A 109,647-nucleotide genomic window follows, 5' to 3' on the forward strand; every position below is an offset into this window, starting at 1 on the left:
TCGCCGTTGGCGCCGAACGGGGTGATGGTGTAGCCGATGATGCCGTGAATATTGGACATGGGGGTGTCTCCGTAAAAAGGTTTCAGTTCAGGCAATCGGCGTGTTGGCGCAGGTTCTGCCGGGCGTAATAGTTGAAAGCGGCGGCGTGGCGCTTGGGTTTCGACACCCAGTCATGCGCCTCGCGACCCAGCGCCGGAGTGATCGGTTTGATCGTCCCGGCCGCCATCGCCAGCAGTTGCAGCTTTGCCGCGCGTTCGATCAGTTGCGCGATGACACACGCTTCTTCAATCGTGCTGCCGCTCGACAGCTGACCATGGTGCGAAAGCAGGATCGCGCGTTTGTCGCCCAGTGCGCCGGCAATCAGTTCGCCTTCTTCATTGCCCACCGGCACACCTGGCCAGCCTTCAAGAAACGCGCAGTCGTCATACAGCGGGCACAGGTCCATGTGCGAAATCTCAAGCGGTACTTCCAGCATCGACAGCGCGGCAACGTGCGTCGGGTGTGTGTGGATGATGCAGTTCACATCGGGCCGGGCGCGATAAACCCAGCTGTGAAAACGGTTGGCCGGGTTGGCCATGCCGTGGCCTTCAAGGACTTCCAGGTCTTCGTTGACCAGCAGCAGGTTGCTCGCGGTGATTTCGTCGAAACCCAGGCCCAGTTGTTGAGTGTAATAGGTGCCCGGCTGCGGGCCACGGGCGGTGATTTGCCCGGCCAGGCCGGAGTCGTGACCGCTTTCGAACAGGATCCGGCAGGTCAGGGCCAGCTTTTGCCGGTCTGTCCACGTATTATCCGCCAGGGTGTTTTGCATCTGGGTCAGCGCATGCTTGACCAATTGCTCTTTGGGTAGTGCTAATGTCTTGGCCATGTCTGTGTCCTTTGGGTGATTGCAAATGACACGAAAGAGGCTATATGACACAAAGTGTCATTGGCAAGCACAAATCGTCGCTTCCTTGATGGAATAACCGCAGCGCATGTCTATCCGTTTGAAATTATTGAGAAAAAAACTTGGCGTAACCCTTGAGGCGCTGGCCGAAAAGTCCGGCATGACCAAGAGTTATCTGTCGAAAGTCGAGCGCGGGCTGAACACCCCGTCGATTGCTGCCGCGTTGAAACTCGCCAAGGCGCTGAATGTGAAAGTCGAGGAATTGTTCTCCGAAGACAACGTCAGCCTCGACAACTACAGCCTGGTACGCAGCCACGAGCGCCAGTCACTGGCGGCCAATGATCAGAGCCCGGGTTATGCGGTGCTGGCGCATCAGGTCAGCGAGCGCAACCTGCTGCCGTTCATCATCTACCCGCCGAGCGAGTTCACCGACAAGACCTTCAAAGAGCATTTGGGCGAAGAGTTTCTGTTCGTCCACGAAGGGCAGGTTGAAGTGGATTTCATGAACGAACGAGTGCTGCTGGAACGCGGGGATGCGTTGCACTTCAATGCGCAGAAACCGCATCGGATTCGCTCGGTGGGCGAGGTGCAGGCGCAGTTGCTGGTGGTGGTGCACAGCTCAGAAGAATGAACCGAAAATCAAAAGATCGCAGCCTGCGGCAGCTCCTACACAGATCAATGTAGGAGCTGCCGCAGGCTGCGATCTTTTGATCTTGCTTCAAACCTCGACCGGCACCGACAACTTCGGACTGCCCAGCGCATGCGTCTTCGCATCGAAAAACCGCAACTGCGCCCCCGTTCCCTCAAACACCTTCGCGTAGTGGCGCTTCTGATGCTGAATGAACGCCGCGCTGCGCGGATAAATCGAGATCGCCACAACCGCAGGCTTCGCCAGGCGCAATGCCCGCACGATGTGGTTGTCCTGCTCGCCCAAGGCATGGCCGAAGATGCACAGGCTGTCGCCATGGCCCAATAACTGCTCGTAACAGAACGACAGGTAATCCGAGCTGCGAATGGTCTTGAGCTTGTCGGCGCTCGGTCCTTCGGTGACGAACAGCGGCACGTCATCCAGCGTCTTGATCGTGTTGTTGATCGCAAAACTGCCGAGCAGCGTGCCCTCGGTCGAGGTCAGTTTGCGCGCGGTGCCATCCTGATTGCGTACCAGATGCAGGCCGCCGTGCAGGTACAGCACACGCGGTTTGGAGGTAGCGGTTTCGCTGATATCGAAACTCGCGTTGGCGCCATTGAACAGATCGTCGATGGCCTCGCTGCGATGCTGGATCGCCCAATAGTTGAGCAAGTCGTAATTGGTGGTGAACACCGTGCGATAGCGCGCCAGTTCTTCATTCAGCGTGGTCAGCGTTGAGGTTTGAACCAGCCGCCACGGAATGTGAATGGCGTGCACGGTGTTGATCAGCGCTTCCTTGATCGCGTAGTAACGGTTGCGCGGTGCGGCCGAGCTGACGGCCAACGCCTTGTTCACCCGGCTGGTGGTTTTCAGTGCGCTGAGGACCTGCTCGAAGCTGTGCGTCTGCATGGCGTCGAACACCGCCAGTTCCGACGCGCTCAGTGGCTTTTCTTCAACGGTGCGGGCGTTTTCGAACAGCGAGTCGTAACCGAAGTCGTCCCAAACGGCCCGGCTGGCGCCGTTACCCACCAACAAACCGTTGAAGTCGGTTGCGGCGCGCAGGGTGTTCCAGTCTTCGAGGGTGGCGTCGACATCCAGAAAATCGCTCATTACTTGGCACATCTCAAAACATAGGGGCTGATGGACGGCGACTTTATCACGAGCGGACATTGAGCCAGATCAACATACGCCGTGACCGATCGGTCGATCCTGTGTGTATCCGTCGGATCGCAGTTGTCGATTCGGCCCAGTCAGGAGAAACACGATGAGCAGCACCTTCTTCATTCCGGCGGTCAACATCATGGGCAATGGATGCCTCGACGAAGCCATGGTCGCGATCCGCAACTACGGTTTTCGCAAGGCGCTGATCGTCACCGATGTGGGGCTGGCCAAGGCTGGCGTGGCGGCCATGGTGGCCGAGAAACTGGCGATGCAGGACATCGATTCAGTGATTTTTGACGGTGCCAAACCGAACCCGAGCATCGCCAATGTCGAGTGCGGTCTGGGCCTGCTCAAGGAAAGTCACTGTGATTTCGTGGTGTCGCTGGGCGGCGGGTCGCCTCACGACTGCGCCAAGGGCATCGCACTGTGTGCGACCAATGGCGGGCAGATTCGCGATTACGAAGGCGTTGATCAATCGAGCAAGCCGCAACTGCCGCTGATCGCCATCAACACCACCGCCGGCACCGCCAGCGAGATGACCCGTTTCTGCATCATCACCGACGAATCGCGTCACGTGAAAATGGCCATCGTCGACCGCAACGTCACGCCGCTGTTGTCGGTCAACGATCCGGCGCTGATGGTCGCGATGCCGAAAAGCCTGACCGCCGCCACCGGCATGGATGCCCTGACCCACGCGATCGAAGCCTACGTCTCGACCGCCGCCAACCCGATCACTGATACCTGCGCGCTGAAGGCCATGACCCTGATCAGCAACAACCTGCGCCTGGCCGTGCGCGACGGCAGCGATCTCGCCGCACGGGAGAACATGGCCTACGCGCAGTTCCTCGCCGGCATGGCGTTCAACAATGCCTCGCTGGGCTACGTGCACGCGATGGCGCACCAGTTGGGCGGTTACTATGACTTGCCTCATGGTGTCTGCAACGCTGTGCTGCTGCCGCATGTGCAGACGTTCAATGCGCTGGTGTGTGCCGACCGGCTCACCGATGTCGCCCACGCCATGGGTGCCGATGTTCACGGTTTGAGCCCGGAAGAGGGCGCGCAGGCGGCGATCACTGCGATCCGTTGCCTGGCCAGAGATGTGGAAATTCCGGGCGGCTTGCGGGATCTGGGCGCGAAGCTTTCCGACATCCCGATCCTCGCCACCAACGCTTTGAAAGACGCTTGCGGGCTGACCAATCCACGCGCGGCGGATCAGCGGCAGATCGAGGAGATTTTCCGCAACGCGTTTTGAGTTCGGGCGAAGATCAACAGATCGCAGCCTTCGGCAGCTCCTACACCGGTCCCATGTAGGAGCTGCCGAAGGCTGCGATCTTTTGCTTTACTGCGGTGACAAAACCCTCACTGTCGAATCCCCCAACTGAATCAAAACCACCCCCGCAATCAGCAACACCGCGCCAAATACTCGCGTCAATGTCAGCTGTTTTTCCACCAACCCAAACAGCCCGAAGTGATCCAGCACCATCGAGGCAATGACCTGTCCGGCCAACGCCAGCGCGACAAATCCCGACGCACCGAGTCTGGGCAAAAGCATCACCGCCAGCGCCACAAAGCAAACGCCGAACGCGCCACCGGCCCATATCCACAAGGGCGCCTTGCTGATGAACGCCACTGACGGCAACGGCAAGCGCAACGCCAGAATCACCGGCAACAGCACCAACACACTCACCAGCAGCGAGGCCAATGTTGCCCACAACGGATGTCCCAGCCCTCGCGCCAGATTGCTATTGATCGCACTTTGAAACGGCACCACTGCGCCGGCGAAAGCGGCCAAGGCGAGCAAACCGGCCCACTGCAACGTACTCATGATCATCCTCCAACAGGTTTTGCTGGACTCTAGGCTATTCGCCGCGCAGATTTAAATTACGTTTTGTCATCAAGAACATGCACCAGATGAATGATCTGCGCCGTATCGACCTCAATCTGTTGGTGATCCTCGACGCATTGCTCAGCGAGCAACACGTCACCCGCGCCGCCGAGCGCCTGCACCTCAGCCAACCGGCGGTCAGCCATGCGCTGGCGCGATTGCGTGACTTGCTTGGTGACCCATTGCTGGTGCGCGCAGGTTCTGGCCTTGTGCCCACCGCGCGGGCCCTGGAGCTGGTCGCGCCATTGGCCGAAGCGCTGGCCCAGGTGCAGTCGCTGCTGGCTCCCAACACCTTTGATCCGGCGAGTGCGCGCCGCACCTTTCGCGTGGCGATGTCCGACTACGGCGCGGCGATCATCCTGCCCACGCTGATCCGCACCCTGCGCCGCGAAGCCCCGGGCATCGACTTGCAAATCAGCCACGCCAGTCGCGAAGGCATGCTGGAAGGGGTGCTCAACGGTGATATCGACGTGGCCGCCGGCGTGTTCCCGGAAATGCCCAACGAATTGCGCAGCACGCTGCTGTTTGAAGAGCGCTACGTGTGCCTGCTGGATCGCGCCAGTTTGCCTGCCGACGGCGTTCTGGACCTGCCGACCTACCTGTCCCGCCCGCATGTATTGCTGGAAATGCGTGGCAGCGGCACGCCGGAAATCGAACGCGCGTTAACGTCACTGCGTGAACGCCGTCGCGTAGCCATCAGCCTGCCGCACTGGAACGTCGCGCCACAGTTCATCAGCGGCACGGATCTGATTCTCACAGTGTCGTCGCGGGGGCTGCGGGATATTGATCCGCGCGAACTTGTCGTCGTGCCGCCGCCATTCGAGATTCCGCCGTTCACGTTTGTGCTGGCGTGGCATAAGCGCCGAGGCGGCGATCAGGCGTTGAATTGGTTGAATCGCAGGATTGAGGAGGGGATAGTGCGCGGCTGAAACGATATCAAGGAGCGGGAAGTGACAGTGAAGTCTGGATTGATCGGGTGTGTGGTGTTGGGCGGGTGGTTGATGGCGGGGCAGGTGTTTGCGGCTTGCACGCCGCCAGCGGTTGCGGGGGAGGATGTCTCTGCCTGCAAGGATTGGCCGGCCTACCCGGGGCTGACCATCAGCGCCTCGACGCGGTTTGAGCCCGGCACTACCGAAGCGCTAGGTACCCACGATCTGGACGTGTCCGTGTTGCAGGATGGCCAACCGACTCCGGTGGCGACTTATCACCAGGCCGCCGCTTTCGTAATGGATGGCGTCCACTTGAAGGATCTGACGCTCGACACGGCGCGCTACAAACTCGCTCCCGAACTTCGAGCCTTTGGTGTCCGCGCAAAGCTCGCTAACGGCTCTCGTCTCAATCCCGTGGAGGAATATCAACTGTCGCTCTACGTGAAGGAGGGCGAGACGTTACGTCCTGTCCTGCGTCAGTTGGTGGTTTATGAGTATGGCGGCGAGTGGGATGACAACTGCGCTGGACAGCGTTTTGAAATTTCAAGAACCGTCGATATCGCTAAAACGAGCTCCAACGGCTATGCAGATTTAATCGTCAATACCCAGGAAAAAGGCACGACAAGTGTGGTTGAAGGCGACGCTTGTGAAGACAAGACGACGGTACGCAAACCGGTTTTGACAACATTGCATTACGACGGAAAGACTTATGTCCTGCCGCCAGGTTTCAAGGGTCTTTGATTGACCTGCCACACACGACTCTTATCAAGGAAGAACCATGCTCACCCCCACCAGACTCCTTATCGCCCTCGGTATTCTGGCCATCACCGCCCAAGCCCAGGCCGCCTGCACCACCAAGGCCTTCGACGGTCAATCGATGTCACGCTGCATCGTCTGGCCAGCCTTTCCGACGCAGGCGATCGCGGTCAAGTCCACGTACCTGGCTGACGCTGGCGGCGACGATGCCGGGGTGTTCGATCTGGACCTGTCGATCGTCAACGCCAGCAATGCAAACCCCATCGCCACCTACCGCAAACCAGGCGCTTACAACTCCGATGCCGTGCGCTTCGATGACCTGCGCATTGACACCGGTCGCTACCGACTGGCGCCGAATGTTCGCGCGTTTGGTCTGCGCTCGAAGTTCGTGCACAGCTCCCATGCCATTCCCTACGAAAAAACCGATCTGGCGTTGTACGTCCGCGAAGGCAACAACCTGCGTCCGGTTCTGGAAGGCTTGGTGGTCTACAAAAACAACGGCGAATTCATGAGCGATTGCGAGGGCTATACCAATCAGGTCCGCAGGACTGTCGAGATCGGTCCATCAAGTCACCACGGTTTCGCCGATTTGATCATCACCACCAGCGCCAGCAAAATGAACGACGCCAAGTCGGGCAACGAGTGCGTTTCCAAAACCACTCACCTGAAGAAAACCCAAATCACGTTGACCTACGACGGCCAGCAATACGGCGTACCTGAAGATCTCAGAGGTTACTGAACCAATGCTCACCGGACTCAACCACCTGACCCTCGCCGTCAGCGATCTCAATCGCAGCCTGGCGTTTTACCGCGATGTGCTGCAGTTGCGGGTCGAGGCGACGTGGGACACCGGCGCTTATCTGTCGCTGCCGGGGTTGTGGTTGTGCCTTTCGCTTGATGCGAAGCGCAATGCCCAAGCGTGCGCCGACTACACCCATTACGCCTTCAGCCTCAGCGCGGCGAATTTCCCGGTTTTGGTACAGAGGCTAAAAGCGGCAAATGTTCAGGAATGGCGGGATAACCGCAGCGAAGGTGCTTCCTTCTACTTTCTCGATCCTGACGGCCATCAGCTCGAAGCCCACGTCGGCGATCTCGCTTCGCGGCTGGCGGCGTGTCGGCAAAAACCGTACGCTGGCATGCGTTTTTACGACGTGCCGTGATCAGACAGTTTTCGCTGATATAGACTGGCCGCCACGTATTCTCGCGTTTGCAGGTTACCCATGACTCCATCGTTGCTAATGGCCGTGCTGGCCTCGGGTTTCATTTACGGCATCACGCCCGGGCCGGGCGTGCTGGCGGTGTTCGGCATTGGCGCGGCGCATGGGCGGCGTGCCGGTGCAGGATTTCTTTGCGGGCATTTGCTGGGCGATGTGGTGTGGTGCAGCACCGCACTGATCGCGATTGTTGGCGCACGGGAAATCGGCAGCACCGCGTTTGATGTGCTTGGCGTACTGAGTGGCTTGTACCTGTTCTGGCTCGGTTGGCGTGCAGTGCGTGCGCAACGGCGCAGTGATGATCAACCCCAGGGCGCGGCGCGCAATCCCTTCTGGCACGGCATTTTGTTCGGGCTGACCAATCCCAAGGCCTATCCAGTAGCAGTGGCGACGTTTACCGCGCTGCTGTCGAGCCGCGCCGAGCTGCTCAACTGGTCGATGTTGCCAGCGCTGATCGCCCTGAGTTTCCTTGGTGGACTGCTCGCCTACGCGATTCTGATTGGCGTGGTTGGCGCGCAGCGAGTGCGCACGGTGTACCAGCGTCACGAACTGCTCATCACTCGGTTGTGCGGCGTGATGTTCATCGGTTTCGCCATCAATGCGCTACTGCATGCGTTGCCGGGATTGATGCCGAACAAGGCTTGATCTATGCAGCGCGGGGTTCACCGTTCGTCGCAGCGATGGCAATTTTTCTAAACCTTTGTCGGTAAGAAAATTCTCAATCTAGGCGGGCACCTGCTCGCTACGATCAATACCAAGAGGTAGAGAATCATGCCTAATTCAAGAAACTCGAACTCGGGAAACTTCGCCAACGATCGAACGAAGGCTTCTGAAGCTGGTCGCAAAGGTGGGAAAACCACCACAACGACGGTCGATAAAGAGCCTGCGAAAACAGAAACGGGCCGCAAGCCTGCTCAGAAATCGAAGTAGTCGGTGAAGGTAGTTTTGATTGAGAGGCGGGGGCGCAAGCTCCCGCTTGAATTCAGCAAGAAGGAGGGCGCGACCATGAGCCGGATGGCCACCCAGTTACGACGTTTAAGTTTTTTCACACTGTTGGGATTGTTCACCAGCAGTGCTTTTGCCCAGTCGCCTGCCGAATTCATCAACGATGCTTCCGCCAAAGGCATGGCCGACATCGAAGCCAGCCGTCTGGCGCATCAGAAGACCGAATCCAAAGAGGTCAAGGATTTCACCATCGTCGTTATCAACGACCGCACCACGGCCAATCAACATCTGGCGAAGATTGCGAAAAAACTCGACCTGCCCGTCGCGCCGCGTGAAGAAATGGCCGACAAGGCCAAAGAATTGATTCCTGAAGTGAAAGATGGCGCAACCTTCGATCAGGCGTACGCCGCCAGTCAGGTGAAAGCCACTGAAGAGGCAATCCAGCAGATTCAGCAGGAGGCGCAAACCACCACCGTGCCTGAGATCAAGGCCTTCGCCGATGAGACGTTGCCTAAGTTGCAGAATCATCTGCAGATGGCTCGGTCGCTGCAGGCTAGCCGCTGACCTGAACAAAAGATCAAAAGATTAAAAGATCGCAGCCTGCGGCAACTCCTACAGAGGATTTGTGTAGGAGCTGCCGCAGGCTGCGATCTTTAGAATTTTTGCATCAGCACTCATTCAAATCCTGCTTCGTCTTACCCTTGTCGCCCAACCCCTCAAGATTGAAAACCTCTCCCTCACCCAAACTGCGGTAGTGCTTGCGGAGCGCTTCCAACTGCTTCAGATCCAGCGCTTCGAGCCCCAACATCGCGTTTTGTGCTTCCTTGTTTACCCGCAGCAACTCATCAAGTTTCAAATGCAGAATGTCGGTGTCGCGGTTCTGGGTGTTCTGGATCAGGAACACCATCAGGAACGTGATGATCGTCGTCGAGGTATTGATGATCAGTTGCCAGGTGTCGTTGTAACCGAAAATCGGCCCACTCATTCCCCACAACCCAATCAGGATCAACGCCCCCATGAACGTCTTGGGACTGCCGGCCCACAGGGCAAGCTTCTGGGAAATCTTCGCGAATTTCATAGCCGTAATCCTTGTTGTTGGGTGCCTGAAATTCAGACACTGACGGCTTGATGAAAATTCTACTTACAAATCCAGGAAACCTGCGCGACGTTGGTAGGGGAGCCAGTTTTAGCTGGTAACGGTATCGTGGCAGCACTCGCTTTTTGCCATGACAGGAGAACGCAATGAGTTGGTCCGCCAAACAGTACGTCGCTTTCGAAGATGAACGCACCCGCCCGGCACGCGATCTGCTGGCGGCGATTCCTACGGCTGAAGCACGATCGGTGGTCGATATCGGTTGCGGTCCGGGTAACTCGACCGAGTTGCTGGTGCAGCGTTTTGCTGGGGCGACAGTCAGCGGGCTGGACAGCTCGGCGGACATGATCGCTGCCGCACGCAAGCGCTTGCCGCAGTTGCAGTTCGATGTCGCCGAGATTGATCGATGGGCCGATGAAGGCCCTTTCGATGTGATCTTTGCCAATGCGGTATTGCAATGGGTACCCGATCACGCGGCGTTGCTGCCGGCGCTGGCGGGCAAGCTTGCGCAGGGTGGCAGTCTGGCAATCCAGATGCCGGACAATCTCAATGAACCCTCCCACCGCTTGATGCGTGAAGTCGCGGCGAATGGCCCGTGGGCAAGCAAACTCGCTGACGCTGCCGGACAGCGTACGGACATGGCGAGCGCCAACGAGTACTTTTCGATGCTGCGACCGCACTGCGCGCGGGTCGATGTGTGGCGGACCACGTATCACCATCAGTTGTCGGATGGCGCTGCGGGGGTGGTTGAGTGGTTCAAGGGCAGTGGGCTGATTCCGTTTCTGAGTCCGTTGACTGAAAGCGAGCGGACGCAGTATCTGGAGCGGTATCTGGCTGAGGTTGAGAAGGCTTATCCGGCGTTGGCGGATGGCTCGGTGCTGTTGCCGTTTCCGCGGTTGTTTATGGTGGCCACGCGCTGAGGGCAGATACGATTTGTGGTGAGGGGATAAATCCCCTCGCCACAATTATTCCGTTTGCGCAGTCCTAGCGCTGCACCGCCACCAGCATCATCATCGGCCGCTCCCGCTCTTCCGCCAGCGCGGGTTGCGCCGCTACTTCTTCATCGCTCGGGCCCCATTCGTTAACGTGGCGAATGGTGAAACCGGCATCGATCAGCGAGTTGAGCAATGTGCCGACGGTGCGGTGCTGCTTGATCACACCTTCTGCCAGCCAATTCGTCACCCGTTCTCCTTCAATCTGATAACTGTCCAGCGGCCAGCGCTTGCGACCTTCACTGTCGATCAGCCAGCCGGGATTGCGCGGTGCCATGAATATCGGGTGTTCGATGGAAAACACAAAATGCGAACCCGGTTTCAGCGCTGTGTAGAGGTGGGCAAACAGTCCTGGCAGATCCTTGATGTAGTGCAACGCCAGCGAGCTGTAGGCCAAGTCGAAACTGCACGCGGGCAAGTCGAGCTGTTCCAGGTCGGCGCGTTCGTAGCGGATGTTTGCCACCGAAGTGGTGTCGCGTGCCCGCTGCAGCATTTTCTCCGAGACGTCCAGCCCCAGCACATTGTGCGCGCCTTGTTCGCTGGCCCAACGGCTGAACCAGCCATAGCCGCAGCCCAGATCCACCACGTGCAAACCGTGCATGGAGGGCAGCAATACCTTGAGCGCAGGCCATTCCGGCGCGGCATCGAGGCCGCCGATGGAGCGGTTCATCTGGCTGTAGCCCTGGAAGAACCCAGGGTCGTCGTAAATGTTTTGAGTCATGGCTCAAGTGCTCTTTTGAGTTAGGTTGTCAGCGGCAAACGGACCGCAGTGGGTTCCCTCGAAAGTGATGACGCGTATTCGTCGATGGCCGCGCAGGGGGAGGGTGGTGGTAAATCTGATGCTCCGCGGATATCAACCCTGCTGCAATACCTTCAAAGCCGCCGAAGCCAGAAACCCCGAACGACTCTTCTCCTCCGGGTGATGCAAAACATATTCATCAATGCGGTTGAGCAAATGTCCAGGCAGCGTGATGTTGAGTTTCTGGGCTTTACCCAAATACTTCACGACATCAATATCCACCACTGCCCACGCGCATCCGGCGAACTTCGGATTGGCCACATGGAGCCCCAACTTACTGGCAGCCGGAATCGGCGCACCGTCCTCGGCCAGAATCTCGAAATGCCCCTCGATGGCTTCGCGAGCCATGGCAACGGCATCATCCAGATCGTCGCCAGCCGAAAAGCAGCCGGGAATGTCCGGCACTTCCACGCCCCACGCGTGTTCTTCATCACCTATTGAAATCGCAATCGGATAGAGCATATTCGTTGATCTCCATGGTTGCTGACTGAGCCAATCAAAGCAGCGCTTGCTTCAAAATACTGATGGCCGTTTTCTTCAGCAGATCTTTCGTCGGATGCGGCACCGTGACCAGTCCAGGCTTGGTCGGATGCTTGAAGTGATGGTGACTGCCTCTGACTCTCACTAAATACCAACCGTCTGCGACAAGTTGACCTATTAAAAACGGCTATTCACAACACCTCCCTGTGGCGTGCGTGGTGGGTACTATACCTACCGATGATCCGCGGGCAACAATGTAATAACCGAGCGGTCATCCGTTGTTAATCAGCTCAGTGGTTTGAAGCAGTCTAGATAGGGAGGCAAGGGAGGCATGGAGAGTGTGTTGCAGGCTTTTGCGTTGTTCCAAATGTCAGATGTAAACCTTTTTTCGGGCACAAAAAAACCGGCCATCAAGGCCGGTTTTTTCTGTTCCTGCATCCCCCGTCAAACCACAACGTGAGACCAAAATTGAGTGGAGCGGGTAGAGGGAATCGAACCCTCGTCGGAAGCTTGGGAAGCTACTGTTCTACCATTAAACTATACCCGCTCAGAGCGGCTGACTTTGTACCAGACTCGGCCACGGATTTGAAGTTTTTCTTTCTGCGCACGGCATTACAGCACTGAATCGGTCGATCGCGAGCAAGCACTGCGGGGTGGTAAACAAAACACTCAGCCCGGCAGTCTTGCTCGCGATGACGCGCTTTCAAATGGCCAATGCATGTTGATCCTGTACAAACGAGTAACGCGTTCGGCTCGCCTGCGGTGCCGGTTTCAAAAAGCCCAGCAAGGCGTTCTGGCTGTCGCGGCACGCAGCTTTGTGCTCCATGTCGAGAAAGTGCCCGGTGGCTTGCACGGTGCTGAAGGTGCTCTGTGCCACGTGGTTGCCGAACAGGCGCGCATCCTCGGCGGCGGTGTATTCGTCCCATTCGCCGTTGAGAAACAGCACCGGCACGTTGATTTTCTTCGCCGCGTCTAAATAGCACTGACGATCGCTGTGCAGCACGTCGCTGATGTGGAAGTGCATCTGCCCGTATTCGTGCTCCGCCAGGCTGCTGACGTGGCGATAGTTGAAGCGTTTGAACAGTGACGGCAGGTGTTTGCCGATAGTGCTGTTGACCAGATGCCCGACTCGATCACCGTCACGCTGGCCGAGGTAATCGACGCCGCGCTCCAGGTAATCAAGCATGTGCGCGTTGATCACCGGCGAAAACGAGCTGATCACCGCTTTTTCGATGCGCCGTGGCTGGTTTGCAAGGGCAACCAGAGTCGCGGCGCCGCCCCAGGAGAACGACAGCACGTGTTCGGCGGCGAAGTGGTCGATCAGCTCCAGCAGAATTTGCCCTTCAACGTCCTTTGTCAGATGTTTCTCGTGGCGGTTGTGGGCTTTTGACCGGCCCGCGTAGGGCTGGTCGTAGCAGACCACGTTGAATTGCGGGTGCAGGTTTTTCACAGTCTGTGCAAACGACGCAGTCGTGGCCATCGAGCCGTTGACCAGAATGATGGTCTTTTCTGCGGCGTCTGCGCGATAGAACTCCGTGTAAACCCGATACTGACCCTGTATATCCAGCACAGCGATTTCTGGCCTCATGTCATAAGACTCCTGGCAAGCAAGCGGGTATGCGCGCAAATAGACATTGCACGAGCTTTGTGACAGGTAGGCATACGCCTGGAATTTGCTTGGCCCATGTCGATCCATGACTGCGGTCGACGGGTATTGTTATTGGCGGGCAGTCTGCCGGCTGAGGCGCAGCCCTGGGGGCTGACGACCGGCAAAAAGTTTCTTAGAAGTATGGTGTGACTCGTCGGTCACATTTCGTCCGACGTCCTGATTCAAGCAGGGGGAGCAGGATCGCGCAAGTGCCATTGGCAAATTGTTCGACAACTTCTGCTGAGCGGTCACAGGCTTAGAACAAATGAATCTCTTCGGTGCGCAAAGCGCGGTACTCGCCCGGTTTTAGCGCGTCATCGAGCCGCAGCGGGCCCATGGATTCGCGGTGCAGACGCAGCACTTTGTTGTTGAAAAAGCCAAACATGCGCTTCACCTGATGGTAGCGGCCCTCGACGATGCTCAGGCGTGCCGAGTGTGATCCGAGGAGCTCCAGCTGCGCAGGTTGCGTGGTCAGGTTTTCGAAGGCGAAGTAGATGCCCTCGGCAAACTTGCTCGCATATTGCGCGCCGATTTCCTGCTCGGTCTCGACGTAATAGACCTTTGGCAATTTGGTTTGCGGCTGGGTCAGGCGGCGCGACCAGGCGCCGTCGTTGGTGATCAGCATCAGCCCGGTGGTGTTGAAGTCCAGGCGTCCGGCGATGTGCAGCTCGTCTTTGTCCGGTTCATTGATCAGGTCTAGCACGGTCGGATGTTGCGGATCGCGAGTGGCGCTGACGCAGCCCGGTGGCTTGTGCAGCATGAAGTAGCGCGCCGGTTTGCCGAGTTGCAGCACTTCGCCATCGACTTCGACGCAACTGAATTCCAGTACCTCTGAATGCGGGTCACTGACGACTTTTCCGTCAACGCGCACGCGCTTTTCCACCAGCAACAGGCGAACCTGCTGACGGTTGTAGCGGGGCAGATTGCTGAGGAAACGGTCGACGCGCATGTTCAGGTTTCAACGAATCAGGGGGCACGCATCTTACGGGATCGGCTGACCGGCCGCTTGCAGTTGCGCCTCGACCTGCGCGCATCGCGGGCACAGGCAGGATTTGTCGCGCAGTGCTGGTGGCAAGGCCTGGAGCACCGCCGGATCAATGCTCACGCCGTAGCACCAGCAGGCGCGATCGGCGGTGCGCGGGTCAGCCAGGCTGCAATTGTTGCGGGCGCCGCAGGCCGGGCAGAGGTCGGGTTTAACGTCAGATTCAGGCATAGGTCGAGTGAGGCATTTCCACGCAGGTGCGGTTGCGGCCGTTTTGACTGGCCCGGTACAGCGCATGATCGGCCCGCGACGGCAGACTGTGCAAGGTGCCATTTACATAGAAATTGCGCCGATCCTTGTAGGAGTGAGCCTGCTCGCGATCGCGGTGTGACAGTCACCAGGATGTGACTGATAAACCGCGATCGCGAGCAGGCTCACTCCTACAAGGGGAAGGGGTCAGGCCAGGGTTTTCAGGTACGCCCGCCAGCCACCCAAATGGCTGATATCCAAGGCACCTTCCAAACCATACGGCTCACAGATAAAACCGCTTTCCCAACGACCATCCGCCAGTTGCACTTTGCCCAACCCGAGCGGTGCGGGAATCCCGGTGAGGAACGAGCCCAGCTCGCTGCTCGGCAAGTCCCAGACTTCCACCGCGATCGCCACGCCGCCAGCCTTCACCCGAACCATGCCTGGACGCAACGGCGGGCCGCCGGCCAAGGCGTGCAGTTGATAGTCCGCAGAGCTGAATGTCGTCTCGAGCAACCGCCCGCCACGCTGAGTAAGTTGCCAGTTCAACGCCAACCCTTGCAGATGTGCGCCGCACACGACGATTCGCGCACGGTCATGGCGCGCGACATTGGCGGGTGTTGGCAACATTGAATCTTGCTGACGCTGCAATGCGTCCGCCACGCTCAGCAGATACTGATCGGTAAACGCCCGGCCAAAAAGGGTCACACCCCACGGCAAACCGTTGCTCATGAATGCGCTCGGCACGGCGACGGCAGCGTAATCGAGCAAGTTCATGAAGTTGGTGTAGTAACCCAGTTCGGAATTGCGCAGCACCGGTTCGGCGTCCAGTTCGGCCAGCGTCACGGGGCGGCCGATGGTCGGCGTCAGCACGCAGTCGAGGTTTTCGAGCGCCTGGTCACACAGGGCTTTAAGGGCTTGCAACCGGTATTGCGCGCGGAACGTTTGCACGCCAGTGACTGCCGGGGCTTTCGCCAGCACAGCGCGGATCACCGGCAGCACCGCTTCAGGCTGCTGCTCCATCAGTTCTCCGGCAACGCTGTAACGCTCGGCAACCCACGGCCCGTCATACAGCAGGCGCGCAGCTTCGAGAAACGGAGACAAATCCAGTTCGACTGCTTCTCCCCCCAACGCTTGCAGCCGTTCAATGACGTCGCCGAACAGTCGCGGGCCTTCTTCGCAGCCGAAAAATTCCAGGTCCTGCGCGCGCGGTACGCCGAAACGAAACGGTCGTGGCGCACCGAATGCCGAGCCGTCATTCCAGGACGGATTGCGGCGACTGTATTCGTCGCGCGGATCAAGTCTGGCGGTCAACGCCAGCAACTGACTGGCCTCGCGTGCCGTCGCCGTAAACGTGGTGACGCAGTCCAGCGTGCGGCACGCCGGCAGCACACCGGCCGTGGAGATAAGTCCTTTGCTGGCCTTTAACCCGACCAGATTGTTGAGCGCCGCCGGTACCCGACCGGAGCCGGCCGTGTCGGTGCCCAAGGCAAAACTCGCCACGCCCAACGCCACCGCCAGTGACGACCCGGCGCTGGAACCGCCGGACGGATATTCCGGCAACACGCTGTTGGGGCATGCGCCGCAAGGTGAGCGGCTGCCGTTGAGGCCGGTGGCGAACTGGTCGAGGTTGGTCTTGCCCAGCGGAATCGCGCCCAACGCCAACAGTTGCTCGACGATGGTCGCCGAGCGTTCCGCCACGTAGGCGAACGCCGGGCACGCAGCGGTGGTGGCAATGCCCGCCAGATCGATGTTGTCCTTGATCGCAAACGGCACACCAAACAACGGCAAAGCTTCAAGATCGCGACCATCGAGGGCGGCCAGATAAGGCTCCAGCTCTTCGAGGCTGAGCAGGTGGATGAACAGGTGATAGTCGGGATTCAGCGCGGCGGCTTTTTCGCGCAGCAGCGGCAGCAGTTTGCGCGGCGTGGTGTCGCCATTGCGGTAGGCCTGGCGCAGAACATCGAGTTGCAGATTCATGAATTTATCCTTTTCGAAATAGGTTTCAGTCGAGTTCCAGCACCACGACCCGCTGTCCGGCGCGCACCGCCGATCCGGGCTGCACACGAATCTCGCGCACCACGCCGGCCATCGGCGCGAGGACTGGGATTTCCATCTTCATCGACTCCAGAATCACCAGCACATCGCCCGCTTGCACGCGGCTGCCGGCTTCGACTTGCACCTGCCAGAGGTTGCCGGCGATGTGGCTGTCGACGCTTTGCTGACCGTTGGCCAGGGGCGCGTCTTCGGTGGATTCGGGTATGGCTTCTTCACTGTCGAAATGCGCCTGACCGCTGGCGATCCAGCGTTCGCGCTCGGCGTTGAATGCGCCCTGTTGCTGGCGTCGAAACGCGCCAATGCTCTCGGCTTCGTGATTGAGAAAAGCCTGGTAGTCGGCGAGGTTGAGTTGGCTGTGTTCGATGTTCAGATCGAACCGCCCGAGGGGAAAGTCGCGGCGGATGCGCAGCAGTTCTTCGGCGCTCACCGGGTAGAAGCGAATCTGGTCGAAAAAGCGCAACAGCCACGGTTTGCCATCGAATGCCGCGACCTCGCGATAGCGATTCCACATCTGCAAGGTGCGCCCGACGAACTGGTAGCCGCCGGGGCCTTCCATGCCGTAGACACACATATAGGCGCCGCCGATGCCCACCGAGTTTTCGGCGGTCCAGGTGCGCGCCGGGTTGTATTTGGTGGTGACCAATCGGTGACGCGGATCAAGCGGTGTGGCTACCGGTGCGCCGAGGTAAACGTCGCCAAGACCCATCACCAGGTAACTCGCATCGAACACCGTGCGTTGCACTTCGTCGAGGTTGGGCAGGTCGTTGATGCGGCGAATGAACTCCAGATTGCTCGGGCACCACGGCGCGTCCTTGCGCACGGTGGTCATGTATTTTTCGATGGCCAACTGGCAGGCCGGATCATCCCAGGACAATGGCAGATGCACGATGCGTGACGGCACTTGCAGGTCTTGGGCGGCGCACACCGCATCCCACTCGCCAGCGACAATGCCGAGCAGATCGGCCAGCGGCAATTGCTCAGGCTGGTAGTGCACTTGCAGCGAGCGGATGCCGGGCGTGAGGTCGATCACGCCCGCCAGGGCTTTGCTTTCCAGCGCCTGCATGAGGGCGTGGGCACGAAAGCGCAGGACGAGGTCGAGCTCGGGTGCGCCGATTTCCAGCAACAGATGCGTGTCGCCGGATACGCGCCCAACGAGATGCATATCGCCCTGACCCAACTCCAGAACCACAGGCGACAAAAGTCCTTGTGGGAGCTGGCTTGCCAGCGATGAAGTTGATGCGGTGTCTGGACGGCCCCCATCGCTGGCAAGCCAGCTCCCACAGGTATCCCATTGGCAGGCGAGATCGCGGGCGGTCTTGAGGTCGACCGGGATGAACTGGATTTTATCGCCAGCCTTGAGCTGTCCCAGTTGCCACAAATCCGCTTCGATGACCGTCACCGGGCACACAAACCCGCCGAGACTCGGGCCGTCGGGGCCGAGGATTACTGGCATGTCACCGGTAAAATCCACCGCGCCGATGGCATACGGATTGTCGTGAATGTTCGACGGATGCAACCCGGCCTCGCCACCGTCGGCGCGCACCCATTCGGGCTTGGGCCCGATCAACCGCACGCCGGTACGGCTGGAGTTGAAATGCACTTCCCACTGGGTCGCAAAGAAGGTGCCGATGTAGTGTTCGGTGAAGTATTCCGGCGCCCCGTGCGGGCCATAGATCACGCGAATCTGGCGTACTGTCGGTAACTCGCTGACATGATGTTCGGCAAGTTGTTGCCCAGCGCTGCGATCAGCCAACGCGGGCACGTGCAACACGTCACCGGCGCGCAATGCTCGACCGGCATGCCCGCCGAACTGGCCGAGGGTGAAGGTGCTTTTGCTGCCCAGGTAATCCGGTACCTGCACGCCGCCGCGCAGGCACAGATAACTGCGCGCCCCGGCGCCGCTGATGATGCCAAGGGTCAACGTCGTGCCGGCCGGAATCAGCAATGCGGTGTTCATCGGCACCGTTTCACCATCGAGCGTCAGGGCAATCGGCGCGCCGGTCACCGCCACAACGGCATCGCAGTTGAATCGCAGCAACGGCCCGCTCATGGTGATTTCCAGCGCCGCCGCCCCATCGGCATTGCCCAGCAGACGATTGCCCAGACGCAACGCGCGGCTGTCCATCGGCCCCGATGGCGGCACGCCGACCGCCCAGTAACCGAGGCGGCCGGGGTAGTCCTGCACGCTGGTTTGCGTGCCGGCGCTGAGCACTTCGAAAGTGTTGGCGCGATACACCAGACCTTCGAGACACCGGGTCCACGGCTCACCACTGGCGAACGGCGTGTCCATCAGAATTTGCCGCAAATAGTCGCGGTTGGTTTCCACGCCGTACAACACACTGGCGCCCAGCGCTTGATGCAGTTCGGTGCGCGCCTGTTCGCGGCTCGGTGCCCAGGTGATGACCTTGGCGATCATCGGATCGAAGTACGGCGGGATCTCGCATCCAGCCTCGACCCAAGTGTCGATGCGAAGTTGAATCCCGTTGGCCGGCGCGAATTCCACGGCGGTCAGCAAGCCCGGACTCGGCTGAAAATCACGCCCCGGATCTTCTGCATACAGGCGTGCCTGAATCGCGTGGCCCTCGGGTTTGAGCTCGCGAAACAACTCGGCCAACGGTGGAAGATCGCCCGCCGCCAGTTCGACCATCCAGCGCACCAGATCGACGCCCCACACCTGCTCGGTGACGCCGTGTTCCACCTGCAATCGCGTGTTCACTTCAAGAAAGTAAAAACGCTGCGCCTCGCTATCGAAGACAAATTCGACGGTGCCGGCGCTGCGGTAATTCACCGCTTTGGCCAGTTTGATTGCGGCGACGCACAGCTCATCCGCCATGCCGGCCGGCAGATTGGGCGCTGGGGTTTCTTCGAGAACTTTCTGGTTGCGCCGCTGCACCGAGCAGTCACGCACGCCGAGGGCGATGACCTCACCGTGACCGTCACCGAACACCTGCACTTCCAGATGTCGAGCGCGCTGAATGTACTTCTCGATGAACACGCCAGCGTCACTGAAATTGTTCTGGCCGAGGCGTTTGACCGCTTCGAACGACTCACTCAGTTCGCTGGCGTTGCGGCACACGCGCATGCCGATACCGCCTCCGCCGGCGGTGCTTTTGAGCATCACCGGGTAACCGACCTGTTCACAGGCGATCAGTGCGGCGTCGAGGCTGTCGAGCAGTTCGCTGCCTTCGAGCATCGGCACGCCGTGCTGTTTGGCCAGAGCGCGGGCCGTGTGCTTGAGGCCGAACACCCGCAGTTGCTCCGGTGTCGGGCCGATGAAGGCGATGCCTTGTGCTGCGCAGGCTTCGGCGAACGCAGCGTTTTCCGAGAGGAAACCGTAGCCGGGATGAATCGCCGTGGCGCCGCTGGCTTTGGCAATTGCGAGGATTTTATCGACCGCCAGATAAGTGCCGGCCGCCGCACCTTCGCCGAGGCTGTGCGCTTCATCGGCCTGGAGGATATGCAGGCTGGCGGCATCGGCTTCGGAATACACGGCCACACCCTTGACCTGCAGTTGCGCGAGGGTACGCAGGATCCGGCAGGCGATGGCGCCACGGTTGGCGATGAGGATTTTTTCGAACATGGCTTGTCCCCTGGAGCCGCCCGAATGCGCTGGCTCGACTGGGAGGCGGGCCGTCCCGCCGTTTGTAAAAGGTCCTCGGGCCGTCCCGAATGACTGAATTGCACCCGTCCCCTGTAGGAGTTGCCGAAGGCTGCGATCTTTTGATTTTGCAGATGAAGATCAAGATCAAAAGATCGCAACCTGCGGCAGCTCCTACAAGGGCGCGGTTATTTGATGCACTGCCCGGATCGGGCCTGACACAAGGCAAACAACCACCGCCGCAACCGGCGCATTTTCAGTTCCATACCAGTAGCTCCGCAGGTGTCGGGTTGTAGGCGTTGCACGGGTTGTTCAGTTGCGGGCAGTTGGAGATCAGCACGATCACGTCCATCTCGGCGCGCAGGTCGACGTATTTGCCCGGTGCAGAAATCCCGTCTTCAAAGGTCAGCCCGCCGTCGGCCGTCACCGGCACATTCATGAAGAAATTGATGTTCGGGCCGATGTCGCTTTTGCCCAGCCGACCGTCGTGGACACAGGCGCGCAGGTAGTTGTCGCGGCAGCTGTGCATGTAGCGTTTTTCCAGGGCGTAGCGCACGGTGTTGCTCTCTTGCGCGCAGGCACCGCCGAGGGTGTCGTGACGCCCGCAGGTGTCGGCAACAATGGTCAGCATCGGCTTGCCGAGATTGGAAAACAGCACGCTGCCGGTGCTCAGGTACACGCTGTTCTGCCGGCGCAAAGTGCGTTGCACGTCGTAGCGTTCCCTGGGATTGGCGACGCTGTAGAACAAGGTGTCGACGGCCTGATTGCCCTCAAGATCGAGGATGCGCAGGGTCTGGCCAGCCTTGACCTCCATCAACCACGGCTCACCGGCAGGGATGGTGGCCCGGTAGACGGCGCTGTCGGGATGTCGGTTTTGTGCAGCTGTAGCAGGGGCGATGGCAAGTGACATGGCAGCGATCCTCAGGCAAACAAACGGTCGGTGTTGATAAAGCCGCGCTCGTTCTCCGGGCGCGAGGTGCGGCAGTGTTCGGCGACGCTGGCGTCGGCGTTCATCCAGCTCAGCTTCAGCGGTTTTGGCGCGTATTCGGGCGAGGGATCCATCGGGTGTTGCAGGGCGGTCAGCACCACCAGCGTGTCCATTGGCGCGTACAGCTCGATGTAATCGCCGGCCTTGGCGTTGCCCTCGACGAAGTGAAAACGCCCGGCCTCATCGACGTTGACCCGGCTGAACAGATTTAGGGGCATCAGCAGGTCGGACAGGCCCAAGCCCCACTTGCCGAGTTCCACCAGCAGGTTGTCGGTGCCGTTGCGGAAGAAGCCGTTGCGCAACTCCTGATAACGGCCCTGACCGTATTTCTGCGCGACTTCTTCGGCGCAGAGCACGCCACCGAGGCTGTCGCTCCAGCCGCAGGTGTCGGCGGTAATCGCCGCGAGTACGCGGCCCATGTCCGAGTACAGGCAATGGCCGGCGGTGAGCTTGGCGGTGTGCTGGCATTTGAGGCTGTCGGGCAGGTTCAGCCGCTCGGTTTTTTCGTTGGCGTTGAGCAACGTCAGGCTGACGTTGGCGCCGCCGCGCAGGTTGGTCAGGCGCAGCAGTTGGCCGCGCTTGAGGACGAAGGAGCGGTGGCCGCCACCGGGCAGCATTTCCTCGGCGAAAGGTGGGAACAGTTGGGTCGAATCAGTCATCGGATCATTCACAGGATCAGTCCTCTCAAGCGGTTCGAAGTACGCCCGCCAGTGGCTCCGGCAAGGCCTCGACGGCGGCGCGTTGGGCGCGGCGGTCGCTGTTCAAAGGGATGTCGTAGGTGATGCGCGCGCCATAGGCGCCTGGGGCGTGCGGGTCGACACGGACTTTGTCGAAGACCAGTAATCGCGTGCCGAGGCTGAAGCCCTCCGACAAGTCATGGGTGACCATGAACACCGTCAGTCGCGTCTCGCGCCACAGTTCCAGCAGCAGCGCGTGCATGTCTTTACGAATGCCCGGATCGAGCGCGCCGAAGGGTTCGTCGAGCAGCAACACGCGCGGTTTCATGATCAGCGCCTGCGCAATCGCCAGGCGCTGTTGCATGCCGCCGGACAACTGCGCCGGATATTTGTCCAGCGCATGGCCCAGACCGACCTTGTGCAACAGCGCCGAGGCCTGTTCGCGGGCGTCTTTTTTCGCGCTGCCGAACAACCGACCGAGCAGTGGCGCGCGGGGCAGTTCAAGGCCGAGGGCGACGTTGTCCAGCACGCTCAAATGCGGGAACACTGAATAGCGCTGGAACACCACGCCACGGCTGGCATCCGGTTCGCTGGCCAGCGGTTGACCGTCGAGCAGGATCTCGCCGCGACTGGCGGTTTCCTGGCCAAGCAGCAAGCGCAGGAAGGTTGATTTTCCGCAACCGGACGCACCCACCAACGTGCAGAACTCGCCTTCGTTGACGTGCAGGTTCAGGCCTTCGAGCACGACTTGATCGGCGTATTGCTGCCAGACGTTTTTCACCGTGATGAAGCTCATTTGGCCGCCCCCTCATACCAGGGAAATGCCCGCCGGGTCAGGGATTTGAGGCCCCAATCCATCAGCCAGGCGAGGAGGGTGATCCACACCACGTACGGCAGGATCACGTCCATCGCCAGATAACGGCGTACCAGAAAAATCCGGTAGCCGAGGCCGTCGGTGGAAGCGATCGCCTCAGCGGCAATCAGAAACAGCCACGCCGAGCCGAGCATCAGCCGCAACGAGATCAGCAGGCGTGGCAACAGTTGTGGCAGCACCACGCGCAGTATCAGCGTCCAGGTCGAGGCGCCGAGGGTCTGCGCCTTGATCAGCAGTTCGACGGGAATGTCCCGGGCACGCTGCTCCAGGTCGCGGGCCAGTGCCGGGGTAATGCCGATCACGATCAGCATCACTTTCGACAACTCGCCCAAGCCGAACACGATGAACAGAATCGGCAGGATCGCCAGCGGCGGCACCATCGACAGCACCGTCAGCAATGGCGACAGCGGGGCGCCGAACAGCGGCAGCGTGCCCGCGGCGATGCCCAGGCACAGCCCGGCCAGTGCCGCGATACCGAGGCCGATAGCCAGGCGCCGCACACTCGACAGCGTGTCCTGCCACAAAAGATAGTCGCCGGTGCGGCTGTCGGCATTGAAGGCCAGACGTTTCACCGCATCGGTCATCTGCACGGCACTGGGCAGCAGTTTGTCGTTGGGGTTTTCTGCCAGTCGTTCGGCCGAGCCCATGAAGTAGGCGAACAGCAGCAAAGCGAACGGCAGAATCACCAACAGCAAACGACTCGGGCGATCGGGGTGGCGATTGATCAGGCGCATGGCCAAATCCTCCGTGGCTTACAGCTTGGCGTCGGCGGCCATCTGCACGTAGGTCGGATCGAAACGCAGCTTGAGGTTGCCGGTGTCGCCGCTGGTCACGCCGTTGGCGAAGGCCATGCCCACCGCACTGGTGTCTTTGGCACCTTCACCGAGCAAACCGTGCTGGAACGAAAACTCGGCGACTTTGCGCATGGTTTCCGGTAGTTGCTTGCTGGTGGCGAAGCTCAGCGCTTCACTCGGTGTGGCGAACAGTTTGGTCGTGGCCAGTTGCGCCTGGAAGCCGGCCAGATCGGTGCCCGAGGCCTTGGCCATGTGTTCCAGCGCAGCGTTGCTCGCGGCGTTTTTCGCGTTCATCAATTCGACGACTTCGAACCAGGCGCCGGTCAGTGCTTTGCCCAGCGCCGGGTTGTCTTTGAGGGTGGCGCTGTTGACCACCATCATGTCCATGATCTCGCCGGGAATCTGGCTGGAGTTGAACACCTCGGTGACGCCGGGTTTGGCCTTGATGTCCGAGAGCATCGGGTTCCAGGTGGTCACCGCGTTGACCTGATCGGTATTGAAGGCGGCGGAGATGTCGGCATCGGAGGTGTTGACCACTTTCAGGTCTTTCTCGCTCAAGTCGACCGAGTCCAGCGCCCGTGCCAGCAGGTAGTGCGACACCGAGAGTTCGACCAGATTGACGTCCATGTCCTTGAGGTCGGCAACCTTCTTGCCGTCGCCCTTGAGGACGATGCCGTCGTTGCCGTTGGAGAAATCGCTGACGATCAGCGCGGTGCTGTCGACGCCACCCGCCGCTGGAATGGTCAGCGCATCCATGTTGGTCATGGCGCAGCCGTCAAACTGGCCTGCGGTGTACTGGTTGATCGATTCGACATAGTCGTTGAGTTGCACTACGTCGATCTTGATCCCGTACTTCTTCGCCCATTTGTCGACGATGCCTTGGCTGCCGGCGTATTCCCACGGCATCCAGCCGGCATAGATCGTCCAGCAGACACTGAAGTGGTCTTTCTGCGCGGCAAAGGATTGGGTGCTGAGCAGCGCGGCGAACGCGGCAGCGAGCAGGGCGGGGAAACGTAGTCGGGACATAGCGGATTCTCCAGTTGAAAAAGGGCGGACAGGAAGGCAACGCGGCACCGCGAACGGTGGCTTGTCTCCCGGGCTTTTGTCCCGCCGTGTAACCTCAACTGGAGGTCGCCAACTCTCGGACCAGTCACTCGCGATTGCGAGCCGGAACCCTAGTCAGCCATTGCAAATTGTGGTGCCGCGAACCTGTGATGACTCCTGCACGGGTTTTCTATAGCGAGAGGCGTGCCAAGTCGGCGCAAGCGCTCTGCCACGCGGCTATCACGTTGAAAGTCTATGCGCAGGTATCAGCAAGGTGCGTTGTGTTGGTGCGCGGCTGCACCGTGATGCAGCGTTCACGCCGCTGATCTGAAGTTGGCCAGGATATGGTTTATCACGGCGGCGGATATCACGCTGACCACCATTAATCAGCAGATGAATGACCGCGTTCTGCGAGTGAACAAGGTTTCATAAATCACTTGTTTCAACTTGTTGCGGAATCGCACCAGATTCGGAAATCGGTGTCTGATCTTTCGTCAGTCACCGAATAAAAGACTGACGCCTGCCAGCGTCGCTGGTGTGGCTACCCGCGGTCCAGGAGGCCGCCATGTATCGACGAATTCTTCTGCTTGCTGCGTTGATGTTTTCCGTCACCGGTTGTGCCCCGTATTCGTACGCGGACACTTATTACAGGTCTGAGGTCTACACATCACCCGCACCGGCGTACTACAACACTGGCGGCACGTACTACTCGGCTCCGCGCTATTACCAGCCAGCGCCGCGTTACTATCAGCAACCGCGTTATTACCAGTCGGCGCCGCGCTACTATCAACCGTCGCCGCGTTACTACGAGAGCCGTCGCTGGCACGGTAATGATCGCGGACGCTGGGAAGGCCACCGTCGCGGCGGTTGGGACAATGACCACCGCGGTCGCGGCAACTATGATCGCCACAGCGGACGCGGCAATTACGACCGCCATAGCGGTCGCGGCGACCACAACGGACGTGGCAATCGCTGGTAACTGACCCGCAAATAAAAGCGGCGCATGATGCGCCGCTTTTTTGTGCCTGCGATTCAGTCAGTAAGCCGTCAGATCCGCCAACGGATGCCGCCCCTCCCACGCTTTATGAAAATGCGCCTCAACCACTGCATCCGGCACGCTGCTGATGTCCGGCCAATGCCAGTGCGGCTTTTGATCCTTATCGATCAACCGCGCCCGAACCCCTTCGCTGAACTCCGGATGCCGGCAGCAATTGAGGCTCAGGGTGTATTCCATCTGAAAGACTTCGGCCAGCGACATGTGCCGCGCGCGGATGATCTGTTGCCAGACCAGATGGGCGGTCAGCGGCGAGCCTTCGCTGAGGGTTTTTGCCGCGCGGGCGATGAGCGGGTCGCTGCTGTCGCGTTGCAGGCTGATGGCTTTCCAGGCGCAGGTGACATCGCTGACATCGAGCAGTTCGTCGATCTGCCGACGACGCGGCAGCCACTGCGCCTCAGGCATCTGCTCTACGGCTTCCTGCTGCAAGGCCTTGAGCAAGCTGTTGAGTTGCATGTCGGTCTGTTCCTGCCAGTTGAGTTGCAGCAGGCCTTCAATCAGCTCCGGTTGTTGCTCGTCGAGCAGAAAGCGGTCGGCCAGATCGAGGTCGATCGCGTCACGGCCATTCATGTGCGCGCCGGTCAATCCGAGGAACAGACCGAGCTTGCCCGGCAACCGCGCCAGAAACCAACTGGCGCCGACATCCGGATACAGCCCAATGCTGATTTCCGGCATCGCCAGACGGCTGCTCGGCGTGACGATCCGCGTACTGGCGCCTTGCAACAGACCCATGCCGCCACCCAGCACATAACCGTGGCCCCAGCAGATCAGTGGTTTCGGATAGGTGTGCAGGCTGTAGTCCAAGCGGTATTCGGCCGCAAAAAACTGTGCTGCCAGCGGCGGGACTTCACCGGGATGTGCGCGACAGGCTTCCACCAGGCTGCGCACTTCACCGCCAGCGCAGAAGGCTTTGGCGCCGTTGCCGCGCAACAGCATGCAGACGATTTGCGGATCCTTGGCCCAGGCGTCCAGTTTGTCGCTAAGGGCGTTGATCATCGGCAGGGACAGCGCGTTGAGCGATTTTTCAGCATCCAGGCTGGCGATACCGATGCGGGCGCCGTTGGTGCCGCAGAGTTCTTCGAAGTGCAGATTCATCGTGACCTCGATCGGAAATTTGCACGATCAGTATGATCGCTGCGTGGGAAAGTGCCGGATCTGCATCAGATCAATTGACAAGCGTGGCCGGCTTTCCTAGGGTTCGCCCCATTGTTTTTGCCGGGTATGACCATGACTGCTGACGACCGTATCAAACTCGAACCGAGCTGGAAGGAGGCACTGCGTGCTGAATTCGACCAGCCTTACATGGCAGAGTTGCGCAACTTTCTGCAGCAGGAACAGGCGGCCGGCAAGGAAATCTATCCGCCACGGCCGCTGATTTTCAATGCGCTGAACTCCACTCCGCTGGATAAAGTGAAAGTGGTGATCCTCGGCCAGGACCCCTACCACGGCCCGGGCCAGGCCCACGGCTTGTGTTTCTCGGTGCAACCGGGCGTGCCAGCGCCGCCGTCACTGGTCAACATCTATAAAGAGTTGAAACGCGACCTGAACATCGACATCCCCAGCCACGGTTACTTGCAGAGCTGGGCGGATCAGGGCGTGTTGATGCTCAACACCACCATGACCGTCGAGCGCGCCAACGCCAATGCGCACAAGGACAAGGGCTGGCAGTTTTTTACTGACCGGATCATCGAACTGGTCAGCGAGCGGCAACCGCATCTGGTGTTCATGCTGTGGGGCGCCCATGCGCAGAGCAAGCAGAAGCTGATCGATGCGACCAAGCACCTGGTGCTTACTTCGGTGCATCCGTCGCCGCTGTCGGCTTATCGTGGCTTTCTGGGATGCGGGCACTTCGGCCGGACCAACAAGTTTCTTGAGCAGAATGGCGAGACGCCGATTGAGTGGCGGTTGCCGCCGGTTTGATGTTGGCCTGAAGGGCCCCATCGCTGGCAAGCCAGCTCCCACAGGGTTTTGCGGTGTGCACATAATCTGTGGGAGCTGGCTTGCCAGCGATGGGGGCAACTCGGTCTTACTCGGGATTACGATTCCAGTATTTGAACAACGGCTCCGCCAGAAACAGCACGAACAACAGCCGCATCACCTGCATCGCCGTCACCAGCGGCACCGACAGTTGCAGGGTCTCCGCCGTCAGGCTCATCTCGGCGATACCACCGGGCATCATGCCCAGCGTCAGCGAACGCAGATCCAGATGGGTTAAAGCGCTCAATCCCAACGCCGCCAGGGTCGCAATCAACATGGTCAGTGCCGTGCCGATCAACGTGCGGCCCATGAATGACGGCGCACGCCTGAAAAACTGTCGATTGAAGTGACAACCCAATCCGCTGCCGATCAACCACTGGCCAATCTGACTGCCGCCATCGGGCAAGCCGATGTGCAGATCCCAACCGATGCTCACCGCCGCACTCACCAGCAACGGCCCGAACAGCCATGGATTGGGTTGACGCAGACGCTGCCAGATCCAGGCGAGCAGGGCGCCCGCCGGAAACAGAATCGCCAGCCAGCGCCAATCGACGCTGCCGGCATGAGAAATCGGCGTGCCGTCGCCAAGCAAATACTTGAACGCGGCCGGCACACATAAAACCACCACCAACACCCGCAAGCTTTGCCCCGCCGCGACATGGCTGAGCATCGCGCCATTGCGTGCGCCGAGGTTGACCATCTCCCCGGAGCCACCGGGCATGCTGGAGAAAAACGCCGTGGCGCGATCCTCACCGGTGCGGCGCATCAACCACACGCCAACCACCGCCGACAAACTGGTGACCAGCGCACCGAAGAAGATCAAACCGAAATGACTCAGCACCTGCTCCATCACCACCGGGGTGAAGTGCAGGCCAATGCCGATGCCGACGATCCACTGGCCGCATTTACGCCCGCCAGGGATCTCCGTCAGTTGCCACGGGGTCAGGCAGCGCACGAGGATGATCGCCAGCAACGAGCCGACCATCCATGGCAGCGGCCAGCCGATCTGGCTGGCGAGGTAACCGCCAAGCAGACCGACCAGCGGGGTTCCCCACCAGGACTTTAGCGACAGCCGATCAAACATCGGCAACAGCGCGCCGAGCGACCGAACGTTTGCGCCAGATGCGCAGCAGCGGCACTAGCAACATGATCGCGGTCAGTACCCAGACCCCGAAGGTGATCGGGCTCGACCAGAGGATTTCCAGTGCACCGTTGGAGATCGACAGCGCACGACGCAGGTTCTGCTCCATCAGACCACCGAGGATGAAACCCAGCAGAACCGGCGACAACGGGAAGTCGAGCTTGCGCAGGATGTAACCGAAGATGCCGATGCCGACCATCAGGAACAGATCGAAAGTGGTCGCGTGTACCGCGTAGACGCCGATCCCGGTGATGATCGCGATGACCGGCACCAGTGCCCAGTTCGGCACGGCGAGGATGCGGGTGAAGATGCGGATCATCGGAATGTTGAGGATCACCAGCATGATGTTGGCGATGAACAACGAAGCGATCAGGCCCCAGACGATGTCCGGTTGTTGCTGGAACAACAGCGGGCCCGGAGTGATGTTGTACAGCGACAGCGCGCCGATCATCACCGCCGTGGTACCCGAACCCGGCACGCCCAGCGTCAACATCGGCACCAGTGCGCCACAGGCCGAAGCACCGATGGCGGTTTCCGGCGCAGCGAGGCCACGGGCATCGCCCTGACCGAATTTGCCGCTGGTACCGGCGATGCGTTTTTCGGTCATGTAGGCCACGGCACTGGCCAGCGTCGCGCCGGCACCCGGCAACACGCCCATGATGAAGCCGAGCAGGCCGCAACGGATGTTCACGGTGAACACCGACGCCGCTTCCTTGAAGTTGAACATCATCCGGCCGGTAGCTTTTACCGCTTCTTGGCCGCGATGGGTTTTCTCCAGCAGCAACAGAATTTCGCTGATCGAGAACAGGCCCAGCACCAGTACGACGAATTGAATCCCGTCGGTCAGGTGAATGTTGTCGCCGGTGAAGCGGTACACGCCGCTGTTGGCGTCGATGCCGACCGTCGACAGGAACAAACCGATCAACGCCGCAATAAACGTCTTCAGTGGTCGATCACCGGCCATGCCGCCGAGGCAGACAATCGCAAACACCATCAGCACGAAGTATTCCGCGGGGCCAAAGGCAATCGCCCATTTCGCCAGCAGTGGGGCGAACAGCACCATGCCGCACGTGGCGATGAAGGCGCCGATGAACGAACTCCACGCCGACAACGACAGCGCCACACCGGCCATGCCTTTGCGCGCCATCGGGTAGCCGTCGAGCGTGGTCATTACGGTAGAGGCTTCGCCCGGAATGTTCAGCAGGATCGAGCTGATCCGGCCGCCGTATTCGCAGCCCAGATACACCGCCGCCAGCAGAATCAATGCCGACTCCGGCGGCAGGCCGAGGGCGAATGCGATCGGGATCAGCAGCGCCACGCCGTTGATTGGGCCCAGCCCCGGCAGCAGGCCGACAACGGTGCCGATCAACGTGCCGCACAGCGCGGTCACCAGGTTGTAGGGGCTCAGCGCGACGCCGAAGCCCTGATCCAAATAGCCAAGAGTATCCATATCAGTTCTCCAGAACGTCGAGCAGGCCGAGGGGCAGCGGAACGTCCATCACACGGTCGAACAGCAGGTAAAGACCGATGGCCATCAGGGTGGTCACCACGATGCTCGGCACCCAGCGACCGCCATACAGGCGCGCCATCGGAATGCCGATCAGCATGCTGCTGAGAATGAAGCCCAGCGGTTCGAAGAGGCCGGCGAACACCAGCAACAGCACGACGCAGATGCTGATCTTGGTCAGCGTCTGGCGATCCAGTGGCGGCTCGTCTTCAGTGTGTTCGATCGGCGTCGGGCGGAACACCATGTACAGCAGCGCCGCGCCCATCAGGCCGAGCATCAGCAGAGGGAAGGCGCGCGGGCCCACCGGTTCGTAGGAAAAAGCCGCTTGGTACGGCCACGCCATCAGTGCCAGGCCGACACAGGCCAGCAATAGCACCGAAGCGAAAATGCGTTGTAAGAGCATGGGAAACTCCTGTGCCGCGGCCCCGCGAACGGGGGCCGCAGCCGCTAGACAGAGACGATCACTGAATCAGGCCGAACTCTTTGGCCAGCACTTTGTAGTCCGCAACCTGCTTCTTCACGTAGGTGTCCAGTTCCGGGCCGGTCATGGCAAACGGGAACAGTTCACGCTGATCGCGCAGCTTGGCGAACTCATCGGAGGCCAGCAGCTTGTCGAACGAATCCTTCCACCAGGCGTAGTCTTCATCGCTGACTTTTGGCCCCAGGTAGAAACCGCGAACCACCGGCCAGACGATGTCGTAGCCTTGCTCGCGAGCGGTCGGGATGTCTTTCATTTCCGGTTCGTCGAGACGCTTGTCGGAGAAGACTGCGAGCAGGCGCATGTCCCCGCTCTGGATGTGCGGCATGGAGTCGGAAATATCGGTGCTGCCGACCTGAATGTGGCCGCCGAGCAGCGCGGTGGCGATTTCGCCGCCACCTTCGAGGGCGACGTAACGCAGTTCGCGCGGGTTGATCCCGGCAGCCTTGGCGATCAGTGCGGTTTGCATCCAGTCCTGGCTGCCGACGGTGCCGCCGGAACCGATGACCACGGAGCCGGGATCTTTCTTCAAGGCCTGAACGAGATCGTCGAGGGTCTTGTAGGGCGAATCGCTTTTCACTGCGATGGCACCGTAGCTGGTGCCGACTGCCGCGAGCCAGCGCACGTTGGTCTCATCGAAGCGCCCGAACTTGCCTTGCGCCAGGTTCAGTAGCGAACCGCTCGACCACGCCACCAGCGTGCCGGCATCGGCTGGCCGCTGCGCAACCACTGCGTTGTAAGCCACCGCGCCAACACCGCCGGGCATGTAGGTCACGCGCATCGGTTTGGACAGCAGTTTTTCGTTGACCAGCGCGCTCTGCACCAGTTTGCAGGTCAGGTCGAAACCACCGCCGGGCGACGCCGGCGCGATACATTCCGGACGCTTCGGTTCGGCCATGAGTTGGCCAGCGAACAGCACGCAACTGGCGGCGAGTGCAACTTTACGCAGTGACAGGTTCATTCGATTCTCCACGGTTTCTTGTTGTAAGGCTTTATGTAGGAGCTGCCGCAGGCTGCGATCTTTTGATCTTCCGATCACAGCACCCCGGCGTTTCAATCAATTACCAAAGGGCAACGCTATAGCTCACCAGCAGACGCACTTCATCGGCATCGCGAGCGGAGTAGTTGGAGCGGTAGGTGGCATTGCGCAGGCGCACAGCGACGTCCTTCAAAGCGCCGCTTTGTACTACATATTTGATCTCGGTGTTGCGCTCCCACTCTTTGCCTTCTTCGCCACTTTTGAGCTTGATGTTGTCACCGCTCAAGTAACGACTCATGAAGCTCAGGCCGGGAATGCCAAGTTTGCTGAAGTCAAAGTCGTAGCGCGCTTGCCACGAGCGTTCTTCGGCGCCGGCGAAGTCGTTGATCTGCACGAAGTTGACCAGGTACGGGTCGCTGCCATCGACATAGGGGAAAGCGCTGTCGCCGGACATGTGCTGATAACCGGCGCTGAACTTGTGGCCGCTCAGGGCATAGCTGACCAGGCCGTTGAGCGAGCGGTTGTCGATCTCGCCGCCACGGGCCGCACCTTGATCGTCACTGACGGCAAAACGCAGGTCGGTGGCAAACGTGCCGGGACCCATCGGGCGCGAGGCAACCAGGCCGAAGAAGTGCTGGTTGTAAACTTCGTCGAGTTGCGCGAAGTGGTAACTGCCGGTGATCTTGTCAGTGAACTTGTAATCCACGCCGCCAAAATCGAAGTGCTTGCCGGCAGCGGTGCCAGCAAAGCGGCTGTTCTTGTTGTTGAGCGCAATGTCCTCGAAATCGGTGCTGTCGCGATCCTTGGCTTTCTCCAGACGCCCGCCCGTGAACGTCAGATTCTTGATCTCTTTGGAGGTCAGCAAGCCGCCTTCAAAGGTCTGCGGCAGGATGCGTCCGTCGTTGGGCTTGAGGATCGGCAGTTCGGGAATCAGGCTGCCGATTTTCAGTTCCGTGGCAGAGATTTTCACTTTGCCGGTCAGGCCGAGTTTCGAGTATTCGTCCGCCGCGCGCCCGTCGTCGTGGGTCGGCAACAGGCCGGTGCCGGTGCGGTCCGGACTCGAATCAAGTTTCACACCGAGCATGCCCAGCGCATCGACACCGAACCCCACGGTGCCGTCGGTGTAGCCCGATTGCAGATTGAGCATGAAGCCCTGAGCCCATTCATCGCGTTTGGATTGCTGGGCGCTGGTGCCGTCGCGAAAGTCTCGGTTGAAATACATGTTGCGGGTTTCGAAGGTGGCGCTGCTGTCTTCAATGAAGTCGGCAAAACTCAACGGCGAAAAACCCGCGAGGGCGGTTGCACTGGCGAGGGCGGTGTGGCGGAGACGGGAAGGGCGAACAGGCACAAGGACCTGGGACTGCATGGACGGCATGCGGGTGTACTCCGATTATTGTTCTTATTGGTCGAAAACGCTTCGTGGCGTTTTTCGTAGCGCTGTGTGGCAGCAGCGACGGCAGTCGAAACTGTCCGTAGGCCGACTCTAACGGCCTAACCTTTCGCTAACCTTTCAGCTGACTTTCAATGTTTTCGGGCTTCACAGTGGCGGTTGCGGCTGTAAACTCCGCGGCAAAGAGTGGCGTCGGCCATCCCTGAACGAGGTAAAAATCCATGCGTGTTCTGCTCGTCGAAGACCATCTGCAACTGGCCGAAAGCGTCGCCCAGGCGCTCAAGAGCACCGGTCTGACCGTGGATGTGTTGCACGATGGCGTGGCTGCCGATCTGGCGCTGGGCAGTGAGGAATACGCCGTGGCGATCCTCGATGTCGGCCTGCCGCGCATGGACGGCTTTGAAGTGTTGGCGCGCCTGCGGGCTCGCGGGAAAAATCTGCCGGTGCTGATGCTGACGGCGCGCAGCGATGTGAAAGATCGGGTGCATGGCCTCAATCTTGGCGCCGACGACTATCTCGCCAAGCCGTTCGAACTGACCGAACTGGAAGCCCGGGTCAAAGCGCTGTTGCGACGCAGTGTGTTGGGCGGTGAACGCCAGCAGCGCTGCGGGGTGCTGGCCTATGATCTCGACACCCGACGTTTCTCTCTCGGTGAGGAACTGCTCACGCTGACGTCCCGCGAGCAAGCCGTGCTTGAAGCGCTGATCGCCCGGCCGGGGCGAGTCATGAGCAAAGAGCAACTGGCCGCGCAAGTGTTCGGTCTGGACGAAGAGGCCAGCCCCGATGCCATCGAAATCTACGTGCATCGCTTGCGCAAGAAACTCGACGGTCAACCGGTAGCGATCGTGACCTTCCGCGGCCTCGGCTATCTGCTGGAAAGCCGCGATGCATAAGCCCAGCAGCCTGCGCTGGCGATTGCTGTGGAACCTTGCGTCGTTGCTGGTGGTGTTGATGCTCGCCAGCGGCTTGAGTGCTTACTGGAATGGTCGCGAGGCGGCCGACACCGCGTATGACCGCACATTGCTGGCTTCGGCGCGAACCATTGCCGCCGGCCTTTCGCAACGTGATGGCAGCCTGAGTGCCGACGTGCCTTACGTGGCCCTCGATACCTTCGCTTACGATAGCGCCGGACGCATTTACTACCAGGTCAACGACATCCATCAAAAGCTGATTTCCGGCTACGAAAACCTCCCCGGGCCACCACCCGGTACGCCAAGAACTGACAGCTACCCGGCGCTGGCGCGTTTTTACAATGCCACATACAAGGGGCAGAACGTGCGCGTGGTCAGTCTGCTCAAGGCAGTGAGCGAGCCGAACATGAACGGCATGGCGGAAATCCGCGTGGCCGAAACCGACGAAGCCCGGGTCAGCATGGCGCGCAGTCTGGCGGCCGATACGTTGTTGCGATTGGGCATGTTGGCGATTGGCGCCTTGCTGTTGGTCTGGTTTGCCGTCAGCGCCGCACTGCGTCCGCTGGAGCGCCTGCGCACGGCAGTCGAGGAACGCCAACCCGATGACTTGCGGCCATTGCCACTGGTGGAAGTGCAACATGAACTCTGGCCGCTGGTGCGCGGGCTCAACCATTTCACCGAGCGCCTGCGTGGTCAGTTCGAGCGTCAGGCGCAGTTCATCGCCGACGCGGCGCATGAGTTGCGCACACCACTGGCGGCGTTGAAGGCGCGGCTGGAATTGGGGCTGCGTTCAAATGACCCGCAGGTCTGGCGGACGACGCTGGAATCTTCGGCGCAAGGCACCGATCGCCTGACCCATCTGGCCAATCAATTGCTGTCGCTGGCGCGCGTCGAAAATGGCGCCCGAGCGATTGCCGAGGGCGGTGCGCAGTTGCTCGATCTGAGTCAGTTGGCCCGCGAGTTGGGCATGGCCATGGCGCCACTGGCGCACAAACGCGGGGTGGCGCTGGCGCTGGAGGCCGATGAACCGGTGTGGCTGCGCGGCGAGCCGACGCTGCTGAATGAGTTGTTGAGCAATCTGGTGGATAACGCCCTGGCGCATACGCCACCGGGCGGCAATGTGATCTTGCGCGTGCTGACCCCGGCAGTGCTTGAGGTTGAGGACGACGGGCCGGGAATTCCGCTGCAAGAGCGCGATCGCGTGTTCGAGCGCTTCTACCGGCGTAATCAGCAGGTGGCGGGATCGGGATTGGGTCTGGCGATTGTCGGCGAGATCTGCCGGGCGCATCTGGCGCAGATCACGCTGCATGATGGTGAGCAGGCGGGGCTGAAGGTGCGGGTGAGTTTTATTGCCGGGTGAATTGTGTTGATTGCGTTGGCCCCATCGCCAGCAGGCTGGCTCCCACAGCGGATTTGTCTCAATCACAGATCCAGTGTGGGAGCTAGCCTGCTAGCGATGGCAGCACCAAGGTCTTGGATCAGTAAAACATCGAGCGCGATTCTTCCAGATCCGCACACAGCGCCTTGTTTTCCGGATCAATCCCAAGCTTCCTGAACGCCGGAACACTCAGCGGATCAATCCGCGCAAACGGATGGTCAGTGCCCTTGTGGCAATACAGGCTCGCCACCTGCACCAGATCGACGTAATCGATCTGCGCCGAGTCGCGTTTGAGATCCTGATACAGCCCCGGCAGCTCCACCAGTCGTTCCGGAAAGTCCCACACGCGTAGCAGCTTGTCGCCCAGCAACGGATGAAGCTGGTCGATTACATGGTTGAGGCTGACCGAATCCGCGAGCAGTTCATAGTGGTCTTCGGCGTAGGTCAGAATCGGCAGCACGCCGATCTGATGCACCAGCCCGCCCAGCGCCGCCTGATCCGGCTTGAGCTGGGTGTAACGACGACACAACGCATAACTGACCCCGGCGATTTCCAGGCTCTTGCGCCAGACTTCGCGCATTTTCTGTTCCACCACCTCGGAACTGGCGTGGAAAATCTGCTCCATCACCAGACCGATCGCCAGGTTACTGCTGTAGTTGATGCCCAGGCGGGTGATGGCGGTGTGCAGGTCGGTGACTTCCTGCGCCGCGCGCAGCAGAGGGCTGTTGACCACTTTGATCAGGCGCGCGGACAGCGCCGTGTCACGGCCAATAACTTTGCTCAGCTCGCTGACGCTGATTTCCGGATCTTCAGCAGCCTTGCGAATTTGCAAGGCTACTTCCGGCAGTGTTGGCAGAACCAGGTCATCTTTATCGATGGCCTCAACCAAATCCTGTTGGATCTTATCCGCCAGTTCGTTCATTTAGGCTCTCTAGGGTGTTGCAACAAATGCTGCGATCAGCGCTGGATTTCGCGGTCGCGATCCAGTTCGTAGGGCAAATCGAGCAGATGCAGCGCAGGCCCTTCGAGGGTGCCCAGATGCAGATCACCCGCTTCTGCAGCTTCGGCCTGCAACACTGCCAGTAGTTCAATGTTTTGCCCGGCGTTGGCAGCCAGTACGACTTCGCCGATCGAGCTGTTGTGGCTCGGCGCGAACAATGGCGTGCCGGGTTCCGGCAATTGTGCGGCGTCGAGGCTCAAGCGATACAGACGGCGCTTGAGTTTGCCCAGGTACTGCATGCGCGCGACGATTTCCTGGCCGGTGTAGCAACCCTTCTTGAAACTCACGCCGCCGACGGCTTGCAGGTTGAGCATCTGCGGGATGAACAGCTCGCGGGTGGTCGGCATGACCTGACCGATACCGGCGCGGATCTGGCCGAGCAACCACTGGTTCAGTTCACCTTCAGGCAGGGTGATCGACAACTTGCGGCGGATGGTTTCAGCTTGATCGGCGGGTACCCACAGTTCGGCACGATCCGGCGAGACGCGAATTGCAATCAGGCCGTCGTTGCGTACCACGCTGTCGGTCTCAATCGGCAGATCCAGGCCGAGACTGCTCAGCGCTGCATCGCCCGACCTCAGTCCGAAACGCACCCAGGCGGCGCTTTCGTCGTTCAGTTTCGACTTGGAGAACACCGCGTACTTTTTCAGGTCCGCCAGTTGCGGCTCGAGCAATTCGCTGGCCATCGCCAGCAGCACACCGTCACCTTCGAGCAGAATGCGGAAACTCGACTGCATCCGGCCTTTTTGCGTGCAGCGAGCGCCCAGGCTGGACGCTGTTTCGCTCAGGTAATTGATATTGCAGGTCAACTGGCCTTGCAGGAATTTTCCGGCATCCGCGCCGCGGACCGCGAGAACGCCTTCATGAGACAGGGTGCAGAAAAAAGCAGAATCGGCCATGGGTCTTCGCAGGGTAAATAGACTGGGGCACATCATAAGGGCGCGTTGTTGAAATGGGTAGTTGATAAAGGATCGGTGGTGCCCGACCAAAGCCGACTGTGCGAGCGGCATCGGGGCTGTATACTTGCCGCCAAATTTGAGGAGGGCCCCATGGTCGAACAAGTTGAACTGAATCGCCTCTTTTGGCACAGCCGTCGCGGCATGCTTGAGCTTGACGTGTTGCTGGTGCCATTTGTGCAGGAGGTTTACGCAAACCTGAATCAAGTTGATCGCGATCTGTATGTCCGTCTGTTGACTTGCGAAGATCAGGACATGTTCGGCTGGTTCATGGAGCGCAACGAGTCCGAAGATCCGGAGCTGCAACGCATGGTTCGCATGATCCTGGATCGTGTTCAGCCCAAGTAATACGTTCGAATGCCGCTGGCATGCCTCACGGCAGTTGCTGGCGGCGTATCTGTTGGCCCAGGCATTCGCTCTGGGTGCCTTGTTTGTGCTTTCAATTCCCTTGTGGGCGAGCTTGCTCGGGGCTTTCGGTTGCCTGCTTCACGGGTTTTGGGTGTTGCCGCGGCAGATTCTGCTCAGTCATCCCAAGGCAATGCGCGGATTGCGTCGAGACGGCGACGGCTGGCAATTGTGGAATCAGGCGGATGGCTGGCAAGCGGTGCAGTTGCGGCCGGACAGCCTTGCACTGCCGCTGATCGTGGTGCTGCGTTTTCGTTTGCGCGGTGAGTGGCGCGTCAGATCGATCTGCGTGCCACGGGACTCGCAGGCGACGGATTTGCATCGACGCCTGCGAGTGCGGCTCAAGTTCAGCCGACGTAGGTGGGCGGCACCAGAATAGTGTCGAGCGCTTCGGGCAGCAGGTCCGGGTAGTCGAGGGTGTAATGCAGGCCGCGACTTTCCTTGCGTTCCATGGCGGAGCTGATCATCAGTTCCGCCACTTGCGCGAGATTTCGCAGCTCGATCAAATCGCGACTGACTTTATAGTTGCTGTAGAACTCGTCGATCTCGTCCAGCAGCAGACGCACCCGATGTTGAGCCCGTTGCAGGCGCTTGTTGGTCCGCACGATGCCAACGTAGTCCCACATGAATCGCCGCAGTTCATCCCAGTTGTGCGCGATGATTACGTCTTCATCAGAGTCGGTCACCTGGCTGGCATCCCAGACGGGTAGGGTGCTTGGCGCTGTGACGTCATCCAGTTGCGCCAGAATATCTGCCGCCGCCGACCGGGCGTAGACGAAACATTCCAGCAACGAGTTGCTGGCCATGCGGTTGGCACCGTGCAGGCCGGTGAAGCTGGTTTCGCCGATGGCGTACAAACCCGGCACATCGGTGCGGCCATGCTGATCGACCATTACGCCGCCGCAGGTGTAGTGCGCCGCGGGTACGACTGGAATCGGTTGTTTGGTGATGTCGATGCCAAAACCCAGGCAGCGCTCATAAACAGTCGGGAAGTGAGTCTTGATGAACGCTTCGGGTTTGTGGCTGATGTCGAGATAGACGCAGTCGACGCCCAGACGCTTCATTTCATGGTCGATGGCCCGGGCGACGATGTCACGCGGTGCCAGTTCGGCGCGCTTGTCGAAGCGATACATGAAGCGTTCGCCGTTCGGCAGCTTCAAATGCGCGCCTTCACCACGCAGGGCTTCAGTGATCAGGAAGCTCTTGGCCTGCGGGTGATACAGGCAGGTAGGGTGAAACTGATTGAATTCCAGGTTCGCCACCCGGCAGCCCGAGCGCCAGGCCATAGCGATGCCATCACCGCAGGCGCCGTCGGGATTGCTGGTATAGAGGTAAACCTTGGCCGCGCCACCTGAGGCCAGAATCACGAAGCGCGCACCGTAGGTGTCGACTTCACCGGTCGCGCGGTTGAGCACATAGGCGCCGAGGCAGCGATCGCCGTCCATGCCCAAACGTCGTTCGGTAATCAGATCGACCGCTACCCGCTGCTCCAGCAGTTCGATGTTCGAGCGCTCTTTGGCTTGGGCCAGCAAGGTTTTGAAGATCGCAGCGCCGGTAGCATCGGCTGCATGGATGATGCGCCGGTGACTGTGGCCGCCCTCGCGGGTCAGATGGAATTCGAAACCGCCGTCCTCAGTGCCGGACTGTTCGTCGCGGGTGAACGGCACGCCTTGGTCGATCAGCCACTGGATGGCTTCGCGGCTGTGCTCGACGGTGAAGCGTACGGCGTCCTCATGACACAGGCCACCGCCAGCATTCAGGGTGTCATCGACGTGGGATTCGACAGTATCGGTGTCGTCCAGCACGGCAGCGACTCCGCCCTGGGCCCAGAAAGTCGAGCCATTGGCGAGATCACCCTTGCTCAATACGGCAATGCGCAAATGACCTGGCAGGGTCAGCGCAAGACTCAAACCGGCAGCACCGCTGCCAATGACCAGAACATCGTGTTGGAACTGTTGGCTCATTTCAGCATTCCGCTCAAAGCGACCCGGATCGGGGGTGGCGCATGACACCTGGATCGGCGAGTCAAGTCAGCCACACAGCCCACTAGTATATAGAGGGGTGGGGCGGCACAATAGCCGGGCTCAGATGGCATTGTGAAACTACTGTGACGGAAAAATCCGGGTGCTTCGTCGGAAGTTTTTTCCTGCGGTTTTGGGAAAAGACGACTGTATCGGCGTTGAAACAGTCTTTTTCCGTCCAGAGTCGCCCAATGTCGGGCGGGTGCGGCTATAAATAATTGGAACTTTTGCCAAAAGTCCAAGATCAATAGACGGTGCCAGAAATAGGGACAGTGTCGGTTTCAGTGAGGAATCTGCGATCCGGGGTTCCTGCCGGCGAAACCGATGACAAGATTATTCGCGCAGCCGGTTTATCCCGCGCTGCGTTTTTCGTGCGTGCCAAATCAGAGCCCGCAGGAAACTTGCTTGGAGGGGGAGAACTTTTGCGAAAAGCCCGAGTCTATGTTTGCAAGTCTGGTCGTTTAGTTATGCAAGTCTCCTTCGGGCCTATCGAGGAGTGTTCATGCTAACCCAGGAAGAGGATCAGCAGCTGGTCGAGCGCGTTCAACGTGGCGACAAGCGAGCTTTCGATCTGCTGGTGCTGAAATATCAGCACAAAATTCTCGGGTTGATCGTGCGTTTTGTGCACGACACCCATGAAGCCCAGGACGTAGCTCAGGAAGCCTTTATCAAGGCGTATCGAGCACTTGGAAACTTTCGCGGTGACAGTGCGTTTTATACGTGGCTGTATCGTATTGCCATCAACACGGCAAAGAATTACCTCGTTTCCCGTGGCCGCCGGCCGCCGGATAGCGATGTAAGTTCTGAGGATGCGGAGTTCTACGACGGCGATCATGGCCTCAAGGATCTCGAGTCACCAGAACGAGCACTATTGCGGGATGAGATCGAAGGCACCGTCCATCGAACCATTCAGCAACTTCCAGAGGATTTGCGTACGGCTTTAACTTTACGTGAATTCGATGGTCTGAGTTACGAGGACATTGCGAGCGTCATGCAGTGTCCGGTGGGTACCGTGCGCTCCCGGATTTTCCGCGCTCGGGAAGCCATCGATAAAGCCCTGCAGCCGTTGTTGCAGGAAAACTGAGACAGCGGCGACAGCCAAGAGAGGAACGCCATGAGTCGTGAAGCCCTGCAGGAATCGCTGTCCGCAGTGATGGATAACGAAGCGGACGAACTGGAATTGCGTCGAGTGATCAATGCACTGGACGATGTCGAAACCCGTGAAACCTGGGCTCGTTACCAGATCGCTCGGGCAGCCATGCACAAGGATCTGCTGCTGCCACGTCTGGATATCGCTGCGGCAGTGTCTGCTGCGCTGGAAGACGAAACGGCTCCGGCCAAAGTATCTCGCAGCCCATGGCGCAACCTTGGCCGTCTGGCCGTTGCAGCCTCGGTGACTGTTGCCGTTCTGGCCGGTGTTCGCCTGTACAACCAGGACGAAATCGCCGGTGTTGAACTGGCTCAGCAATCCAATCAGCCAACCCTGGCCACTCCACAGGTCAAAGGCCCGGCTGTGCTGGCAGGCTACAGTGAGAGTTCCGAAGCCACTGGTCCTATGGCCAACGGCGTTTTGCAAGGTCAACCGGGCTGGCATGATCAGCGTTTGCCAGGCTACCTGCGCCAGCATGCTCAACAAGCTGCGCTCAAAGGTACTGAAAGCGCGTTGCCTTATGCACGTGCAGCAAGCCTGGAAAACCAATAAGGAGGATCATGCGCGCCATACCTCTACTTTCGCTTCTGCTCAGTGGCTGGTTTGTTGTTCCAGCCCACGCTGACGAGGCCCAGGACTGGTTGACCCGTCTGGGCCAGGCCGAGCAGCAGCGAAGCTTTCACGGTACTTTCGTTTACGAGCGTAACGGTAGTTTTTCTACCCATAACATCTGGCATCGTGTCCAGAATGGTCAGGTCCGCGAGCGTTTGCTTCAGCTCGACGGTTCGGCACAGGAAGTCGTGCGCATTGATGGACATACTCAATGCGTCAGCGGCACCCTGATTGCAGGGCTGGGAGATACTCCGAACACTGCCGCTCGTCCTCTCGATCCCAAAAAGCTGAAAAACTGGTATGAGCTTGCCGTCGTTGGCAAGTCGCGCGTGGCTGGCCGAGACGCAGTGATTGTATCGCTGACGCCTCGTGACCAGCACCGTTACGGTTTTGAGTTGCACCTGGACAAGCAGACCGGTTTGCCGCTGAAGTCGTTGCTGTTGAACGACAAGGGGCAATTGCTCGAACGTTTCCAGTTCACCAGCCTTGATACTGACGATGTCCCGACGGATAAAGACTTGCTGGCACACGCCGACTGCAAGGTTATTAACCTTGACAGTGACAAGGCCTCTGCCGCCAAGACCGCTCAGATGTGGCATTCGGACTGGCTACCGCCGGGTTTCGAACTGACCAGCAGCACGTCCCATAAAGATCCGCAAACCAAGACTCAGGTTAGCAGCCTGATGTATGACGATGGTCTGGCGCGTTTTTCGGTTTTTCTCGAGCCTTTGAACGGCGCGACTGTTACCGACACCCGGACCCAGTTAGGTCCGACTGTCGCGGTTTCCCGACGCCTGACTACACCCGAAGGCGAGATAATGGTGACGGTTGTCGGAGAGATTCCGATGGGCACCGCCGAACGAATCGCGCTGTCGATGCGTAATCAAGATGTCTCTGCAACCAGCAAGCAGTGAGCTGATTCCATTCATTTCCACTTCGTCGTCGAGACCTGGAAATGTTTGCTGAGCATTTTCATTTGCAAATACCCCAAAAGTTTTTTATAGGTCAGAGCCTCACGGCTCTGGCCTTGTTTGTTGTTCCCGGAACAAAAATGCCGGACTGTGGTTTCCGGTGTTCCTTGCTCCATATCGCTTAACCCTGCTCGTCGTAACGGGAGCTGTATGTCGATACCTAGCTTGAAGTCTTATCTGTCCATTTTCGCCACCGTGCTGTTGCTCGGTCAGGCGATCCCTGCTGCGCAAGCGGCCGATCTGCCTGATTTCACCCAACTGGTCGAACAGGCTTCGCCGGCCGTGGTGAACATCAGTACCACGCAGAAACTGCCGGATCGCAAAGTTAACCAGCAGATGCCTGATCTTGAAGGCTTGCCGCCAATGCTGCGCGAGTTCTTCGAACGCGGCATGCCACCTCAGCAGCGTTCGCCGCGTGGCGATCGTCAGCGTGAAGCGCAGTCGCTGGGTTCGGGATTCATCATTTCTCCGGATGGCTACATCCTGACCAATAACCACGTGATTGCCGATGCCGATGAAATTCTCGTCCGTCTGGCTGATCGCAGCGAAATGAAAGCCAAACTGGTCGGCACCGATCCGCGTTCCGACGTGGCCCTGCTGAAAATCGAAGGGAAGGATCTGCCGGTACTCAAACTCGGCAAGTCTCAGGATTTGAAAGCTGGCCAGTGGGTGGTGGCAATCGGTTCGCCATTCGGCTTTGACCACACCGTTACTCAAGGCATCGTCAGCGCCGTTGGCCGCAGCCTGCCGAACGAAAACTACGTGCCGTTCATTCAGACCGACGTGCCGATCAACCCGGGCAACTCCGGTGGCCCGCTGTTCAACCTGAACGGTGAAGTGGTCGGGATCAACTCGCAGATCTACACCCGTTCCGGCGGCTTCATGGGTGTGTCGTTCGCGATCCCTATCGATGTGGCGATGGACGTTTCCAATCAACTGAAGAGCGGTGGCAAGGTCAGCCGCGGCTGGCTGGGTGTGGTCATCCAGGAAGTGAACAAGGATCTGGCCGAATCGTTCGGTCTGGATAAACCGGCCGGTGCGCTGGTTGCACAGATTCAGGATGACGGTCCGGCTGCCAAGGGCGGTCTGCAAGTGGGCGACGTGATCCTGAGCATGAACGGTCAACCGATCGTCATGTCTGCCGATTTGCCGCATCTGGTTGGCGCACTGAAGTCTGGCGCCAAAGCCAATCTGGAAGTGATTCGTGAAGGCAAGCGCAAAAACGTCGAGCTGACGGTAGGCGCGATCCCGGATGAAGAAAAAGAGCTGGATGCGCTGCCGAAGTCTGGTGCTGAAACCAGCAGCAACCGCCTCGGCGTTGCCGTGGCCGAGCTGACTGCTGAACAGAAGAAAACCTACGACCTCAAAGGTGGTGTGGTGATCAAGGAAGTTCAGGACGGTCCTGCTGCCCTGATCGGTCTGCAACCAGGTGATGTCATCACTCACCTGAACAACCAGGCCATCGGCTCCAGCAAGGAGTTCGCCGAGATCGCCAAGGCGCTGCCGAAGAACCGTTCGGTGTCGATGCGCGTTCTGCGTCAAGGCCGTGCGAGCTTCATCACCTTCAAACTGGCTGAATAATCCGGATTGAGCGGTAAATAAAAAACCGCCTCGAAAGAGGCGGTTTTTTTATGCCTGAAGCTTTTTCATCGCGACGAAGCGTCAGCCCATCATGTCCTTGACCATGCGCTCCTGCTCCATCAGTTCGCGCTGGCGGGCATCGATCCGCGAGGACAGCGGGAAGTTGCTGCCAGCCTTGCGCTTGGCGAAATCCAGTTGCTGGATCGCCTGACGGTAATCGCCGACCAAGGCAAAGTATTCGGCGCGCGCCTGGTGCAGGCCAATGATGTTGCCAGACAAGCCACGGGTTTCGGCAACCTGATACCAGACATCCGGATCATCCGGGCGAGTCTTGAGCAATCCCTCCAGCGCTTTTTCGGCATCGGCCGCGCGGTTCTGCTTGAGCAGAAGATCGACGCGAACCTGATTCAGTGGATAGTTGCCGGGGTATTGCGTGAGCATTCGGTCGACACGCGACTGGGCATCGGACAGGCGATTGTTGGTGATGTCCAGATCGACCTGAGCGAGGTTGTAGATGATCTCGTTCGGCGCTTTGGTCAGCAACTGTTTGAGGTTCTCCCGCGCCTCGTTCAACTGACCGCCCTTGATCTGCGCGATGGCCAGACCATAGCGGGCCACGTCGTTTTGAGGGTTCTCGTCCAGTTGCGCACGGAAACGCTTGGCGCCCAGTCCTGGTGTCTCTTCGTAGATCAACTGCACGCGGGCGCGGATCAACTGATAACGCTTGGTATCTTCGATGCCGCCGGGCCTGGCCTGTTCGGCGCGGTTGCGGGTGTCGGCGATACGCGATTCGGTCACCGGGTGAGTCAGCAGGAATTCCGGTGGTTTGGCATCGAAGCGATATTGACGCATCAAGCGCTCGAACATGGTTGGCATTGAGCGTGGGTCGTATCCGGCCTTTTCCAGGTTGAGGATGCCGATACGGTCGGCCTCCTGCTCGTTCTGGCGGGAGAACCGCCGCTGCTCCTGAAGCGCCGCTGCCTGAGTACCGGCAATGGTCGCGATCCCGGCGTCACCGCCACCGGCCGCTGCAATCACAATACCGGCTAGCAGCGCCGCCATCATCGGTACTTGCATGCGTTGCGAAGCTTCGACGCCGCGCGCAAAGTGGCGTTGCGACAAGTGAGCCAATTCGTGAGCCAGCACCGAAGCGTATTCGCCCTCGGTCTGTGCGTTGAGGAACAAGCCACCGTTGACCCCGACCACGCCACCCGGTGCCGCGAAGGCGTTGAGCTGCGGGCTGTTGATCAGGATGAACTCCAGGCGTCGGTCGCTGACCTGGCTGGTCTCCACCAGCTTGTAAACGCTGGATTCGACGTAGTCTTTGAGTTGCGGATCATTGAGCTGTGAAACCTGGCTGCGCAACATGGCCAGCCAGGCGCGACCGAGCTGGTATTCCTGTTGTGGCGAGACAATGGCAGAACTGGCGTCGCCGAGTGACGGCAGATCGTCGGCAAAGCCTGGTGAGGCGAGCAGGCAAGCGAGCGTCAGCAGGGTAGGGCGCAGAAAAGTCATGCACAAAGCCTTAGAAGACAAAGACCTTACTGTAGCCGGACACCGGGCTTGCGACCAGATATTCTAGGCTGCTCGACTGACCTGATCCGGAGTGACGCAATGACTGACGCTGTAGCCCATGACGCAGAGCTGGACGCCAGCGGCCTGAACTGTCCGTTGCCGTTGCTCAAGGCAAAAATGGAACTCAACAAGCTTGCAAGCGGCGCGGTGCTAAAGGTGATCGCCACCGATGCGGGCTCCCAGCGCGACTTTCGCACCTTTGCCAAGTTGGCCGGGCATACGCTGCTGCGCGAAGAAGACGAAGCAGGCGTCTACCGTTACTGGTTGAAAAAAGCCTGAAGGCAACAGCGTCGCGCAAGGAGCGGGTGGTGGCGCCGGTGCTTTAAAGCAAAAGATCGCAGCCTGCGGCAGATCCTACAGTTTTCGGTGTCGCCGCAAAATATGCGATCTAACATCGAAAATGTAGGAGCTGCCGCAGGCTGCGATCTTTTGATCTTCAGGCTTTATTCAGCGCTTCAGCAGCAGCCAAAACAGCATCAACATGCCCCGGCACTTTCACGCCCCGCCATTCCTGGCGCAGCACGCCGTCCTTATCAATCAGGAAAGTGCTGCGATCAACGCCCAGGTATTCCTTGCCGTAAAGCTTCTTGAGCTTGATCACGTCGAACAACTGGCAGACGGCCTCGTCCTTGTCGCTGATCAGCTCGAACGGAAATTCCTGCTTGCCCTTGAAGTTCTCGTGGGACTTCAGGCTATCGCGGGAGATGCCGAAGATTTCCGTGTTGGCAGCCTTGAACGCCGCGTACTGGTCACGAAAGCCCTGGCCCTCGGTGGTGCAGCCCGGGGTGCTGTCCTTCGGATAGAAGTAGATCACCACTTGCTTGCCCTTCAGGGCAGAAAGGCTGACGGTTTGCCCACTGGTGGCAGGTGCTTCGAAATCTGCAACCGGTTGGTCGATGACAACAGCCATGAAAACTTCCTTACATTGGGTTCTGTGGACGCCAAGGTTCGATCAGCGCATCCAGGTTCATCGCGTCAGAGAAATCCAGGAACTGATCACGCAGCCAACTGATCTGGGTGCCGGCCGGCAGGGTCACGGTGAAGGTGGCGTTGAGCATGGTGCCGCCGGTCTGTGGTGCCTGATACGTGTCGCACGTCAGGTTTTCCAGTTCGACGTTGTGATCCATGAAGAACTGGCACAGCTCATTGATGATGTCCGGACGATACGCCGAGCTGACGTAAGCCACGTATGGCAGCGCCTGCGGACGGTTCTCCAGTGGTGCGCTGCGCACCACGTTGACGGTAAAGGCGTGCTTCTTGGCAAGACCTGACAGGCTGCCTTCCAGGCGCGCGAGGGCGTCCCAGCTGCCAGAGACTTCGAGAATCAGTGCGCTGCACTCGCCATGGCGGGTCAGACGGGATGTAACCACGGCGCAGCGATTTTCATGGCTGGCGCGGCACAGGACGTTAGTCAGCTCCATGGGGTTGGCGCCGAGGGCACTGATGACAAGGAATTGTTCGCGAACTGTGGGGGTGGACATGCAGCATTCCTAAAGCGATGAGCGGTCGGTAGGTTTACGGGCGTTGATCGCCGCAGAGTGCCCGTGTGCCCATTAAGGCTGTCCGTTCAGAAAGCCCCGGCAAGCGCTCGCGGCTCGCTCCACTCAACGGGAGCGCGTCGATGCGACGCTGGAACGGGGCCTGGGAGGCCGAAAAGGGAGGCTGAAACCCGGCGTACAAGCTGATCAGTACCGATCAAAGTCTGAAGGGTAGCGAAAAGCGGCGCCAAGGGGAATGGCGGCAGCGCAGTACTTTGCTTGTGCAAGCATCTTGGCGCCAGTACCATTACCGCTCTCTTTTTCCGGCAGGAGCGGTTTCATGATTGCGGGCAGTATGGTGGCACTGGTCACTCCCATGGATGCACAAGGGCGTCTTGACTGGGACAGCCTCAGCAAACTCGTGGACTTCCACCTCAAGAACGGCACCCATGCCATTGTCGCGGTCGGTACTACCGGCGAGTCGGCAACCCTTGATGTAGAAGAACACATCGCCGTCATCAAAGCCGTGGTCAAACAGGTTGCAGGCCGTATTCCGGTCATCGCCGGCACTGGCGCCAACTCGACTCGCGAAGCCGTCGAGCTGACCCGCAACGCCAAAGAAGCCGGTGCCGATGCCTGCCTGCTGGTCGTTCCGTACTACAACAAGCCGACTCAGGAAGGCTTGTATCAGCATTTCAAACACATCGCCGAATCGGTCGACATTCCACAGATTCTCTACAACGTTCCTGGCCGCACGTCTTGCGACATGCAGGCCGAGACCGTGATTCGCCTGTCCACCGTGCCGAACATCATCGGCATCAAGGAAGCCACCGGCGACCTGGTTCGTGCCAAAGCGATCATCGATGGCGTGAGCAAGGACTTCATCGTGCTGTCCGGCGATGACCCGACCGCCGTCGAACTGATCCTGCTGGGCGGCAAGGGCAATATCTCGGTTACTGCCAACGTCGCTCCGCGCGAAATGGCTGATCTGTGCGAGGCCGCGCTCAAGGGCGACGCCGAGACCGCACGGGCCATCAACGAAAAACTGATGCCGCTGCACAAAGACCTGTTCATCGAAGCCAACCCGATTCCGGTGAAATGGGCTTTGGTTGAAATGGGCCTGATGCACGAAGGCATCCGCCTGCCACTCACCTGGCTGAGCACTCCTTGTCATGAAACGCTTCGCTCGGCCCTGCGCCAGTGCAGCGTCCTGGTTTAATTGAGGAAGTACAACGCATGAAGCGAATGGCCGGACTTTCCGCACTTGCCTTGATTATCTCCAGCACCAGTGGCTGCGGATGGGTCTGGGGGCCGGAAGGTTATTTCCGCGACCGTGGTAGCGATTACCTGCAAGCGCAACAGACTGCACCGATGCAACTGCCAGCGGATGTCAGCACATCCAAGCGTCTGGATCCGCTGTTGCCGATCCCGCGCAACGTCGCTGACGACACCGCCAAGGGCGAGTACGTGGTTCCGCGTCCTCAGCCGTTGTCGGCCGTTGCCGATGCCAGCGACTACTCGCTGCAGAAGAGTGGCGATACCCGTTGGGTCGTGGCCCAGCATCCACCGGCCGAAGTCTGGCCAGTGGCTGTGCAGTTCTTCCAGGACAACGGTTTCCGTCTGGATGAACAGCGTCCACAAACCGGCGAATTCACCACTACCTGGCAGCATTCCGACGAGCTGTCGGCAGCAATGGCCAAGCGCCTGAGCGCAGCCGGCGTCAGCACCGACAGCGAAACCCGCGTTCGTGTGCGGATCGAGCCCGGCGTGCAGCGTAACACCAGTGAAATCTACGTGGTCAGCGCCGAGCGTCCTGCCGGCAGCAGCGCCGACGTGGCCTTCACCAACCGTTCGGTCAACACGGGTCTGGACGCCGCTCTGGTCGACGACATGCTCGCGAGCATGAGCCGTATCTCCGAGAAGGGCGGTTCGGTGTCGATGTTGGCGTCCCGTGATTTCGATACCCCGAGCCGCGTCAGTCTCAACGAAGACGGCAGCGGTAACCCGGTGTTGAACGTCGGTACCGACCTTGACCGTGCCTGGTCGAGCGTTGGTCGCGCACTGGAGCAAGGCGAATGGCGCGTTGAAGACATCAACCGCAGCCTGGGCCTGTACTACATCAACCTGGCCGAAAAAGCCGAGAAGAAAGACGACAAGCCTGGTTTCTTCAGCAGCCTGTTCGGCAGCGCGCCGAGCAAGGAAGAAGTTGAAGCCCGTGCCGAGCGTTATCAGGTTCGCCTGAGCAAGGTTGGCGAGAACATTCAGGTCACCGTCGAGAAAAACATCAACACCGTTGCGCCTGCCGATGTGGCGCGCAAAGTGTTGAGCGTCATTCAGGACAACCTGGGCTGATCACATGCGTTTTGCCGTTCTCGGCAGCGGTAGCCAAGGGAACGGCACGCTGATCGCCAGTGCTGATACGTATGTGCTGGTGGATTGTGGTTTTTCCCTGCGGGAAACCGAAAAACGCCTGTTGCGCCTGGGTGTAAACCCGGCGCAACTGAGCGCGATACTCGTAACCCACGAACATGCCGACCACGTGCATGGCGTGGGTTTACTGTCTCGGCGTTACAATCTGCCGGTCTACCTCAGTCGCGGCACACTGCGCGGGATGCGCAAACCGATTGAACCCGCAGGCTTTCTGGCCGGCGGCGAGCAACTGCAGATCGGTGCACTGAACATCGGGGTCATTGCCGTGGCCCATGATGCGCAGGAACCGACCCAGTATGTATTCAGTGACATCGAGCAGCGGCGCTTCGGCCTGCTGACCGACCTGGGTTCCTACTGCGAGCGGGTGCTGGAGGGTTATCGGGATCTCGATGCGTTGATGATCGAATCCAACCATTGCCGTGACATGCTGGCCCGTGGTCACTATCCGTACTTTCTCAAGCAGCGGGTGGGCGGCGAGCTGGGACATTTGAACAACCATCAGGCGGCATTCCTGGTGTCGGAGCTGGGTTGGCAGGGGCTGCAACATCTGGTCCTGGCTCATCTGAGCAGCAAGAACAACTTGCCGCAGCTGGCCCGACAATGTTTTGTCGACACCCTTGGGTGCGACCCGGACTGGCTGCAACTGGCCGATCAAGATTCAGGGCTCGACTGGCGCCACATCGCCTAGCCCACCTACTTAGCAAGCGGAGCCCATCATGGAAAAACGTGAAGAACTCTACCGCGGCAAAGCCAAATCGGTTTACAAGACCGACGACGCTGACCGCTTGATCCTGCTGTTTCGCAACGACACTTCGGCGTTCGACGGCAAGCGTATCGAACAGCTCGACCGCAAAGGCATGGTGAACAACAAGTTCAACGCCTTCATCATGCAGAAGCTCGAAGCGGCCGGCATTCCGACCCAATTCGACAAACTGCTGGGCGACAACGAGTGCCTGGTGAAGAAGCTGGACATGATCCCGGTCGAATGCGTCGTGCGTAACTACGCTGCGGGCAGCCTGGTCAAGCGCTTGGGTGTGGAGGAGGGCATCAAGCTCAATCCGTACACCTTCGAACTGTTCTTGAAGGACGACGCCAAGGGCGACCCGTTCATCAACGAATCCCACGTTGTGGCATTCGGCTGGGGCACCGCCGAGCAACTGGTTCGCATGAAAGAACTGTCGCTCAAGGTCAACGAAGTCCTGAGCAAACTGTTCGACGACGCCGGCCTGCTGCTGGTCGACTTCAAGCTTGAATTCGGCGTATTCAGCGACGGCTCCATCGTCCTGGGCGACGAGTTCAGCCCGGACGGCTGCCGTCTGTGGGACAAGGACACCAAGAAGAAGATGGACAAAGACCGCTTCCGCCAAGGCCTCGGTGACGTTATCGAAGCCTACGAAGAAGTCGCCAATCGTCTGGGCGTACCGCTTTAATCGACGCAAGCATCTGATAGCACGCAGATTTTTTCGAAAGAGGGTTTGCTTTCGGTAAAAGTGTTGTTATGATGCGCGCCGTTGGAGAGATGCCAGAGTGGCCGAATGGGACGGATTCGAAATCCGTTGTACCTTCACCGGTACCTAGGGTTCGAATCCCTATCTCTCCGCCATACATAGAAAAGCCCCGTAGATGAAAATCTACGGGGCTTTTTCGTTTTTGGTACAGGCCATCAAGACCTGCTCCTGCATCTGCCGACGCCGTTTTATCAAACGCAGAAAAAGCCCCTCAGGACGAACCTGTGGGGCTTTGCATTTCAGCAGGGTCTACATCAGACCCTTTGGCGGTCCACTCACGGCTGCGAGTGCCCCAGCTTCAATTCGATCAGCTCATAAACTTCCTTATGCGTCGAGTTATGCAGCGACTTGTCCTTACACGCCGAGGCGAGGAGGTTTCTGACTTCCTCCTGGGCGTGTGGGTACAGGCCGGCGACGTAGTCGGTTTCATGCGGTTGGGTGCAGTTGAAGTGCTTGTCGTCTTTTGCTTTATCTCTAGCCATTGTGTAGCTCCTTTTGAATTTGAGTGATCAGGTGAAACAGGACCAAATTGCCCCATCCGCCGCAGAGCGTAGGAGAGGAAAGGAGGCCCGCCAGTCGTTCAAGCAAAAAAGGAAAGGGCTGTAGGACGGTGTCGCGCGGTGACTCTCGCGGTTAAATTTCCTTGACCGGTGTATCCCCCTGCGCACCCTTGATCAACTCGATCACGTGTAAACAATCCGCCTTGTTCACATACGACTCGCCGCTGGCGATGGTCTCGTGATTGCCTGCGCGCAGCCTCCAGCGCCATTGGCCTTTGCCTGTAGTGGGGGTGCCTCTGGATTGCCTGTAAATCTCGAAATACATTCAGTTCGCTCCATGCGATTAATACGTGCGACAGCCTGTGTGGCGCATCGACGCAAGCCTAGCGCAGGCGGTTTTTTTGGCCATCGGACATTTGTTTCCAATCGTTCACGGATGTTTCTGAAGGGCTTGAGCCAGAGCGTCTGGTGTGTTCGGTTGATCGGCTGTATGGCGTCTTTTTTCCACAGACTTTTCCGCGCACCCATGAGGTTTTTTCGTCAGTTGCTCGATCTTGAGTTGGTCATCTGGCCGGGTTTGAATCGCCTGCCGGTGGACCGACGCATCATGGCGATGGACGCCGCCCCCCAGGCCTTTCTACACTGCCTGCCAGTTTGGGGAGCAGGGGGCAATGGATGAACCGCAATGAACTACGCAAGGCCGACATCAACCTGATGGTGGTGTTCGAAACCTTGATGCTCGAACGCAACGTGACCCGCGCGGCGGAGAAGCTGTTTCTCGGCCAGCCGACCATCAGCTCGGCGCTCAATCGCTTGCGCACGATGCTCAACGATCCGTTGTTTATTCGCGTTGGCCACCGTATGGAGCCGACGGCCCGCGCCGAAGACATCTTTCGCCACCTCAAGCCTGCGCTGGATTCGCTGTCAGTGGCGCTGAGCCTGACCCGCGATTTCGATCCGGCGGTGAGCACCATGACCTTCCGCATCGGCCTGTCTGATGACGTCGAGTTCGGTCTGCTGCCGCCGCTGTTGCGCGCGCTGCGTCAGGAAGCGCCGAACGTGGTGTTCGTTGTGCAGCACGTCGATTACTGGCGGATTCCCGATTTGCTCGCTGCCGGCGACATCACCGTTGGCATCAGCCAGACCCGTGGCCTGCCGGCCAATGCCAAACGCAAACTGCTGCGGCACATTCAGCCGAGCATCCTGCGTGCCGACGCCTCCGATACACCGCTGACCCTCGATGAGTACTGCGCGCGCCCGCATGTGCTGGTGTCCCACACGGCCAACGTCAGCGGCTTCGCCGATGAGTGGCTGGCAGAACTTGGCCGTACCCGTCAGGTGGTGCTGTCGGTGCCGCAATACAGCGCGTTGCCGGCGCTGTTGGCCGGTACTGACCTGATCGCCAGCCTGCCGGATTACACCGCCGCAGCCATGGCGACCTCCGGGTTGCTGTTCAAGGAACCGTTCCCGTTCAAGACGCCGACACTGGACCTGTCGATGGTCTGGCTCAGCCACGTCGACAGCGACCCGGCCGAGCGCTGGTTGCGCTCGCGGCTTGAAGCGTTCATGAGTGAGCGCCCCCTGACCCCGGCGTGACAAAAAATCTCTGCCCTTCGTTATCGCGCGGTCACTGCGCGGTACCCCTGTAGGAGCTGCGGCACGCTGCGATCTTTTGATCTTGATATTTGAAAAGCAGAATCAAAAGATCGCAGCGTGCCGCAGCTCCTACAAGGATTTGCATTAAGCCGTCTGTGTTATATGTACGAACTTTCACCCCACTGACTGGAGCATCCCCATGCCACACCTGCACATGGAATACACCGCCAACCTGCCGCAGTTGAACGCCGACCTCGCGTTGATCCGGCTAAACAACACGTTGGTGGGTTCCGGTCAGTTCGCCGCGGAGTTCGATATCAAGAGCCGTGCGGTAAAGGTTGAAACCTTCAAGGTCGGCACGGCCATGGGCGAGCGGGCGTTTGTGCATGTGAAGCTGGCGCTGCTCAGCGGTCGTTCGGCCGAGACCAAGAAGCAGCTGTCGCAAAGTCTGCTGGCGGTGTTGCAGGAACTTTGCGAATGGCCGGCCGGCGTCGAGGTGCAGTTGTGTGTGGAGCTGTTGGATATCGACCGCGAGTCCTACAGTAAAACCGCCATCGGTGTTTAGTTAGCCTGCTTCCAGCTCGCTGCACACCTTGATCACTTGCTCGCGTAGCCACACGTTGGCGCTGTCCTGATCGGCGTTTTGGCTCCATTGCATATCGAGGGTGAATCCCGGCAGGCCATTGGGCGCCTCACAGTGATTAAACACCGCGTCGTTGGTGAGTAAACGCTGGATGCGCCGGGGCAGGGTGAGGATGAAGTCGGTGCCGGTGATCATCTTCAATGCGGCGCTGTAACTGTTCGAACGCGCGACGATCTGGCGTTTTTGTGCCTGCCGCGCCAGCCAGCCGTCGACCATATTGGTGGTGGACATCCAGGGTGTCGGGAACACATGCCGCCGCTCGGTGAACGCTTGCAGGCTCAGGCGCGGCTCCAGTGGCGTGGCGCGTTTGTCGAAGACGCAGACCAGGTCATCCTCCAGCAGCATTCGCGATTTCAGGTCAGTGTGGTGGCGGTGAAAGTTGGGGCCGAAACTGATCACCAGATCGAGGCTGCCGTCGCGCAATTCGTCGGCCGGGACGTCAGTTTCGAACTTGTGCATGTTGACCATTACCGGCAAGTCATCGAAGTCGAAACGTTTCAACAGGCGCGGCAGAATCAATTGCTCGAAGTATTCCGGGGCGCAGATGTTGAACGTGACCGCTTGCTGGGTCGGGTTGAACACCGGGGCGCCGGCGTGGCACAGGTTGATACTTTCAAGAATCTTCTGCACATGGCCGTACATGCTGCAGGCCTTGTAGGTGGGGCGCATGCCCGTGCGAGTGTTGATGAATAGCTCGTCTTCGAAACTGGTGCGCAGTTTTTTCAGGCAATAACTGACGGTGGACTGACTGACAAACAGCGTTTCCGAAACATCGGTGACGCTGCTCTGCTCGTACACGGCGACAAACACCATGAGATCCTGCATGTCGAGTTTTCGAAGCAAGTTACTGTTCAGCATCCGTACTGTCTCGCTGTGCTCCTTGCGCTGAATACGCGCAAACGTGTGCGAACGATCCTAACGGAACGATGGTGCCAGGACAAAGCCTTGTAGGACATTTCACGGACAGTTGTGGGACAGAAAGTTTTAGCAACACGACGTCATCAATCAAACCGCTGAAACATGGCCAGAAGCCTCTAGCCGATCAATGAAACTGTCGTGCGTAATGCCGGGGATCGAAACGCCGCACCATGACAAGCATGACCACCATCACTGCGGTCAGTGACCACCACGCCCATTCGAAGCTGCCCAGATGATCGCGGATCATCCCGGCCAGCAGTGGCGAGAGCCCGGCAATCAGATAGCCGATTCCCTGGACGAAGGCGGTCAGACCTCCGGCGCGCTGCGGGTTGTCGAGATGGTCGAGCGAGACGATCAGACTCATCGGAAACACACCGCCAATCCCCAGCCCCAGCAGGCACGGCCACAACAGGCTGAGGTATTGCGGGCTGAGGATCAGTCCATAGAAGCCGCCGATGATCAGCCCGAGAAGCACCGTCAGCACCACACGACGATCACGGCTGCGATTGGCGATGGCGGGCACTACCAGACCGGAAATCACCTCCATGGCGGTCAGAAAACCTAACAACAGCCCGGCGTTTTGTTCGCTCCAGCCTTTTTCGACGTAGTACGGCGCGAGCCAGGCGAGAACGCACGTGTAGGACGCTGTCCCCAGGCCGAAGAAGATCGCGAGTAACCAGGCGCGGGAATGTGTGACGAAGGATTGTTTTCTTACAACTGGCGCCGGGGCCCGAGGCGTATTCGCGCGCTGTGCCCACCAGAACAACAATGCCAGCAATGCCAGCCCTGCCCATATCGCCAGACCGACGCGCCAACTGCCCGTGCGTGACATGACCAGTGGTGCAAACGAGGCGGCGATGGCCGCGCCGCCCATGATCGAGGTCACATACAGGCCCATGCACAGCGCTACGTTGTCGGGAAAACGCGATTTGATGAACGCTGGCATCAAGGCCTGAATCAGTGCGATTCCGAACCCGGCGAGCACGGCACTGACAATCAGCTCGGCGGCCGAATCAACAAACAGGCGTGCCACGGTCGCCAGGCCAATGATGACCAGCGACATCAGTACCGTGCGTTGCTCGCCGAGGCGCTGGCTGATGCCCATTGCGAAAAACATCGCCAATCCCATGGCCATGACAGGGAGCATCGTCAGCAGCGAGGCGACGCTGAAACTCAACGCAATATCGCCACGTATCGCAGATAACAATGGTCCGATTGCCGCCATCGATGGGCGCAGGTTAAGGCCGACCAAGACGATGCCGAGCATCAGCCAGGTTGCGGGGCGCGCGGTGATGCGGACGTTTTCCATTTTCAGACCTTAAAACCGAAGGCTGACGATTAGGCGCGCACTCACCTGACTGGGGCAAACCAGAAAATCCACGACCCCACCTAAAAATCCAATAACCCCGCGATCCCCTGTAGGAGCTGCCGAAGGCTGCGATCTTTTGCAAAAAAAGATCAAAAGATCGCAGCCTTCGGCAGCTCCTACAGGAAGATCCTGCGATTCGCTGAACCAGACCTGAATCATTCGCAAATACTTCGCAAGTTTTGGCGTATAGCCATCAACCAACTATTCGTTGGCTTCTTTTTCACAAAAAATTGATGGTTGCCTGCTTAAAGTTTGTGCTGTCTGAGTCAATGAACTTTTCACAATTGGCGATGGCACTTCTCTTCAGGAATATCCCTAACCATGTTGAAGTTAAAAGCCGTGCGCCCGGAATGGGTGACGTTGTGTGCCAGTGCGTTTTTTTTAGCTGGATTCAACTTTGTGCTTTGGCAGCACCTGTTCGCGATTACCTCGGCGGATGGCAAGGGCATTGCCATGCGCGTTGCTTTCGGGGTGATGATCTTCGCGGCCTTCAACATTGTGCTGACCTTCCTGGCGTTTCGCCGAGTATTGAAACCCGTACTGACGTTGATGTTCCTGATCAGCGCCGGCGTGGCATATTTCATGAGCCAATATGGTGTGTTGATCGATGCAGGAATGTTACGTAACTTCGCTGAAACCAATGTCACCGAAGTTCGCGACTTGCTCTCTTTCAAGTTGCTCGCTTACATAGTCTTTTTGGGTGTTCTGCCGTCCTGGTTGTTGTGGAAAGTTCCGGTCGACTACCGCCGTTGGCACCGCGAGTTGTTCAGCAAGGTTATTGTGAGTTTCGCCTCAGTGGCGGTCATCGGTGGGGTGGCGCTGGCCAACTACCAGGGTTTGTCATCCTTGTTTCGCAATCACCACGAATTGCGCCTGATGCTGGTGCCGAGCAACTACATCGGCGCGGCGGCCGGCTATCTGCGTGAACAAGTCGCTTCTGCGCAGCAGCCATTCGTCAAGATCGGCGAGGACGCCCAGCGCGATGTTGCCTTGCAGAATCATCCGCGCAAATCCTTGACCGTATTGGTAGTGGGTGAAAGTGCGCGGGCGGAGAACTTTGGCATTCTGGGGTACGACCGCGACACCACGCCAACACTCGACAAGGAAGCAGGGCTGATTGCGTTTACCGATGTGCATTCCTGCGGCACGGAAACGGCAGTCTCAGTGCCGTGCATGTTCTCCAACATGGGCCGCAAGAACTACGACGCCAGTAAGGCGAAGAATGAAGAAGGTTTGCTGGACGTACTCAAGCGCGCCGGGATCGACGTGATCTGGCGCGATAATCAGTCGGGCTGCAAAGACACCTGTAATCGCGTCACTGTGCAAGACGTCAGCAACTTGAAAGACCCGACGCTGTGCGCCAACAGCGAGTGCCGCGACGAGATTCTCCTGCAAGGCCTGCAAGGTTTTATCGATCATCTGGACAAGGACACCGTGCTGGTATTGCACCAGATGGGCAGCCACGGCCCGGAGTACTTCAAGCGTTACCCGAAGGAGTACGAGCACTTCACCCCGGTCTGTGAAAGTAATGCGCTGAACAATTGCAGTCGCGAAAGTATCGTCAACGGTTACGACAACACGCTGGTGTACACCGACCATGTGCTGTCGAGTCTGATAGATGTGTTGCGCAGCAATCAGGACAAGGTCGATACCGCCATGCTGTATCTGTCTGATCACGGTGAGTCGCTGGGCGAGTACAACCTGTTCCTTCACGGCACGCCTTACATGCTGGCGCCGGAGCAGCAGAAACATGTCGCCATGCTGGCGTGGTTCTCCGACAGCTATCAGAAGTCCTACTCGGTCGATACGCATTGCCTGCAAATGAGTCGCGACAAGCCATTGAGCCAGGACAATCTGTTTCATTCGATGCTGGGCCTGCTGGAAGTGCACAGCTCGGTGTATCAGCAGGATCTGGACATGTTCGCGGGCTGCCGTGGCGCGGTGATCGACGGGGTGTTGGCCAAAGAGTGAGCCAGCAGACTCACCCTGTAAGACTATTCTTCCTTCAGGCGGGAGATTTCATCAAGCTCTTGTCCAGTTGAGGCGCGGAAAACGCCAGTGGCGATATATACTGCGCGCCATTCTTCAAGGGAGAGCCGTGTGGCCATCGATATTCACTGGATTCGCGACAACGAAAGCCTCGCGCAATTTTGCGCCGAGTGGCAGCAGCTGCCTTTCGTGGCCATCGACACCGAATTCATGCGGGTCGACACCTTCTACCCGATTGCCGGCCTGTTACAGGTTGGCGACGGCAAACGCGCCTACCTGATTGACCCGCTGAGCATCAATGCCTGGCAACCACTGGCCGCACTGCTGGAAAACCCGGCGGTGCTCAAAGTCCTGCACGCCTGCAGTGAAGACCTCGAAGTCCTGTTACGCCTGACAGGCAGCCTGCCAGCGCCGATGTTCGACACGCAATTGGCCGCCGCTTATCTGAATCTCGGGTTCTCGATGGGTTATTCGCGGCTCGTGCAGTCAGTGCTCGGTATCGAACTGCCGAAGGGCGAGACTCGCTCCGACTGGTTGCAGCGTCCGTTGTCCGACACGCAAATCAGCTACGCCGCCGAAGATGCCGTGCATCTGGCGGAGGTTTTCGTACAGTTGCGCCCGAAACTGTCTGACGACAAGTTCGCCTGGGTACTGGAGGACGGCGCCGAACTGGTCGCCAACCTGCGTCGCGAAACCGATCCGTACGAGGTTTACCGTGACGCCAAACTGGCGTGGAAACTGTCCCGTGCGCAGTTGGCCGTGCTGCGCGAACTGTGCGCCTGGCGCGAACGCGAGGCCCGTGCCCGCGACCTGCCGCGCAACCGTATCGTGCGTGAGCATTCGCTATGGCCGCTGGCCCGCACGCAACCGGATTCCCTTGGTGCGCTGGGCAAGATCGAAGACATGCACCCGCGTACCGTGCGTCAGGACGGCGAATTTCTGCTTGATCTGATCAAGCGCTCTGGCAGTGTGGGCCCTGATCAGTGGCCTCCGGCTGTTCCGGAGCCGTTGCCGATCGAAGCGGCTGCGCTGATCAAGCAACTGCGCGCCCTCGGTCAGGCCGAAGCTGAGCGCCTGGATATCGCCCCGGAACTGATGCTGCGCAAGAAAACCCTCGAAGCCCTGGTCAAAAGCGGCTACCCCGAGGGTCCTTACCAATTGCCTGAGTCGCTGCGTGGCTGGCGCCGCGAACTCATGGGCCAGAAGCTGCTCGACAGCCTGGCCACCGCCGGAGAACAGCCTTGAAACGTATTTGCTCCATTTACCAAAGCTCGAAACGCAGCGGCATGTACCTTTATGTGCTCAAGAGCGATGAGCTTGAGCGTGTGCCGGAAGCCCTGATGCTGGCGTTCGGCAAGCCGAAACACTCGTTCAATCTGGTGCTGTCGCCCGAGCGCAAACTGGCTAGCGAAGACATCGTCGTGGTGCTGGAAAACCTCGACAAGCAGGGCTATCACCTGCAAATGCCACCCGCCGAGGACGAGTACATCGAGCACTTGCCCGAAGAGTTGTTGCGCCGCAACGACCCAATGTGATCGGCGAGGCCCTGTCCTGGGCCTCGTTAACCCTGGAACTGTTTTTAACGCGATGGCCGCGATGAATGTGGTGGCCATCTGCACGATTTGCGAAAGGTTTGAAGATGCGCGTTCTGATTGCTGAACACGACCACGCGATATACGCCCGGCTGCTGCAACAGGCAGCGCCGGAGCTCGAAGTGCTGACCAGTGGCGACTCCGCTGAACTGGCTCAACTGGCTGCCGACTGCCCGGTGTGGCTGGGACAGCCGGATTTGCTCGCGACCTTGTTGCGCCAAGGGCATCAACCGCAATGGCTGCAATCGACCTGGGCCGGCATCACACCGCTGCTCGCCGACGGCCTCTGCCGGGATTATCGCTTGACCCGCGCGGTGGGGATTTTTGGCCAGGTGATGGCTGAATACGTGCTGACCTACATGCTCGGCCACGAACGCGAAGTGCTGGCACGGCTGGTCAGCCAGGTCGAGCGTAAATGGGACAACCGCACCGGTCAGAGTCTGGTCGGGCGCAAAGTGCTGATCGTCGGCACCGGCGACATCGGCCAGAGCGTGGCGCAGTTTCTGCTGCCGTTCGGCGTTGAGCTGTACGGCATCGCCAGTAGTGCCCGCGAGCAGGCGCCGTTTGTCGAGGTCGGCTCAATGGCGGATCTGCCGCGACTGGTGGGCGAAGTGGATTACGTGGTCAACCTGCTGCCCAATACCGAACACACCCACGATATCTACGACGCGGCGCTGTTCAAGCAATTCAAGCCGACCGGGTTGTTCATCAATGTCGGGCGTGGCGTGGCAGTGGTCGATGCGGATCTGGTGGAGGCCCTGAAGGAAGGTCATCTGGCGGGCGCGGTGATCGACGTCTGCCGTCAGGAGCCACTGCCGCAACGTCACCCGTTCTGGACAGCGTGGGGCTTGCTGCTCACCGGCCACAGCTCGGCACCGACTTCGCCGGCGTTGATGGTGCAGTTGTTCGTCGACAATTTGAAGGCGTATCAGGCAGGTGAAGCGTTGCGTGGTGAAGTGGATTTCACCCGCGGCTACTGAGTTGACATCAAAAGATCGCAGCCTGCGGCAGCTCCTACAGGGGAATATGTGCACTGTAGGAGCTGCCGCAGGCTGCGATCTTTTGCTTTTAGAGGGTGAAATCGCCTTCAGCCGCCATTTCACTCAGCGGGCGACGCGGGCTCGGCTCTTCGCGCGCTTGCAGGTAATCCGCGAGGGTTGCCTTGTCACCCAGTTTGCCAACGGCAACCGCCGCGTGCAGCGCGTAACCTTCAGGAATGTTCAGCTCCTTGCGGGTCAGTTCCTGATCGAAGCCAGCCATGCCGTGGGTGTGCCAGCCGCTGATGCTCGCTTGCAGCGCCAGATGGCCCCACGCCGAACCCGTGTCGAAGGTGTGCCACAGCGCCGGAGTTTCTTCAGTGGCGCCCGGAGCGGTGAAGGTGCTCTTCGAAATCACGATCACCAGTGCCGAAGCGTGCTGCGCCCAGCTACGGTTGAACTCATTCAGCAGGCCCAGATAACGTTCCCAGTTCGGCGTGTCGCGGCGCGCATAGAGAAAGCGCCACGGCTGCGAGTTGTAAGCCGAAGGCGCCCAGCGCGCGGCTTCGAAGAAACTCAGCAGGGTTTCTTTCGGGATCGCTTCGCCGGTGAAGGCGCGAGGCGACCAGCGATCGGTGAACTGTGGGTGAATGGCGTAATCGGCAACGCGAGTGTTGGCACTCATCAAGAGATTCCTTGCGACGTTTGAGTAAGAAATTCGAATGAAAACCCGGCGGGATCAGTTGCGCTGAACGATGGGGTTTCCCGAGCCATGGCAGTTCACCGGGATGCAACGCGGTCGAGCATTAATGGCTCCCGGGCAAGGCTCCTGCGACTGGCAAAGCTACGCGCTGCCACAAAAACTGACAAGTGCAGTGCAACCGGCAGTCGCCAGCGCTTGGCCCGCAGGGCCTTGGGCACTAGACTGGCGCCTTTTCACCACCTGATGTTGATGCTTGAGCCATGGCCGCCAAAGTCGAACCGTTCTGGATACGCAAAACCCTCGATCAACTGGATCCGGAGGAGTGGGAATCGCTGTGCGACGGCTGTGGTCTGTGCTGCCTGCAAAAACTTGAGGATGAGGAAGACAACAGCGTTTATTACACGCGCATCGCCTGCAAACTGCTGGACCTGAAAACCTGCCAGTGCAGCGATTATCCGAACCGCATCAAGTTTGTCCCGGACTGCATCCAGCTAACTCCCGGCCAGGCTGAAGAGTTCAAATGGCTGCCGCCGACCTGCGGTTATCGACTGGTCAGCGAAGGCAAGGATCTGCCGTTATGGCATCACCTGGTGTGCGGCGACCGAGATGCGGTGCACCACGAAAGGATTTCCCAGTCCGGACGCATGCTCGCCGAAGGCAGCGTGGCGGAGGATGACTGGGAAGATCATCTGATTTTCCGCGCGGGCTAACGGGCAAGCGTTTTCAATAACGCGTTGCTCCAGTCATAACGCCATCGCTGGCAAGCCAGCTCCCACAGGTTTATCTGAATGCCACAGATCCTGTGAACACTCCAAAACCCTGTGGGAGCTGGCTTGCCAGCGATGAGGCCGTGAGCCTCATCAACGACTCTGGATCAAACCCCGGCTTTCGGCGATTTCACCGAATCATTACCAGTAACAGTTGCAGTGCTGGTCGCGGCCTCGGCATTGGCCTTCAGCTTGCTCAGCTCTTCACCGGCGCGCTCGATCTTGGCCCGCACGTTGTTCATGTCCTGACGGCTTTTCTCGAACAGACTTTTCACCGAACTGTGCCCGGTAATGCCGCGGGCCATGGCCACACCGCCAATCGCCACCTGAATCAACCCGAACACACCGCCACGGCGCAAGCCCTTGCCGACCATCACTACGCCGCCGGCCAGTGAGCCAATGCGCTCCCAGCCCTGAACATTCTGGTCGGACGAGGACTGAAACGGGGTGGATTCGATACGCTCGACGCGTTTGAGCTCGGTCATGATCTTTCTCCAGGCAATGAATAATGGTTAAACAAGCTGACTGCCGGAGCGGTCAGCTTGTTCCATCGGATGTGCGACGCTTCAGCGGAATTTTGGCCCGGAGCGGGTGTTCAGGCCCTTGGCCATGCGGTCGTAGAGCACAACGTTGACTGTTGCGGCGAGGTTCATACAGCCGGTGGTCGGGATGTACACGACGTCTTCGCACCAGTCGCGAATCTCTTTGTCCAGCGAGCCGTCTTCGGGGCCGAAGATATACAGCGCGCGATCCGGGTGAGTGTATTCCGGCAGCGGGCGGGCGCCTTCGACCAGTTCAACGGCAACCGGCACGCAGTTGAGCGGGAGGATCTTTTTCAGATCATCGATGCCGATCAGCGGGATGTCGTAATGCACGCGTTTGGTGTCGGTGACGAAATCGGCGGCGCGTTCATAGCGCTTGCCGGTATAGAACACCGACGCCACGCCGTAACAGCCTGCGGCGCGCATCACCGAACCGACGTTCTCAGGTGATTTGGGGTTGTACAAACCAATGCAGCTGTAACGTTTGTCTGCCACGAGCGGGGAGCCTTCGGGAAAAAGAGGGCGATTATACGGGGATAAGATCTAAAGATCGCAGCCTTCGGCAGCTCCTACAGTTGGATGGCGTACACCCTGTAGGAGCTGCCGAAGGCTGCGATCTTTTGCTTTAATCTTCTTTCTTCATCAACCCGGCCAGCGCGGCAAACGGGTTATGCGTCGCCTTGGCGATTTTCGGCGTGCTCAGCGAGCCCTCGCTGAAGTATTGCTGGTCGGTATAACGCGAGTGCTCGTTGTCGTGGCAATACAAGCACAGCAACTCCCAGTTCGAGCCGTCCTGCGGGTTGTTGTCGTGGTTGTGGTCGCGGTGGTGCACGGTCAGTTCGCTCAGGCGCTTGCCGGAAAACTCACGGGTGCAGCGGCCACACACGTGCGGGTACATCTTCAGGGCCTTGTCGCGGTAGCCCATTTCCTTGTCGCGCTGGTTGTCGGCGAGGATGCGATCGAGCTTCGACGTGTTGGTGGGGGTGGACGAACTCATGGGTTCACCTTTGTAGAAGACTAAAGACGGTTATGTTCGCAGTTTAGCTCAGCCCTTGAGCTTCTCGGCAATCCAGATGGTGTGGCGCGTGCCTTTGTTGCCGTGGGCGAAGACCTGCACTTCTTCGGCCTTGAAACCGGCCTTCTTCAACTTGTCGGAAAACTGCCGATCGGCGCTGGCCGACCATACGGCAAGTACGCCTTTGGGGCGCAAGGCCTTGGCGCAGGCGTTCAGTCCGGCGGCGGAGTACAACCAACTGTTGGCCTTCTGGGTCAGGCCTTCAGGGCCGTTGTCGACGTCGAGCATGATCGCGTCGAAACCGTTCGGCTCGCTTTGCAGCACATTGGCAACGTCTTCCTGGCGGATCACCGTGCGCGGATCGAGCAGCGGGCGGCCGGATTTTTCTCCGAGCGGGCCACGGTTCCACTCGACCACGCCCGGGACCAGTTCAGCGACCACGACTTCGGCGGTTTTGCCCAGATGCTTGAGCGCAGAGGCGAGGGTGAAACCCATGCCCAGGCCACCGATCAGCACCCGCGAATCCGGACGCCCGGCGACCTTGCGGCAAGGGATCTCGGCCAAGGCATCTTCAGAGCCGTGCATGCGCGTGTTCATCAATTGCCCGCCGTCGCCGCCCTGGATCTTGATGACAAAATCCTCGCCATACTCGAACAGGCACAGGGCACCGCCGCTTTCAGGGATCGGGGTGGTGTCGAGCAGAACAAAACGTTTCATGGAAATCTCTACAAGGGGGAAGGCAAGCAGGCCCGTTGGGAGTAGCCTGAGCGCAGACTAAGGCCAAACGGAGCCCTTGATGAAGCGCACCATTCTAACGGTCATTGCCCTGGCCGCGCTCGCGATTACTGCGGCGCAGGCGCAGCAGGCCATTCCGATCAGCCCGGCGCCGCAACCCGGCTCGCCCGGCACCGCAACGCCAACGCCATACCCGCAGATCACACCGATCAACATTCCCAAATCGGGAGCCGGCAGTGGCAGCCCACCGCTGGTGCCGATTGAAATGCCCAGCCCGCCGATCAAGGATCAACCGGTGCCAGGCATCGAGCCGACCGGCACCAAAGCGAAAACCCCGGGCGGTTAAATCTGCTGCGCCGCCAGTTGGCCATCGGCCATGCGCAGGCGTTTGGACAGCGAGACGGCGAGGGCGCGGATGATCTTGGCGGCGATCTTCGGTGCGTCGTTGAGCATTTTTTCCAGCGAATCCTTGCCCAGGTTGAGCAACTGACAATTGCTCGCCGCGATGCACGTCGCCGAGCGTCGCTCGCCATCGAGCACGGCCATTTCACCGAATGCCCGGCCGCTGCGTAGCGTGGCCATGGTAATGACCTGGCCGTCGGGCCCGGTTTTTTGCACGGCGACCTGGCCGGTGTGAAGAATGCACATGAAGCTGCCGGCATCGCCTTCGCGGAAAATCGCCTCGCCCTCAGCCACGGTACTGATGCTGAAGTAGCCGGATGCTGCGGCAAAGTCCGCCAGCGCCAATTGATCGAACAGGCCGCAGTCCATCAGCCAGTCGCGGATTTCGTTGTTCAGTAAGGTTGGTTCTGACATGTCATTACTGTCTTTATTGTTTTCTCGGTTTCAGGCGCTATATAAACCCTGTAGGAGCTGCCGCAGGCTGCGATCTTTTGATCTTGCCTGTTAAAAAACAAGATCGAGAGATCGCAGCCTTCGGCAGCTCCTACATTGGATTTGTGGTGTATCGGCCCTTTGGGTCTTGAGTTAAGACCCAAGTGACCGATGGAGTTCCTCAGGCAAGCCCCAGAACCTTGAAAACAAATGCATATTCGAGGGCTACGTCACGTAATCCCTGATATCGCCCGCTCATCCCGCCATGCCCAGCGCCCAATTCGGTCTTGAGCAGGAGAACGTTGTCGTCGGTTTTTGTCGCCCGCAGCCTGGCCACCCACTTGGCCGCTTCCCAGTACTGCACGCGGCTGTCGTTGTAGCCGGCGATGACCAGCGTTGCGGGATAATCCTGCGCGCTGACGTTTTCGTACGGCGCATAGGCCTTGATCCGCTCATAGACGTCCAGGTCTTCGGGATTGCCCCACTCGTCGTATTCAGTGACGGTCAGCGGCAGCTCCGGGTCGAGCATTGTGTTGAGTACGTCGACGAAAGGCACTTCGGCAATCGCCACACCAAACAGATCCGGCCGCTGGTTAAGCACCGCGCCAATCAGCAAACCGCCGGCGCTGCCACCGCTGATCGCCAGCTGCGGCGCAGTGGTGATGCCGTTGAGGATCAAGAACTCGGCGCAGGCGATGAAGTCGCTGAAGGTGTTGTGTTTGTGTTCCTGCTTGCCGGCGCGATACCAGGCTTCGCCCAGCTCACCGCCGCCGCGCACGTGGGCGATGGCGAAGGCCATGCCGCGATCGAGCAGGCTCAAACGGGCATGGGAGAACCACGGGTCGAGGCTCGAACCGTAAGCGCCGTACCCGTAGAGGTACAGCGGCACCGGTTTGCCGACCATTTCACGCTTCATCACCAGACTGATCGGCACTTGCGTGCCGTCCGGCGCGGTCGCCCAAAGGCGTTGGCTGACATAGGCGTCGGCGTCGAACGGGCCGAGCACCGGGGTTTCCTTGAGGACGGTTTGCTCGCCCGTCGCCAGAGTCAGTTGGCGTACCTGAGCGGGGCGATTCAAGGCCTCGTAGCGCAGACGAATGCGATCGCTTTCAAATTCCAGACTGTTTTGCACGTAGAGGCTGTAGGCCGCGTCCGGCAATTGCACGCGATAAGGCGTCAGGCCATGTGGGTGAACTTCAATGATCGGCAAGCCACCTTCGCGCAGGCTCAGGGTCATGGCTTCGGTGTTGAGGGTCACGCCGTCGAGCATCACCGTGTCGCTGTGCGCGATCAGGTTCTGCCAGTCGGCCTCGCTCGGCGCGACACCCGTATCCGGCGCTTGATACAGCGAGAAGTTGATGCCGTCGCGGTTGGTGCGGATGAACCACGTCCACGCGCCATCGAGCATGCCGTGATCGACATCGTATTCATGGTCTTCGACCCGCGGCGCCAGACAAGTGAACGGCAGGTGCGGCTGATTGGCGTCCAGCGCCCAGACTTCGCTGGTGGTCTTGCTGCCCAGCGACAGCAGCAATTGCTGCTCGGAGCTTGAGCGGTAGCAGTGCAGGAAAAAACGCCCGTCCGGTTCGTGGAAAACCTCTTCGGCCGCGGTGCCGTCGAGGCGATAGCGGAACAGTTTGTACGGGCGATGAGTGTCGTCGAGGGCGCCGAAAAACAGCGTCAGGCTGTCGTTGGCCCACGTCATGCTGCCATCGCAGTCTTCGAATTCCAGTTCGCTGACCTTGTCGTTGGACAGTTCCTTGACGAACAGGGTGTAAATTTCATCGCCCGAGGCATCGACGCTGTAGGCCAGACGCTGGTGATCGGGGCTGATGCTGAACGCCCCCAGCGAAAAGAAACCGCCATTGGCCAGCGCGTTCGGGTCGAGCAGCAGCTGTTCGCGGCTTTCGTCGAGCGTCAGGCTGTCGTCCGCCGGGCGCGGGCAACGGTAATGCCGAGCGTATTCATCGCCCGCCGTGGTGCGCGTGTAATAAAGGTACGGCCCCCACGGCGAGGGCAGGGACAAATCGGTTTCCAGGATGCGGCCCTTGATCTCTTCGAACAGGGTTTCGCGCAGCTCGGCCTGATCGGCGGTTTGCGCTTCCTGATAGGCGTTTTCAGCCTTGAGGTAATCAAGCACCGCGTCGGTGTCGCGTTCCTGCAGCCAGGCATACGGGTCGGCACCGGCCGCCTTGCGGGCAATCGGGGCACTGATGACGTTGGCGGATTGGGGCATGGAAGGCTCTCGGACAATGTACGGAATTAGGGTTTTCGCCACTCTGGATCGCGCCGCTGACCTTGTGGGAGCCAGCCTGCTGGCGATGCCGGACTGCCAGACAACATCAATGTTGAATGTACCAGCCTCATCGCCAGCAGGCTGGCTCCCACAGGGGATGCGGCTGGCCGTCTGGCATTGTGACAAGCCTGGCGGGCGAAAAGTCGTTACTATAAGCGCCTCTTTGCCTGCCTTGCCATGGACACCATGACCGAGAACGACTATCTGATCGCCTGGGGCCTCTACGGCTTTGCCGCTGTAGGCTGCCTGTTGGTATGGATGCGCCTGACCCGCTGGATGTGGCGCTGGTTGCGCGAACCACTTCGTGTACTGATGGCAGTGTTGCTGTTCAGCCCGACTGTCGTTGATCCGGTGAAGGAAATGGTCGCCCCGGCCATCGCCATCACTGCGCTGGATCTGGCGTTCAAGGTGGGCAACAACGCGTGGCGGGCGGTCTCCGATCTGTTCATGTACGGCATGATCGCCTTCGGCATCTACCTGATTTACGTGCTGATCCGCTTGCCGATCGAGCGCGCGTCCAGAGCTCGCCGCGAACAGGCTGAAGCTGCCAAAGCCGCAGCCCGCGCCGATGATCGTGACGATGATCAACCCTTCGGCGCCGCCGGAGACGACCGCTACGGCCGCCCGCCGGTACCGAACAATCCGCAGCGCATGCGGGTCGAGCCGCGTCTGTAATCCCGAGAGTCCGCACATGTGTGAATTACTGGGCATGAGTGCCAACGTGCCGACCGATATCGTCTTCAGCTTCACCGGGCTGATGCAGCGCGGCGGGCGCACCGGCCCGCACCGCGACGGTTGGGGCATTGCGTTCTATGAAGGCCGTGGCCTGCGGCTGTTCCAGGACCCGGCGGCGAGTTGCGAGTCGGAAGTTGCCAATCTGGTCCAGCGCTATCCGATCAAGAGCGAAGTGGTCATTGGCCACATCCGTCAGGCCAATGTCGGCAAGGTCTGCCTGTCCAACACTCACCCGTTCGTCCGCGAACTGTGGGGACGCAACTGGTGCTTCGCGCACAACGGCCAACTCGCCGACTTCACCCCGATCAAAAGTTTCTACCGCCCGGTTGGCGATACCGACAGCGAAGCGGCGTTCTGCGATTTGCTCAACCGCGTGCGTGCAGCATTTCCCGAACCGGTCGATATAGAAGTGCTGTTGCCGGATCTGGTCGCTGCGTGTGCTGAATACCGCAGCAAAGGCGTATTCAACTGCATGCTCAGCGACGGCGACTGGCTGTTCTGCTATTGCACGACCAAACTGGCACAGATCACCCGGCGCGCACCGTTCGGTCCGGCGCGGCTCAAGGATGTCGACGTGATCGTCGATTTTCAGGCCGAAACCACACCCAACGATGTGGTGACGGTCATTGCGACTGAACCGTTGACCGAAAACGAAACCTGGACCCGCTACGAACCGGGCCAATGGAGCCTGTGGCGACGCGGCGAATGCGTCAGCCAAGGCAAGACCGAATAAGGATTTGCACCCCATGTTGCTCAGTTATCTACGGCTGGTGTTGTTTGCGGCGGGCCTGTTGATCGGTGTCCAGGTGCCGGGATTCATCAACGATTACGCGAAACGCGTCGAGGCGCATCTGATCGAGGCGCAGACCGGTCTGCGCGGCTTTCAGGGCACTGCCGAGCAGTTTTTCAAAGGAGACATTCAGGCGCTGGTCGCGCATTACCGCGCCAGTGAAGACCCTGTGTTTCGCAGCGATGCCGACAGCCTGAGCACCATGCTCAACCGTCAGATTGCACTGGATAAGCAATTTCAGGCGATGCAGGGCCCTTGGTACATCCGCTTCCTGCAAGTGGTGCTGGCCGCCGATCCGGATATTCGCAAGGAAACCTGGAATGGCTACAGCTACCAGATTCTGCTGACGCCGGAAGCCATGATCTGGGGCATGAGCGGGGCGTTGCTGCTGTCGTTCGGCATCGAATGCCTGTTCCGTCTGATCGACTGGGTAGTGCTGGGCGGCAGACGCTTGCGCCAGAGCCGGCCGATCGAAGACCGCGACGTGCGCGGCCTCTAAGGCCCACGATCAAAAGATCGCAGCCTGCGACAGCTCCTACAGGGAAATGCATACCCTCATGTAGGAGCTGCCGAAGGCTGCGATCTTTTGCTTCTAAATATTCAGCTTGATGTAACCCGTGCCCACCTTGCGCGCATACCCCGCCAACACCTGCTGACACAACGTCACGATCTCCTCGACCCACTCAACCCCCACCCGCCACGACACCACCACCTGCAACGCCGGCGGCGTCTTGTCGATGCCGAGCAAAATCAATTCCCCGCGCGCCAGCTCCTCGGCCACCAACACCGGTGGCAGCGCACCAATGCCAAACCCGTCACGCAGCAACCGGGTAATCGCCGACACCGAATTCACGCAGTTCAAGCGCGGCGCCAACACGCCGCTGGCCTGCATCAGCGCCAGAATGTCTTGATGCGGTCGCGAGTTTTTCGAGTAGGTGATGATCCGCTCCTGCGCCAGTTCGGCGAGATCGGCGTAGTCGCGGTTGTAGATCGAATTGCTGGCGACGATCCAGCCCAGCGGATGGCTGGCCAGTTCCAGACTGCGCACGCTTTCATGGCGTACCAGATCGGTTTGCAGGATCAGATCGAGAAAGCCTTTTTGCAGCTGATCGCAGAGATTGAGCGACGTATCCGCCACCAGCTCGATTTCAACTCGCGGATACAGCTCGGTCATCTGCGCCACCAACGGGCTCAGCCACGTGTGAATCACCGTGTCCATGACACCGATACGCACACGGCCAACTTTGCTCGACCGAGTCTCGATCGATTGCTTCAGTGCTTGCATGGTGTCGAGCATCTGCTCGGCATAGTCCAGCACTTTCAAGCCTTCGGGCGTCAGACTCACGCCACGCGAATCACGCAAAAACAGCTTCACACCGAGTTCGCCTTCAAGCACCGCGATGCGGCTGGAAATCGACGCCTGGGTGGTGAACAGCTTGTCGGCGGTCAGACGAAAACTCTTCAGCCGGGCGACCCAGACAAAGGTCTCGAGAAACTTCAGGTTCATGGGCAAGGCTCGGGTGACAAATTTTTCTTATGCCTAAGGCGGGTTTTTATTCGTTGGACGCAGCAGGGCTACGGGACGAAAAATCGACGCATCCGGTTCCCACGATAGGCGTCGTCGGGGCTGCGAACAAGACCAATAAAAAACCTGCGGAGATTTGCCATGAGTGCTCCCGACACTATCGATCTACCCAAGCCATCGGCGCGTCCGGGGCCGTTCGACTGGTATCGCAACATCAACCAACAGGAGCGCCGCACGTTCTGGAGCTGCAAGATCGGCTACGGTCTGGACGGCATGGACACGCAGATGCTCAGTTTCGTCGTGCCGACCCTGATTGCGATGTGGGGGATCACGACCGGTGAAGCCGGGCTGATTCATACCAGCACCTTGATCGCCTCGGCCATCGGCGGTTGGGTCGCCGGCATTCTCTCCGACCGGATCGGTCGAGTGCGTACGCTGCAACTGACCGTGTTGTGGTTTGCCTTCTTCACCTTCCTCTGCGGCTTCGCGCAAAACTACGAACAACTGCTGATCGCCCGCACCTTGATGGGCTTCGGTTTCGGCGGTGAATGGACCGCAGGCGCGGTGCTGATCGGCGAGGTGATCCGCGCCAAGGATCGCGGTAAAGCCGTCGGCATGGTGCAATCCGGTTGGGCGCTGGGCTGGGGGCTGACAGCGATTCTGTATGCGCTGCTGTTTTCGGTATTGCCACCGGAAGATGCCTGGCGGGCGCTGTTCATCCTCGGCATCGTGCCGGCGATTTTCGTGATTTTCGTGCGGCGTCTGGTAAAGGACCCGGAGATCTATCGCGAGGCCAAAGCTGCGCAAACTCCGGAAAATCAGGCGAAGTTCTACGAGATATTCGCCCCCGGCATGCTCTTCACCACAATTCGTGCGTCGTTGCTGACCACCGGTGCGCTGGGCGGCTACTACGCGATCACATCCTGGCTGCCGACCTTCCTGAAGAACGAGCGTGGCTTGAGTGTGCTCGGCACGGGTGGTTATCTGGCGATGGTCATCGTCGGCTCTTATGTCGGCTATGTGATCAGCGCCTATCTGACGGACCTGTTGGGCCGCAAAAAGAACTTCATCCTCTTCGCCGTCGGTTCGTTCACCATTGTTCTGCTGTACACGCAATTGCCGGTAAGCAACGGCGTGATGCTGTGGCTGGGCTTCCCACTGGGGTTCTTTGCTTCGGGGATCTTCAGCGGCATGGGCGCGTTCCTCACTGAGCTGTTCCCCACGCGAATTCGTGGTTCAGGCCAAGGTTTCTGCTACAACATCGGCCGGGCGCTGGCGGCACTGTTTCCGCTGTTTATCGGCCTGCTCAGCCAGAAAGTGCCATTGAGCGTGGGCATTGGTGCCTTTGCGGCGGTGTCTTACGGCGTGGTGATTATTGCGGCGTTGAGCCTGCCGGAAACTCGCGGCAAGCAACTGGATGCTCAGTAACTGATAACCTGCGGGGCATTGCCCAACGGCTTTGTCCTACGGATAGAAAGACAAGGAGCTACAGGAGTGTTTACCGTGAGCCGCCTGTTATTGAACTGCGACATTGGCGAGAGCTTCGGCAGCTGGACCATGGGTCTGGATGACGAAGTCATGCCCTTCATCGATTGCGCCAACGTGGCCTGCGGTTTCCATGCCGGCGATCCGGGCATCATGCGTAAAACAGTCAGCCGTGCGCTCAGCCACGGCGTGCAGATTGGCGCGCACCCGGCGTATCAGGATCTGGTCGGATTCGGTCGCCGCTCCATGGCCTATTCCGCGCAAGAGTTGCAAGACATCCTGCATTACCAGATTGGCGCCCTCGACGGCATCTGCCGAGCCCAGGGCGCGCGGGTCAGTTACGTCAAACCCCATGGCGCGATGTACAACGACATGATGGCCAACCCTGCGCAGTTGCGCGCAGTGATTCAGGCCGTTGCCGCCTACGACCGCGCGTTGCCGCTGATGCTCATGGCGACCCGCGACAATACGGCGGCGCAGCAACTCGGTGACGAGTACGGCGTGACCCTGTGGTTCGAAGCCTTCGCCGACCGCGCCTACGACAGCGCCGGCCGACTGGTTTCACGGCACCAGCCGGGCGCTGTGCATCACGACCCGCAAAAAATCATCGAGCAAGCCTTGATCATCGCTCGTGGTGATGCGCTCACTGCCAGCGATGGCAGCGCCTTGCATTTGCAGGCCAACACCCTGTGCGTGCACGGCGATAACGCCAGTTCGGTGGCTGCCGTGCAGCGCATCCGTGAGGCCTTGAATCAGCAGAGCGCGCCATGAATCCAAGGATTGAAGTGGTGGCGCTGGATTGCTTGATGCTGCGCCTGTTTGATGAAATCGCTGAGTCCAACATGCCGTGGATGCTCGCGGCCAGCGTGCGGTTGCGTGAAGTGTTCGGCGCGCAGCTGATTGACCTGGTGCCGTCCTACACCACGCTGATGGTGCATTACGATTTGACGTCGTTGAGTCCGAAGCAAGCGCGGGAATTGATCGCCGAGGCGTTGATGAATCTGTCGCCAGATGCGCGAACTGTCGGCCAGTGCCATGTGTTGCCGGTCTGGTACGACCTGAGTGTCGGGCCCGAGCTGAGCTTGCTCGCCGAGCGCAGCGGTCTGGCGGTGGAGGAGGTGATTCGTCGCCACAGTGCCAGGGAATACCAGGTGTTCGCCCTCGGTTTTGCGCCGGGTTTTGCTTTCATGGGGTTGGTCGAAGACGTTCTGGCAGCGCCGCGTCTGAATACCCCGCGCAAGAAAGTCGCCGCTGGCAGCGTTGGTATTGCCGAGCGGCAAACTGCCGCTTATCCCGTCGTATCGCCCGGTGGCTGGAACCTGATCGGGCGCACCCCGACGAAGCTCTTTGATCGCAATCGTGACGGCTACAGCCTGATGCAGCCCGGTGACACGGTGCGGTTCGAAGCGGTGAGCCATGCCGAGTTCATCAACCTGGGCGGTGATGACACGCCACTGGAGGCCTTGGCATGAGCCGAATGACGATTGAAACCAGCACACCGCTGTGCCTGTTGCAGGACGCCGGGCGCTTTGGGGTGCGACATCTGGGCGTGACTCAGGGCGGCGCGGCGGATTGGTGTTCGATGGGTTGGGCCAACTGGTTGCTGGGTAATGGACTGGATGTGCCGGTGATCGAAATCACCCTGGGCGGGTTTGCGATGGTGGCCGAAGAGAACTGCTTGCTGGCGCTGGCCGGGGCTGATCTTGGGGCGCTGATCGACGGCCAGGCGTTGGCGCCTTGGCGCAGTTTCAAATTGAGCAAAGGGCAGACATTGCAGTTCACCCAGCCATTGCTCGGCGCCCGGGCTTATCTGGCGGCGCCCGGTGGTTTCGACGCGCCAAAAGTATTGGGCAGCAGTGCAACGGTGGTGCGCGAAGAACTTGGCGGACTCGATGGCATGGGCTTGCCCTTGGCCAAGGGCTCGACGCTGAGCTATCACGGCAAAGCCGCTCAACTGCGCGAAGTAACGCATCAGCAGCAACCGGACCTGCGCTCGAATGAGCCGCTGGATCTGGTGCTCGGTGCGCAAATCGGTCAGTTCAGCGGGCAGAGTCTGTTTGACGTGTTCAACAGCGCCTGGACGCTCGACAGTCGCGCCGATCGCATGGGTATTCGCCTGTTAGGCAAGGCGTTGCAGTATCAAGGATCGCCGATGATTTCCGAGGGCATTCCGCTGGGCGCGGTGCAGGTGCCACCGGACGGGCAGCCGATTGTGTTGCTCAATGATCGGCAGACCATTGGCGGCTATCCGCGGCTGGGGGCGTTGACGCCGTTGGCGTTGGCGAGATTGGCGCAGCGCCTGCCGGGGGCGCAGGTGCGGTTGCGGCCGGTGGTGCAGGAAGTTGCGCATCGCGAACATGTCGAGTATTTGCAGCGTCTTGGTTGAAGATCAAAAGATCGCAGCCTTCGGCAGCTCCTACAGGGGAAACGCGGATTCCTCTGTAGGTGCTGCCGAAGGCTGCGATCTTTTGCTTTTACTTGGACAAAAACCGCATCCCTTCTTCCAGCCCACGAAGGGTCAGCGGATACATCTGATCCTCGATCAAATCCCTGACGATATTGGTCGACGAGGTATACCCCCACGTATCTTTCGGATACGGGTTGATCCAGATGAGCTTTTTGTACTTCGCCATGAACCGCTGCATCCACACGTATCCCGGCTCTTCGTTCCAGTGCTCGACGCTGCCGCCGGCCTGGGTGATTTCATAAGGCGCCATGGCGGCATCGCCGATGAAGATCACTTTGTAGTCGGCACTGTACTTGTGCAGCAGATCCTGGGTTGAAGTGCGTTCGGAAGTACGGCGCATGTTGTTTTTCCACACCGACTCGTACACGAAGTTGTGGAAATAGAAATACTCCAGATGCTTGAACTCGGTCTTGCAGGCCGAGAACAGTTCCTCGCAGATCTTCACATGCGCATCCATCGAACCGCCGATGTCGAACAGCAGCAACAGCTTCACCGTGTTGCGGCGTTCCGGACGCATCTGAATGTTCAGCAGACCGGCATCCTTGGCGGTGTGGTCGATGGTGCCGTCGATATCCAGCTCTTCTGCGGCGCCTTGGCGGGCGAATTTACGCAGGCGACGCAGGGCAACCTTGATGTTGCGCGTGCCCAGTTCAACCGAGTCGTCGAGGTTTTTGTATTCGCGCTGATCCCAGACTTTTACCGCTTTGCCCTGGCGCTTGCCGGCATCGCCGACCCGAATGCCTTCCGGGTTGAACCCGCCGGAGCCGAACGGACTGGTGCCACCAGTGCCGATCCATTTATTGCCGCCGGCGTGACGTTCCTTCTGTTCTTCCAGACGCTTCTTGAATTCTTCGATCAGCTTGTCCAGACCACCCAGGGACTGGATTTGCGCACGTTCCTCATCGCTCAGCGAACGCTCGAACTCCTTGCGCAGCCAGTCTTCGGGAATCAGCGCCTGCAGGTGATCGTCGAGTTTTTCCAGGCCATTGAAGTAAGCGCCGAACGCACGGTCGAACTTGTCGAAATGCCGTTCGTCCTTCACCAGAATCGCCCGCGACAAGTAGTAGAACTCGTCCATGTCGGCGAAGGTAACGCGCTGTTTCAGCGCGTTGATCAGGTCGAGCAGCTCGCGCACCGACACCGGCACCTTGGCTGCACGCATTTCGTTGAACAGGTTGAGCAACATGGCATCAGCCTCTTAGCTTAGCGGGTGCCGCGACGGCTCATGAACGCCAGGCGCTCAAGCAGTTGCACGTCCTGTTCGTTCTTGACCAAGGCCCCTGCCAACGGCGGAATCGCCTTGGTCGGATCGCGTTCACGCAGCACTGCTTCGCCGATGTTGTCGGCCATCAGCAGCTTCAGCCAGTCGACCAGTTCCGAAGTCGATGGCTTCTTCTTCAGGCCCGGCACCTTGCGCACGTCGAAGAACACGTCCAGCGCTTCGCTGACCAGATCCTTCTTGATGTCCGGGTAATGCACATCGACGATTTTCTGCAGGGTGGTGCGGTCGGGGAAGGCGATGTAGTGGAAGAAGCAGCGACGCAGAAACGCGTCCGGCAACTCTTTCTCGTTGTTGGAGGTAATGATGATGATCGGGCGCTTTTTGGCCTTGATCGTCTCGTCGATTTCGTAAACGTAGAACTCCATCTTGTCGAGTTCTTGCAACAGGTCGTTCGGGAACTCGATGTCGGCCTTGTCGATCTCGTCGATCAGCAGAATCACCCGCTCTTCAGACTCGAAAGCCTCCCAGAGCTTGCCTTTTTTCAGGTAGTTGCGCACATCGTGGACTTTTTCCGTGCCCAGTTGCGAGTCGCGCAGACGGCTGACCGCGTCGTACTCGTACAGGCCCTGATGCGCCTTGGTGGTGGACTTGATGTGCCAGGTGATCAACTTGGCGTTGAACGATTCGGCCAGTTGCTCGGCGAGCATGGTTTTGCCGGTGCCCGGCTCGCCCTTGACCAGCAGCGGCCGCTCCAGGGTGATGGCGGCGTTGACTGCCAGCTTCAGGTCATCGGTGGCGACGTAGGCCTGGGTGCCTTCGAACTTCATCTGCTAATCCTCGAACGGTAACGCCGACCTGAACGGGCAGGGCGGGGGCGAAATAATCGGATGCCCCGACTATAACGCGCAGCCCGGTCGACTGTGAACGCAGACGGCTTATTCAGTCTCTGAATGGGGCGTCACATGTTGACTCGGTCTCGGCCGAAGGCCAGTATTCAGGTATCGCCGATTTGGCGATAGGCTGCGCGGCATGTCTACCAAATACAGATTTCGCGATAAATACAGAATTCAGCTGCGCGAGAAGGATCACCCCCCGCCCCATGTCCACCTGACCGGTGGCGGAGTGGATGTGATGCTTAGCCTGGAAACCGTCGAGGTCATGATGGGCAAGGCGCCGCTGCTGATCATCAAAGAAGCACAAGCGTGGATCGCGGCCCATCAGGTGCAATTGCTGGAGGACTGGAAACGATGTTACCCATGAAGCGGCCGCGACTGTCAGCGGTTCAGGCACTGAGCGCTTACCACTTGGCACTGACCTTTATAGATGGTCAACAACTGATGCTCGATCTGAGCAATGATTTGCATACCTTTCCGGGCCTGCAGCCCTTGCTCGCTGCAGAAGTGTTTTCGACCGCCATGCTGGCTGATGAGGGTTGGTGCGTTGAGTGGCTGGAGCCGGATATCCAGATTGGCGCAGATACGTTGTATCTGGACGCCCTGGCGCAAAATGCAGCTGACGAAAACACCCGTATTTTCATCAGTTGGCGTGCGCGTACCGGATTATCGTTGAATCAGGCTGCCGAGGCGCTGGGTGTCAGCGCCCGCAGCATCAGTCGCTACAGCAATGGACGGGAAGCCGTGCCGCGCTCTTTGGCGCTTGCCTGTCTCGGTTGGGATTCATTGCAGCGAGGGTCAACGCTGGCGGCGGAGGAGTCCGGCCGATATGTCGTTAACCGTAAGTCCTAACCCTCATCCGGCTTCGGCCGCTCATACCGGGCATTGAATGCCTGAACAAATCCATTGCGCAAAATCTGCAAAAACGCTTCGAATGCGTTGATGTTCTGCTGGTGCACATTACCGCTAAGTTGTACGCGGGTAGCGAACTGGTTTTTGACCTGATTCTTCAACACGGTTTCGGTACCGCCGACCAGTGCTTCCCAAACCGAGCGGAACAGACCTTTGTTCTTGTTCTCGACGTCTTGCTGCCAGTCGAACACATCGACGTCGCGCAGCAGCGGTTTGATGTAACCGGTGACTTTGGCTTTTTCGGCTTTTGCTTCAATCACCACGTCGCCATGCCCGGCGTTGAAATCGAACTTGCCATAGGCAGAAGCGAAATCATTCATGCGCTTGAGTTCGATGTCTTTTGCACGGAGTCGAAACTCGAAGTCTTCGAAGTTGCTCAGCGGATCAAAGGTCGCCGTGGTTTCCAGAGGGGCATGGCCAAGTAACAAGGCTTTGCCCTCGAAACGCGCATCACGTTTGCCTTCGGTGTCGACCACGTTGGTCAGGTTATAGATGCTGGCATCGATGTTGGTTGCATTCATGTTCACCGGCGGTTTGGAGTTGAAGTTGCGGAAAGTGATTTTCCCGTCGCTGATGCGTACTTCGTTGAGCGTAATCGGCAGGAGTTTGCCCAACTGCTCACGCCAGTCAGTGCCTTGACCGGTCTGGGAATTCTGTTTGTTGGCGCCGCCGTCGACAAAGTTGATTTCAGGATTGAAGAACTGCACTTCGCCCACCACCGCATGGTCGTACCACAGCGAGTGCCAGCTCACCGCGAGATCAATCACCGGTGCATTGACGAACGGCACCGGCACCTTGCCGTCGACTTTGACGATTTTCAGGCCGTTGATCTTGTAGGCGCCGCGCCACAGCGCCAGGTCGACGTCGGTCACCTGGCCACGGTAATCACCCATGTCCGCCAGTTTGTCATTCAGATAGTCGCGCACCAGGTAGGGCAGGGCGATGTGCAAGGCGACCAGTAACACAATGACGGTGACGAAGGCCCACAACGGCCAGCTGTAACGACGCTTCATGGTGGCGATTCCCGAACGATATAAAGCGATTGACTGCGCACGTCGACAGACGTTCGACCCGACTGGACTGTGATGGGCAACAGGCATACCTTGGAGCGCTAAATTCAATGCTGCATAAGGACCCAGCCATGAGCCGTATCTTTGCTGACAATGCCCATTCCATCGGCAATACGCCGTTGGTGCAGATCAACCGTATCGCGCCACGCGGTGTGACCATCCTGGCCAAGATCGAGGGGCGCAACCCCGGTTATTCGGTCAAGTGCCGGATCGGCGCAAACATGATCTGGGACGCCGAAAGCAGCGGCAAACTCAAGCCGGGCATGACCATCGTCGAGCCGACGTCGGGCAACACCGGCATTGGCCTGGCCTTCGTGGCTGCAGCCCGTGGCTACAAGTTGATGCTGACCATGCCGGCGTCGATGAGTATCGAGCGCCGCAAGGTTCTGAAAGCGCTGGGCGCCGAACTGGTGTTGACCGAACCGGCCAAAGGCATGAAAGGCGCGATCGAGAAGGCGTCGGAGATTGTTGCCAGCGATGCCGACAAATACTTCATGCCGGCGCAGTTCGATAACCCGGCCAACCCGGCCATCCATGAAAAAACCACCGGCCCGGAAATCTGGAACGACACCGATGGCGCCGTTGACGTGCTGGTGGCTGGTGTTGGTACCGGCGGAACCATTACCGGCGTTTCGCGGTATATCAAGAATACCCAGGGCAAACCGATTACTTCGGTGGCGGTGGAGCCTGTGGCTTCGCCGGTGATTACCCAGGCGCTGGCCGGTGAAGAGATCAAGCCGAGCCCGCACAAGATTCAGGGCATCGGTGCCGGTTTTGTGCCGAAGAATCTGGATTTGTCGATGGTCGACCGCGTCGAGCTGGTCACCGACGAAGAGTCAAAGGCCATGGCGCTGCGTTTGATGCAGGAAGAAGGGATCTTGTGCGGCATCTCTTGCGGCGCGGCGATGGCGGTGGCGGTTCGTTTGGCGGAGACGCCGGAAATGCAGGGCAAGACTATCGTGGTGATCCTGCCGGACTCGGGTGAGCGTTATCTGTCGAGCATGTTGTTCAGCGATCTGTTCACCGAACAGGAGAATCAGCAGTAACCAGGCAAGTAAAAGATCGCCCGGTTACGAGCGATCTTTTGATCCTGTTTGTGACCTTGGTCGCGCAAGTCTGATTTGGATCAGCCAAGGTTCAGGAGCCTTATGTTAATAAATGCTTTGTTACGCAATCCTTAACACTGAATTTTAGGTTGAACGGGTTTTGCCTCAGGCCGGTAGTGTTTATCATGGCCGGCTGCCATGCCGGGTAAAGGGCATTGTGCAGCGTTGTTTTTATTCAAGGAGTTGTTGATGACCTTTTCGTTAGCCGCCAAGGTGTCGGTGCTGCTGCTGTTTATCGGCAGCATCCTCTATGTGCATCTGCGCGGTAAAGCGCGCCTGCCGGTGCTGCGCCAGTTCGTCAACCACTCGGCACTGTTCGCCCCGTACAACGCCCTGATGTACCTGTTCTCCAGCGTGCCATCCAAGCCGTATCTGGATCGCAGCAAGTTTCCGGAGCTGGACGTACTGCGCGACAACTGGGAAACCATCCGCGACGAGGCCATGCACCTGTTCGACGAGGGTTATATCCGCGCGGCCGAGAAGAACAACGACGCTGGATTTGGCTCGTTCTTCAAGAAGGGCTGGAAGCGTTTCTATCTCAAGTGGTACGACAAACCGCTGCCATCGGCCGAGACCCTGTGCCCGAAAACCGTGGCTTTGGTCAGTGCCATTCCAAACGTCAAAGGCGCGATGTTTGCGCTGCTGCCCGGTGGCAGTCACCTCAATCCGCACCGCGATCCGTTTGCCGGTTCCCTGCGTTATCATTTGGGCTTGTCGACGCCCAATTCCGATGATTGCCGGATCTTCGTCGACGGCCAGGTCTATGCGTGGCGCGACGGTGAAGACGTGATGTTCGATGAGACCTATGTGCACTGGGTCAAGAACGAAACCAGGCAGACCCGAGTCATTCTGTTCTGCGACATCGAACGTCCGCTGAGCAATCGCCTGATGACCCGCATCAACCGCTTCATCAGCGGCTGGCTCGGCCGCGCGACCGCACCGCAAAACCTCGACGACGAACGCGTCGGCGGGATCAACCAGGCCTATGCCTGGAGCAAGCGCTTCAGCGACAAATTCAGCGGCGTGGTCAAACAGTGGAAGCGCCGTCATCCGAAGGCTTACCGAGTGATGCGCCCGGTACTGGCGGTGGTGGTGCTGACGTTGCTCGGGTATTGGTTGTTTGGTTGATGCTGGATGCAGAATGAAAAAAACCGCTCCTTGTGAGCGGTTTTTTATGCCTGTGCAAAATTTACAGGCGGCCAGCGGCCAGTAAGGTTGGCTCTTCGGTTTCAGTGCCTGCTACAAGTAATTGCAGGAGACGCTGTTGGCTGGCGGTCAGCGCTACCTCACCGGATCGATCTTTTCGGGTGAAGGCTTCTTCGTCGATTTGCTCATTTTGCTTCCTGCATTGATCGTTAATTGAACACAGCTTGTTCCCGCATGTCGCTGCTGACCCTTTGTCCAAATCATTGCAATCGATGTGCCGCGCTGGTTATAGTCGGCGCTCGTGAGCCGCACGACTCACCACCCCATCCCAAGAAGATCAGCCAAAATGCCTGCATCCCACATCAACGCGGTAGTCGATTCAGCGGTCAACGCTGGCGTCGTGCCGTGCGGGAATCAGCAGCCAAGGCAGATCAGTCATTACCCCCCCACCTGTCAGTAGCACGCCGGTGCGCGCAGTTGCGCCGCCACCGCCGGGCGTTGGCGTTTCGGGCTGATCGGCATTTTTTGCTGACCCCCGTGCCCGCCTGAAAAACCTACTGAATTTCAGCTTCGGCTGAGTTGGCTATTTGCCTGACTACAGGTGGTATTCATGTTTGTCCTTTCAAAAAAATCCGCGCTCGCGGCGGCGTCCACGAGCCTGTTCGTTCTGCTGTGGAGCAGCGGGGCGATCTTCTCCAAATGGGGCCTGGCCCACGCGTCACCCTTTGCCTTCCTGTTTATTCGCTTTGCCATCGCCCTGTGCGGGCTGGTGCTGCTGATTCCATTGCTGAAACTGAAACTGCCCAAGGGCGGCAGGCCGATGCTGTTTGCGATCGCCACGGGCGTAGTGTTGTTGGGGGCTTATCAGATTTTCTATCTGCTGGCCCTGAACACCAGAATCACCCCGGGTGTGATGGCGACCATCATGGGCGTGCAGCCGATTCTGACGGTGGTATTGATGGAACGGCAGCGCTCGGCGAGCCGGCTGTTCGGGCTGGCGCTTGGCTTGGCGGGACTGGTCATGGTGGTTTACCAGGGCATCGGTCTGGCCGGCATGTCGTGGGCCGGGATGCTCTTTGGTTTGTTGGCGCTGGCGAGCATGACCCTGGGCTCGATCATGCAGAAACGCATCACCGACAATCCCCTCGGCACGCTGCCGGTGCAATACCTGGCCGGGCTGTTGTTATGCGGGATCTTCGTGCCGTTCCAGCCGTTTCATTTCGAACACAGCGCGGGTTTCATCGTGCCGGTGTTGTGGATGGGGCTGGTAGTGTCGGTGCTGGCGACGCTGCTGCTGTATCGCTTGATCGCGCGGGGCAATCTGGTGAATGTCACCAGTCTGTTCTATCTGGTGCCAGCGGTGACAGCGGTGATGGATTACCTGATTTTCGGTAATCGCCTGGCGGCATTGAGCGTGCTGGGGATGCTGTTGATCATTGTCGGGTTGGCATTCGTGTTCCGCAAAAACCAATGACGCGACCCCTGTAGGAGTTGCCGCAGGCTGCGATCTTTTGATCCTGATGTTTAAAGTCAAAAGATCGCAGCCAGCGACGGCACCTACAGTTTTTTCACCACCGCCGGCTTCAACACCAGCCACAACGCCAACGCAATCAACACCCCGCCGTACACGTGAGCCATCGACAACGGCTCATCCAGCAACAACGCGCCCCACAACACTCCGAACGGCGGAATCATGAAGGTCACGGTCATCGATTTGACCGGGCCGATGGAGCTGAGCAGGCGGAAGTAAATAATGTAGGCAAACGCCGTGCAGCCCAGGCCCAAACCGAGCAGCGACAGCCAGACATTCCAGCCACCCCAACTCGCCGGCGGTTGAGTCACCACGCTGTAACCGAACAGCGGCAACAGGAACAGTGTCGCGCCGAGCATGCTGCCCACGGCTGACAGACGACTGTCCAACCCGCCGGCCTGATCCAGCCAGCGCCGCGCGAGGAATCCGGCAAAACCATAACAAGTGGTCGCGAGCAGGCAGGCGAGGGCGCCCAGCAGCAATTGCATATCGAAGGCCACGGGACCGGCGCGCGTCAGCACGCCGACACCGAACAATCCGAGAAACACGCCCGCCAGTTTGGCCGCAGTGAGTTTCTCGCTGAAGAACAACCCGCCGATCAATACGCCCATCAAGGGCGTGGTGGCGTTGAAGATCGCCGAATAACCGGCTGGCAGCACTTGAGCTGCAACCGAATACAGCGTCGCCGGTATCCCCGAGTTGATCACGCCGAGCAGCATCACGGTTTTCAGCTTGCCCTTAAAATCCCAGCTGATGCGCATCAGCCCGAGGATCACCAGCAGACCGACGGCAGCGATCGATACCCGAAAAAACGCCGTCGGAATGGTGCCGATCACTGGCGCAATAATGCGCATGAACAGAAAACTCGCGCCCCAGATGGCAGCCAGCGACAACATACGGAAAATATCGACAGGGCTCACGGCGGGCTCCTTGCTTGATCGGGACGAGAGTGTTGCCGAGCCTCCTGACGATGGCAACCGCTAATCGGGCATTTAAATTTCCCCGGCAGGAATGCCTGACAAAAAATGCCACGCCGTACGTCTGCGCTTCGGTTTTGGCCGAAATTGCACTTCTCCTCATGCCGGTTCCGTGGCTAAGCTCAAGCCTTCACGAATGCACGCAGAGGTTTCATCTATGCCGCAGCAATGGCCCGCCACCGACATCGCCCGCATGATCCTCGATGGCTTTGATGATTACCGCGAGCATTTCCGCCGCATCACCGACGGTGCCCGGGAGCGTTTCGAGCAGGCGCGCTGGCAGGAGACGCAGACTGCGTCAGCGGCGCGAATCAACCTCTATGAGGAAAAAGTCGGCGAAACCATCGCCCGACTGCGCGAATACTTCGACGACGAAACACTGATGAATGTCAGCTGCTGGCCGCTGGTGAAAAGCGCCTACATCAGCGTCATCGACCTGCGCTTCGACGATGAACTGTCCGAGACCTGGTACAACTCGATTTTCTGCGGACTGTTCAGCCATGACCTGATCAGCGACGGCTGCATGTTCATCCACACCACCCGCCCAAGCCTGCGCCGTGCGCGGGCTGCACAAACCCGCACGTACAAGCCGCAAGGGCAATTGTCGGGGATGCTGGCGAGCATTTTTGCCGACTACCGTTTCAGCGAGGATTACGCTGATTTGCCCGGTGACCTGCGCCGCCTCGAAGCGCAGTTGCGTGAAAACCTGCCGGACTGGGTGTGCAAAGACCCGGAACTGAGCGTCGAGCTGTTTTCCTCGGTGCTGTACCGCAACAAGGGCGCGTACCTGGTCGGGCGCATTTACACCCGCGACGAGCAATGGCCGCTGGTGATTCCGCTGCTGCACCGCGAAGGGCGCGGGATTCAGATTGATGCGCTGATTACCGACGAAGCCGATGTGTCGATCATCTTCTCTTTCACCCGCTCGTATTTCATGGTCGATGTGCCGGTGCCGGCCGAGTTCATCGGTTTTCTGCGGCGGATTTTGCCGGGCAAACACATCGCCGAGTTGTATACCTCGATTGGCTTTTACAAGCACGGCAAGTCCGAGTTCTATCGGGCGCTGATCAATCACCTGGCCAACACCGATGACCAGTTCATCATGGCGCCGGGCGTGCGAGGCATGGTCATGAGCGTGTTTACCCTGCCGGGCTTCAACACCGTATTCAAGATCATCAAAGACCGGTTTTCACCGTCGAAAAACGTCGACCGTGCCACGGTGATCGAGAAGTATCGACTGGTGAAAAGCGTCGACCGGGTAGGGCGCATGGCCGATACCCAGGAATTCGCCGATTTCCGTTTTCCGCTGAGCAAATTCGAGCCGGCGTGCCTCGAGGAATTACTGGAGGTTGCGCCGTCCACGGTGTCGGTGGAAGGCGACACTGTGCTGATCCGCCACTGCTGGACGGAACGGCGGATGACCCCGCTCAACCTTTATCTGGAAAATGCCAACGATGCGCAGGTGCATGAAGCGCTGGAAGATTACGGGCTCGCGATCAAGCAACTGGCGGCGGCGAACATCTTTCCCGGCGACATGTTGTTGAAGAACTTCGGCGTCACCCGTCACGGGCGGGTGGTGTTTTATGACTACGACGAAATCTGTTTCCTGACCGAAGCCAACTTCCGCCACATCCCGCAACCGCGTACGCCCGAGGATGAAATGGCCTCGGAGCCGTGGTATTCGATCGGGCCGCTGGATGTGTTTCCCGAGGAGTTTCCGCCGTTTCTGTTTGCTGATTCGGGGCAGCGCAAGTTGTTCGATCAGTTGCATGGCGAGTTGTATAACGCCGATTACTGGAAGAGCCTGCAAGAGGCGATTCGCGCCGGCAAAGTGATTGATGTTTTCCCGTATCGGCGTAAAGGCCTCGATAACGAATAACTCACCACCCCTGTAGGAGCTGCCGCAGGCTGCGATCTTTTGATCTTGCCTTTATAAAACAAAGTCAAAAGATCGCAGCCTGCGGCAGCTCCTACAGGGGAAGCAGGTCAATCGAGGGTAAATCTGCGACAATTGCGTCCTTGCGCCACTACATGACCGAATTGCGTACCCGATGACCGACGAATCGCCCTCCATCGACAAACTGTTGAAAAACCTCGATCACGCCATGCTCGCCGACCGCCACCGCCACCGGCTGCGGCGGCAGTTGCTTGAGCTGCGCAAGAATCCCGATGAGGCCAAGCTGGCTCAATGGGTGACGCGCATGCAGGCGTCTTGTGATCAGGTGCTGGCGCGCAAGGCCAGCCTGCCGGTCATTCGTTACGACGACAGCCTGCCGATTGCGGCCAAGCGTGACGAAATCAAAAAGGCGCTGGAGCAGCATCAGGTCCTGATCATCGCGGGTGAAACCGGGTCGGGCAAGACCACCCAGTTGCCGAAAATCTGCCTGGAAATCGGACGTGGGCAACACGGTCTGATCGGCCACACCCAGCCGCGCCGGATCGCTGCGCGCAGCGTCGCCAGCCGCGTCGCCGAAGAACTCGGCACGCCGCTCGGTTCGCTGGTCGGCTATCAGGTGCGTTTCGAAGATCAGAGCGACTCCAACACCCTGATCAAACTGATGACCGACGGCATCCTGCTGGCGGAAACCCAGAACGACCGCTACCTCGAGCGCTACGACACGATCATCGTCGACGAAGCCCACGAACGCAGCCTCAACATCGACTTTCTGCTCGGTTACCTGAAAACCCTGCTGCCGCGTCGCCCGGATCTGAAAGTCATCATCACTTCGGCAACCATCGATCTGGAACGTTTCTCCAAGCACTTCGACGATGCGCCGATTGTTGAAGTCTCCGGCCGCACCTTCCCGGTGGACACCTGGTATCGCCCGCTGACCCTGGAGCAGGACGAAGAGGGCAACCGTGTCGAAGATGACCTGACCGTGGATCAGGCGATCCTCGCCACCCTCGACGAAATCGCCGCTTACGAGCGCAGCGAACGCCGCAGCCCCGGTGATGTTTTGGTGTTCCTGCCCGGCGAACGGGAGATTCGCGACGCCGCCGATATGCTGCGCAAGGCGCAGATCAAGCACACCGAAATTCTGCCGCTGTACGCGCGCCTTTCACCGGCCGAGCAGCAGCGGATTTTCCAGTCGCACCCGGGGCGTCGTGTGGTGCTGGCGACCAACGTCGCCGAAACCTCGCTGACCGTGCCAGGCATCCGTTACGTGATCGACAGCGGCACCGCGCGCATCAGCCGCTACAGCTATCGCGCCAAGGTCCAGCGCTTGCCGATCGAAGCGATTTCCCAGGCCAGTGCCAACCAGCGTAAAGGTCGCTGTGGCCGGGTCGAGCCGGGTATTTGCATCCGCCTCTACAGCGAAGAAGATTTCATCGGCCGCCCGGAATTTACCGATCCGGAAATTCTGCGCACCAACCTCGCCGCGGTGATTTTGCAGATGCTCCATCTGCGCCTCGGCGAAATCACCGCGTTCCCGTTCATCGAGCCGCCGGATGGCAAAGCGATCAGCGACGGTTTCAATCTGCTGCAAGAACTCTCGGCGGTCGATCGCAACAGCCAGTTGACCCCGCTCGGCCGCCAATTGGCGCGCCTGCCGGTGGACCCGCGCATGGGTCGCATGCTGCTCGAAGCGGCCAAACTCGGCAGTCTGCAGGAAGTGCTGATCGTCGCCAGTGCCATGTCGATTCAGGACCCGCGCGAGCGTCCGCCGGAGCGTCAGCAAGCCGCCGATCAGGCCCACGCGCAATGGAAGGACATCGACTCGGACTTCGCCGGGCTGGTCAATCTTTGGCGCGGTTTTGAAGAGCAGCGCCAGGCGCTGACGGCCAGCCCGCTGCGTAACTGGTGTCGGAAGAATTTCCTTAACTATCTGCGTTTGCGCGAGTGGCGCGATTCCCATCGCCAGTTGAGCCTGATCTGCCGCGACATGCAGTTGAGCCTGAACAAAGAGCCGGCGGATTATCAGAAACTGCACAAAGCGGTGCTGGTGGGGCTGCTCAGCCAGATCGGCCAGAAAACCGAGGACGGCGATTACCTCGGCGCCCGTCAGCGACGCTTCTGGATTCATCCGTCGTCAGGCATCGGCAAGAAGCGCCCGCAATGGCTGATGACCGCCGAACTGGTGGAAACCACCAAGCTTTACGCGCGGATGGTGGCGAAGATCGACGCCGACTGGATCGAGCCGCTGGCCGGGCATCTGATCAAGAAAAACCACTTCGAACCGCACTGGGAAAAGAAGCGCGGCCAGGTCGTGGCGTTCGAGCAGATCACCCTGTTCGGCCTGATCGTGGTCGGCCGCCGGCCGGTGCATTACGGCCCGGTCGATCCGGTGGTCTCGCGTGAATTGTTTATCCGTGAAGGTCTGGTGCGCGGCGAGATTCAATCCAGAGCCAAGTGTCTGTCTGCCAACCAGAAGCTGCTGGAACAGCTCGACGAACTCGAAGCCAAGGCCCGTCGTCGCGACATTCTCGCCGACGAAGAAACCTTGTACGCCTTCTACGACGCGCGCCTGCCGGCAGAGATTCACCAGACCGCGACCTTCGACAGTTGGTATCGCATCCACAGTCAGAAAGATCCGCAGCTGTTGATCATGCGCGAAGAAGACGTACTGGCTCGCGAGGCCAGTGAAGTCACCGCACGGGATTACCCGGACACCCTGCACATCGGCGATCTGGAACTGGCCCTGACCTATCACTTCGAACCCAATCACCCGCGTGACGGCGTGACCTTGCGGGTGCCGGCTCCGCTGTTGCCGATGTTGCCGCCGGAGCGTCTGGAATGGCTGGTGCCGGGGTTGATCGAGGCCAAGTGCATCGCCCTCGTGCGTAACCTGCCCAAAGCGCTGCGCAAGAACTTCGTGCCGGTGCCGGACTTCATCAAGGCTGCGTTGCAACGCATGACCTTCGCCGAAGGTTCGCTGCCGCAAGCTCTGGGCCGTGAGCTGTTGCGCATGACCGGCGCACGGGTCAGCGATGAGGCGTGGGCAGAGGCTGAGCAAGGGGTCGAAGGACATCTGCGGATGAACCTGGAAATCGTTGACGGCCAAGGCAAGTTTCTTGGCGAAGGACGCGATCTGGCCGAGCTGACCGCGCGTTTTGCAGAAGCCAGTCAGGCCGCACTGGCCGTGCCGCAGAGCGCTAAAAGTCAGCAGCCGGTGGAGGCGAAAGTCTTTGCCCCGGTGGCGGAAAAGACTCAGCAGAAGATCGCCGGGTTGTCGATGACGGTGTATCCGGCGCTGGTGGAAGAGGGCGGTACGGTCAAGGAAGGACGATTCTCGACGCCGGCCGAAGCCGAGTTCCAGCATCGTCGTGCGTTGCAGCGTCTGTTGATGCAGCAATTGGCCGAGCCGGCCAAGTTCCTGCGCGGCAAGTTGCCGGGGCAGACCGAACTGGGTTTACTCTACCGCGATCTGGGTCGGGTCGATGCCTTGGTCGAAGACATTTTGCTGGCCAGCCTCGACAGCTGCATTCTGGAGGGCGAAGACCCGTTGCCGCGTGACGGCGCAGGGCTGGCGGCATTGGCCGAGCGCAAGCGCGGGAGCTGGACTGAACACGCCGAGCGTGTGGCGCGGCTGACGCTGGAGATCCTGAAGATCTGGCACGGTCTGCAAAAGCGCTTCAAGGGCAAGATCGACCTCGCCCAAGCCGTGGCGCTCAATGACATCAAGCAGCAGATCAGTCATCTGGTCTATCCGGGTTTTGTCCGGGAAACGCCGATGCAGTGGCTCAAGGAATTGCCGCGTTACCTGAAAGCGGTCGAGCAGCGTTTCGAGAAACTCGGCGCGCAGGTGCAGAAGGATCGGGTCTGGAGCGGCGAACTCGCTGGCCTCTGGGCGCAATACCAGACTCGCGCCGCCAAACACGCCCAGGAAGGCAAACGCGATCCGCAGCTTGAGCTGTACCGCTGGTGGCTGGAGGAATATCGGGTTTCGCTGTTCGCCCAGCAGCTTGGGACGAAAGTGCCGATCTCCGACAAGCGCCTCAATAAGCAGTGGACTCAGGTAGAACCCTGATGTGCGCCTGGCAATAATCCTGTAGGAGCTGCCGCAGGCTGCGATCTCTTGATTTTGTTTTTCCAGATCAAGATCAAAAGATCGCAGCCTGCGGCAGCTCCTACAAGGAATGCGTTTAGCGTGAAAAGGGGCCAAAACCTTGGGTTTATGGCAAACTTCGCGACCATAAACGCCGCGTTCGCGACTCAGAGCCTTTGGCCGTGTCTCGGATCGGAATAAAGCGATGCCAGGTTTGCGTCCCCCGGATGGGAATAGACCCTTTGTGTGTTGGTACGACGGTTCCAGCACTTTCTGCCTGAACAGATTAGAGAAACGACCATGCATAACGTCGTCATCAGCGGCACCGGCCTGTATACCCCGGCCAACAGCATCTCCAACGAAGAGCTGGTGCAGTCTTTCAATACCTACGTCGCACAGTTCAACGCGGACAACGCCGAGGCCATCGCCAGCGGCGAAGTCCAGGCACTGACCGAATCCAGCGCCCCGTTCATCGAGAAAGCCTCGGGCATCAAGAGCCGTTTTGTCATGGACAAGGACGGCATTCTTGATCCGCAGCGCATGGCCCCGCGCCTGCCGGAGCGCTCCAATGACGAATGGTCAGTGCTCTGCCAGATGGCCATTGGTGCTGCCGAGCAAGCCTTGCAACGCGCCGGCAAAACCGCTGCCGACATCGACGGTGTCATCGTTGCCTGCTCCAACCTGCAACGCGCCTACCCGGCCATCGCCATCGAAGTCCAGGAAGCGCTGGGCATCCAAGGTTTCGGTTTCGACATGAACGTGGCCTGTTCCTCGGCGACCTTCGGCATTCAGGCAGCGACCAACAGCGTGCAACTGGGCCAGGCCCGGGCGATCCTGATGGTCAACCCAGAAGTCTGCACCGGTCACCTGAACTTCCGTGATCGCGACAGCCACTTCATCTTCGGCGACGCGGCCACTGCCGTGATCATCGAACGCGCCGATCTGGCCACCTCCAAGCACCAGTTCGACGTGGTCAGCACCAAACTGCTGACCAAGTTCTCCAACAACATCCGCAACAACTTCGGTTTCCTCAACCGCGCGGCGGAAGAGGGCGTCGGTGCGCGCGACAAACTGTTCGTGCAGGAAGGCCGCAAGGTGTTCAAGGACGTTTGCCCGATGGTTGCCGAGCTGATCGGCGAGCATCTGCAAGAGAACCAGCTCAACGTCGGCGACGTTAAGCGCTTCTGGCTGCACCAGGCCAACCTGAGCATGAACCACCTGATCGTGCGCAAGCTGCTGGGCCGCGAAGCCACCGAAGAAGAAGCGCCGGTGATCCTCGACACCTACGCCAACACCAGCTCGGCGGGTTCGGTCATTGCCTTCCACAAGTATCAGGATGACCTGGCCGCCGGTTCGCTGGCGGTGCTGAGTTCGTTCGGTGCGGGTTACTCGATCGGTAGCGTGATTCTGCGCAAGCGTTGAGTTTGCCTTGAAAAGATCGCAGCCTGCGACAGCTCCTACACTGACGGTTTCAAACCCGTTGTTGTAAGTGCTGCCGCGGGCTGCGATCTTTTGCGTCCTATCAACTGAAACGAGGCGTCAATGGCCGTTACGGACGACACCCAATTGCTTGAGCGCTTGTTGGCGGGTGAACAAAAGGCTTTCAAGGAGCTGGTCACGACTTATCAGAGCGCCATGCGTGCCGTTGCGTATGCGATCGTCGGCCAGCGTCATGTCGAGGAAGTGGTGCAGGATGCCTGGCTGTCCGTGGTGCGTCATATCGGCAGCTTCGAAGGGCGCTCCAGTCTCAAGACCTGGTTGCTGACCATCACTGCCAACTCGGCCAAGAGTCGCTACAAGCAAAATCGCCGCGAGGTGCTGCTCGATGACTTGCCGTCGCCCCACGGCACTATCGACGACGACCGTTTTTCGTCCCGCGACGGCCATTGGCTGGTGGCGCCTTTCGCCTGGCACCAGGACACCCCCGAGGCGTTGTTGACCGAAGGCGAACTGCGCGAATGCCTGGAGCACACACTGTTGAGCCTTTCGGAACTGCAAAGCAGCGTTTTGCTGTTGCGTGAGCGTCAGGGCGTGGAGCTGGAAGAGATCTGTAATCTTCTGGACATCTCGCTCTCCAATGTCCGCGTGCTGCTGCATCGGGCACGGTTAAAGGTCTTCGCGACCGTGGAACATTTTGAGGAGACAGGAGAATGTTGACCTGCAAGGAGCAAGTGGCACGATCCAGTGATTATCTCGATGGCCAGCTGAGTTTTGGCGAGAAGCTGATGGTGCGTCATCACCTGATGTTTTGCCGCAATTGCCGGCGTTTCATTCGCCAGATGCGGTTGATGCAGGCGACGCTGAAGGCCATGCCGGAAAAACCTGAAGAGGGTGTCGATGCTCTGGCCGAACGCCTGGCTGAACAGCGCCGCAAAGACGGCCCTTTGTAGGAGCTGCCGCAGGCTGCGATCTTTTGATCTTGTTTTTAAAGATCAAGATCAAAAGATCGCAGCCTGCGGCAGCTCCTACAGAGGGCTTTGCGCATTCTGAAATAGCCCCGCGTGGGTGAAACGAACGGATGATGGGGATCGTCCCGCCCACGTCAGGCTATTGATTGCTGCTATTTAGAACTTGGCTTCCGCATCCAGCTGCAGGGTGTTGGCATCTGCATCACGCTGGGTACGGCTGGCGAAGTCTGCCTTGGTCAGGAAGTACGTCGCGCCGACAGCGAAGTTCTTGTCGATGTCGTAACCGACCTTGAACTTGTGACCACGCGAACCTGTGGTGCCGTTGGCAAAGTCGGAGTCGGTGAAGGCGCCGACCACGGCGTTGCGCTGCACGTCACGATAGTTGTAGTCGAGGTTGAAACCAAAGACCTTCGACTTGGCGCCGAGCAGCCAGGCAGTGTCCTGATCGGTCACGGCGTCGTTGTTCTTCACGTACTGACCGTAGAACGACAGAGGCATTGGCAGACCGCCGATGTCGACCTGGCTGAAACCTTCGTACAGGCGGAACTCGTTGTTTGCCGAGTTGCCGTTGACCGCCAGGGCGCACGGCGTCGAAGTGCCGGTGCAGCGGCTGTCGTCGTCATTCTGATAAGCGTAGACACTGCCGCCCAAGGTCAGCTTCAGGTTGTCGGTGATATTGAAGCGGCTACCCAACTGGCCGGCGGTCAGGCGCAGGTCGTGACGGAACTGCACGCCGTCGCCATCGACGTTGTCCTTGAGGTTGTAGTTACCCAGGCTGCCGAACAGTTCGGCGCTGCTGCCCAACGGGTATTTGTAAGTAACGGCCAGGCCTTCAGGGTTGATGTCGCTATCCCAGATCACGTCGCCCATGCTCACCCACGGTTGCAGCATCTTGCCGCCGATCACGTGCAGGTTCTTGATTTGATCGGGGTGGTAATCGATGTAGCCCAGATCCAGCCAGATCTGCTTCTTGTCGAAGTAGTTGTCCTGATCCTGGTTGGTCGAACGCGCATCGTCGCCGCCGCCGGTGGCGATACGGATGCCGGTGTCCACTTGCGGATTGATCTCGGTGTAGGCACCCAGACGGGCACGGATGCGCTGACGATCCTTGTCGCGACCGCCGTTGTTCGGTTCGCCATCGATTTTGATGGTTTCCTGACGGATACGCACGTCACCCTTGAACTGAGTTTTTGCTGCCCAGGCCAGTTTCTGGTCGAAAGCGCTTTGTTCGTTGGTCTTCTTCGCGACAGCCGCGACTTGTTCGTTGGTCTCTTGCTGCGCCTGCTGCGCGATTTGCTGAGCCTTCTGATCCTTGGCCAGTTCAGTTTGCAGTTCAATGTACTGCGCCTGGGAAATCGAACCGTTAGCCTTGAGCATGTCGAGCAGTTTGGCGTCGACTGCAGCACTGGCCGGAACGCTCATGGCCAGCAACAAGCCACCGCACAGGGCCGCCGCAGTTTTCGTGGAAGCAAGACGCATAGCAATCTCCGAAGATGAGAGGGATGGCTTAACCATCCTGGGCACAACCGACAATCGAGGTCGGAAAACAGTGTCCGGGTTAGAACCCGGCGCTCTAAAAACAGGCGCCAGTATCGCGATGGTTTATGACAGAGCGGTGGCACAGTGATGGCAGGTTGATGACGATGTGCGTTCGTCGCGAACTATTGAGCTAGAGCGCTGTCGGCCGATTGCGAGTGTGTAATGCAACGCAATCGGCGATACTCGCCGGGCGCTGGAGTCCTGTTGTGGAGAGCTTGTTGATGCCGTTGCAACGCCTGCAAAACCTGTCAGAAATTGCCCCGCATGCCTGGGACGCACTGGTGCCGGACAATCAGCCGTTTCTGCGCCATGCGTTTCTCAGTGCATTGGAAGACAGCGGCAGCGTCGGCCCCCACTCCGGTTGGCAGCCGGAGCATTTGCTGCACATCGAAGACGATCGGCTGGTCGCGGCGCTGCCCGGTTATCGCAAGTGGCATTCCTACGGCGAGTATGTGTTCGATCATGGCTGGGCCGATGCCTGTGCACGCGCCGGGATCGATTACTACCCCAAGCTGTTGACGGCGGTGCCGTTCAGTCCGGTCAGTGGGCCGAGGCTGCTGGCCGCCAGGGTCGAGGACGGTTTCGAGCTGCTCAAGAGCCTGCCCGGTTACCTGGAAATAGAAGAGCTTTCCAGTGCCCACATCAATTTCACCGATGCGTTCACCGACGCTGCCATGGCCGAACAGCCGGGCTGGTTGCAGCGCATTGGCTGTCAGTATCACTGGCAGAATCGCGGCTATCGCGACTTTCAGGACTTTCTCGACGTACTCGCTTCGCGCAAGCGCAAACAGATGCGCAAGGAACGCGAGCAAGTGGCGGGGCAGGGCTTCGAATTTGAATGGCTGGAAGGACGAGAACTGGACGAGGCGCAGTGGGATTTCGTCTACGCCTGCTACGCCAATACCTACGCGGTGCGCCGGCAAACACCGTATCTGACCCGGGAGTTTTTCAGTCTGTTGGCCGAGCGCATGCCCGAAGCGATTCGCGTGGTGCTGGCCAAACAGGGCTCACGGCCGGTGGCCATGGCGTTCAGTCTGGTGGGGGGCGACAGTTTTTACGGACGTTATTGGGGCTGTCTGGCCGAGTTTGATCGGCTGCACTTCGAAACCTGTTTTTATCAGGGCATGGACTACGCGATTGCCCAGGGTTATCAGCGTTTCGATGCCGGTGCTCAGGGCGAGCACAAGCTGATTCGTGGCTTCGAACCGGTGATCACGCATTCATGGCATTACCTGCGCCATCCGGGACTTAAGGCGGCGGTCAAAGATTTCCTGCAGCAGGAACGCGCCGGTATTCTGGCCTATGCCGAAGAAGCGCGAGCCGCTTTGCCCTACCGCCAAACCTGAATCCCTTGTAGGAGTGAGCCTGCTCGCGATAGCGGGGTGTCGGTCAACATTGATGGGGCTGACAGACCGCTATCGCGAGCAGGCTCACTCCTACAGGTTTTGTGCTGATCGGGTATATCAATCGATCCCGACAAACCCTCCGGTCTGATGCGCCCACAAGCGGGCATACAACCCACGGTGAGCCAGCAGTTCAGCATGGGTGCCGCTCTCGGCGATCTTGCCGTTTTCCAGCACCACCAAGCGATCCATCCGGGCGATGGTCGAGAGGCGGTGGGCAATCGCGATCACGGTTTTGCCCTGCATCAGGGTTTCCAGGCTTTCCTGAATCGCCGCTTCAACTTCCGAGTCGAGTGCCGAGGTCGCTTCGTCCATGATCAGGATCGGCGCGTCCTTGAGCAGCACTCGGGCAATCGCGATGCGCTGACGCTGGCCACCCGATAGCTTCACACCGCGCTCGCCGACATGGGCGTCGAAACCGGTACGGCCTTCTGCGTCGGATAACAACGGAATGAACTCGTCAGCGCGGGCCTTGTGCACCGCATCCCAGAGATCGGCGTCGGTTGCATCAGGTTTGCCGTACAACAAGTTGTCGCGGATCGAACGGTGCAGCAGCGAGGTGTCCTGGGTAATCATGCCGATACGTGCGCGCAGACTTTCCTGGCCGACTTCGGCGATGTTCTGCCCGTCGATCAGAATGCGCCCACCCTCGACGTCATACAGACGCAGCAGCAGATTGACCAAGGTCGATTTGCCGGCGCCGGACGGGCCGATCAGGCCGATTTTTTCACCCGGTTTGATGGTCAGGTTGAGGTCGCCGATGATCCCGCGCTTCTTGCCGTAGTGAAAATCCACATGCTCGAAACGCACTTCGCCATTGGCCACGGCCAGTGGTTTGGCCTGCTCCTGATCGGTCACGCTGACCGGTTGCGAGATGGTGCGCAAACCGTCCTGGACCATACCGATGTTTTCGAAGATGCCAGTGACCACCCACATGATCCAGCCGGACATGTTGACGATGCGGATCACAAGCCCCGTCGCCAGGGCAATGGCACCGACGGTGATCAACGATTGCGTCCACAACCACAGCGCCAGAGCGGTGGTGCCGACGATCAGCAGGCCGTTCATGGTGGTAATCGCCACGTCCATGCTGGTGACTACGCGGCCGGCCATTTGCGCCTTGACGGTTTGTTCTTCGATGGCTTCCTTGGCGTAATGCTGTTCGAAGTTGGTGTGGGCAAACAGCTTCAGTGTGGCGATGTTGGTGTAGCCGTCGACGATCCGCCCCATCAGTTTCGAGCGCGCGTCGGAGGCTTCCACCGAGCGCTCTTTCACCCGGGGCACGAAGTAGTAGAGCGCGCCGATGTAGCCGACGATCCACACCAGCAGCGGGATCATCAGGCGCCAGTCGGCTTCGGCGAACAGCACCAGCGCACTGATCGCATAGATCACCACATGCCACAACGCATCGACGGCTTGCACCGCTGAATCACGCAGCGAGTTGCCGGTCTGCATGATGCGCTGGGCGATGCGCCCGGCGAAGTCGTTCTGAAAGAAGTTGAGGCTCTGCTTGAGCACATAACTGTGATTCTGCCAGCGGATCATGCTGGTCATGCCGGGGCTCAGGGTCTGGTGCACCAGCAGGTCGTGCAGACCAAAGAAAATCGGCCGCAGGACCAGCGCAACCACCACCATCCACGTCAGTTCGAGGGCGTGGTCGCTGAAGAAATTCGGGTTGGGTGTGCCCTGGGCCAGGTCGATGATGCGGCTCAGGTAACTGAACAGCGCCACTTCGATCAGCGCGGCAAACAGGCCAACGACCAGCAGGGCCGCGAAACTCGGCCAGACCTGCTTCAGGTAGTAGGTATAGAAGGGCCAGACACGATCTGGAGGGGCCGCCGTCGGGGCGTCGCGGAATATGTCGATCAGTTGTTCGAAACGGCGATAGAGCATCAGATAACCGCCCGGATACGGGCTCTCCTTTTATCAGTGTGAGCGGCGTGGCCCGAGGCCGCCGCCGCTCGAAATGCCCCGCGAAACTTAGTCGATGCGCTTGGCCGACTTGATGATCACAGGGTCGACAGGCACGTTCTGCATGCCGCCTTTGGTGGTGGTTTGCGAATTGACGATGATGTCGACCACGTCCATGCCCTTGACCACTTTGGCGAATACCGCGTAACCGGCATCACGGCCCGGGTCGAGGAAAGCGTTGTCAGCCACGTTGATGAAGAACTGGCTGGTGGCCGAATCCGGGTTGGAGGTGCGGGCCATCGACAAGGTGCCACGAACGTTGTGCAGGCCGTTGCTGGCTTCGTTCTTGATCGGTGCCTTGGTGTCTTTCTGCTGCATTTGCTGGGTGAAACCGCCGCCCTGAGCCATGAAGCCCGGGATCACACGGTGAAAAATCGTGTTGGTGTAGAAGCCGCTGTCGACGTACTCAAGGAAATTCTTGGTACTGATCGGCGCCTTGACCGGGTCCAGTTCGATTTCGATCTGGCCGTTGGTGGTGTCCAGCAGCACGTGCGGCGCTTTGGCCGGGGTGGCAGCCATCAGGTTGGCGGCAAACAGCACGGTACCGGCGGCGAGGGCGATTTTTTTCAGCATGGGTCAGTGATCCTGAGGATGAATATCGGCTGCGGCGAGAAACTCCAGCAGCGTTTGATTGAAGCGTTCGGGTTGATCGAGCGGGGTGGCGTGGCGCGAATCGGCGATCACCACCAGCCGCGCATCGGGCAGCAGTTTTACATAGGTTTCTTTCAGCGTAACGGGTGTGTAGTCACGGTCGGCGCTGACGATGAGCGTTGGACAGGTCACCCGGGAAAGTCGTTCCTGAACGCCCCAGCCAACAATTGCATCGAAGCTGGCGAGATAAGCACGTTTGTCGTTTTTTGCCCAGCGTTCGGCCATTTTCTGCCGCAGATCGGCCTGTTCCGGCTTGGGGAAAAGTTTGCTGCCCAATGCCTTGCCGATGGTTGCCAGGCTGAGCACGCGCATCAGGCTCCAGCGTTTGAACCACTGCCAGTAGTCGTCGCGCGAACGCAGTTTGACCTCGGGCGCGCTGTTGACGATGGTCAGGCTCTTGAGCAGTTGCGGCTGATCGACGCCCAGCTGGAAACCGATCATGCCGCCCATGGACAGGCCAATGTAGTGCACCGGGCCGAGGTTCAAGTGCTCGATCAGTGCGACCAGATCGGCGCTGAATCCGGCGATGCTGTAGCGCTCGCGGGGTTTGTCCGAGCGTCCGTGGCCGCGGATGTCCGGGACGATCACCCGGTAGTGCGCGGCCAGTGCGGGAATCTGCATTTCCCAGTCCAGCGTGCTCGAGCCGAGCCCGTGGACCAGCAGCAACGGCGCGCCGTGGCCATATTCCTCGTAGTGCAGGTTGCAACCGTCGTGTTCGAAATACGCCATCGGTGAACTCCGTGTCAGGCTTGTTCAGGGGCGGCGAACGGTGCATCCAGCGGCAACGTGTCGAAGGTGCGCAGCAGTTCGATGAGGATTTGCGTCGCCGGGCCCAGCGGTTTGTCCTTGTTCGAGTACAGATAGAAACTCGGGTTGCGACTGCCACCCTGATCCAACGGTAGCAGCTTGAGCGAGCCTTCTTTCAATTCCCGTTCGATCATGTGCCGTGGCAACCAGGCAAATCCCAAACCGCTGCTGACGAAGGTCGCGGCGGTGGCGAGACTGCCGACGGTCCAGCGCTGTTCCGCGCCGAGCCAGCCGACATCCCGTGGTTGTTGGCGGCCGGAGTCGCGGATGACCACTTGCATCTGGGTTTCCAGGTCCTGGAAGCTCAGTTCGCGGTTCAAACGATGCAAAGGATGTTCCGGATGGGCGACGGCAACGAACTCGACATCGCTCAATTCTGCGCCGAGGTAACCGGGAATGCTGAACCCGGTGATAGCCAGGTCAGCCACGCCTTCAAGCAAGACTTCCTCCACGCCCGACAGCACTTCTTCGCGCAGGCGTACCCGGCAGCCACGGCTTTGTGGCATGAACGCGGTCAGTGCGCGGACGAGGCGAGCGCTGGGGTAAGCCGCATCGACGACCAAACGTACTTCGGCTTCCCAACCTTGCTCCATATGGTGGGCGAGGTCTTCCAGTTGGCTGGCCTGTTTCACCAGTTGTCGCGAGCGGCGCAGCAGGACGCCGCCGGCCTCGGTGAGCACTGCTTTACGCCCGTCGATGCGCAGCAACGGCACACCGAGTTGATCCTGCATGCGGGCGACGGTGTAGCTCACCGACGATTGCGAACGGTGCAGGGCCTCGGCGGCCTGGGCGAATCCGCCGTGGTCGACCACGGCCTGCAATGTTCGCCATTGATCAAGGGTCACGCGGGGCGCTTTCATCAATAGCTCCTCTTGTCCTAAGCTGGCTGTCCCTCATGGAGACTGCCGAATGAAAAAATTCTGTTGTGTGCTGCTGGCGCTGCTGCCGCTGACGGCGTTTGCGTATCCGATCGACGTGCAGAAAGACCTCAACGACATGAAGATCGACTACGAGACCTTCGACACCGATAACGACATCGGCTCGATCCGGGTGGCCAACTACGGCGATGTCAATGCGACCTGCAAAGCGGTGTTCAATAATGGTCCGGAAGCGCCACGCACCCGTACCATCGATGTGCCCGCCGGCAAACACAAGAACGCCACGGCCAAGTTCACCCGCGAGATCATCAAACTGCGCATCAAGCTGACCTGCACGCCGAAGTAAAAATTTTCCCCTGTAGGAGTGAGCCTGCTCGCGATTGCGGTGTTCCATAAAATGGATGCTGTCCGACACACCGCCATCGCGAGCAGGCTCACTCCTACAAAGGCATGCGTGAGCTTATAAACGAATTATTCGATGCTTTGCAGCAATTATTTGCGCTTTTTCATCGATACGATACTGATTAACCTTCACTCCATCGACCTACAACATTCTCGGATGGAGGCTACACAACATGTCCCGCGTTCTGATCATCGAAAGCAGCGCCCGCCAGCAAGACTCGGTTTCCCGTCAACTGACCCAGACCTTTATCAGTCAGTGGAAAGCGGCGCACCCAGACGATCAGATCACCGTCCGTGACGTCGCCGTAAACCCGGTTCCGCACCTCGATATCAACCTGTTGGGCGGCTGGATGAAGCCTGCCGAGCAGCGCAATGACAGCGAACAAGCATCGCTGGACCGCTCCAATGAATTGACCGACGAACTGCTCGCCGCTGATGTGTTGGTGATGGCGGCGCCGATGTACAACTTCGCGATCCCCAGCACCCTCAAGGCCTGGCTCGACCATGTGCTGCGTGCCGGCGTGACGTTCAAGTACACCGAAACCGGCCCGCAAGGCTTGCTCAGCGGCAAGCGTGCCTACGTGCTGACGGCTCGCGGCGGCATCTACGCTGGCGGCCCGGCCGACCACCAGGAACCTTACCTGCGTCAGGTAATGGGTTTCATCGGCATCCACGACGTGACCTTCATCCACGCTGAAGGCATGAACCTGGGCGGCGACTTCCAGGAGAAGGGCCTGAACCAGGCCAACGCCAGGCTTTCTCAGGTCGCTTGATATGTTAATCGCCAGATAATCACTGGATGTTCTAGTGCTCTGGCGCAACCCCTTCAAGGCTTTACGCGCATCGAACCTCCCTTTGCACTTGTTGCTCCTGAGTGCTGTAGCCCGATTGAACGCATTAGCGAGATCGGGCTTTTTTTTGCCCGGGATTTGAACCCCCCCCTGTATGAGCTGCCGCAGGCTGCGATCTTTTGATCTTGTTTTTTTACAATCAAAAGATCGCAGCCTGCGGCAGCTCCTACAGGGGATTTGTGTTGGTTCCAGAAAGTAAAACCCGCTATCGTCGCCGCCATTCAAAACAGGGGCGACCATGGGCTATCTACTTTTTGTCACGCTGATCCAGGCGTTTTCCTTCAGTCTGATCGGCGAATACCTGGCCGGGCATGTCGACAGTTACTTCGCGGTGCTGGTGCGTGTGGTGCTGGCCGGGCTGGTGTTCATCCCGCTGACTCGCTGGCGTTCGGTGGAGCCGGCGTTCATGCGCGGCATGCTGCTGATCGGCGCGTTACAGTTCGGCGTGACCTACGTCTGTCTGTATCTGAGTTTCCGTGTGCTGACGGTGCCGGAAGTGCTGCTGTTCACCATCCTCACGCCGCTGCACGTGACCCTGATCGAAGACGCGCTGAACCGGCGCTTCAACCCGTGGGCGCTGATCGCGGCACTGGTGGCGGTGGGCGGGGCAGCGGTGATTCGCTTCGACAGCATCAACCCGGACTTCTTCATGGGCTTCCTGCTGCTGCAACTGGCCAACTTCACCTATGCCGCCGGGCAAGTGTTGTACAAGCATCTGGTGGCCAAACACCCGAGCGATCTGCCGCACTACCGGCGCTTCGGTTTCTTCTACCTTGGTGCACTGGCGGTGGTGTTGCCGGCGTTTCTGTTGTTCGGCAAATCGAACTTCCTGCCGGAAGCGCCGCTGCAATGGGGTGTGCTGGTGTTCCTCGGTCTGGTCTCGACCGCGCTGGGGCTGTACTGGTGGAACAAGGGCGCGTGCATGGTCAATGGCGGTACATTGGCGGTGATGAACAACCTGCATGTGCCGGTGGGCTTGCTGCTGAATCTGCTGATCTGGAATCAGGATGAGGAACTGGGAAGGTTGTTCCTTGGCGGGAGTGTCATCCTTGCCGCTGTATGGATCAGCCGACTGGGTATCCGACGCACCGCATAACCCCTTGTAGGAGCTGCCGCAGACTGCGATCTTTTGATCTTGCTCTTAAAGATCGCAGCCTGCGGCAGCTCCTACAAGGGATCGGGGGTTACATGACGTGTTTTTCAGGCTCGGGGATGTGGCTCGCGCCCAACACCGCCGGCAATAACCCCGAGCGCAAATCCCCGCCACTCGGCTGCTGATACAGACTCAACCCAAACTCCGGCAGCACTGCCAGCAGGTAATCGAAAATATCCCCCTGAATCCGCTCGTAGTCCGCCCACACCGTGGTGCGGGTGAAGCAGTAGATTTCCAGCGGAATGCCCTGCGCCGTGGTCTGCATCTGGCGGACCATGCAGGTCATGTTCGGTTGAATTTCCGGGTGGCTCTTCAGATAAGCCAGCGCATAAGCGCGAAAGGTACCGATGTTGGTCATGCGCCGGCGATTCGCCGACATCGCCGCGACATTGCCCTGTGCCTCGTTCCACGCCTTGAGCTCGGCTTTCTTGCGGCCCATGTAGTCGGTCAGCAGATGCACCTGGGACAGCTTTGCTTCCTCATCATCGCGGATGAAGCGCACCCCGCTGGCGTCAATGAACAGACTGCGCTTGATCCGCCGGCCACCGGATTGCTGCATGCCGCGCCAGTTCTTGAACGACTCGGACATCAGACGCCAGGTCGGGATCGAGACGATGGTCTTGTCGAAGTTTTGCACCTTGACCGTGTGCAGGGTGATGTCGACCACGTCACCGTCGGCGCCGACTTGCGGCATTTCGATCCAGTCGCCGACCCGCAGCATGTCGTTGCTGGTCAGCTGCACGCTGGCGACAAACGACAGCAGCGTGTCCTTGTAGACCAACAGGATCACCGCCGACATTGCACCCAGACCCGACAGCAGCAAGAGCGGCGAACGATCGATCAGCGTGGCAACGATGATGATCGCGCCAAACACGTACAAGACCATTTTCGCCAGTTGCACGTAGCCTTTGATCGAGCGCGTGCGGGCATGTTCGGTGCGTGCGTAGATGTCGAGCAAGGCATTGAGCAGGGCGCTGATCGACAGCAGCAGGAAGAGGATGGTGAACGACAACGCGACGTTGCCGAGAAAGGTCATCGCGGTTTTGCTCAGCTCGGGCACCAGATGCAGGCCGAACTGGATCACCAGCGATGGCGTCATCTGCGCCAGTCGCTGAAAAACCTTGTTGTGGCGAAAGTCGTTGATCCAGTGCAGGGCGGGTTGGCGACCGAGCATGCGGCTGGCGTGCAGGATCAGATAACGCGCCACTCGTCCGAGCACCAGCGCAATCACCAGTAAAACCGTCAAGGCCAGACCGGCCTGCAAAAGAGGATGCTGTTCGAGGGTGCCCCAGAGGTCCTGGGCGTTGAGCCAGAGCTGTTTGAAATCCATGAGAGAAACGATTCTTCTGTAAGGCGCGATGGGCGATTAGAGCATTTAAGCCGCTGTGTATTACCGTAAGAGACAAATCGAGCAACAAAAAAGCCACTGATTCACGCCGTTTGTATAAAGAAACTCGGCCTGAGCGCTCGAAACCGGTAACCTATGCAGCTGTTTTTTTGCATATCTTCGAGGTAGCACCCGTGTTTTCCCAATTCGCCCTGCACGAACGCCTGCTAAAAGCTGTGGCCGAGCTGAAATTTGTCGAGCCAACGCCTGTGCAAGCCGCGGCCATTCCGCTGGCGCTCCAAGGGCGTGATTTGCGGGTGACTGCACAAACCGGTAGCGGCAAGACCGCCGCTTTTGTCCTGCCGATCCTCAATCGCCTGATCGGCCCGGCCAAGGTTCGCGTCAGCATCAAGACGCTGATCCTGCTGCCGACCCGCGAACTGGCCCAGCAGACCTTGAAGGAAGTTGAGCGCTTTGCGCAGTTCACTTTCATCAAGTCCGGCCTGATCACCGGTGGTGAAGACTTCAAGGTCCAGGCCGCCATGCTGCGCAAGGTGCCGGACATCCTGATCGGCACCCCGGGCCGGATGATCGAGCAACTGAACGCCGGCAACCTCGACTTGAAAGAAGTCGAAGTACTGGTGCTCGACGAAGCCGACCGCATGCTCGACATGGGTTTCTCCGAAGACGTGCAACGTCTGGTCGACGAATGCCCGAACCGTCAGCAGACCATGCTGTTCTCCGCCACCACCGGTGGTTCGGGCCTGCGCGAGATGATCGCCAAGGTGCTGAACAACCCTGAGCACTTGCAGCTCAACGCGGTCAGCCAGCTGAATTCGACCACCCGTCAGCAGGTGATCACCGCTGACCACAACCAGCACAAAGAACAGATTGTGAACTGGCTGCTGGCCAACGAGACCTACCAGAAAGCCATCGTCTTCACCAACACTCGCGCCATGGCTGACCGTATCTACGGCCGTCTCGTGGCTCAGGAATACAAAGCGTTCGTGCTGCACGGCGAGAAAGACCAGAAGGATCGCAAACTGGCGATCGACCGTCTGAAGCAGGGCGGCGTGAAGATTCTGGTGGCGACCGACGTTGCGGCCCGTGGTCTGGACGTTGATGGTCTGGACATGGTGATCAACTTCGACATGCCACGCAGCGGCGACGAATACGTGCACCGTATCGGTCGTACCGGCCGTGCCGGTAACGACGGCCTGGCGATCTCGCTGATCTGCCACGGCGACTGGAACCTGATGTCGAGCATTGAGCGCTACCTGAAGCAGAGCTTCGAGCGCCGCACCATCAAGGAAGTCAAAGGCACCTACGGCGGACCGAAAAAGGTCAAGGCCTCGGGCAAAGCCGTTGGCGTGAAGAAGAAAAAAACCGACGGCAAGGGCGACAAGAAGAAAACTGCCGCCAAGACGCCGACCAAGCGCAAGAGCGTCAACCGTCCCAAGCCAGACTCTCTGGTGAGCAGCGACGGCATGGCCCCGCTCAAGCGCCGCAAGCCAGCAGAGCCAGCGGCTGAGTAAGTCGTTTCAGGCGCATAAAAAACCCGGACAGTGTCCGGGTTTTTTTATGGCCGGGATTTGTCAGCTCCCGAGCAGACCGCTGGTGTCGGCATCAAAGCGTTGCTTTGCCTTGTCAGCGGCCGGTTTCAGCAACGCGAGCAGCGCGGCCTCGCTGTACAACCGGGTGACCGCCAGTTCCTTCGGCGTCGGCTCAATTGGAATCAACACATCTTCACCGTCCGCGTGCAGCCAGATCGCCACAACGTGCAGTGCCGAGACAAACAACAGTCGCGGTTCCACGGTTTTGCCCTGCAATTGCGGCGACTGCTCCGCCAGTTTCAACGCGCCGACGGCAGCGGCGGCGAGCGTCCCGTGGTTCAACGAGGCGAACTCGACGTGGCCGCGAACTTCGGCCAGTTGCGCATCGGCAATCGTCACGCCGTCGGCGAACACCAGGTAATGCCAGTCGCCCATCCGCGCGTCTTGCAGACCTTTGCCGTTGCTCAAATCCTCCAGTCTCAGCGAGTAACCGCGCCAGGCCTCACTGAGGCTGATCTTCGCAGGTGAGGCGTTGGTGAATTGGCGGTTGGCGCCAAAGCCTTGGGTTTGCAGGGCCGTTTGCAGCGCCGGACGCAAGGTCTGTACGCCGTTGGAAGGCGCCTTTGGATAAGTCAGTTGCATGATCTCGCCCTCTTAGTTTTTTACGGTGAAGTAAGTGTTGGTCCAGTTGCCGCCGCCGTTGTACGAACCGGGGAAGGCGTTCAGCGCGCGGGTCGAATAGCCGTAGATCGAGTCCGCGACCAGGACGTAGTTGCCGTTGGTGCCATAGATCGTCAGGAAGTGCGCGCCGCCGCCGTACCAGGCACAGCGCAGGCCGACCGGGCGGCCCATGTTGATCTGGTTCTGAATGGCCGACATCTGCAGCGAACCCTGATTCATGCCGTTATAACTGCGCGTGGTGCGCAGGGCGGTGTCCAGGTAGCCATAGACGTTGCACGGCCCCGGCTGATTGCAGCAGTTGCGGTTCAGTTCCGAACTGGCCACACCGCACTGGGTCCACGACCCGGTGCCGTAGTAGTTGCCGACTGAAGCGGAAACGGCCGCCCAGCACCAGTTGGTCTGGGTTTGCTTTTGCATCGTGAAGTTGAGGCTGCCAGCGGCGAGTGCGCGGTTCTGCGCCGCAGCTTCGACTTCAACCAGTTGCGGGTCGACCAAATGGCCGATAAGACACCTTGGCAGGGTCTCGCCGGTAAAACGGTTTGCTTCATTGGTTAACATTTTTCAATCCTCCATGAGTGAAAACAAGCGTCCAGCTTGTGAGTGTGCTGCGGTGTTGCTGAGCGATCGGTGTGTAAGGGTTGCCATGTTGGATGGCGCGTTCCGATCTCCTTGCTCAAGGTAACCTTAGTCTGGATATGCATTTGTGCAATAAAATAAATGCATTGATGCATTTTTAAGCTCAAAAGATCGCAGCCTTCGGCAGCTCCTACAGGTGAACCATCAATCCCATGTAGGAGCTGCCGAAGGCTGCGATCTTTTGGCGTTTAGCTGTCTGCTTTCTTCTCAGCCGAATTCAGCTCTTTCAAGCGCTGATCAATCAACTGGCACTTGTCCGGCAAATCCGCACTGGCCGTGCCCAGGTCCATCTTCTGCAATTCCGCGTTGATCTCTTTGGCCTTGGCTGGATTCTGTTCGGTGAGCCGGGTGACTTCCTTGGCCAGTTGTTCGCGTTTAGCGGTGGCTTCTTCCGGCGTGCAGGCCCAGACGGGCAGGGCGCAGGCGAGAGTGGCAGCGAGTGTGAGCTTGATCAGGGTTTTCATGGGAGCAGGCCTCAGTTCCGGTTAAGGCGGGTTAAACGGTTGAGGGCTTTGGCCGGTTAAAAGTTCAGTCTCGCTCCCATCAATCCTCCGCAGACTTTATGGGAGCGACACTTCCAATGGCGATGACACGGCATCAAAGACTAACTTGCGTGGCAGCTACTGGATTGGTTTCCACCTTCATAGCGATCATGATGCCGCACCCATTCCATGATCTCGTCCTCATTCCTGCCCTTGGGCGTAAGGTCGAGGTAGTTGTAGGCGCCGACCAACATGTCCAGTCCTCGGGCATACGTTGAGTAGGTGTGGAAAATCTCACCTTTATCATTACGATAAAACACACTCAGCCCCGGCATTTCCTCTTCGGCACTGTCGGTTTTTTCGTAGTTGTAAGTAGCCTTGCCAGCCGCAACATCTTCAGCGCGCGCGCAAACGCCGAAGTCATAGTTGAAGTCGCAACCTTCTGACGACACCCAGTCGAACTTCCAGCCCATCCGCCGTTTAAAGTCCTGAAATTCGTTGAACGGTGCATGGGAAACAGCCACCACGGCGAGGTCGTGATGGGCCAGATGCTGATTGGCGCCATCGATGTGGTCGCTCAAAAACGAGCAACCCTGACAACCTTCCTCCCAGTCTTTGGCGAACATGAAGTGGTACACCACTAATTGGCTGTTTTTGCCGAAAAGGTCGGCGAGTTTCATTTCGCCGCTGGGGCCCTGGAAGTGGTAATCCTTGTCGATTTTCATCCAAGGCAATGCTCGGCGTTCAGCGCTGAGGCGGTCGCGTTCCTTGGTGAACGCTTTTTCATGAGCCAGGTGCTGCTTACGAGCGGCAAGCCATTCTTCGTGCGATACCACTGGATGATTCTCAACGTTCATGATGATTTCTCCTGCGGGGTTGAAACCGTCTGTTTCAGACTAGTCGTTTAACCCGCCGGGAATTCGACAGACCGCCGGTCGGTCGCCGCGCAAAATGAGGCTGAACGGCTGCAGCGCGCCTGGGTCACAACCTATGAACGCGCCCAAAATCACGCGCACCGGAGGTTGAATCAGGATGACGACTTATAACTGGGATTTGATTGAGCGATTGCTGCATGAAGTGCAGAACAGTGCTGGCGAAAGCTTCGCCCCTCGAAAATACGCTGAGGATTACGCGGCGGCGAAGGCCAGTGCCGGCGAGCCGATCGAGAATCTGGATCACTTGAAAACGCTGGCTTGCGAGTATGAAGGTTTGTTGCTTGATCGTGGATACATCGAGCCGCGTTCCGATGATGAGGGCAGCACAGGTAACAATTTCAAGCTGACCCCGCGTGGGGCGAGCCTGTTGAGCCTGATCGACAGCAGCATTCCAGGCAATGATCATCCGCGCGAAGTACTGGACGATCAGGAAGATGCGCTGGATGAAGTGACATTTGATGAAGTGGCATCCAAAGCACAGATCGCCTAAAAGCAAAAGATCGCAGCCTTCGGCAGCTCCTACACAAAACCATGTAGGAGCTGCCGAAGGCTGCGATCTTTTGATCTTCTAACCCTGTTTTGCAGCCTTCAAACACTTCAGATCATTGAAGTCTTTACGCACTCCCTCGATCTTCTTCAGCAATCGCTCCCGCTGCTGCGGCGTACTCTCAGCCATCAGATCGACCGCCAGCGCTCGTCCTTGTGTCTCGGTGTTGGCGTAGGCCTTGCGGTAATCCGCGGTCCATAAACTCTCGCGATTGATCAGAAGGGTCTCGATGCGTTGTGGGAATTCGGGACTTTTACGCTGCGCAACCGCCGCGCTGAACTGCTTCTGCCAGTGCTCACGATTGGCAATCCATTGGGTGTTCTGATCGCCCAGGTCGTTGGACCAAGTCGCCACTCTCTGTTTTTGCGTCGGGCTTAGCGGGCCGAGCCAGTCGTTCAGGCGTTTCTCCATGCGCTCGCCACGTTCCTTGATCTGCTCGGCCAGTGGCGGTTTGACGTAATCCTGCTGGCGTTTGCGCAGATCCTTGGCAAACGCGTCGTTCATCTCCGCTACCTGCTTATCGTCCAGGCCTTGCAGAAGTTCGATGGCTGATGGGGTGATCTCCCGCGCAGTTTCGGCAATGGCTTTCTTTGCTTCCACGGTGCGCGCCTGAAGCGCTTCGTCAGTGACCTGATTAGTTTCGACCATCGTTTGCAAACGATCCAGCCAGTCGAGATAGCCCGGCAATTGCGTGGTGCAGTGCCAGCTCAGGTGTTCCTGGAGGCGCTCGTTGAACCAGCCTTTTTGCTCGCCGTTCATGTCCAGGTAGTCGCCGAGCGTCCACGGGATGATCACGTCGAGATTGCGATACGCCAGGCCGACGCGGCTGCAGGCGCCAAGGGCAAGGGTGCAAATCAGCAGGGCAGCGATGTGTTTGAACCAGCGAGACATGGGCGAATCCTTGCGATGGCTAGCCGTAGGGTCTGATTCTCATGTGAACGTAGAATGAACCCGGCAGTTCAGCCAATCAATAGAACGCGCGTGCAGCCTTGAGTGTGACGAGGCCATCGCACTCGCTGTTGTGCCCGGAATAGGCCGAGCAATCGCTGCCGCTGAGGCTGGAGTTGCTGTAGATCAGGTCGAGGTCGACGCCCATGAAGGGCCGGGACAATTTCACCGACCAGTCAGTAAAACTGCTGACGTAACCACCGTCTACCGCGACCGGCGAATTCAACTGGTGGGTGGTGTATTTCATGCTGACACCAATGCCGAACGGCTGATTACCGCTGAGGTCGGCGAACAGCGTGTTGTTCTGTTTATCCGGGTCGTTGCTCAAGGCAATGCCGAATCGGCTGCCGAGCAGGGTCAGGCCGCCGAATAATTCCTGGCTGTCGAGGGTGTCCACTTTGGGATAGCTGTAGTGGATCATCCCCACTTCGTAGCCGAGGGTTTCGTCGAAAGGTTGTTTAAAGCCGACGTAGGAATCGATTTCGAGGTTCTTGCCCGGCGTGATGCCCATGCTCGGTGCGTATTGGCCGATATAGATGCCACTGTCGTGACTAAGGTCGAGTCCGCCATGAAACGAGCCAGTGGACGCCGGTTTGACTAGTCCTTGCGCCATGCTGCGAGAGGGAGTGGTGCCCAGCTTGAGGTCGAAGTCGCCGAGCTCGCGCTGGAAAATCTGCGCGTGCACAGGCGGGCAAGCCAGCAGGGCTACAAGCAATAAACGGGAATTTTTACGCATGCGTCACTCCATGAACAGCGAGCGCAGGGCTGCGGACCTGCTGAAACGCTTGATCTAGACGTGTGCAAGGATACCGACGAATGATCGGCATTGATGGCCGTTCGTCGATTGTCAAAAATTAGATGAGTTTTTGTTTAAAGCGAAGGGGGGGATTGCGCGGTGCCAGTCCAGACGCTTCGAAGCTCAAAGCGCCTAGGGACGGGTGTATTACCGGGGATTACTTCTTGCCCAGGCTGAT

115 protein-coding genes, 2 tRNA genes and 1 riboswitch (2 of these 118 running past the window's edge) are annotated in these 109,647 nt (G+C 59.1%); of the genes, 57 read left to right on the plus strand and 60 right to left on the minus strand.

Features of this window, described 5'->3' with window-relative positions:
- Both ACA061_RS06360 and ACA061_RS06365 read right to left on the minus strand, forming a co-directional pair.
- Positions 1-59, minus strand: the start of a protein-coding gene (locus ACA061_RS06360) for a dihydrodipicolinate synthase family protein (protein WP_210700961.1). The gene continues 823 nt to the left of window position 1, outside the view; 59 of the gene's 882 nt are visible here — the first part of the coding sequence; the start codon lies at positions 57-59; its stop codon lies off the left edge, out of view.
- A gap of 23 nt (positions 60-82) precedes the next feature.
- Entirely contained in the window at positions 83-865 is a 783-nt protein-coding gene (locus tag ACA061_RS06365; protein ID WP_210700960.1) for an aldolase, read from the minus strand.
- 106 nt (positions 866-971) lie between these two features.
- Between ACA061_RS06365 and ACA061_RS06370 the strand changes: the two genes are divergently transcribed.
- Positions 972-1,514 carry a helix-turn-helix domain-containing protein gene (locus tag ACA061_RS06370; RefSeq protein ID WP_150603081.1) on the plus strand — a complete coding sequence of 181 codons (543 nt, stop codon included), beginning with the start codon at positions 972-974 and terminating at the stop codon, positions 1,512-1,514.
- 87 nt (positions 1,515-1,601) lie between these two features.
- On the opposite strand, the gene ACA061_RS06375 is transcribed toward ACA061_RS06370, so the two are convergent.
- On the minus strand, positions 1,602-2,621 hold the full coding sequence (locus ACA061_RS06375; RefSeq protein ID WP_497300852.1) for a DUF4917 family protein: 1,020 nt from the start codon (positions 2,619-2,621) through the stop codon (positions 1,602-1,604).
- Positions 2,622-2,775: 154 nt separating this feature from the next.
- Here ACA061_RS06375 and yiaY point away from each other — a divergent pair, with 154 nt between their 5' ends.
- Positions 2,776-3,924 (plus strand): L-threonine dehydrogenase, encoded by a 1,149-nt coding sequence (yiaY, locus tag ACA061_RS06380; RefSeq protein ID WP_210553783.1) that lies wholly within the window; start codon positions 2,776-2,778, stop codon positions 3,922-3,924.
- An 87-nt stretch (positions 3,925-4,011) separates the two neighbouring features.
- On the opposite strand, the gene ACA061_RS06385 is transcribed toward yiaY, so the two are convergent.
- Positions 4,012-4,497 carry a DMT family transporter gene (locus ACA061_RS06385; RefSeq protein WP_210700958.1) on the minus strand — a complete coding sequence of 162 codons (486 nt, stop codon included), beginning with the start codon at positions 4,495-4,497 and terminating at the stop codon, positions 4,012-4,014.
- Between the two features lie 77 nt (positions 4,498-4,574).
- On the opposite strand from ACA061_RS06385, the gene ACA061_RS06390 reads away from it, so the two are divergent.
- The 7 genes from ACA061_RS06390 (at position 4,575) to ACA061_RS06420 (ending at position 8,965) form a co-directional block, all read left to right on the plus strand.
- The gene (locus tag ACA061_RS06390; protein ID WP_497300854.1) at positions 4,575-5,486 is read left to right on the plus strand and encodes a LysR substrate-binding domain-containing protein; all 912 of its coding nucleotides are present in this window, start codon (positions 4,575-4,577) and stop codon (positions 5,484-5,486) included.
- A 21-nt stretch (positions 5,487-5,507) separates the two neighbouring features.
- Positions 5,508-6,227, plus strand: a complete 720-nt coding sequence (locus tag ACA061_RS06395) for a PA3715 family protein (protein WP_497300856.1) — start codon at positions 5,508-5,510, stop codon at positions 6,225-6,227.
- Positions 6,228-6,264: 37 nt separating this feature from the next.
- Positions 6,265-6,981 (plus strand): PA3715 family protein, encoded by a 717-nt coding sequence (locus tag ACA061_RS06400; RefSeq protein WP_497300858.1) that lies wholly within the window; start codon positions 6,265-6,267, stop codon positions 6,979-6,981.
- A gap of 4 nt (positions 6,982-6,985) precedes the next feature.
- Positions 6,986-7,402, plus strand: a complete 417-nt coding sequence (fos, locus tag ACA061_RS06405) for a fosfomycin resistance glutathione transferase (protein WP_497300860.1) — start codon at positions 6,986-6,988, stop codon at positions 7,400-7,402.
- Positions 7,403-7,462: 60 nt separating this feature from the next.
- A complete protein-coding gene (locus ACA061_RS06410) occupies positions 7,463-8,101 on the plus strand; it encodes a LysE family translocator (RefSeq protein ID WP_047300057.1) in 639 nt (212 codons plus the stop codon).
- Positions 8,102-8,227: 126 nt separating this feature from the next.
- Positions 8,228-8,386, plus strand: coding sequence for a KGG domain-containing protein (locus tag ACA061_RS06415; RefSeq protein WP_080762009.1), 159 nt, complete (start codon positions 8,228-8,230; stop codon positions 8,384-8,386).
- A 75-nt stretch (positions 8,387-8,461) separates the two neighbouring features.
- Positions 8,462-8,965: a DUF4142 domain-containing protein gene (locus ACA061_RS06420; protein ID WP_210553777.1), complete on the plus strand. Its 504-nt coding sequence runs from the start codon at positions 8,462-8,464 to the stop codon at positions 8,963-8,965.
- Positions 8,966-9,068: 103 nt separating this feature from the next.
- Here the strand turns inward: ACA061_RS06420 and ACA061_RS06425 are convergent, their stop codons facing one another.
- A complete protein-coding gene (locus ACA061_RS06425) occupies positions 9,069-9,479 on the minus strand; it encodes a low affinity iron permease family protein (RefSeq protein WP_150617642.1) in 411 nt (136 codons plus the stop codon).
- 164 nt (positions 9,480-9,643) lie between these two features.
- Between ACA061_RS06425 and tam the strand changes: the two genes are divergently transcribed.
- On the plus strand, positions 9,644-10,414 hold the full coding sequence (gene tam / locus ACA061_RS06430) for a trans-aconitate 2-methyltransferase (RefSeq protein WP_497300863.1): 771 nt from the start codon (positions 9,644-9,646) through the stop codon (positions 10,412-10,414).
- A 64-nt stretch (positions 10,415-10,478) separates the two neighbouring features.
- On the opposite strand, the gene ACA061_RS06435 is transcribed toward tam, so the two are convergent.
- The 14 genes from ACA061_RS06435 to ACA061_RS06500 form a co-directional block, all read right to left on the minus strand.
- Complete coding sequence (locus ACA061_RS06435; protein ID WP_497300865.1) at positions 10,479-11,207, minus strand: class I SAM-dependent methyltransferase; 729 nt, start codon at positions 11,205-11,207, stop codon at positions 10,479-10,481.
- Between the two features lie 132 nt (positions 11,208-11,339).
- Positions 11,340-11,747, minus strand: a complete 408-nt coding sequence (locus ACA061_RS06440) for a type II toxin-antitoxin system HicB family antitoxin (protein WP_150617645.1) — start codon at positions 11,745-11,747, stop codon at positions 11,340-11,342.
- Positions 11,748-11,781: 34 nt separating this feature from the next.
- Positions 11,782-11,943 (minus strand): type II toxin-antitoxin system HicA family toxin, encoded by a 162-nt coding sequence (locus ACA061_RS06445; protein ID WP_210553912.1) that lies wholly within the window; start codon positions 11,941-11,943, stop codon positions 11,782-11,784.
- Positions 11,944-12,238: 295 nt separating this feature from the next.
- Positions 12,239-12,312: transfer RNA gene (locus ACA061_RS06450), tRNA-Gly, on the minus strand.
- A gap of 156 nt (positions 12,313-12,468) precedes the next feature.
- Positions 12,469-13,353 (minus strand): alpha/beta fold hydrolase, encoded by an 885-nt coding sequence (locus ACA061_RS06455; protein ID WP_210553773.1) that lies wholly within the window; start codon positions 13,351-13,353, stop codon positions 12,469-12,471.
- 316 nt (positions 13,354-13,669) lie between these two features.
- A complete protein-coding gene (locus ACA061_RS06460) occupies positions 13,670-14,362 on the minus strand; it encodes a pseudouridine synthase (RefSeq protein ID WP_497300867.1) in 693 nt (230 codons plus the stop codon).
- A gap of 33 nt (positions 14,363-14,395) precedes the next feature.
- Positions 14,396-14,626 (minus strand): cysteine-rich CWC family protein, encoded by a 231-nt coding sequence (locus ACA061_RS06465; RefSeq protein WP_497300869.1) that lies wholly within the window; start codon positions 14,624-14,626, stop codon positions 14,396-14,398.
- A gap of 225 nt (positions 14,627-14,851) precedes the next feature.
- Positions 14,852-16,624 (minus strand): allophanate hydrolase, encoded by a 1,773-nt coding sequence (gene atzF / locus ACA061_RS06470; protein WP_497300871.1) that lies wholly within the window; start codon positions 16,622-16,624, stop codon positions 14,852-14,854.
- A 25-nt stretch (positions 16,625-16,649) separates the two neighbouring features.
- Positions 16,650-20,282, minus strand: a complete 3,633-nt coding sequence (gene uca / locus ACA061_RS06475; protein WP_497300873.1) for an urea carboxylase — start codon at positions 20,280-20,282, stop codon at positions 16,650-16,652.
- 274 nt (positions 20,283-20,556) lie between these two features.
- Positions 20,557-21,210, minus strand: a complete 654-nt coding sequence (locus tag ACA061_RS06480; protein WP_150603057.1) for an urea amidolyase associated protein UAAP2 — start codon at positions 21,208-21,210, stop codon at positions 20,557-20,559.
- Positions 21,211-21,221: 11 nt separating this feature from the next.
- Positions 21,222-21,947, minus strand: a complete 726-nt coding sequence (locus ACA061_RS06485) for an urea amidolyase associated protein UAAP1 (protein WP_497300875.1) — start codon at positions 21,945-21,947, stop codon at positions 21,222-21,224.
- Positions 21,948-21,972: 25 nt separating this feature from the next.
- Complete coding sequence (locus tag ACA061_RS06490; RefSeq protein ID WP_497300877.1) at positions 21,973-22,761, minus strand: ABC transporter ATP-binding protein; 789 nt, start codon at positions 22,759-22,761, stop codon at positions 21,973-21,975.
- Positions 22,758-23,573, minus strand: a complete 816-nt coding sequence (locus tag ACA061_RS06495) for an ABC transporter permease (RefSeq protein WP_150617653.1) — start codon at positions 23,571-23,573, stop codon at positions 22,758-22,760. Before ACA061_RS06495 ends, ACA061_RS06490 begins: the two co-directional genes overlap by 4 nt.
- An 18-nt stretch (positions 23,574-23,591) precedes the next feature.
- The gene (locus ACA061_RS06500; RefSeq protein ID WP_497300879.1) at positions 23,592-24,659 is read right to left on the minus strand and encodes a putative urea ABC transporter substrate-binding protein; all 1,068 of its coding nucleotides are present in this window, start codon (positions 24,657-24,659) and stop codon (positions 23,592-23,594) included.
- Between the two features lie 63 nt (positions 24,660-24,722).
- Positions 24,723-24,823, minus strand: a riboswitch (guanidine-I (ykkC/yxkD leader).
- A 419-nt stretch (positions 24,824-25,242) separates the two neighbouring features.
- Here ACA061_RS06500 and ACA061_RS06505 point away from each other — a divergent pair.
- A complete protein-coding gene (locus ACA061_RS06505) occupies positions 25,243-25,656 on the plus strand; it encodes a hypothetical protein (RefSeq protein WP_150603052.1) in 414 nt (137 codons plus the stop codon).
- A 57-nt stretch (positions 25,657-25,713) separates the two neighbouring features.
- Here ACA061_RS06505 and dspII read toward each other — a convergent pair whose 3' ends face one another.
- Positions 25,714-26,826 (minus strand): enoyl-CoA hydratase/isomerase DspII, encoded by a 1,113-nt coding sequence (gene dspII, locus ACA061_RS06510; RefSeq protein WP_210553768.1) that lies wholly within the window; start codon positions 26,824-26,826, stop codon positions 25,714-25,716.
- Between the two features lie 132 nt (positions 26,827-26,958).
- On the opposite strand from dspII, the gene ung reads away from it, so the two are divergent.
- Positions 26,959-27,651, plus strand: a complete 693-nt coding sequence (gene ung / locus ACA061_RS06515) for a uracil-DNA glycosylase (RefSeq protein ID WP_042561972.1) — start codon at positions 26,959-26,961, stop codon at positions 27,649-27,651.
- A gap of 106 nt (positions 27,652-27,757) precedes the next feature.
- On the opposite strand, the gene ACA061_RS06520 is transcribed toward ung, so the two are convergent.
- The 5 genes from ACA061_RS06520 to ACA061_RS06540 all read right to left on the minus strand — a co-directional run bounded on the left by ACA061_RS06520 (position 27,758) and on the right by ACA061_RS06540 (position 33,188).
- Positions 27,758-28,792, minus strand: a complete 1,035-nt coding sequence (locus tag ACA061_RS06520) for an AbrB family transcriptional regulator (RefSeq protein ID WP_150617713.1) — start codon at positions 28,790-28,792, stop codon at positions 27,758-27,760.
- Positions 28,785-30,299 carry a tripartite tricarboxylate transporter permease gene (locus ACA061_RS06525; RefSeq protein WP_497300882.1) on the minus strand — a complete coding sequence of 505 codons (1,515 nt, stop codon included), beginning with the start codon at positions 30,297-30,299 and terminating at the stop codon, positions 28,785-28,787. The genes ACA061_RS06520 and ACA061_RS06525 overlap by 8 nt, the downstream gene beginning before the upstream one ends.
- A 1-nt stretch (position 30,300) precedes the next feature.
- Positions 30,301-30,759, minus strand: a complete 459-nt coding sequence (locus tag ACA061_RS06530; RefSeq protein WP_497300884.1) for a tripartite tricarboxylate transporter TctB family protein — start codon at positions 30,757-30,759, stop codon at positions 30,301-30,303.
- Positions 30,760-30,817: 58 nt separating this feature from the next.
- The gene (locus tag ACA061_RS06535; protein ID WP_150594383.1) at positions 30,818-31,795 is read right to left on the minus strand and encodes a Bug family tripartite tricarboxylate transporter substrate binding protein; all 978 of its coding nucleotides are present in this window, start codon (positions 31,793-31,795) and stop codon (positions 30,818-30,820) included.
- A gap of 100 nt (positions 31,796-31,895) precedes the next feature.
- Positions 31,896-33,188 (minus strand): OprD family porin, encoded by a 1,293-nt coding sequence (locus ACA061_RS06540; protein ID WP_210553765.1) that lies wholly within the window; start codon positions 33,186-33,188, stop codon positions 31,896-31,898.
- Between the two features lie 236 nt (positions 33,189-33,424).
- Between ACA061_RS06540 and ACA061_RS06545 the strand changes: the two genes are divergently transcribed.
- Both ACA061_RS06545 and ACA061_RS06550 read left to right on the plus strand, forming a co-directional pair.
- Positions 33,425-34,096 carry a response regulator gene (locus ACA061_RS06545; RefSeq protein ID WP_042558060.1) on the plus strand — a complete coding sequence of 224 codons (672 nt, stop codon included), beginning with the start codon at positions 33,425-33,427 and terminating at the stop codon, positions 34,094-34,096.
- Positions 34,089-35,474: a sensor histidine kinase gene (locus tag ACA061_RS06550; protein ID WP_150603047.1), complete on the plus strand. Its 1,386-nt coding sequence runs from the start codon at positions 34,089-34,091 to the stop codon at positions 35,472-35,474. Before ACA061_RS06545 ends, ACA061_RS06550 begins: the two co-directional genes overlap by 8 nt.
- A gap of 118 nt (positions 35,475-35,592) precedes the next feature.
- Here the strand turns inward: ACA061_RS06550 and ACA061_RS06555 are convergent, their stop codons facing one another.
- Positions 35,593-36,414, minus strand: a complete 822-nt coding sequence (locus ACA061_RS06555; protein WP_497300887.1) for an HDOD domain-containing protein — start codon at positions 36,412-36,414, stop codon at positions 35,593-35,595.
- A gap of 35 nt (positions 36,415-36,449) precedes the next feature.
- Positions 36,450-37,391, minus strand: coding sequence for a CAF17-like 4Fe-4S cluster assembly/insertion protein YgfZ (ygfZ, locus tag ACA061_RS06560; RefSeq protein ID WP_497300889.1), 942 nt, complete (start codon positions 37,389-37,391; stop codon positions 36,450-36,452).
- Positions 37,392-37,541: 150 nt separating this feature from the next.
- Here ygfZ and ACA061_RS06565 point away from each other — a divergent pair, with 150 nt between their 5' ends.
- Positions 37,542-37,796, plus strand: coding sequence for an FAD assembly factor SdhE (locus ACA061_RS06565; RefSeq protein WP_042558064.1), 255 nt, complete (start codon positions 37,542-37,544; stop codon positions 37,794-37,796).
- On the plus strand, positions 37,780-38,232 hold the full coding sequence (locus tag ACA061_RS06570) for a protein YgfX (RefSeq protein WP_210553761.1): 453 nt from the start codon (positions 37,780-37,782) through the stop codon (positions 38,230-38,232). The genes ACA061_RS06565 and ACA061_RS06570 overlap by 17 nt, the downstream gene beginning before the upstream one ends.
- Here the strand turns inward: ACA061_RS06570 and nadB are convergent.
- Positions 38,201-39,817 carry an L-aspartate oxidase gene (nadB, locus tag ACA061_RS06575; RefSeq protein WP_042558066.1) on the minus strand — a complete coding sequence of 539 codons (1,617 nt, stop codon included), beginning with the start codon at positions 39,815-39,817 and terminating at the stop codon, positions 38,201-38,203. The two genes, ACA061_RS06570 and nadB, sit on opposite strands and share 32 nt — an antisense overlap.
- Before the next feature lie 559 nt (positions 39,818-40,376).
- Here nadB and rpoE point away from each other — a divergent pair.
- The 4 genes from rpoE to ACA061_RS06595 all read left to right on the plus strand — a co-directional run bounded on the left by rpoE (position 40,377) and on the right by ACA061_RS06595 (position 44,188).
- Complete coding sequence (gene rpoE, locus ACA061_RS06580) at positions 40,377-40,958, plus strand: RNA polymerase sigma factor RpoE/AlgU (protein ID WP_003172477.1); 582 nt, start codon at positions 40,377-40,379, stop codon at positions 40,956-40,958.
- Positions 40,959-40,988: 30 nt separating this feature from the next.
- Entirely contained in the window at positions 40,989-41,576 is a 588-nt protein-coding gene (locus ACA061_RS06585; protein WP_150603043.1) for a sigma-E factor negative regulatory protein, read from the plus strand.
- An 8-nt stretch (positions 41,577-41,584) separates the two neighbouring features.
- Positions 41,585-42,550 carry a MucB/RseB C-terminal domain-containing protein gene (locus ACA061_RS06590; RefSeq protein ID WP_497300892.1) on the plus strand — a complete coding sequence of 322 codons (966 nt, stop codon included), beginning with the start codon at positions 41,585-41,587 and terminating at the stop codon, positions 42,548-42,550.
- A 207-nt stretch (positions 42,551-42,757) separates the two neighbouring features.
- Complete coding sequence (locus tag ACA061_RS06595) at positions 42,758-44,188, plus strand: DegQ family serine endoprotease (protein ID WP_042558069.1); 1,431 nt, start codon at positions 42,758-42,760, stop codon at positions 44,186-44,188.
- Positions 44,189-44,269: 81 nt separating this feature from the next.
- Here the strand turns inward: ACA061_RS06595 and ACA061_RS06600 are convergent, their stop codons facing one another.
- Positions 44,270-45,703 (minus strand): M48 family metalloprotease, encoded by a 1,434-nt coding sequence (locus ACA061_RS06600; protein ID WP_497300894.1) that lies wholly within the window; start codon positions 45,701-45,703, stop codon positions 44,270-44,272.
- Between the two features lie 99 nt (positions 45,704-45,802).
- Here ACA061_RS06600 and ACA061_RS06605 point away from each other — a divergent pair, with 99 nt between their 5' ends.
- On the plus strand, positions 45,803-46,042 hold the full coding sequence (locus tag ACA061_RS06605) for a sulfurtransferase TusA family protein (RefSeq protein ID WP_150603040.1): 240 nt from the start codon (positions 45,803-45,805) through the stop codon (positions 46,040-46,042).
- A gap of 157 nt (positions 46,043-46,199) precedes the next feature.
- Here the strand turns inward: ACA061_RS06605 and ACA061_RS06610 are convergent, their stop codons facing one another.
- Positions 46,200-46,673 carry a peroxiredoxin gene (locus ACA061_RS06610; protein WP_210700939.1) on the minus strand — a complete coding sequence of 158 codons (474 nt, stop codon included), beginning with the start codon at positions 46,671-46,673 and terminating at the stop codon, positions 46,200-46,202.
- 10 nt (positions 46,674-46,683) lie between these two features.
- Complete coding sequence (locus tag ACA061_RS06615; protein ID WP_150603039.1) at positions 46,684-47,244, minus strand: glycine cleavage system transcriptional repressor; 561 nt, start codon at positions 47,242-47,244, stop codon at positions 46,684-46,686.
- Between the two features lie 337 nt (positions 47,245-47,581).
- Between ACA061_RS06615 and dapA the strand changes: the two genes are divergently transcribed.
- The 5 genes from dapA to ACA061_RS06640 all read left to right on the plus strand — a co-directional run bounded on the left by dapA (position 47,582) and on the right by ACA061_RS06640 (position 51,274).
- A complete protein-coding gene (dapA, locus tag ACA061_RS06620; RefSeq protein WP_042558075.1) occupies positions 47,582-48,460 on the plus strand; it encodes a 4-hydroxy-tetrahydrodipicolinate synthase in 879 nt (292 codons plus the stop codon).
- A 17-nt stretch (positions 48,461-48,477) separates the two neighbouring features.
- Positions 48,478-49,593: an NlpB/DapX family lipoprotein gene (bamC, locus tag ACA061_RS06625; protein WP_047300077.1), complete on the plus strand. Its 1,116-nt coding sequence runs from the start codon at positions 48,478-48,480 to the stop codon at positions 49,591-49,593.
- Between the two features lie 4 nt (positions 49,594-49,597).
- On the plus strand, positions 49,598-50,359 hold the full coding sequence (locus ACA061_RS06630) for an MBL fold metallo-hydrolase (RefSeq protein WP_042558077.1): 762 nt from the start codon (positions 49,598-49,600) through the stop codon (positions 50,357-50,359).
- A gap of 28 nt (positions 50,360-50,387) precedes the next feature.
- Positions 50,388-51,101: a phosphoribosylaminoimidazolesuccinocarboxamide synthase gene (purC, locus tag ACA061_RS06635; protein WP_042558078.1), complete on the plus strand. Its 714-nt coding sequence runs from the start codon at positions 50,388-50,390 to the stop codon at positions 51,099-51,101.
- A gap of 83 nt (positions 51,102-51,184) precedes the next feature.
- A tRNA-Ser gene (locus ACA061_RS06640) sits at positions 51,185-51,274 on the plus strand.
- A 180-nt stretch (positions 51,275-51,454) separates the two neighbouring features.
- On the opposite strand, the gene ACA061_RS06645 is transcribed toward ACA061_RS06640, so the two are convergent.
- Together ACA061_RS06645 and ACA061_RS06650 are read right to left on the minus strand one after the other, a co-directional pair.
- Complete coding sequence (locus ACA061_RS06645; protein ID WP_150617662.1) at positions 51,455-51,661, minus strand: hypothetical protein; 207 nt, start codon at positions 51,659-51,661, stop codon at positions 51,455-51,457.
- A gap of 151 nt (positions 51,662-51,812) precedes the next feature.
- Entirely contained in the window at positions 51,813-52,004 is a 192-nt protein-coding gene (locus ACA061_RS06650; RefSeq protein WP_150617663.1) for a YegP family protein, read from the minus strand.
- Between the two features lie 350 nt (positions 52,005-52,354).
- Between ACA061_RS06650 and ACA061_RS06655 the strand changes: the two genes are divergently transcribed.
- Positions 52,355-53,275: a LysR substrate-binding domain-containing protein gene (locus ACA061_RS06655; protein WP_150603036.1), complete on the plus strand. Its 921-nt coding sequence runs from the start codon at positions 52,355-52,357 to the stop codon at positions 53,273-53,275.
- A gap of 199 nt (positions 53,276-53,474) precedes the next feature.
- Positions 53,475-53,840, plus strand: coding sequence for a 5-carboxymethyl-2-hydroxymuconate Delta-isomerase (locus ACA061_RS06660; protein ID WP_150603035.1), 366 nt, complete (start codon positions 53,475-53,477; stop codon positions 53,838-53,840).
- Here the strand turns inward: ACA061_RS06660 and ACA061_RS06665 are convergent, their stop codons facing one another.
- Together ACA061_RS06665 and ACA061_RS06670 are read right to left on the minus strand one after the other, a co-directional pair.
- Positions 53,841-54,776: a LysR family transcriptional regulator gene (locus ACA061_RS06665; protein ID WP_497300899.1), complete on the minus strand. Its 936-nt coding sequence runs from the start codon at positions 54,774-54,776 to the stop codon at positions 53,841-53,843.
- 184 nt (positions 54,777-54,960) lie between these two features.
- Complete coding sequence (locus tag ACA061_RS06670; RefSeq protein WP_497300901.1) at positions 54,961-56,145, minus strand: cyanate transporter; 1,185 nt, start codon at positions 56,143-56,145, stop codon at positions 54,961-54,963.
- Between the two features lie 381 nt (positions 56,146-56,526).
- Here ACA061_RS06670 and ACA061_RS06675 point away from each other — a divergent pair, with 381 nt between their 5' ends.
- The 4 genes from ACA061_RS06675 to ACA061_RS06690 all read left to right on the plus strand — a co-directional run bounded on the left by ACA061_RS06675 (position 56,527) and on the right by ACA061_RS06690 (position 60,766).
- The gene (locus ACA061_RS06675; RefSeq protein ID WP_210700899.1) at positions 56,527-58,176 is read left to right on the plus strand and encodes a phosphoethanolamine transferase; all 1,650 of its coding nucleotides are present in this window, start codon (positions 56,527-56,529) and stop codon (positions 58,174-58,176) included.
- A gap of 129 nt (positions 58,177-58,305) precedes the next feature.
- On the plus strand, positions 58,306-59,439 hold the full coding sequence (rnd, locus tag ACA061_RS06680; protein ID WP_150603031.1) for a ribonuclease D: 1,134 nt from the start codon (positions 58,306-58,308) through the stop codon (positions 59,437-59,439).
- Positions 59,436-59,729: a YcgL domain-containing protein gene (locus ACA061_RS06685; protein ID WP_042558092.1), complete on the plus strand. Its 294-nt coding sequence runs from the start codon at positions 59,436-59,438 to the stop codon at positions 59,727-59,729. Before rnd ends, ACA061_RS06685 begins: the two co-directional genes overlap by 4 nt.
- A gap of 104 nt (positions 59,730-59,833) precedes the next feature.
- Positions 59,834-60,766, plus strand: coding sequence for a D-2-hydroxyacid dehydrogenase (locus ACA061_RS06690; protein ID WP_150603030.1), 933 nt, complete (start codon positions 59,834-59,836; stop codon positions 60,764-60,766).
- Positions 60,767-60,854: 88 nt separating this feature from the next.
- On the opposite strand, the gene ACA061_RS06695 is transcribed toward ACA061_RS06690, so the two are convergent.
- On the minus strand, positions 60,855-61,448 hold the full coding sequence (locus ACA061_RS06695) for a nitroreductase family protein (protein WP_497300904.1): 594 nt from the start codon (positions 61,446-61,448) through the stop codon (positions 60,855-60,857).
- A 278-nt stretch (positions 61,449-61,726) separates the two neighbouring features.
- On the opposite strand from ACA061_RS06695, the gene ACA061_RS06700 reads away from it, so the two are divergent.
- The gene (locus tag ACA061_RS06700; protein WP_150617670.1) at positions 61,727-62,176 is read left to right on the plus strand and encodes a YcgN family cysteine cluster protein; all 450 of its coding nucleotides are present in this window, start codon (positions 61,727-61,729) and stop codon (positions 62,174-62,176) included.
- A gap of 164 nt (positions 62,177-62,340) precedes the next feature.
- On the opposite strand, the gene ACA061_RS06705 is transcribed toward ACA061_RS06700, so the two are convergent.
- The 4 genes from ACA061_RS06705 to ACA061_RS06720 all read right to left on the minus strand — a co-directional run bounded on the left by ACA061_RS06705 (position 62,341) and on the right by ACA061_RS06720 (position 64,507).
- Entirely contained in the window at positions 62,341-62,718 is a 378-nt protein-coding gene (locus tag ACA061_RS06705) for a YgaP family membrane protein (protein ID WP_150617671.1), read from the minus strand.
- 81 nt (positions 62,719-62,799) lie between these two features.
- Positions 62,800-63,270 (minus strand): RNA methyltransferase, encoded by a 471-nt coding sequence (locus tag ACA061_RS06710; RefSeq protein ID WP_007911337.1) that lies wholly within the window; start codon positions 63,268-63,270, stop codon positions 62,800-62,802.
- Positions 63,271-63,400: 130 nt separating this feature from the next.
- Complete coding sequence (locus ACA061_RS06715; RefSeq protein WP_007911336.1) at positions 63,401-63,772, minus strand: YajD family HNH nuclease; 372 nt, start codon at positions 63,770-63,772, stop codon at positions 63,401-63,403.
- A 48-nt stretch (positions 63,773-63,820) separates the two neighbouring features.
- Positions 63,821-64,507 carry a spermidine synthase gene (locus tag ACA061_RS06720; protein ID WP_042558095.1) on the minus strand — a complete coding sequence of 229 codons (687 nt, stop codon included), beginning with the start codon at positions 64,505-64,507 and terminating at the stop codon, positions 63,821-63,823.
- A 79-nt stretch (positions 64,508-64,586) separates the two neighbouring features.
- Between ACA061_RS06720 and ACA061_RS06725 the strand changes: the two genes are divergently transcribed.
- A complete protein-coding gene (locus ACA061_RS06725; protein WP_210553749.1) occupies positions 64,587-64,871 on the plus strand; it encodes a hypothetical protein in 285 nt (94 codons plus the stop codon).
- Here the strand turns inward: ACA061_RS06725 and ACA061_RS06730 are convergent.
- Complete coding sequence (locus ACA061_RS06730; RefSeq protein WP_150603026.1) at positions 64,868-65,341, minus strand: cyclic nucleotide-binding domain-containing protein; 474 nt, start codon at positions 65,339-65,341, stop codon at positions 64,868-64,870. The two genes, ACA061_RS06725 and ACA061_RS06730, sit on opposite strands and share 4 nt — an antisense overlap.
- A 199-nt stretch (positions 65,342-65,540) precedes the next feature.
- A complete protein-coding gene (locus tag ACA061_RS06735; protein WP_497300907.1) occupies positions 65,541-67,595 on the minus strand; it encodes a S9 family peptidase in 2,055 nt (684 codons plus the stop codon).
- Between the two features lie 237 nt (positions 67,596-67,832).
- Between ACA061_RS06735 and ACA061_RS06740 the strand changes: the two genes are divergently transcribed.
- Genes ACA061_RS06740 through ACA061_RS06750 form a run of 3 tightly spaced genes read left to right on the plus strand, consistent with a single transcriptional unit; the run spans position 67,833 to position 69,679 of the window.
- On the plus strand, positions 67,833-68,330 hold the full coding sequence (locus ACA061_RS06740; protein ID WP_210700895.1) for an MFS transporter: 498 nt from the start codon (positions 67,833-67,835) through the stop codon (positions 68,328-68,330).
- Between the two features lie 16 nt (positions 68,331-68,346).
- Entirely contained in the window at positions 68,347-69,123 is a 777-nt protein-coding gene (locus ACA061_RS06745; protein ID WP_042558101.1) for a class II glutamine amidotransferase, read from the plus strand.
- A 13-nt stretch (positions 69,124-69,136) separates the two neighbouring features.
- Positions 69,137-69,679, plus strand: a complete 543-nt coding sequence (locus ACA061_RS06750) for a DUF2937 family protein (protein WP_115147718.1) — start codon at positions 69,137-69,139, stop codon at positions 69,677-69,679.
- 93 nt (positions 69,680-69,772) lie between these two features.
- Here the strand turns inward: ACA061_RS06750 and ACA061_RS06755 are convergent, their stop codons facing one another.
- Entirely contained in the window at positions 69,773-70,687 is a 915-nt protein-coding gene (locus tag ACA061_RS06755) for a LysR family transcriptional regulator (protein WP_150603022.1), read from the minus strand.
- Between the two features lie 159 nt (positions 70,688-70,846).
- On the opposite strand from ACA061_RS06755, the gene ACA061_RS06760 reads away from it, so the two are divergent.
- The 4 genes from ACA061_RS06760 (at position 70,847) to ACA061_RS06775 (ending at position 74,576) form a co-directional block, all read left to right on the plus strand.
- A complete protein-coding gene (locus ACA061_RS06760) occupies positions 70,847-72,133 on the plus strand; it encodes an MFS transporter (RefSeq protein ID WP_150617676.1) in 1,287 nt (428 codons plus the stop codon).
- Positions 72,134-72,208: 75 nt separating this feature from the next.
- The gene (locus tag ACA061_RS06765; RefSeq protein WP_210553745.1) at positions 72,209-72,961 is read left to right on the plus strand and encodes a 5-oxoprolinase subunit PxpA; all 753 of its coding nucleotides are present in this window, start codon (positions 72,209-72,211) and stop codon (positions 72,959-72,961) included.
- Positions 72,958-73,662, plus strand: a complete 705-nt coding sequence (gene pxpB, locus ACA061_RS06770) for a 5-oxoprolinase subunit PxpB (RefSeq protein WP_497300911.1) — start codon at positions 72,958-72,960, stop codon at positions 73,660-73,662. The genes ACA061_RS06765 and pxpB overlap by 4 nt, the downstream gene beginning before the upstream one ends.
- Positions 73,659-74,576 (plus strand): 5-oxoprolinase subunit C family protein, encoded by a 918-nt coding sequence (locus tag ACA061_RS06775; protein WP_497300913.1) that lies wholly within the window; start codon positions 73,659-73,661, stop codon positions 74,574-74,576. The genes pxpB and ACA061_RS06775 overlap by 4 nt, the downstream gene beginning before the upstream one ends.
- 88 nt (positions 74,577-74,664) lie before the next feature.
- Here the strand turns inward: ACA061_RS06775 and ACA061_RS06780 are convergent, their stop codons facing one another.
- On the minus strand, positions 74,665-75,843 hold the full coding sequence (locus ACA061_RS06780) for a vWA domain-containing protein (RefSeq protein WP_497300915.1): 1,179 nt from the start codon (positions 75,841-75,843) through the stop codon (positions 74,665-74,667).
- A 17-nt stretch (positions 75,844-75,860) separates the two neighbouring features.
- A complete protein-coding gene (locus ACA061_RS06785) occupies positions 75,861-76,706 on the minus strand; it encodes an AAA family ATPase (protein ID WP_042558109.1) in 846 nt (281 codons plus the stop codon).
- A gap of 202 nt (positions 76,707-76,908) precedes the next feature.
- Here ACA061_RS06785 and ACA061_RS06790 point away from each other — a divergent pair, with 202 nt between their 5' ends.
- On the plus strand, positions 76,909-77,139 hold the full coding sequence (locus ACA061_RS06790) for a DUF4160 domain-containing protein (protein WP_497300917.1): 231 nt from the start codon (positions 76,909-76,911) through the stop codon (positions 77,137-77,139).
- Positions 77,127-77,624, plus strand: coding sequence for a helix-turn-helix domain-containing protein (locus ACA061_RS06795; RefSeq protein ID WP_497300919.1), 498 nt, complete (start codon positions 77,127-77,129; stop codon positions 77,622-77,624). Before ACA061_RS06790 ends, ACA061_RS06795 begins: the two co-directional genes overlap by 13 nt.
- Here ACA061_RS06795 and ACA061_RS06800 read toward each other — a convergent pair.
- Positions 77,621-78,697, minus strand: coding sequence for a DUF748 domain-containing protein (locus ACA061_RS06800; RefSeq protein WP_497300921.1), 1,077 nt, complete (start codon positions 78,695-78,697; stop codon positions 77,621-77,623). The genes ACA061_RS06795 and ACA061_RS06800 overlap by 4 nt on opposite strands.
- A gap of 128 nt (positions 78,698-78,825) precedes the next feature.
- On the opposite strand from ACA061_RS06800, the gene cysK reads away from it, so the two are divergent.
- From cysK to ACA061_RS06815, 3 genes are all read left to right on the plus strand, one after another.
- Entirely contained in the window at positions 78,826-79,800 is a 975-nt protein-coding gene (cysK, locus tag ACA061_RS06805; protein WP_042558111.1) for a cysteine synthase A, read from the plus strand.
- Positions 79,801-80,049: 249 nt separating this feature from the next.
- Positions 80,050-80,988: an aspartyl/asparaginyl beta-hydroxylase domain-containing protein gene (locus ACA061_RS06810; protein ID WP_497300923.1), complete on the plus strand. Its 939-nt coding sequence runs from the start codon at positions 80,050-80,052 to the stop codon at positions 80,986-80,988.
- A gap of 628 nt (positions 80,989-81,616) precedes the next feature.
- Positions 81,617-82,480 carry a DMT family transporter gene (locus ACA061_RS06815; RefSeq protein WP_497300925.1) on the plus strand — a complete coding sequence of 288 codons (864 nt, stop codon included), beginning with the start codon at positions 81,617-81,619 and terminating at the stop codon, positions 82,478-82,480.
- 83 nt (positions 82,481-82,563) lie between these two features.
- On the opposite strand, the gene ACA061_RS06820 is transcribed toward ACA061_RS06815, so the two are convergent.
- Positions 82,564-83,457, minus strand: a complete 894-nt coding sequence (locus tag ACA061_RS06820; RefSeq protein ID WP_150594348.1) for a DMT family transporter — start codon at positions 83,455-83,457, stop codon at positions 82,564-82,566.
- A 214-nt stretch (positions 83,458-83,671) separates the two neighbouring features.
- On the opposite strand from ACA061_RS06820, the gene aceK reads away from it, so the two are divergent.
- The 5 genes from aceK to ACA061_RS06845 all read left to right on the plus strand — a co-directional run bounded on the left by aceK (position 83,672) and on the right by ACA061_RS06845 (position 91,891).
- Positions 83,672-85,393 (plus strand): bifunctional isocitrate dehydrogenase kinase/phosphatase, encoded by a 1,722-nt coding sequence (gene aceK, locus ACA061_RS06825; protein WP_150617683.1) that lies wholly within the window; start codon positions 83,672-83,674, stop codon positions 85,391-85,393.
- 172 nt (positions 85,394-85,565) lie between these two features.
- Positions 85,566-89,483: an ATP-dependent RNA helicase HrpA gene (gene hrpA, locus ACA061_RS06830; protein WP_497300928.1), complete on the plus strand. Its 3,918-nt coding sequence runs from the start codon at positions 85,566-85,568 to the stop codon at positions 89,481-89,483.
- Between the two features lie 318 nt (positions 89,484-89,801).
- The gene (locus ACA061_RS06835) at positions 89,802-90,923 is read left to right on the plus strand and encodes a beta-ketoacyl-ACP synthase III (protein ID WP_042558117.1); all 1,122 of its coding nucleotides are present in this window, start codon (positions 89,802-89,804) and stop codon (positions 90,921-90,923) included.
- 120 nt (positions 90,924-91,043) lie between these two features.
- Complete coding sequence (locus tag ACA061_RS06840) at positions 91,044-91,658, plus strand: RNA polymerase sigma factor (RefSeq protein ID WP_497300930.1); 615 nt, start codon at positions 91,044-91,046, stop codon at positions 91,656-91,658.
- A complete protein-coding gene (locus ACA061_RS06845) occupies positions 91,652-91,891 on the plus strand; it encodes an anti-sigma factor family protein (RefSeq protein ID WP_150617685.1) in 240 nt (79 codons plus the stop codon). Before ACA061_RS06840 ends, ACA061_RS06845 begins: the two co-directional genes overlap by 7 nt.
- A 174-nt stretch (positions 91,892-92,065) precedes the next feature.
- Here the strand turns inward: ACA061_RS06845 and ACA061_RS06850 are convergent, their stop codons facing one another.
- A complete protein-coding gene (locus tag ACA061_RS06850; protein ID WP_150603008.1) occupies positions 92,066-93,388 on the minus strand; it encodes a putative porin in 1,323 nt (440 codons plus the stop codon).
- A gap of 281 nt (positions 93,389-93,669) precedes the next feature.
- Here ACA061_RS06850 and ACA061_RS06855 point away from each other — a divergent pair, with 281 nt between their 5' ends.
- Positions 93,670-94,794 (plus strand): GNAT family N-acetyltransferase, encoded by a 1,125-nt coding sequence (locus ACA061_RS06855; RefSeq protein WP_210553741.1) that lies wholly within the window; start codon positions 93,670-93,672, stop codon positions 94,792-94,794.
- A gap of 117 nt (positions 94,795-94,911) precedes the next feature.
- Here the strand turns inward: ACA061_RS06855 and ACA061_RS06860 are convergent, their stop codons facing one another.
- The 4 genes from ACA061_RS06860 to ACA061_RS06875 all read right to left on the minus strand — a co-directional run bounded on the left by ACA061_RS06860 (position 94,912) and on the right by ACA061_RS06875 (position 99,140).
- Complete coding sequence (locus tag ACA061_RS06860) at positions 94,912-96,744, minus strand: ABC transporter ATP-binding protein (protein WP_150603006.1); 1,833 nt, start codon at positions 96,742-96,744, stop codon at positions 94,912-94,914.
- An 87-nt stretch (positions 96,745-96,831) separates the two neighbouring features.
- Positions 96,832-97,395 (minus strand): peptidylprolyl isomerase, encoded by a 564-nt coding sequence (locus ACA061_RS06865; RefSeq protein WP_042558122.1) that lies wholly within the window; start codon positions 97,393-97,395, stop codon positions 96,832-96,834.
- A 3-nt stretch (positions 97,396-97,398) separates the two neighbouring features.
- On the minus strand, positions 97,399-98,202 hold the full coding sequence (locus ACA061_RS06870; protein ID WP_210700887.1) for an alpha/beta fold hydrolase: 804 nt from the start codon (positions 98,200-98,202) through the stop codon (positions 97,399-97,401).
- Between the two features lie 14 nt (positions 98,203-98,216).
- Positions 98,217-99,140, minus strand: a complete 924-nt coding sequence (locus tag ACA061_RS06875; RefSeq protein ID WP_150594336.1) for a PA3225 family LysR-type transcriptional regulator — start codon at positions 99,138-99,140, stop codon at positions 98,217-98,219.
- 49 nt (positions 99,141-99,189) lie between these two features.
- Here ACA061_RS06875 and ACA061_RS06880 point away from each other — a divergent pair, with 49 nt between their 5' ends.
- The 3 genes from ACA061_RS06880 (at position 99,190) to ACA061_RS06890 (ending at position 101,507) form a co-directional block, all read left to right on the plus strand.
- On the plus strand, positions 99,190-99,504 hold the full coding sequence (locus ACA061_RS06880; protein WP_497300934.1) for a 3-phosphoglycerate kinase: 315 nt from the start codon (positions 99,190-99,192) through the stop codon (positions 99,502-99,504).
- Between the two features lie 229 nt (positions 99,505-99,733).
- Positions 99,734-100,333, plus strand: a complete 600-nt coding sequence (locus ACA061_RS06885; RefSeq protein ID WP_210553738.1) for an FMN-dependent NADH-azoreductase — start codon at positions 99,734-99,736, stop codon at positions 100,331-100,333.
- Positions 100,334-100,649: 316 nt separating this feature from the next.
- Positions 100,650-101,507 carry a carboxylate/amino acid/amine transporter gene (locus tag ACA061_RS06890; RefSeq protein ID WP_210700886.1) on the plus strand — a complete coding sequence of 286 codons (858 nt, stop codon included), beginning with the start codon at positions 100,650-100,652 and terminating at the stop codon, positions 101,505-101,507.
- Positions 101,508-101,595: 88 nt separating this feature from the next.
- Here ACA061_RS06890 and ACA061_RS06895 read toward each other — a convergent pair whose 3' ends face one another.
- A complete protein-coding gene (locus ACA061_RS06895; RefSeq protein ID WP_210553737.1) occupies positions 101,596-102,894 on the minus strand; it encodes a mechanosensitive ion channel family protein in 1,299 nt (432 codons plus the stop codon).
- Between the two features lie 191 nt (positions 102,895-103,085).
- Here ACA061_RS06895 and ACA061_RS06900 point away from each other — a divergent pair, with 191 nt between their 5' ends.
- Positions 103,086-104,426 (plus strand): DEAD/DEAH box helicase, encoded by a 1,341-nt coding sequence (locus tag ACA061_RS06900; RefSeq protein ID WP_150603001.1) that lies wholly within the window; start codon positions 103,086-103,088, stop codon positions 104,424-104,426.
- A 60-nt stretch (positions 104,427-104,486) separates the two neighbouring features.
- Here ACA061_RS06900 and ACA061_RS06905 read toward each other — a convergent pair whose 3' ends face one another.
- From ACA061_RS06905 to ACA061_RS06920, 4 genes are all read right to left on the minus strand, one after another.
- The gene (locus ACA061_RS06905) at positions 104,487-105,086 is read right to left on the minus strand and encodes a hypothetical protein (RefSeq protein ID WP_497300937.1); all 600 of its coding nucleotides are present in this window, start codon (positions 105,084-105,086) and stop codon (positions 104,487-104,489) included.
- A 12-nt stretch (positions 105,087-105,098) separates the two neighbouring features.
- Positions 105,099-105,683, minus strand: a complete 585-nt coding sequence (locus ACA061_RS06910) for a papain-like cysteine protease family protein (RefSeq protein WP_150617692.1) — start codon at positions 105,681-105,683, stop codon at positions 105,099-105,101.
- A 266-nt stretch (positions 105,684-105,949) separates the two neighbouring features.
- The gene (locus tag ACA061_RS06915; protein WP_042558132.1) at positions 105,950-106,225 is read right to left on the minus strand and encodes a hypothetical protein; all 276 of its coding nucleotides are present in this window, start codon (positions 106,223-106,225) and stop codon (positions 105,950-105,952) included.
- A 140-nt stretch (positions 106,226-106,365) separates the two neighbouring features.
- On the minus strand, positions 106,366-107,100 hold the full coding sequence (locus ACA061_RS06920) for a DUF899 domain-containing protein (RefSeq protein ID WP_210553734.1): 735 nt from the start codon (positions 107,098-107,100) through the stop codon (positions 106,366-106,368).
- 175 nt (positions 107,101-107,275) lie between these two features.
- On the opposite strand from ACA061_RS06920, the gene ACA061_RS06925 reads away from it, so the two are divergent.
- On the plus strand, positions 107,276-107,668 hold the full coding sequence (locus tag ACA061_RS06925; RefSeq protein ID WP_150602997.1) for a transcriptional regulator: 393 nt from the start codon (positions 107,276-107,278) through the stop codon (positions 107,666-107,668).
- Positions 107,669-107,746: 78 nt separating this feature from the next.
- On the opposite strand, the gene ACA061_RS06930 is transcribed toward ACA061_RS06925, so the two are convergent.
- The 3 genes from ACA061_RS06930 to ACA061_RS06940 form a co-directional block, all read right to left on the minus strand.
- A complete protein-coding gene (locus ACA061_RS06930; protein ID WP_210553733.1) occupies positions 107,747-108,616 on the minus strand; it encodes a DUF6279 family lipoprotein in 870 nt (289 codons plus the stop codon).
- Positions 108,617-108,692: 76 nt separating this feature from the next.
- On the minus strand, positions 108,693-109,409 hold the full coding sequence (locus ACA061_RS06935) for a TorF family putative porin (protein WP_210700881.1): 717 nt from the start codon (positions 109,407-109,409) through the stop codon (positions 108,693-108,695).
- Between the two features lie 217 nt (positions 109,410-109,626).
- A protein-coding gene (locus ACA061_RS06940) for a PFL_1563 family small protein (protein WP_181818528.1) crosses the window boundary here: on the minus strand, positions 109,627-109,647 show its 3' portion. It continues 168 nt past the right edge of the window; 21 of the gene's 189 nt are visible here — the last part of the coding sequence; the start codon falls outside the window, past its right edge — the gene reads right to left on this strand; it ends in the stop codon at positions 109,627-109,629.

The sequence above is a fragment of the Pseudomonas sp. LBUM1668 genome (assembly GCF_059695715.1).

What these genes read in the sequence shown, in the direction of transcription:
- ACA061_RS06785 (WP_042558109.1), bottom strand. Translation starts at nt 76,706, where the DNA reads ATGAAGTTCGAAGGCACCCAGGCCTACGTCGCCACCGATGACCTGAAG.
- ACA061_RS06365 (WP_210700960.1), bottom strand. Translation starts at nt 865, where the DNA reads ATGGCCAAGACATTAGCACTACCCAAAGAGCAATTGGTCAAGCATGCG.
- ACA061_RS06385 (WP_210700958.1), bottom strand. Translation starts at nt 4,497, where the DNA reads ATGAGTACGTTGCAGTGGGCCGGTTTGCTCGCCTTGGCCGCTTTCGCC.
- ACA061_RS06850 (WP_150603008.1), bottom strand. Translation starts at nt 93,388, where the DNA reads ATGCGTCTTGCTTCCACGAAAACTGCGGCGGCCCTGTGCGGTGGCTTG.
- ACA061_RS06675 (WP_210700899.1), top strand. Translation starts at nt 56,527, where the DNA reads ATGTTGAAGTTAAAAGCCGTGCGCCCGGAATGGGTGACGTTGTGTGCC.
- uca (WP_497300873.1), bottom strand. Translation starts at nt 20,282, where the DNA reads ATGTTCGAAAAAATCCTCATCGCCAACCGTGGCGCCATCGCCTGCCGG.
- ACA061_RS06665 (WP_497300899.1), bottom strand. Translation starts at nt 54,776, where the DNA reads ATGCTGAACAGTAACTTGCTTCGAAAACTCGACATGCAGGATCTCATG.
- ACA061_RS06530 (WP_497300884.1), bottom strand. Translation starts at nt 30,759, where the DNA reads ATGCTCTTACAACGCATTTTCGCTTCGGTGCTATTGCTGGCCTGTGTC.
- ACA061_RS06910 (WP_150617692.1), bottom strand. Translation starts at nt 105,683, where the DNA reads ATGTTAACCAATGAAGCAAACCGTTTTACCGGCGAGACCCTGCCAAGG.
- ACA061_RS06810 (WP_497300923.1), top strand. Translation starts at nt 80,050, where the DNA reads ATGACCTTTTCGTTAGCCGCCAAGGTGTCGGTGCTGCTGCTGTTTATC.
- ACA061_RS06865 (WP_042558122.1), bottom strand. Translation starts at nt 97,395, where the DNA reads ATGCTGAAAAAAATCGCCCTCGCCGCCGGTACCGTGCTGTTTGCCGCC.
- ACA061_RS06610 (WP_210700939.1), bottom strand. Translation starts at nt 46,673, where the DNA reads ATGGCTGTTGTCATCGACCAACCGGTTGCAGATTTCGAAGCACCTGCC.
- hrpA (WP_497300928.1), top strand. Translation starts at nt 85,566, where the DNA reads ATGACCGACGAATCGCCCTCCATCGACAAACTGTTGAAAAACCTCGAT.
- ACA061_RS06460 (WP_497300867.1), bottom strand. Translation starts at nt 14,362, where the DNA reads ATGCGCGTCGACCGTTTCCTCAGCAATCTGCCCCGCTACAACCGTCAG.
- ACA061_RS06815 (WP_497300925.1), top strand. Translation starts at nt 81,617, where the DNA reads ATGTTTGTCCTTTCAAAAAAATCCGCGCTCGCGGCGGCGTCCACGAGC.
- ACA061_RS06930 (WP_210553733.1), bottom strand. Translation starts at nt 108,616, where the DNA reads ATGTCTCGCTGGTTCAAACACATCGCTGCCCTGCTGATTTGCACCCTT.
- ACA061_RS06715 (WP_007911336.1), bottom strand. Translation starts at nt 63,772, where the DNA reads ATGAGTTCGTCCACCCCCACCAACACGTCGAAGCTCGATCGCATCCTC.
- ACA061_RS06650 (WP_150617663.1), bottom strand. Translation starts at nt 52,004, where the DNA reads ATGTATTTCGAGATTTACAGGCAATCCAGAGGCACCCCCACTACAGGC.
- ACA061_RS06935 (WP_210700881.1), bottom strand. Translation starts at nt 109,409, where the DNA reads ATGCGTAAAAATTCCCGTTTATTGCTTGTAGCCCTGCTGGCTTGCCCG.
- ACA061_RS06440 (WP_150617645.1), bottom strand. Translation starts at nt 11,747, where the DNA reads ATGCTCTATCCGATTGCGATTTCAATAGGTGATGAAGAACACGCGTGG.
- ACA061_RS06780 (WP_497300915.1), bottom strand. Translation starts at nt 75,843, where the DNA reads ATGTTGCTCAACCTGTTCAACGAAATGCGTGCAGCCAAGGTGCCGGTG.
- ACA061_RS06645 (WP_150617662.1), bottom strand. Translation starts at nt 51,661, where the DNA reads ATGGCTAGAGATAAAGCAAAAGACGACAAGCACTTCAACTGCACCCAA.
- ACA061_RS06880 (WP_497300934.1), top strand. Translation starts at nt 99,190, where the DNA reads ATGAAAAAATTCTGTTGTGTGCTGCTGGCGCTGCTGCCGCTGACGGCG.
- atzF (WP_497300871.1), bottom strand. Translation starts at nt 16,624, where the DNA reads ATGAATCTGCAACTCGATGTTCTGCGCCAGGCCTACCGCAATGGCGAC.
- fos (WP_497300860.1), top strand. Translation starts at nt 6,986, where the DNA reads ATGCTCACCGGACTCAACCACCTGACCCTCGCCGTCAGCGATCTCAAT.
- ACA061_RS06480 (WP_150603057.1), bottom strand. Translation starts at nt 21,210, where the DNA reads ATGTCACTTGCCATCGCCCCTGCTACAGCTGCACAAAACCGACATCCC.
- ACA061_RS06390 (WP_497300854.1), top strand. Translation starts at nt 4,575, where the DNA reads ATGCACCAGATGAATGATCTGCGCCGTATCGACCTCAATCTGTTGGTG.
- ACA061_RS06605 (WP_150603040.1), top strand. Translation starts at nt 45,803, where the DNA reads ATGACTGACGCTGTAGCCCATGACGCAGAGCTGGACGCCAGCGGCCTG.
- ygfZ (WP_497300889.1), bottom strand. Translation starts at nt 37,391, where the DNA reads ATGGCCGATTCTGCTTTTTTCTGCACCCTGTCTCATGAAGGCGTTCTC.
- ung (WP_042561972.1), top strand. Translation starts at nt 26,959, where the DNA reads ATGACTGCTGACGACCGTATCAAACTCGAACCGAGCTGGAAGGAGGCA.
- tam (WP_497300863.1), top strand. Translation starts at nt 9,644, where the DNA reads ATGAGTTGGTCCGCCAAACAGTACGTCGCTTTCGAAGATGAACGCACC.
- ACA061_RS06400 (WP_497300858.1), top strand. Translation starts at nt 6,265, where the DNA reads ATGCTCACCCCCACCAGACTCCTTATCGCCCTCGGTATTCTGGCCATC.
- ACA061_RS06730 (WP_150603026.1), bottom strand. Translation starts at nt 65,341, where the DNA reads ATGTCAGAACCAACCTTACTGAACAACGAAATCCGCGACTGGCTGATG.
- ACA061_RS06740 (WP_210700895.1), top strand. Translation starts at nt 67,833, where the DNA reads ATGGACACCATGACCGAGAACGACTATCTGATCGCCTGGGGCCTCTAC.
- ACA061_RS06420 (WP_210553777.1), top strand. Translation starts at nt 8,462, where the DNA reads ATGAGCCGGATGGCCACCCAGTTACGACGTTTAAGTTTTTTCACACTG.
- ACA061_RS06695 (WP_497300904.1), bottom strand. Translation starts at nt 61,448, where the DNA reads ATGAGTGCCAACACTCGCGTTGCCGATTACGCCATTCACCCACAGTTC.
- ACA061_RS06925 (WP_150602997.1), top strand. Translation starts at nt 107,276, where the DNA reads ATGACGACTTATAACTGGGATTTGATTGAGCGATTGCTGCATGAAGTG.
- ACA061_RS06905 (WP_497300937.1), bottom strand. Translation starts at nt 105,086, where the DNA reads ATGCAACTGACTTATCCAAAGGCGCCTTCCAACGGCGTACAGACCTTG.
- ACA061_RS06890 (WP_210700886.1), top strand. Translation starts at nt 100,650, where the DNA reads ATGGGCTATCTACTTTTTGTCACGCTGATCCAGGCGTTTTCCTTCAGT.
- ACA061_RS06775 (WP_497300913.1), top strand. Translation starts at nt 73,659, where the DNA reads ATGAGCCGAATGACGATTGAAACCAGCACACCGCTGTGCCTGTTGCAG.
- yiaY (WP_210553783.1), top strand. Translation starts at nt 2,776, where the DNA reads ATGAGCAGCACCTTCTTCATTCCGGCGGTCAACATCATGGGCAATGGA.
- ACA061_RS06525 (WP_497300882.1), bottom strand. Translation starts at nt 30,299, where the DNA reads ATGGATACTCTTGGCTATTTGGATCAGGGCTTCGGCGTCGCGCTGAGC.
- ACA061_RS06370 (WP_150603081.1), top strand. Translation starts at nt 972, where the DNA reads ATGTCTATCCGTTTGAAATTATTGAGAAAAAAACTTGGCGTAACCCTT.
- ACA061_RS06845 (WP_150617685.1), top strand. Translation starts at nt 91,652, where the DNA reads ATGTTGACCTGCAAGGAGCAAGTGGCACGATCCAGTGATTATCTCGAT.
- ACA061_RS06600 (WP_497300894.1), bottom strand. Translation starts at nt 45,703, where the DNA reads ATGACTTTTCTGCGCCCTACCCTGCTGACGCTCGCTTGCCTGCTCGCC.
- ACA061_RS06540 (WP_210553765.1), bottom strand. Translation starts at nt 33,188, where the DNA reads ATGCCGTCCATGCAGTCCCAGGTCCTTGTGCCTGTTCGCCCTTCCCGT.
- bamC (WP_047300077.1), top strand. Translation starts at nt 48,478, where the DNA reads ATGAAGCGAATGGCCGGACTTTCCGCACTTGCCTTGATTATCTCCAGC.
- ACA061_RS06545 (WP_042558060.1), top strand. Translation starts at nt 33,425, where the DNA reads ATGCGTGTTCTGCTCGTCGAAGACCATCTGCAACTGGCCGAAAGCGTC.
- ACA061_RS06555 (WP_497300887.1), bottom strand. Translation starts at nt 36,414, where the DNA reads ATGAACGAACTGGCGGATAAGATCCAACAGGATTTGGTTGAGGCCATC.
- ACA061_RS06795 (WP_497300919.1), top strand. Translation starts at nt 77,127, where the DNA reads ATGTTACCCATGAAGCGGCCGCGACTGTCAGCGGTTCAGGCACTGAGC.
- cysK (WP_042558111.1), top strand. Translation starts at nt 78,826, where the DNA reads ATGAGCCGTATCTTTGCTGACAATGCCCATTCCATCGGCAATACGCCG.
- ACA061_RS06505 (WP_150603052.1), top strand. Translation starts at nt 25,243, where the DNA reads ATGTATCGACGAATTCTTCTGCTTGCTGCGTTGATGTTTTCCGTCACC.
- dapA (WP_042558075.1), top strand. Translation starts at nt 47,582, where the DNA reads ATGATTGCGGGCAGTATGGTGGCACTGGTCACTCCCATGGATGCACAA.
- ACA061_RS06455 (WP_210553773.1), bottom strand. Translation starts at nt 13,353, where the DNA reads ATGAGGCCAGAAATCGCTGTGCTGGATATACAGGGTCAGTATCGGGTT.
- ACA061_RS06375 (WP_497300852.1), bottom strand. Translation starts at nt 2,621, where the DNA reads ATGAGCGATTTTCTGGATGTCGACGCCACCCTCGAAGACTGGAACACC.
- dspII (WP_210553768.1), bottom strand. Translation starts at nt 26,826, where the DNA reads ATGAATCTGCACTTCGAAGAACTCTGCGGCACCAACGGCGCCCGCATC.
- ACA061_RS06670 (WP_497300901.1), bottom strand. Translation starts at nt 56,145, where the DNA reads ATGGAAAACGTCCGCATCACCGCGCGCCCCGCAACCTGGCTGATGCTC.
- ACA061_RS06415 (WP_080762009.1), top strand. Translation starts at nt 8,228, where the DNA reads ATGCCTAATTCAAGAAACTCGAACTCGGGAAACTTCGCCAACGATCGA.
- ACA061_RS06700 (WP_150617670.1), top strand. Translation starts at nt 61,727, where the DNA reads ATGGCCGCCAAAGTCGAACCGTTCTGGATACGCAAAACCCTCGATCAA.
- pxpB (WP_497300911.1), top strand. Translation starts at nt 72,958, where the DNA reads ATGAATCCAAGGATTGAAGTGGTGGCGCTGGATTGCTTGATGCTGCGC.
- rpoE (WP_003172477.1), top strand. Translation starts at nt 40,377, where the DNA reads ATGCTAACCCAGGAAGAGGATCAGCAGCTGGTCGAGCGCGTTCAACGT.
- ACA061_RS06550 (WP_150603047.1), top strand. Translation starts at nt 34,089, where the DNA reads ATGCATAAGCCCAGCAGCCTGCGCTGGCGATTGCTGTGGAACCTTGCG.
- ACA061_RS06855 (WP_210553741.1), top strand. Translation starts at nt 93,670, where the DNA reads ATGCCGTTGCAACGCCTGCAAAACCTGTCAGAAATTGCCCCGCATGCC.
- ACA061_RS06745 (WP_042558101.1), top strand. Translation starts at nt 68,347, where the DNA reads ATGTGTGAATTACTGGGCATGAGTGCCAACGTGCCGACCGATATCGTC.
- purC (WP_042558078.1), top strand. Translation starts at nt 50,388, where the DNA reads ATGGAAAAACGTGAAGAACTCTACCGCGGCAAAGCCAAATCGGTTTAC.
- ACA061_RS06885 (WP_210553738.1), top strand. Translation starts at nt 99,734, where the DNA reads ATGTCCCGCGTTCTGATCATCGAAAGCAGCGCCCGCCAGCAAGACTCG.
- ACA061_RS06485 (WP_497300875.1), bottom strand. Translation starts at nt 21,947, where the DNA reads ATGACTGATTCGACCCAACTGTTCCCACCTTTCGCCGAGGAAATGCTG.
- ACA061_RS06860 (WP_150603006.1), bottom strand. Translation starts at nt 96,744, where the DNA reads ATGCTCTATCGCCGTTTCGAACAACTGATCGACATATTCCGCGACGCC.
- ACA061_RS06630 (WP_042558077.1), top strand. Translation starts at nt 49,598, where the DNA reads ATGCGTTTTGCCGTTCTCGGCAGCGGTAGCCAAGGGAACGGCACGCTG.
- ACA061_RS06565 (WP_042558064.1), top strand. Translation starts at nt 37,542, where the DNA reads ATGGTCGAACAAGTTGAACTGAATCGCCTCTTTTGGCACAGCCGTCGC.
- ACA061_RS06920 (WP_210553734.1), bottom strand. Translation starts at nt 107,100, where the DNA reads ATGAACGTTGAGAATCATCCAGTGGTATCGCACGAAGAATGGCTTGCC.
- ACA061_RS06725 (WP_210553749.1), top strand. Translation starts at nt 64,587, where the DNA reads ATGAAGCGCACCATTCTAACGGTCATTGCCCTGGCCGCGCTCGCGATT.
- nadB (WP_042558066.1), bottom strand. Translation starts at nt 39,817, where the DNA reads ATGAGCCAACAGTTCCAACACGATGTTCTGGTCATTGGCAGCGGTGCT.
- ACA061_RS06465 (WP_497300869.1), bottom strand. Translation starts at nt 14,626, where the DNA reads ATGCCTGAATCTGACGTTAAACCCGACCTCTGCCCGGCCTGCGGCGCC.
- ACA061_RS06835 (WP_042558117.1), top strand. Translation starts at nt 89,802, where the DNA reads ATGCATAACGTCGTCATCAGCGGCACCGGCCTGTATACCCCGGCCAAC.
- ACA061_RS06490 (WP_497300877.1), bottom strand. Translation starts at nt 22,761, where the DNA reads ATGAGCTTCATCACGGTGAAAAACGTCTGGCAGCAATACGCCGATCAA.
- ACA061_RS06410 (WP_047300057.1), top strand. Translation starts at nt 7,463, where the DNA reads ATGACTCCATCGTTGCTAATGGCCGTGCTGGCCTCGGGTTTCATTTAC.
- ACA061_RS06790 (WP_497300917.1), top strand. Translation starts at nt 76,909, where the DNA reads ATGTCTACCAAATACAGATTTCGCGATAAATACAGAATTCAGCTGCGC.
- ACA061_RS06875 (WP_150594336.1), bottom strand. Translation starts at nt 99,140, where the DNA reads ATGAAAGCGCCCCGCGTGACCCTTGATCAATGGCGAACATTGCAGGCC.
- ACA061_RS06705 (WP_150617671.1), bottom strand. Translation starts at nt 62,718, where the DNA reads ATGACCGAGCTCAAACGCGTCGAGCGTATCGAATCCACCCCGTTTCAG.
- ACA061_RS06495 (WP_150617653.1), bottom strand. Translation starts at nt 23,573, where the DNA reads ATGCGCCTGATCAATCGCCACCCCGATCGCCCGAGTCGTTTGCTGTTG.
- ACA061_RS06425 (WP_150617642.1), bottom strand. Translation starts at nt 9,479, where the DNA reads ATGAAATTCGCGAAGATTTCCCAGAAGCTTGCCCTGTGGGCCGGCAGT.
- aceK (WP_150617683.1), top strand. Translation starts at nt 83,672, where the DNA reads ATGCCGCAGCAATGGCCCGCCACCGACATCGCCCGCATGATCCTCGAT.
- ACA061_RS06755 (WP_150603022.1), bottom strand. Translation starts at nt 70,687, where the DNA reads ATGAACCTGAAGTTTCTCGAGACCTTTGTCTGGGTCGCCCGGCTGAAG.
- ACA061_RS06535 (WP_150594383.1), bottom strand. Translation starts at nt 31,795, where the DNA reads ATGAACCTGTCACTGCGTAAAGTTGCACTCGCCGCCAGTTGCGTGCTG.
- ACA061_RS06915 (WP_042558132.1), bottom strand. Translation starts at nt 106,225, where the DNA reads ATGAAAACCCTGATCAAGCTCACACTCGCTGCCACTCTCGCCTGCGCC.
- ACA061_RS06590 (WP_497300892.1), top strand. Translation starts at nt 41,585, where the DNA reads ATGCGCGCCATACCTCTACTTTCGCTTCTGCTCAGTGGCTGGTTTGTT.
- ACA061_RS06595 (WP_042558069.1), top strand. Translation starts at nt 42,758, where the DNA reads ATGTCGATACCTAGCTTGAAGTCTTATCTGTCCATTTTCGCCACCGTG.
- ACA061_RS06760 (WP_150617676.1), top strand. Translation starts at nt 70,847, where the DNA reads ATGAGTGCTCCCGACACTATCGATCTACCCAAGCCATCGGCGCGTCCG.
- ACA061_RS06660 (WP_150603035.1), top strand. Translation starts at nt 53,475, where the DNA reads ATGCCACACCTGCACATGGAATACACCGCCAACCTGCCGCAGTTGAAC.
- ACA061_RS06435 (WP_497300865.1), bottom strand. Translation starts at nt 11,207, where the DNA reads ATGACTCAAAACATTTACGACGACCCTGGGTTCTTCCAGGGCTACAGC.
- ACA061_RS06870 (WP_210700887.1), bottom strand. Translation starts at nt 98,202, where the DNA reads ATGGCGTATTTCGAACACGACGGTTGCAACCTGCACTACGAGGAATAT.
- ACA061_RS06615 (WP_150603039.1), bottom strand. Translation starts at nt 47,244, where the DNA reads ATGTCCACCCCCACAGTTCGCGAACAATTCCTTGTCATCAGTGCCCTC.
- ACA061_RS06520 (WP_150617713.1), bottom strand. Translation starts at nt 28,792, where the DNA reads ATGTTTGATCGGCTGTCGCTAAAGTCCTGGTGGGGAACCCCGCTGGTC.
- ACA061_RS06720 (WP_042558095.1), bottom strand. Translation starts at nt 64,507, where the DNA reads ATGAAACGTTTTGTTCTGCTCGACACCACCCCGATCCCTGAAAGCGGC.
- ACA061_RS06585 (WP_150603043.1), top strand. Translation starts at nt 40,989, where the DNA reads ATGAGTCGTGAAGCCCTGCAGGAATCGCTGTCCGCAGTGATGGATAAC.
- ACA061_RS06750 (WP_115147718.1), top strand. Translation starts at nt 69,137, where the DNA reads ATGTTGCTCAGTTATCTACGGCTGGTGTTGTTTGCGGCGGGCCTGTTG.
- ACA061_RS06500 (WP_497300879.1), bottom strand. Translation starts at nt 24,659, where the DNA reads ATGTCCCGACTACGTTTCCCCGCCCTGCTCGCTGCCGCGTTCGCCGCG.
- ACA061_RS06690 (WP_150603030.1), top strand. Translation starts at nt 59,834, where the DNA reads ATGCGCGTTCTGATTGCTGAACACGACCACGCGATATACGCCCGGCTG.
- ACA061_RS06655 (WP_150603036.1), top strand. Translation starts at nt 52,355, where the DNA reads ATGAACCGCAATGAACTACGCAAGGCCGACATCAACCTGATGGTGGTG.
- ACA061_RS06800 (WP_497300921.1), bottom strand. Translation starts at nt 78,697, where the DNA reads ATGAAGCGTCGTTACAGCTGGCCGTTGTGGGCCTTCGTCACCGTCATT.
- ACA061_RS06895 (WP_210553737.1), bottom strand. Translation starts at nt 102,894, where the DNA reads ATGGATTTCAAACAGCTCTGGCTCAACGCCCAGGACCTCTGGGGCACC.
- ACA061_RS06735 (WP_497300907.1), bottom strand. Translation starts at nt 67,595, where the DNA reads ATGCCCCAATCCGCCAACGTCATCAGTGCCCCGATTGCCCGCAAGGCG.
- ACA061_RS06840 (WP_497300930.1), top strand. Translation starts at nt 91,044, where the DNA reads ATGGCCGTTACGGACGACACCCAATTGCTTGAGCGCTTGTTGGCGGGT.